Origin of the sequence: Rhizobium grahamii, assembly GCF_009498215.1 — a bacterium.
Lineage (GTDB): Bacteria > Pseudomonadota > Alphaproteobacteria > Rhizobiales > Rhizobiaceae > Rhizobium > Rhizobium grahamii_A.
This window is the reverse complement of sequence record NZ_CP043498.1, coordinates 2,957,501-3,069,529: the sequence shown is the minus strand read 5'-3', so window position 1 is coordinate 3,069,529 and position 112,029 is coordinate 2,957,501. Positions and strand designations below refer to the sequence as shown.

Here is a 112,029-nt window from a genome sequence, read left to right as displayed (position 1 = left end):
ATTCGACCGGCAGGATCTCCGCATAGGCTTCCTGAACGCCGTAGTCGTCCTTGACCGTGAAGCCGATCTCGAGCGCGCCGTTGACGGTGGATTTCGGCAAGCCGTTGAAAGCAATTTCCGGCGCCTTGTCAGGAATGACGTCGAACGCCCAGCGGCGACCATTTACTTCCAGGGTGCCGTTTTCCTCGAGCTTCATGATGTGCGTGCTTGCGGTTACGGCAGCAGCCGGAGTTGCAGGCAGCGTTGCGGCGGGTGCCGGTGCCTTCGGGTTCTCCTCGGCAGCGATTTCCATGCGCTTTCCGTCGGCGCGGCTGAAGGCGACCTTCTCATCCGTCTTTGCACCGCTGACGCGGACCGTCAGGCTTGACAGTTCCGGAACGCGGATCGGCGCCTGCTCGGTTCCTGCTGCGCTCAGATAGACTGGAGCCCGTCCTGTGTAGGAGGGAGGCGTTACCCAAGCATCGATGCGCACGGCCGGATCGCTCGTCTCGGCGGCCGGTCGCGGCTGCAGGGCGTCGACGATCGATCCGCCGCTGCTGGACAGCGAATAGCCAAAGGCGACGACAAGCAGAAGTGCAGGGACAGCGCGCAGAGCCCAACGGTCGTGCGCGGCAATGTCGGGGCGCGGAAATCCGGCGTCGAGGGCGGCAATCTTTTCCGCCATACGGGTCTGGTGCTCGCGCCACAAGGCACGCGCAACCGGCGTATCGAATGCAGGCTCGTCCTCCTGCACCGCTACCGGCTGATGCGGCAGGCCATTGCGTTCTTCGAGCAGCCGGTCGGCGGAGGCGACACTGGGCCAACGCAGCCGACGGAACGGATAAAGGGAGGCGAGCAGCGCCAAGCCAAAGGCGGCAAGAAGTGCTAACCGCAACCAGTCAGGCGCCGTGCGGAAAATACCGAACCAGGATACCGTCAGGTAGAGTGCGGCGACACACAGCAGGGGCAGAAGCAGGGGCAGGATCTGCTCTGAAAGCAGGACGGCACGCGCCAGAAAACGCTTCGCCGCCACCAACCGCGCCAAGGACGGCCTCAGGGCAAATGCACCATGTTTCTCCCTGCTGGAGCTCTTGTTCAATCGGGTCTCCGCGAGCTGGCGTTCGAAGGCAGAGTGCACTTACAGCGATTGCCGGGGCAATTCGCGCTCGGTCAAAGATAACATTCTTTGTGGCGAAGGCGAGGGCAAGGGCCCGTCAATGCCGGTTTTTCACGGTTCTTCGCCAAAAAGTGATGCCGCCGCCCGCCGCCCGTCAGTCTAGCCAGGCGGGGACAGAATCCAGACCGATCAGCTCTTCATAGGTGCGGCGCGGGCGAATCACGTGGAAATCGCTCCCCTTGACCAGCACCTCAGGGACGAGAAGGCGGCTGTTGTAGGTGCCGGCCTGCACAGCGCCATAGGCGCCGGCGGAGCTGACGGCGATCAGGTCGCCTGATTTCGGCATGGCCATCTCGCGGTCGAGTGCAAGGTAATCGCCGGTCTCGCAGACCGGACCGACGACGTCGGCCTTGATACGTGGCGCGTTTGCGGCCGAGATCACCACAGGGCGGATCTCGTGATAGGCTTCGTAGAGCGTCGGGCGGATCAGGTCGTTCATGGCGCCGTCGACGATGACGAAGGTCTTCTCACCGCCATCCTTCACGTACAGCACTTCCGTCACCAGGATGCCGGCGTTGCCGACGATCAGGCGGCCGGGCTCCATGACGATCTTGCAGTTCAGCTCGCGCAGCTGGTTCTTGACGATCGCGGCGTAAGCGTCGGGCAGTGGCGGCGGGTTGTTGTCGTCCTTGTAGGGAATGCCGAGGCCGCCGCCGATATCGACGTGGTGGATATCGTGGCCGTCGGCGCGCAGCGTGCTGACCAGTTCGCGCAAGAGCTTGAATGCGTCGTCGAAGGGCTGCAGCTCGGTGATCTGGCTGCCGATATGCATATCGATGCCGGTGGCCTCGATGCCTTCGAGGGTCGCTGCGCGCGCATAGACGGCGCGAGCACGCTCCCAGGAGATGCCGAACTTGTTTTCCTTCTTGCCGGTCGAGATCTTGGCGTGCGTGCGGGCGTCGACATCGGGATTGATGCGGAAGGAGACGGGTGCCTTCTTGCCGGCCTTGATGGCGCGCTGATTGAGGATCTCGAGCTCGGGCTCGGATTCGACGTTGAAGCAGTAAATGCCGGCTTCGAGTGCGAAGTCCATCTCCTGTGGCGTCTTGCCGACGCCTGAAAACATGATGCGATTGGCCGGTATGCCGGCCGCCAGCGCGCGGCGCAGTTCGCCACCGGAGACGACGTCGATGCCGGCGCCGAGATTGCCGAGCGTCTTCAGGACGGCCTGGTTGGAGTTGGCCTTCATGGCGTAGCAGACCATGGAGTCTATATCACTAAAGGCCCCAGCGAAGACCTTGTAGTGGCGCTCAAGCGTCGCCGTGGAATAGACGTAGAACGGCGTGCCGACCGCCTTGGCAATTTCAGGAACGGGAACGTTTTCGGCGTACAGAATGCCGTCGCGATACTCGAAGTGATTCACGTCAGTAGCCTCTTAGAGAAGCGGATCGAGAAGGAAGGGCTTGTCGACGGTGCCGGGCTGTTTCGTCGGCTTGGAGGAGTCGCCACCCTTCGTTGCCTGCGCGCTCGGCGGATCGAGGTCGCCCTTACGCCCGCATCCTGCGACGGCAAGGCCGATCACGGCGAAAACAACCGTCAGGCGGACGATCTGCGGCAAGCTCTTCTGCATGGAATTCCTCTTGGGAAGCGGCACGGGTGGACACCTTCATAGCGAAGTTTATCCACCTTGTGCACCCTGATTGTTGAGGTCAGTTGCGAGCGCGCCAGTAGGCAATCTGCTTGCGCACTTCCGAAGGCGCGGTGCCGCCGAAGCTCTTGCGGCTGGCAACCGATGCCTCGACCGTCAGGACGTCGTAGACCTTGTCTGATATCGCGGCGTTGATTGCCTGCAGATCGGCAAGCGGCAGTTCAGCGAGATCGCAACCCTTGCTTTCGGCCAGCGCCACGGCGCGGCCGGTCACATGGTGGGCATCGCGGAAGGGAAGGCCTGCTTCACGCACGAGCCAGTCGGCCAAGTCGGTCGCCGTCGAATAGCCGGAACCGGCTGCAGCCTTCATGCGGGCGGTGTTGATCGTCAGGTCGCGGACCATGCCCGTCATCGCGGCGATGGCGAGCTCCAGGCTTTCGGCGGCGTCGAAGACCTGTTCCTTGTCTTCCTGCATATCCTTGGAATAGGCGAGCGGCAGGCCCTTCATGATCGTCAGCAGTGCGATCAGCGAGCCGTTGATGCGGCCGGTCTTGGCGCGCACCAGCTCGGCGGCATCCGGGTTCTTCTTCTGCGGCATGATCGAGGAGCCGGTCGAGAAGGCATCCGACAGGCGCACGAAGCCGAACTGCGGCGTCGACCAGATGACGATCTCTTCGGCGAGACGCGACAGGTGCATCGAGCAGATCGCGGCCAGCGCCAGGAACTCGATCGCAAAATCGCGATCCGAGACGGTATCGATCGAATTGCGGGTCGGCTCGCGGAAACCGAGGGCCTTGGCCGTCATGTGGCGATCGATCGGGTAGCCGGTGCCGGCAAGTGCTGCCGAACCGATCGGGCTTTCATCCAGATGCTCGATGGCGTGGCGCACGCGCGAGCGGTCTCGGCCGAACATCTCGACATAGGCCATGCAGTGATGACCGAAGGTCACAGGCTGCGCGGTCTGCAGGTGCGTAAAGCCCGGCATGACGGTCTCGGCATGCTCTTCTGCACGGTCGAGGAAGGCGGCGATCAGATCCGTCAGCATCCGCTCCGTCTTCTGCAACTCTTCCTTGACCCAGAGGCGGAAATCGAGCGCCACCTGGTCGTTGCGCGAGCGGGCGGTGTGCAGGCGACCTGCGGCGGGACCGATCAACGTCGCAAGTCGGGCCTCGACATTCATGTGAATGTCTTCGAGCTTGCGGGAGAATTCGAAATTGCCGCTCTCGATCTCTGACAGGATCGTGTTTAGCCCTTGAACGATCTTGTCTTTATCCTCGGCCGAAATGATGCCCTGGTGGGCAAGCATGGTGGCATGGGCGATCGAGCCGCGGATGTCCTGGGCAAACAGCTTCTTGTCGAAACCGATCGAGGCATTTATCTCCTCCATGATCGCATCGGGACCGGAAGCGAAGCGGCCGCCCCACATCTGGTTGGAGGATTTGGTGTCCGTGCTGTCGGCCATGAAGATGCCTGCCTTGAAGAACGCGTGTCTCGGAGAATGAAATGACGACAAGAACGCCCCTGCGCCTGCCATCCCTGAAGCTGATCGGGATCGCGGCCGTCGCAGGCATTATTGCCGGTGCGGCAGCGGTTTACATCAGGGAAGCCGGGTCTGGCAATGGCGGGACGCAAACAGCATCGGGCGAATGCGCGGCGACGAAGGAGATCGCCACGAAGATTGCGCCGTTGCTCAAGGGACAGGTGGCGGCGATGGTTGCTCCTGACCAGCACCGGAAACTCACCACGATTGCTTTCAAGGGCCCCGATGGTCAGCCGATGACGCTCGACAGCTTTGCCGGCAAGACAGTGCTGTTCAATCTCTGGGCGACGTGGTGCGTGCCCTGCCGTGAGGAGATGCCGGCGCTGAACGCGCTCGAGAAGGAGCTTGGCAGCGACAAGTTCCAGGTCGTGCCGGTTAACATCGACACGGGAGACGACGAGAAGCCGAAGACATTCCTCAGCGAAACCGGGGTCGATGCACTGAAGCTTTATCGTGACAATACGATCGGGGTGTTCAACAACCTGAAAAAGGAAGGCCTTGCCTTCGGTCTGCCGGTGACACTGCTGATCGACGGCAAGGGCTGCCTGATCTCCGCGATGAATGGGCCTGCTGCCTGGGACAGCGAGGATGCCAAGGCTCTGATCAAGGGTGCGGTGGGGACGTGAGGAAGCTCCCTGTCGACCGGCCATTGCCGGTTTGCGGCCCGGCACTACTTTAGCCGACGAAGACGTTATCGCCTAAGAAGCCAGGACCGGCTCGGAAGGCGAACGGTCCTGTAGACGAAGCATATGCTACATCGTAGGAGGCGGAGATGGCAATCTCACGTAGGCAGGCAGAGCGTTTGCTGACGGCAGACGAGTGGCAACTGGTTCAAAAGTCTCATCACCCGGCGATACAGACCCTGTCCGACGCGGACCTCTCGGATCTCGCCAAGCGCATACGGGAGAGGCGCGACCGCGCGCAGAGCGAAGCCCACAGGCAACGCAGGGAAATCAGGGGAAAGGCCGATCCGAAAGGCACCAAGGCGGTCAGCAAGGACACCGGCACCAGAGCCAAGCTTGAAGTTCTGGCGATGGGTGTACGCAGCGTAAACACCGAGCAATCCCGCCGCAGCCGCATGCGCGACAAAATCCGGATGGTTGAGAATATGCGCGCCGCGTTGGCACGCAGGAAAGAAGCAAAAGCCGAGCACGACGCGTCGTTCAACGCGCGCCACGCACATGCAGGCATGCATGCGATTGAAAATTCAAAACCCAAAAATCTGGTCCGGCCGATGGAACGCGGCCGATTGCGGAAGGCCGGGGCTGTGTCACAGGCAAAACGCGACGCTCGCAATCCATGAAGGCTTAATGCGCCAAAGCTTCGGTGGTCCTCCTGACGTAATAGGCAGGAGTGTTCCTAGCGCGTCGGTACCGGCACTTCGCCGCGGTAATCATAGAAGCCGCGGCCGGATTTGCGGCCGAGCCAGCCGGCTTCTACGTATTTCACCAGAAGCGGGCAGGGGCGGTATTTGGAGTCGGCCAGGCCATCATGCAGCACCTGCATGATCGACAGGCAGGTGTCGAGGCCGATAAAGTCCGCAAGCTGCAGCGGGCCCATCGGATGGTTGGCGCCGAGCTTCATGGCGGTATCGATCGCGTCAACTGTGCCGACGCCTTCGTAGAGCGTGTAGATTGCCTCGTTGATCATCGGCAGCAGAATGCGGTTGACGATGAAGGCGGGGAAGTCTTCGGCGACGGTTACCGTCTTTTCCAAAGAGGCAACGAATTCCTTGGCGGCCGAGAAGGTGCCTTCCTCGGTCGCGATCCCGCGCACGAGTTCCACCAGTTTCATCACTGGCACCGGATTCATGAAATGGATGCCCATGAAACGCTCCGGCCGGTCCGTCGAGGAGGCGAGGCGGGTGATGGAGAGCGAAGAGGTGTTTGTGGCAAGGATCGCTTCCGGCTTCAGGACCGGGCAGACGAGCGAGTAGATCTTGCGCTTGACGCTTTCGTCCTCGGTCGCGGCCTCGATCACGAGATCGGAGGCGGCGAGGTCGTTGACATCGGACGAACCAGATATGAGCGCGAGCGTGTCGGTGCGCTGCTCGTCCGTCATCTTGCCGCTCGTGACGTTGCGGGCGAGGTTGCCGTTGATGGTGGCCAGGCCGTGCTGGACGCGCTCATCGGACAGATCGTAGATCTGGACCTTGTAGCCGGCCGATGCCGAAACCTGTGCGATGCCGCAACCCATCTGGCCCGCGCCGATGATACCAATCGTCTTCAACACCGCACTCATCTCCAAGCCCCCGCACGGCAACGCCCCCGCATCGCCGCATTTTTCTAACAAAACTGCCGGGCAAATGATCGCCCGGCAGAAGTAGTAGCCCCTAAAAAGATAATTTTCCAGTCATTCGCAAGTGCGAAAAACCGGCATGTTGGCGATCAAAGCGCCTTTTCAAGTTCCGGCAGGACGTCGAAGAGGTCCGCGACGAGGCCGTAGTCGGCAACCTGGAAGATCGGCGCCTCTTCGTCCTTGTTGATGGCGACGATGACCTTCGAGTCCTTCATGCCGGCAAGATGCTGGATGGCGCCCGAGATGCCGCAGGCGATGTAGAGATCGGGAGCAACCACCTTGCCAGTTTGCCCGACCTGCCAGTCGTTCGGCGCATAGCCGGCATCGACAGCTGCACGGCTTGCGCCAACGGCGGCACCGAGCTTGTCGGCGACCGGCAGGATGACCTCCTGGAACTTCTCGGCGGAGCCGAGCGCGCGACCGCCTGAGATGATGATCTTCGCGGACGTCAGCTCCGGACGGTCGGAGGCCGACAGCGCGTCCTTGACGAAGGTGGAAACGCCCGGGTCGGACGCAGCCGAGATCGCCTCGACAGGCGCGGAGCCGCCTTCTGATGTTGCTGCAAAGGAGGCCGTGCGCACGGTGATAACCTTCTTGGCGTCGGTCGATTGCACCGTCTGGATCGCGTTGCCGGCATAGATCGGACGCTTGAAGGTGTCTGCAGAGACGACTTCAATGATTTCCGAGACCTGGGCAACGTCGAGCAGGGCTGCGACGCGCGGCAGGACGTTCTTGCCGGTGGAGGTGGCGGCGGCGATGATCGTGTCGTAGCCGGCAGCCAGCGAGACGATCAGGGCAGACAGCGGCTCGGCGAGATTGTTGGCGAGGCTTGCATCCTCGGCAACCAGCACCTTGGAAACGCCAGATAGCTTGGCTGCCTGTTCGGCCGCCGCCTTGGCGCCCTTGCCTGATACCAGCACATGCACGTCGCCGCCGATCTTGGAAGCTGCCGTCAGTGTCTTGGCGGTCTGGTCGGAAAGGTGGTTGTTGTCGTGGTCAGCCAGAAGAAGAATGGCCATGGATAGATCTCCCTTTCTCGAACCTTAGAGGACGCCGGCTTCGGACTTGAGCTTGTCGACGAGCTCTGCGACCGACGCGACCTTGACGCCTGCCTTGCGGCCTGATGGTTCCTCGGTCTTCAGCACCTTGAGGCGCGGCGCCGTGGAAACGCCGAAGTCAGCCGGGCTCTTCTTGTCGAGCGGCTTCTTCTTCGCCTTCATGATGTTTGGCAGCGAGGCATAGCGTGGCTCGTTGAGGCGCAGATCGGTGGTGACCACAGCCGGAAGCTTGATCTCGATTGTCTGCAGGCCGCCATCGACTTCGCGTGTCACCTGAGCCTTGCCGTCACCGATCTCGATCTTCGAGGCGAAGGTCGCCTGGGCGGAGCCGAGCAGGGCTGCCAGCATCTGGCCGGTCTGGTTCGAGTCGTCATCGATCGCCTGTTTGCCGACGATGATCAGGCCCGGCTGTTCGACGTCGGCGACACCCTTGAGGATCTTGGCAACGGCCAGCGGCTCGACGGCATCGTCGGTCTCGACGAGAATGGCACGGTCGGCACCCATGGCGAGCGCGGTGCGCAGCGTCTCTTCGGCCTTGGCGGGACCGATCGAGACGACCACCACTTCCTCGGCCTTGCCGGCCTCCTTCAGCCGCAGTGCTTCCTCCACCGAGATCTCGTCGAAGGGGTTCATCGACATCTTGACGTTCGCGAGCTCAACGCCTGTGCCATCGGCCTTCACGCGGATCTTCACGTTGTAATCAACAACCCGCTTTACGGGGACGAGGATTTTCATGGGGGTCCTTCCTTCAACTCTTTCGCCAAGAAAATGCGCGTTTCGGCGCCGCTCCGATTGTCGAATGGCGACATGGATACGCGTTTTTCCTCCAAACACAACGCTTGCCCGTCGCAGACAGGCAAATTGATTCCTGATTATCTAACGTTTACGTTCACGTCAATATTCGGATGGTGGCTTGTCCCAGGGAAGGCGCGGACGCGGCTGACGTCCCGGAATGAAAATCATCGTCGGATTGGGCTTCTGCTGATCGTGCACGGCCCGAGGCATCACCACCTGTCGGTCGAACAGGGGAACACCGCGCCGACGCATGACCACCACGAGAAGCGCGCCGGCGACGATGCCGCCGACATGGGCTCCCCACGATACGTTGCCGTCAGGTTCGATCGCCAGCATGACGAACTGCTGGCCAATCCAGATCACCAGTGGAACGAAGGCCGGCAACGGTATCGGCACGCGCATGAAGACGAGCACCCAGACGCGCACGCGCGGGTGCAGGATGACATAAGCGGCGATGACGCCCGAGATCGCCCCGGATGCGCCGATCAGCGGCGATTCGGACGTCTCGCCGATAAAACCATGAAAGAGCGCGCCGGATATCGCGCAGAGCAAATAGAACAGCAGAAAACGAACATGCCCCATCGCGTCTTCGACGTTATCCCCGAATACCCAGAGGAACAGCATGTTCGAGGCAAGATGCCAGAAGCTGGAATGGACGAAGGCATAGGTGACGTAGGTCAGCGGTTCGGGAACGAGGGCGAGGGCGGGCTCGAGTGTCGCATGATGAAAGGCGACCGCCGGAATATAGCCGAGACCGACGAAGGCGGCCTGAGATACGGTTTCGCTGGCGACGACGCCGGTGAAGAGCCAAACGGCCACGTTTGCCACTATCAGCGTCAAGGTCACCCACTGAAGCTTTATGTATTTAAGCGTATTGGCATCGTGCAGCGGTATGAACAAGACGGCCCCCGGTATTTGCCCTTGCGAAGCGAGCTTAGCGATTCTTGCCCGGAACCCAAAGAACATCCGCATGGCCGCGGTCATTGGCATGGCGGGCGGCGACGAACAGGAAATCGGAGAGCCGGTTTACGTACTGAAGCGCGGCGTCGCTGACGACCTCGCCTTCGGTGCGCGCAAGCGAGACCATCAGCCGCTCTGCGCGGCGCGTGATCGTGCGGGCGAGATGCAGGTGGGCGGCGGCTGAGTGGCCGCCCGGCAGGACAAAGGACTTCAGCGGCTGCAGATCGGCGTTCAATTGATCGATATCGCGCTCTAGCCGGGACACCTGGGTCTCGATGATGCGCAGCGGCTCGTAGGCCGGTGTCTCGCCGGTATCGGGCGTTGCCAGGTCGGCGCCGAGATCGAAGAGATCGTTCTGGATCAGGTTCAGCATCGTATCGAGAATGGGCATTCCCTGCATATGAAGGCGCGCGATGCCGATTGCCGAGTTCGCCTCGTCGATCGTGCCATAGGCTTCCACCCGCAGGTCGCTCTTCAGGCGTCGTGCGCCGGAGACCAAAGCGGTCGTGCCGTCATCCCCGGTCTTCGTGTAGATCTTGTTCAGCTTGACCATGCATTCCCCCTTTGCGCGAAAATCAGGTCGGGCGCCCGCCGCCGGTCAGCCAGAGCGTGAGCATGATCAGAAAGATGGCTATCGCCTGCAGCAGGACGCGCAGCTGCATGAGCTTGTTGGACAGATTGGCGTCGCCACCCTTCATCATGTTGAAGAGGCCGCGTATCAGGACAAGAGCGACGATCGCCATGACGATGATGGCGAGAATGTAAGTGACCGTAGACATTTTCTTGCTTTCCTGGTCAGTCTACCCAGCGCATCAGGCGGTAGAAAAGGTCTGCTGGCAGTAGCCTCTTCAACATCATGCCCTGCTTTGCCGGCGTGGTTACGGGATAATGTGGCTTGGGCCGGCGTGAGTTCAATGCGTGCTTCAAGACAGCGTAAACCGCATCCGGACCGAGCTTGTGTCGGTTAGGTGCCCCCGATCCGTCAAGACGCGCAAGCTGCCGGCGATAATCTGCCGCATGCACGGAGTTACCGACGTCGATATTCTCGTTGATCTTGGCAAGTGCGTTGGCGGTGAAACGCGAGGTGATCGGCCCCGGCTCGATCAAACTGACGTGAATGCCGCTTCCCTCCAGCTCCATCCGGAGCGTCACGCTCAACCCTTCGACTGCAAACTTGGAAGCGGTGTAGGCACCGCGATATCTATAGGGAACGATGCCGAGAATCGACGAGCACTGGACGATGCGACCGTGCCCCTGCTTGCGCATCAGCGGGATGATCCGCCGCGTCAGCTCGTGCCATCCGAAAACATTGGTCTCGAACTGTTCCCTGAGGACCTCCGTCCTGATGTCTTCGACGGCTCCGGGTTGCCCATAGGCGCCGTTGTTGAAGAGTGCATCGATCTTGCCGCCGCTTGCTGCCGTTACTTCGTCCATGAAGTCGGCGATCGACTGGGGGTTGGCATAGTCCATGCGAAAGGCTTCGATGCCGTCAGCCTGCAGGGAAGCAAGGTCATCAAATTTGCGGACAGTGGCAAAGACGCGCCATCCATCGCTCTTCAGGGCGCGTGCGCAATAGGCACCGATGCCGGACGAGCATCCGGTGACGATGATTGTGCGCTGATCCGCCATGGAATGATTCCTGTACAAATTCGGACTCGTTTCCCATATTCGGACTGGCGAGACAATGAAGAAAGCCGAGAGACGGAATGCTGAGAATATTTCGCATCTTCTACGATGTAGTCTACGATGCGATCTATCATTTTCTTGAGGATGACGGGTTTGCGATGGCGAGTCATGTGGCTCTGTCCAGCCTTCTCGCCGTGTTTCCGTTTCTGATCTTCGGGACGACGCTTGCGAACTTTCTCGGTGCCGACCAGTTCTCCGACCGAGCGATCCATCTGATCTTCGACACATGGCCCGAGGCGATCGCCAAGCCGCTCGTCGACCAGGTGATCCAGGTTCTGACGGTCCCGCGCGGCGGGCTGCTGACGGTGTCGGTGCTTGCCGCAGCCTACTTCGCCTCGAACGGCGTCGAAGCGCTCAGGATTTCGCTTAACCGCGCCTATCGCGTGCAGGAAACCCGTCCCTGGTACATCACACGCCTCGCCAGCCTCGGCTATGTGCTGATCGCGGTCGTCATCTTTGCGGCGGTCAGTATCCTGCTCGTGGCGGTTCCCCTCGCGCTCGACTATGCGCGCCGGTGGTTTCCGCTGTTTGCCGATACGCTCGATGTCGTCTTCAGCTGGCGTGTCTATGGAACCCTGTTCATGCTGACCGTCGGCCTCTTCGTCGTGCATCTGTGGCTGCCCGCCGGTCGACGACGCGTCTTCGACGTCCTGCCGGGGGTGCTGGTGACCTTGCTGTTCTGGCTGATTGGTGCGCTGATCTTCGCCTACTATCTGGCGACCTTCGCCAACTATACCGCCACCTATGCCGGTCTGGCCTCGGTGATGATCGTGCTCATCTTTCTCTACATGATCGGCGTGATCTTCATCATCGGTGCGGAAATCAACGCGGCACTCCTGAAATTCCGCGTTCGCGCGATCTTCAAGCACAATTTCCTGAGCGGTCAGGGCAAGACGTCAAAGCCCGACAAGTTTGCGGATATCGGCCGCTGAGAAGCCGCGCTCGCACAGTGCCGATAGCCCGGTATCGCCACGGCTCTTGGAGAGCTTGCGGCCGTCGCTGTCGGTGACCAGCCTGTGATGGTGGTAGATCGGTGTGGGCAGGTCGAGCAGGACCTGCAGGAGCCGATGCACGGCGGTCGAGTGGAAGAGGTCGAGGCCGCGAACGACATGGGTAACGCCTTGCAGCGCATCATCCAGCACCACCGACAGATGATAGCTCGAGGGCGCATCGGAGCGCGACAGGATGACATCGCCCCAGGCTCGCGGGTCGGCCGCTACCCTACCTCGGTCGCCGTCACCGGTTTCATCCCAGAAGAGCGGTGCGTCCAGTTCCTCCATCGCTCTTCGCATGTCGAGACGCCAAGCGTGCTTGAGGCCTGAGGCTAGCAATTCGCGCCGCTCGGATGCCGTTCGCCTGAGGTCGTCGTCCGGGTAAAGCGGAGAGCCGTCGGGATCGCGCGGCCACGGTTGCCCTTCTGCTTCTGTCGCGGCGACGTACGCGCGGATTTCTCCACGGGTCATGAACGAGGGATAGACGAGGCCTCTTGCGATCAGAGTGTCGAGCGAGGCCTGATATTCAGCGAGATGTTCGGATTGACGCCGCACCGGCCGCTCCCAGCCTATGCCGAGCCATTCGAGGTCCGCGTAGATGCCGGCTTCGAATTCGGGTGTGCAACGGGTGAGATCTATGTCCTCTATCCGCAAAAGCAGGCGCCCGGACAAGGATGTCGCCATGTGCTGGTTCAGAAGGGCGGAGAGCGCGTGGCCAAGATGAAGCGGCCCGTTCGGGCTCGGCGCAAAACGAAAGACGGAGCTTTGACGAGGAATCGCGGACATGCTTTCTTCTGCCACGGATTCGAGGAGATCGCGAGGAAGCATGCAGATCATCCGTAACGACGCGGATGTGCGGCAGGGATTGGAGCAGTTGCTGTTGCTCGACCCGCGGCTTGTTCCGGTTGCTGAACACGCCGGTCCCATTCCGCTTCGCTTGCGGGAGCGTGGTTTCGAGGGGCTTGCCCATATCATCGTGTCGCAAATGGTTTCGCGGGCAAGCGCCAATGCGATCTGGCGGCGCATGCTGCAGGCAAACGAACCGCTGACGCCCGAGGCCTATCTTCTGCTTCATCCCGACGCTTGGCGAGAGTTCGGCCTATCGCGTGCCAAGGCGGATACCTTGTCACGGATTGCCGGGGCTGCGGCGACAGGCGAGCTCGATCTCGAGGGGCTTTCGGAGTTGCCAGCGGCCGAAGCGCGCGCGGCACTGACCGCGCTCAAGGGCGTTGGGCCATGGACCGCGGAGGTCTATCTGATGTTCTGCGAGGGGCATGCCGACATCTTTCCGGCCGGTGACGTGGCCCTTCAGAATGCGGTAGCTGCGGCATTCGGTCTCGCTCAGCGTCCGACGGCGAAAGAATTGGCGGTGTTGGCCGAGGTTTGGTCTCCCTGGCGGTCAGTGGCTTCCCGGCTTTTTTGGGCCTATTATGCCGTAAAGCTCGGGCGCGGCGTGCTGCCCGTCGAGTGACTGCGGTCACTTTCTTCAATCCGCCTTACGGGCTGAATATATTGGACTTCACAATGCCGTCACAACCGGCCTAATATAAGGATGCAGATGCCGAATCGATCAGGAGAGTCCCTTGACGATTGCAGTCTCCCCACAGGCCCTGCCCGCGCTCGTTCTGAACGCTGACTATAGGCCTTTAAGTTATTATCCCTTGTCGCTCTGGTCCTGGCAGGACGCGATCAAGGCGGTATTTCTTGACCGCGTGAATATCATCGCGGAGTACGAACACTCGGTTTCTTCTCCGAGCTTTTCGATGCGGCTTCCGAGTGTCGTGTGCCTCAAGACCTACGTTCAGCCGTCCCGTAATCCCGCCTTCACGCGCTTCAACGTCTTCCTCAGAGACAAGTTCGAGTGCCAGTATTGCGGCGAACACGATGATCTGACCTTCGACCATGTCATTCCGCGCGCCCATGGCGGCGAAACGACGTGGGAAAACGTGGTGGCGGCATGCTCTCCCTGCAATCTCAGAAAAGGCAGCAAGCTGCCGAAGCAGGCCGGGATGTTCCCGAACCAGAAGCCTTATCCGCCGACGGTTCAGGATCTGCACAATAACGGCCGGCTTTTCCCGCCCAACTATCTGCACGACAGCTGGCTCGACTATCTCTACTGGGATAGCGAACTGCAGCCTTAGCAGCCCGCTCTATCGCTCAGGCCGATTTGCGCACGCCGACAAAGGCGACGGCCGCAAGGACAAGGCTTGCGATTACGTTCCATCCAGCGAAGGAAAGGCCGAGCACGCGCAGCGCCGCGTCCGTGCAGGATGGTCCCTTGATGGTGTTGAGTTCGGTCAGCAGGTCGCCGGCATTCTGCGTCATGCTGCCGGCGCTGGTGGAGCAGGTCGTCGGCCCCGGCCAGAAGTGCCATTCCACGCCGGAGTGATAGACGCCCATGCCGGCGCCAACGATCATCAGAAGGCCGCCGGCGAGAAGGAAGGTGCGGCCGATCCAGTTCGGCAGGCCGAACGCCGAGGAGAGCGCGCCAATAAGGACGATCGGAATGCCGTAGTAATAGGGCTGGCGTTGCATCAAGCAAAGCGCGCAGGGAATATAGCCGCCTATATACTGGAAGCCGAGCGCTGAGCCGACGACGACAGCCATGCCGAGCGCCAGCAGGACCGAGTAGAGGAAAGCCGGTCGGGTAAGCGAGAAGGAGGCGGTCATGCAGGGCTCCGAAGCGTTTTAGGGGGCAAGCAGTTTGTAGGCCAGGCCAAGGGCGATCAGGATCGCCGCGATAACGGCCGCGATCTGGCCCAGGCGCTTTTCGATGAAGTGGCGGATCGGCTCGCCATAGCGGCGCAGTAGCCAGGCAAGCACCAGGAAGCGCGCGCCACGGGCGATGATCGCGGAAACCACGAAGAACCAGAGATTCATATGAATGACGCCGGCAAGAATCGTCACGATCTTGATCGGCGGAAGATGGGCGAAGCCCGATGTCACGAGAAGAAGAAGCAGGATCTCCCACTCGTCGTGAATGTAGAGGCGGAGATGCTCGAAGGCATCCAGCTTGCCGTAGAATTCGAGCACCGGGCGGGCAACGGCATCATAGGCATAGTAGCCGAGCGTCCAGCCGGCGATGCCGCCAAGGACCGAAGCGATTGTCGCAACGAGGGCGTAGCGGTAGGAACGCTCCGGCTTTGCGAGCGCCATGGGGAGAAACAGGACATCGGCCGGCACCAGAAAGACGGAGCTTTCGACGAAGGCGATAACGGCGAGCCAGACTTCCGCCGATTTGCGGGCAGCGAGAGACATGGTCCAGTCGTAAAGTCTGCGAAGCATTCCGGTCCTTTCCGTTTGGTGCATGAGCTTTATGGGTGGCATGGCCGCGTGTAAATGCTTGCTGTGTCGTTCATGCGGCAGCGCCGAGCAAAATTCTTCGTGATTGACAGCGCTTAGGAGTCGACCCTGGACGGCTCGCGATCATTCTGGCGCATGACATTTCTCGCGGTCCGCGCACGGGCCATTTCCGTGACGGCCTGGCGCAGCGCTGGATGCTTTGCCGTGAACATGTTGAAATCGCGCCGTTCCAGCACGAGGAACTGACAGAAATCGGTGGCAACGACGTCGGCTGTGCGGCGTCCGCCGCTTAGCAGCGCCATCTCGCCGAAGAACGATCCCGGCTCGAGTTTGATGTCCTCTTCTGCAAGCTGGACCTCGACGGTGCCGAAGGACAGGAAATACATGCCGTCGCCGCGATCGCCTTTACGGATCACGCGCTGGCCTGGCAGCGCCGATTTCGGCCTGAAGAGCAGCAGCAATTCTTCCTGCGAATCCTCATCCACCTTGGCGAAAAGCGGGAAGGTTTCGATGAGTTCCTGCATTTCCAGCTGGTGCTCGCGCTCGCGTGCTTCGTTGATCGCGCGGGTGCGCTCCAGCTCTCGGCTGAGGACTTCATACTTGCGATGGCCGAAACGGGCGCATAGCGCTGCCCACCTGTGGTGGACATGTCCGTGCAGTGCTTCGGCGCCGACGCAGATGAGCGGATTGAGGATGATCGAGATGATGGCCGCCGCCAGGATGATGGCTTGGCCATCTGCCGGAAGCAGGCCGAGCGAGACGCCGAGCGCGGCAAGGATGAACGAGAATTCGCCGATCTGCGCCAGGCCGCCCGCCACAGTCAGGCCCATGCCGATCGGGTAACGCAGCAGGACAACGACGGCAAAGGAGATGATCGACTTGCCGACGACGATGAGGGCTATGGCGGCGGCGACGGCCAGCGGTTCGCGTACAAGGATCGACGGATCGAACAGCATGCCGACTGACACGAAAAACAGCACCGAAAAGGCGTTCTGAAGCGGCAACGAGTCGGCCGCGGCGCGATGGCTGAGATGGGATTCGCTCATGATGACGCCCGCGAAGAAGGCGCCGAGCGCGAAGGACACACCGAATATCTGCGCCGATCCGAACGCGATGCCGAGCGCGATCGCCAGGACCGTCAGCGTGAAGAGTTCGCGCGATCCCGTGCGTGCAACAAGTGTCAGCAGCCAGGGAACGACCTTGGGGCCGAGGAAGATCGCCATCATGGCGAAGGCGCCGACCTTGAGCAGCGTCAGGACGATGCTGAGCCAGAGGGGCAGCCCCGCACCGTGAGCGGCACTTTCGGCCGCATGCCCGCCAAGAAACTCTGCAAGCGCTGGCAGAAGAACCAGCGCCAGAACCATGACGAGATCTTCAACGATCAGCCACCCGACGGCGACGCGTCCGCTCGCCTGATCAAGAAGATTGTGTTCCTCGAGCGCCTTCAGAAGCACGACCGTGCTCGCCACCGAGAGGCTGAGGCCGAAGACGATGCCGGCGCCGAGCCCCCATCCCCACCATTCCGCTAGCCCGATGCCGAACAGCGTCGCGATCACGATCTGGGCGATGGCACCGGGGATGGCAATGCCGCGCACCGCGAGTAGGTCGGCGGTCGAAAAGTGCAGGCCGACACCGAACATCAGCAGGATAACGCCCATTTCCGCGAGCTGGCTGGCAAGGCTGCTATCGGCAATGAAGCCCGGCGTTACAGGCCCCAACGCAATCCCCGCCACAAGATATCCGACAAGCGGCGGCAGCCGCAGGCGGTCGGCGATGTAGCCGAAGATGGCCGCACAGACAAAGCTGACGGCTACGGTGGCGATAAGCGTTACTTCCTGATGCACGTGCTCGCATTCCCTCGTTTTGCGGGCGTCACTTTGACTGAAGTAAGAGTAAAATTAAACAGATGATTTGCGGTAGGTGGTGGAGTACAGGTGACTCATCTCCGCCGAGATATGGACGGGCCGGAGATTGGAAAGTGCGCGGCATTTTCGTTATCTTCTACAACCATCTATGGCAGAGCTCAGGGCTGCTTGTCGCTGACCGTTTCAAGAGACTAGAGTTCGATCGAACGCTATAGCGCTTCGATGGAGCTTCAAATGCCGCACCAGATAAAAGACGCCGCCCAACGGAAGCTCGCCTTTAGAGGTTATCCGAAAGTGCTTCTTGATCGGCCGAAGTTAGCTGCCTTGATTGGAGCCATGGCTGCAAATTGGGGGGAAATCGACGAAACAATCAAGTTTCTGTTTGGCGCGGCAGCCCACAGCGACCACCAGAATGGTGGTTTAACCATCGACCCAATAGCTGGCGTCGTCTTCGGTTCTATTGAGCACCTCGGCCTTGCTACACGCCTTGACGTGATCAAAGCGATCATCCCGTGTCGGCTGGGTCGCGAGTACGTTGCGGAATTTTCGGACATTGCTGCTGAAATCAGAAAACGAAATCCCGAGCGAAACGATGTCATTCATGCGTCGTGGAATATCTGTGACGAGTACCCTGACGATCTCATACTTTTGCGTGATGGGCAGCCATATCGATACACTTTCGCTGATCTTAATGATCGGCTGGAGCGGGCTGTCGCTACCCGAAATCGCCTTTGGGATTTTGCCATTAAGGTAGCGAACGCCCCAAAAATCGCAATAAAGTGAGTGTCAGATACTAAACTCACCACAGGTGGCGCCGCACCAGCTTTATGGAAACGACAAGCTGTGAGATAACGCAGTCGCTTCGACCGGAACAAAAATCGGTCAGATTTGTCCCACGCATTTTCGGGTTGAAAAATGTGGGACAAAAACAGCGATTTTATATAGCAAAATCAACTGTCGCAGTAAGGAGGTGGTGCCCCATGCCGGAGTCGAACCAGCACTTCTTTCGAAACTCGATTTTGAGTCGAGCGCGTCTACCAATTCCGCCAATGGGGCAACGGATACCGACGAGGCGGGTGTCTAGCATGCGTTCGCCCGCGCGCGCAAGACGGCGGGCGAAGTTCTCGGCTTGATTTATTGCGGCTTTCCGGCCCTTGCTGGCCGGAAGCGCCAGGTATTAGTGGGCGGCGGCTGCGGCCGGCTGATGGATGCCCGATTTCTTGAGCGTGATCGCCAGGATCGAGGCCAGCAGGCAGAAGGCGCCGGCGATGAAGAAGGCCGGAAGATAGCTCTGCAGCTCCGTCCGCGACCAGCCGGCGCCATAGGCAGCGGTTGCCGCTCCGAGTTGGTGGCCGGCGAAGACCCAGCCGAATACGAGGCCGGCCTTTTCGCGGCCGAAGCGATCGGCGGCGATCTTGACTGTCGGCGGCACGGTGGCGATCCAGTCGAGGCCATAGAAGACGGCGAAGATCGACAGGCCGTAGAAGCTGAAATCGCTGAAGGGCAGGAAGAGCAGCGAGAGCCCGCGCAGGCCGTAGTACCAGAACAGCAGCCAGCGATTGTCGAAACGGTCGGACAGCCAGCCGGAGCCGATCGTGCCGAAGAAATCGAAGATGCCCATGACGGCTAGAACGCTCGCAGCCGCGACAGGGACGATGCCGAAGTCGCCGCAAAGGGTGACGAAATGCGTCTGAATCAGGCCGTTGGTGCTCAGCCCGCAGATGAAGAAGGTGGCAAACAGGATCCAGAAGGTCGAGGTGCGGGAGATTTCCTTGAGAACGATGATCGGGGTTGCGAGCATCGTCAGCAGGCCTCCCTGCGGCGGGATGTGCGGCGTCACCTGCTCGTCACCGAAGGCCGGGAGATTAAGGTCGGAGGGGCGGTCACGCATGAAGGCCAGTACCAGAAGGGCTGCAACCATGATCATGCCGCAGACGAAAAAGACCGTCGCGCGCCATCCGTAGCTTTCCGTCAGCTGCGCCATGAACGGCAGGAAGACCAGCTGGCCGGTGGCGGAACTGGCCGAGAGCATGCCGACGACCAGCCCACGATGCTTGGTGAACCAGCGGGCAGAAACGGTCGCTGCGAGAACCATCGCGGTCAGTCCGGTGCCGAAGCCGACGACGACGCCCCAGAGCAATAGCAGCTGCCAAAGCTCGGTCATGAACAAGGAGCCAACGAAACCGCTGGCGATCAGGATCATGGCAAAGACGATGACCTTGCGGACGCCGAAATAGTTCATGAAGGCGGCGGAGAACGGCCCCATGAGGCCGAAGAGGATCAGACGGACGGCAAGTGCCGAGGATATCTGCGAGGTTTCCCAGCCGAACTCATCCTGAAGCGGCTTGATGAGGACACCCGGCGCGCCCATGGCGCCGGCGGTCACCAGCATGGTGATGAAGGTTGCCGCGACGACGACCCATCCGTAGTGGATGTTGCGTCGCGCCAGCGTTGAGGCAAGTGCAGTGGATACCATGTGGCCGTTCCGTATTGAGGTTTGCCGGAGACTATCGAAAGCTTTTAGATGACGATCATCATAATTGTTGCGTATTGATGATGGACATCATATAAATTGTCAAGCAACGAATTGCGGAGAAGCGAATGCGGGTTAGCCGAGAGAAATTTGCCGAAAATCGCGAGAAGATCCTGCAGGTTGCGGGGGTGCTGTTTCGCGAGAAGGGCTTCGACGGTATCGGCGTTGCGGAGATAATGAAGGCTGCCGGCATGACGCATGGCGGGTTCTATGGGCATTTCGAATCAAAGGAAGACCTGGCGCTTGAGGTCAGCCGGGCGCTGATCGAAAAGGTGAAGATCCGCTGGAACGAGATCATCGCCTCGGCGCCGGGGCGACCGTTGGATGCGCTGCTCAATCACTATCTGTCGCGTTGCAGTGTCGATGATCCGGGCGGGAGCTGCGTCTTTGCCTCGCTCGCCCAAGAAGTCAGCCGCAGCCGCGGTGCGGTGCGCGAGACGTTCAATGACGGGCTTTCGATGCTCGTCGATATCCTCTCCGGCATTGTTCCCGGTGAAACGCCGAAGGAGCGTCGTGAAAAGGGATTCACGACGCTTTCAGCCATGATGGGGGCGGTCATCCTTGCGCGGGCAGTCGAGAGCCGTGAGCTTTCGGACAGTTTTCTCTATACGACGCGCGACGCGCTTTCCCTCGCTAACAAAGCTGATGCCTAGCATCGGCCCGAAAATCGGAATCGATTTTCGGAAAGCCTGATGCGTAGATTCAACAAGATAGAGCGTCCTTTGTGCGTCCTTGAGGACGCACGGCGCTCTAGCTTCGACGGGCGATCAGGCCACCGATCTCCACGATCTCCGCGAAGATGCCCTCGGGCGAAAGCTTTGCGAGCGTCTCACGCAGGGCGGCCTCGAAGGCTGCAGACTTGTCGCCAAGCGCCTGCGGCGAAGTTGCCGATGTTGAAAAGGCGCGGCCGACGATATCGTCGGGGCTGAGCTTGCGTTCCCTGATGACGGAAATCCGTTCGAGGTCGTTGAAGCGTGACTGAAGCAAGATGCCTTCATGCTCCACCCAATCCGGCCCTTTGCGCCGTTCACGATCGGCATTGCGTTCCGGCGCATAGCTTTCGGCGAGCGTGTTGACGGCCTGCCGCCAGTCTGGCGTTGAAGAAATATGCCGGTCGCCGAACAGGACGACGCAACCGCCCGGTACGGTGATATCATCGAGCGCCTTTAGCGTTGCCGGGCGATCCATCCAGTGAAACGAGCGCCCCATGACCGTCAGCTTCAGCGGTGCGAAACGCTGACCGAGATCATATGAAGAGCCTTTGACGAAGGTTACGGTTACACCGGCCGCGGCAGCGTCGGAGGCTGCAGCCTCCAGCATCTCCGGCTCGGGATCGAGGCCGGTGACATCGGCGCCGGCCAATCGCGCAAAGGCGATGCCGAGTTGGCCTGGGCCGCAGCCAAGGTCGAGCACGCGGTCGCCCGGCGCAAGACCGGTACGTTCGGAAACGTGCGCGATCAGGTCGTCGGGGTAGGGAACGCGGTAACGCGTGTAATAGGCCGCCGTGGATTGAAAGCGGCGTGCCTCGAAGGGAATGGTTGTCATCGTGGAATCCTTGAGAAAAGGCAGTCGCGTCGAAATGCCGATCCGGATGCGACGTCCGGGACCGGCTATCCTTCTGCGCGTTACCTCACTTGAAGCCTTCGACCCGGTGCGGCACGTAGGGTTCTTCAAGGGCCGCGACGTCTTCCTTTGTCAGCTTGACGGCCAAGGCCGTAACCGCGTCAGTCAGGTGGCCCGGCTTCGATGCGCCGATGATCGGGGCCGTCACTTCGCTCTTCTGGACAATCCAGGCTGTCGCGATCTGGGCACGGGAAACCCCGTATTTTTCAGCCAGCTTGCCGACAAGGCCGATAATGGCGCGATCGGCATCTTCGGCCTGCTTGTAAAGCGTTTTGCCGAATTCATCGGTTTCGCTGCGCGCCGTCTTTTCATCCCAATCGCGCGTCAGGCGACCACGAGCGAGCGGGCTCCATGGGATCACGGCGATCTTCTGGTCCGCGCAGAAGGGCAGCATTTCGCGTTCTTCTTCACGGTAGAGCAGGTTGAGATGGTCCTGCATGCTGACAAAAGGCGTCCAGCCGTTTGCGCGCGATGTGTAGAGCATCTTGGCGAACTGCCAGGCATACATCGAGGAGGCGCCGATATAGCGCGCCTTGCCGGCCTTGACGACATCGTGCAGCGCTTCCAGCGTTTCCTCGATGGAGGTCGTCGGGTCAAAGCGATGGATCTGGTAGAGATCGACATAGTCGGTGCCCAAACGGCGCAGGCTGTTGTCGATCTCGTCGAAGATCGCCTTGCGCGAGAGGCCGGCGCCGTTCGGCCCCGGTCGCATGCGGTTGAATACCTTCGTCGCGAGCACGATGTCCTCGCGCTTTGAGAAGTCCTTTATGGCGCGTCCGACGATCTCTTCCGAAGATCCGTCGGAATAGGTGTTGGCGGTATCGAGGAAGTTGATGCCGTGATCAAGCGCCTGCTTGATCAGAGCACGGCTCTCCTCCTCGCCAAGTGTCCAGCTATGATTGCCGCGGCCTGGATCGCCGAAGGTCATGCAGCCCAGGCAGATTTTCGACACTTCCAGGCCAGTGCCGCCAAATTTGACGTAATCCATGAAATTGCTCCAAACATCGAGTCGCTACCCAGCGCGCCCCTTGATCTAGCGCGGCAAACACGAAAGTGTCTGTCAGCCACACAAAAGTTTTGTGACCGCTACAGGCGCCAGTCTCTGTCTCGCGCTTGCGTATGCGGAGTTCCGGGTGTTAGCTGCTGCAGCATTTGACTGGATTTCTGCCGATGAGACTGCCGCAGCGCGATCGCTACGAAGACCTTTACCGTGATTTTGCGTGGGACATCCCTGACGATTTCAACATCGGCCGTGCGGTGAGCGACGACTGGGCCGAGCGGGCGCCAGAGCGCGTCTGCCTTGAGCACTTCAGCCCCGATGGCAATCACCTTTCGATGACATATCGCGAACTGGCCGAGCGCTCGTCTTCCTTTGCCAATGCGCTGGTCTCGCTGGGGGTGAAGAAGGGCGATCGCGTCGCGTTGCTGCTGCCGCAATCGTTCGAGACGGTCATTGCACATGTTGCGATCTACAAGATCGGCGCGATCGCGTTGCCGCTGGCCTTGCTCTTCGGTGTCGAGGCGCTGGAGTACCGGTTGAAGACGGCGGGCGCATCCGTCGTCATCACCAACGCTTTCGGCCTTGATCGAATCCGCGAGATCCGCGAGCGCCTGCCCGATCTCAGCGAAGTGATCTCTGTCGATGGCGAAGCACACGGCGCGCGATCCTTTTCCGCGCTTGTTGGGGAGTATCCGCAAGTCTTCGAGGTTGCCAAGACCGCGCCTCATGATCCCGCATTGATGATCTTCACCTCAGGGACGACGGGCCCGCCAAAGGGCGCCTTGCACGGCCATCAGGTGCTCGCTGGCCACATACCCGGAATGCAGTTTGCCCACGAAGGTTTTCCGCAGCCGGGCGACAAGGTCTGGACGCCCTCGGACTGGGCCTGGGCCGGCGGACTGCTGAATGCGCTGCTGCCGAGCCTGCTGCTCGGTGTTCCCGTCGTCTCGTCACCGGCGCAGAAATTCGACGCGGATATGGCTTACCGCATCATGGCCGAGATGAAGGTGCGCAACGGCTTTATTCCGCCGACCGCGCTCCGGCTGCTGCGATCGGTTCCCGATCCACGGAAGAAATACGATCTCGTCTTGCGCACGATCGGCGCGGCAGGCGAATCGCTCGGCGCCGAGACCCATGATTGGGTAAAGCGCACAGTTGGAATTACCGTGAACGAGTTCTACGGCCAGACGGAGTGCAATTTCGTCCTGTCATCGAATGCCTCGATCGGGATCAGCCGACCGGGCGCGATCGGCCGGGCGGTGCCTGGACATCGCGTCGCGATCGTCAGCGAGAAAGGCGAGGAACTGCCTGTTGGGGAGCCCGGGCAGATCGCCATCCGGCGGCCGGATCCTGTGATGTTTCTCGGATATTGGAACGACGCAGAGGCCACGCAGCGCAAGTTTGCCGGTGAATGGTTGCTGACAGGCGATATCGGACGCCAGGATGCGGAAGGCTACGTGACTTTCTTCGGCCGGGACGATGATGTCATTACCTCGTCCGGATACCGGATCGGACCCGCTGAAATCGAGGACTGTCTGATCGGACATCCGGCCGTGCAGCTCGCCGCAGCCGTTGGTAAGCCGGATTCGGTTCGGACCGAGATCGTCAAGGCCTATGTGGTGCTGGCGCCCGGCTTTGAGCCTAGCGAGCGATTGGCGCTCGATATTAGTGAGTGGGTCAAGATGCGCCTCTCGATGCACGAGTATCCGCGCGAGGTGGAGTTCGTGCCGGAACTGCCGCTGACGACGACGGGCAAGGTGATCCGGCGCCTGCTGCGCGAGCGATCGGCCAGCGCCGCGCCTATCCACGCCCCGCAAGGGACATGATTTTTTGACGCAGCATTTTCGCGACGCTTCGCGTACTGCTGTACATGTGAAGCTGAGCCGAGACCTGGCGGACTTCACGGTCACTGTTCTGTGTCAGCCCGATCACCACGGTTCCCATCTCTTCCCGCTCCTGCCAGAGTCGGCTCATGATCGGATGATCGGGAATAGCGCAGGAATCCGAACGCTGGATGTTGGCGTCGTCGAGATGCCATTCGGTCAACTCCGCCATCAGAAGCTTACCCGGCGAATAACGGGCGTAGCTCTCGTTGTAAGCCGTTTTCCAGGTGTAGGCCTCGCCACCCATCATCAGCACGACGGTGGAGGCAATCGCTTTTCCATTGAGGTCGATCGTGTGGACGCGAACGGCATCGACCTCCGCCAGGTTTGAGATCGCCTCGCGGGCGAAGGCGGTATGATAGCGGTCGGTCACCAGCGCGCTGCGCTTCTTCCCCTTCCAGCCGCCGGCTTCGAGCGCCAGGAATTCCTCGAAACGGGTGTGGATCTCGCGCGGTTGGCGGGCGACGCTGTAGCCGACGTTGCCCTGCTCTTCCAGCAGGCGCCATTGCCGCCGCATTTCGCGCAGGTGCGACGATGATACCGAGCGGCGCAGGTAGACGGTCGCGTCCTCGTCGCTTTGCAGCATCGGACGCAGGTAGGGATTGGTCACGGTGATCGGCAGGTTCCGGCCGATCGCCACCGCTTTTGCCAGCCGCGCGAAGATGCCGTTCAGCCGGACATCCGGCAATACGAGGATCGAGGGCAGGCGCAAGTTGCGGTCGGCCAGCCCTTCCAGCAGGTTGTCGAGCGTTTCGGCAGCGTCTTCGCCATCGACGAGCGGCGTTCCCAAGGGAGCGAAATTGTTCGCCCAGATGCGGATGATGGACGGCCCTACCGCAAAGCCGGGTTTCTCAACCGAGAACGGCATCAAAACGCGCAGTCGACTGCGGCTTTCGTTTCGGTCCCGAAGCAATGCAAAATTCACCTGTCGATCGTCGAGGCGCGGCATGGCTGGCGCCAGGAAGCGGCCGGTGAAGAACACGTTCGGCTCCATCGCGCGGTTTGAGAGGAAGTCGAGTTCCTCCTGCATCTCGTAGCCGAGCTTGCCGGAATAGAGGCAGAGTTCCCGACCGGGCCGGCCGACGTCGATGCGGGCCTCGGCCTGCGGCGCGTCGAACGCCAGCGAGGCCAGTTCATGGACCATTCGGTTCTTGGTCGCATCGGTCGTCGGAGTGGCGGAAGGAGTGCGGACCATTCTGTCAGGCTTCCATCTCGTTGTGGGCGACGGGCGGTTTGGCGAAGGCGAAGAGGGCGATGCCAAGCGAGCGGCGAACCGCAAGGTGCAGCAGCACGGCTTCGACGCCCATTGCCGACGCGGTGGCGATTGCCGCGCCTTCGATGCCGAATTGCGGGATGAGGGCAATGTTCAGCACGACGTTTGCCTTCAGGGCACCGGCGTAGAGCATGACGCAGATCTTCTGCTTGCCGGCCATCATGAGCAGGGTTTCGGCAGGTCCCACCAGCGCCTTGGCGAGGATACCGGCGAGCAGGATTGCCATCAGCGCATAGCCGGCCGTGAAGGCGCCGCCGAACAGCGAAAGCAGGAGGTGCCCGGCAGCCAGGACCGCAAGGCCGACCGCAAGCGCGGGCCAGAACGTCCATCTGGCGGCATCGATCGCGGCTGCGGCGAGCTGCGGACGGTTGCCTTCGGCGATGAGGCTCGAGAAACGCGGTCCGGAGGCGGCCTTGACCGAAAAGTTGATGAAGTGGACGAGCGCCATCGTCTTGGCGGCGGCGAAATAGATCGCGACATCGTGCGGCTCGAGGAAGATGCCGACGACGACGACGTCCGAGTTGGTAAGGAGGAAGCTCACGCCTTCGATCAGGAAGATCGGAAAGGCAACGCCCAGCCATCCTAGGAAATCGACCTTGCTCGGGCCCTCTTTGTAATGACGGCGCAGGCGCACGAGCGTTGCGGCATATTGGCCAAGCGCCGTGACGTAGGTGGCCGCAAGCGCTGCCTGCATTGCCGTAACGGCGGTACGCGGCGCACCGAAGCCGATTGCCGCCAGCATGAACAGGATGATGAGGACAGGCCGGATGATATAGACCGGACTCAAGGCCATGACCGGCCAGTGATTGGCGCGCGACGTTCCTTCCAGGATATCGCCGAGCGCGATCATCGGCATCGCCAAAAGGCCAAGCACGATCGGGATGATGTAGTAGCTCTGGACCTTGTCGCTGAAGACGTGCAGCGCGATCATGCCGATCGCGAGGACGATAGTGCCTGAGATCAGGCCGAAGACGCGCGCCGTGCCGGTGAGCCCGCGAATCTCGGCGTAAGCGCCGGCGGCCCTGTATTGCGGCAGAAAACGGACAATCGCCGTGTGAAAACCTAGGCAGGACAGGTCCCCGAAGAGAACGATCAGCACCCAGACGAAGACAAAGATGCCGTATTCGTATTCGCCCATCATCCGGGCAAGGACGATCTGAGACAGGAAGGCGAGGGCAGCACTGGCGATACGGATGGAGAATGCGGTCAGCGCCATGCGCTGGGCGGCCGCCTTTTCACCGCGCTCGGTCAGCACGGCGAGCAACGCGCGCAGAATACGGCTACCTGCAGGGCGAAGCCCCGCAGGCATAAGCTTTTCTGCCGTCTCTATGACTGCCATCACGAACACGCAAAACTCTCAGGCAAATCGTGCCTAGAGTAGTGGCATGACACGGTTAAGAAACGGTTGTGACGGGACCCCTTGGCTTAACCTGTCCCCAGTTCAAGGCGTCAGCCGCCACCGCGCGTCAACGCCCGGTCTATCAGGACATCGAGGACCTCGGCATAGCTGATGCCCGATGCCGCCATCGCCTTGGCGTACATGCTGATATTGGTGAAGCCGGGGATGGTATTGAGCTCGTTGACCACGAAGGACATGTCCTGCATCAGGAAGAAATCGACGCGGGCCATGCCGTCGCAGCCGAGGGCCCTGAAGGCCTGAAGTGCGGTCTTGCGCAAGGCGTCCTCGATCTCCTTTGGCAACTGCGCCGGCACGCGGAGCGCTGCACCGGCCTCATCGATATATTTCGCCTGGTAGCTATAAAAACCGTGGCTCTCCGCCGGTGCGATCTCGCCCGGCAGCGAGATGGTGATCTCGCCGTTTGCGTGTTCGAGCACGCTGAACTCAATCTCGCGGCCGGCGATGAATTCCTCGGCGAGAAGTTTGCTGTCGTGCCTGAAGCCCTCAGCGAGGGCGGCGGCGAACTCCTCTTGCGTCTTGACCTTGCTGACACCGACCGACGAGCCCTGGCGCGCGGGCTTGATGAAGAGCGGCAGACCGAGTTCGCGCGCCGCTGTTTCGAAGGAAGGCACGCTGTCCTCCTCAATGCAGAGCGCCTTTGCCACGGGCAGTTCGGCTTCTCTCAGCAGGCGCTTGGCGATGTCCTTGTCGATGGCGGTCACCGATCCGAGCAGGCCGCAGCCGGCGAGCGGCACCCGGGCAACGGCTGCCATGCCCTGGATCGAGCCATCCTCGCCATGCATCCCGTGCAGCACGGGAAAGAGAACGTCGATCGCGGGGACTTCATAGGGCTGGGCGCCTTGCGGGATGGCGAGTAGGCGGCCATGGCCGCCGGGCACAAGGCTGACCTCGACGGCTTCCTCGACCTTGGCGGCGGATGAAGGCGTGGTGCCCTTGGGCAGGAGCAGCCATTGTCCTTCCCTGGTCACGAAGATCGGCAAAACGTCGTAGCGCTCGGCGTCAAGTGCTGCGACGACGTTGGTCGCTGAGAGGATGGAGACATCGTGTTCGGGCGAGCGGCCGCCGAAGAGGATGGCGATGCGCGGGCGGGTGGGCTGTGTCGGCATGGAGGTTGGTCCCCTTGGATCGTTATCGTTGGTCGAACCTGACGGCGACGCCGCGATTGGCGAAAAAGCGGTCGAAGATTTCGATCGGTAGCTCGACATCTGCCTGGCTGGCTTCGTCGTGGCCGGACGGATTGTGGAAGCGGATCGTGTCGGCGGTTGCCGCCGTCACCAGCACGAGATGGCCGCCCTTTGCCGGCGGCTGGCGGTCCGGCCAGCGGATCTGGCTGTTGACCGAGGCGATGAAGAAGGGATTGTCCTTCAGAACATCCTCGATATCAGGTGTCTGAAGGCCAGTGATCGTTTTCGCATCGAGACCGAAGGTTTCACCGACATAGGTGACGAAGGGCGCGTAGATCAGCCCCTTGATAGACTGGTCCTCCTCGTTGACGACATAGCCGCCGAAGGCAGTACACCCACGCGCGAGGTCGATCGTGCGGTGGTCTTCGCCCCGGGAGGCGAGGATCATCTTTAGGCAGGCCATGCCGCAGATATTGACTGCCCACCGCGCATATTCCTCGACGGTGTCGGCGCCGGATCGCTGCCAGAGCGGGTCATCCAGCAAGGCAGAAGCGCCGCGCTCCAGTACGGAGAGCGTCATCGATGCGGTTTCCCACTGGCTGAAATAGGGGGCCTTGCAAGCGGTGTGGTTCATCGAGTGTCCCTGAAATCAATCCTGATATCGGCGCAAGCTCGATGAACAAAGCGACTGTTTTGCGGCTGAATTTCGAGTGGACTATGGACCTGGAAGTTGTGGGCAGATTTTGATCCTTGGCGGGACGCGGGCATGAAAAAGCCCTCGCGACATTCCGGTCGCGAGGGCTTCGATCTTAATGCCGGATCAGGCCTCAGACCTGCTCGAACGCACCATGGCAGTGCTTGTACTTCTTGCCGGAGCCGCACGGGCAAGCCTCGTTACGGCCGACGCGGCCCCAGGTCGCGGGATCGGTCGGGTTGCGGTTTTCCGGCGCAACGACCACTTCGCTGGCCTGATACAGCGCAAAATCGTCTTCTCCGGTGTCCGGATCGATGTGATGCGCCTGCATCATCGGGGGTTCCGGCTCGGGCGGAGCCTGTTGCACGAGCTCTACGCGCATCAGCTGCGCCGTCACTGCTTCGCGCAGGTTGTTCAGCAGCGAGGTGAAGAGTTCGAATGCCTCGGACTTGTACTCCTGCAACGGGTCGCGCTGGGCATAGCCGCGGAAGCCGATGACAGAGCGCAGGTGGTCGAGGTTGACGATATGTTCGCGCCACAGATGGTCGAGCGTCTGCATGACGACCGAGCGCTCGACGTAGCGCATGATGTCGTCGCCGAAGCGCTCGGCCTTTTCCGTGAAGGCCGCATTCGAGGCCTCGGTCAGGCGTTCGCGAATGTTGTCTTCGCCGATGCCTTCCTCCTTGACCCAATCCTCGACCGGAAGATCGAGGTTGAGGAGGGCGTTGGTCCGTTCCTTGAGGCCGACTGCATCCCACTGCTCGGCGTAGGCGCGCTCAGGGATATGCTTCTCGACCAGATCCTCGATGACCTCGCGGCGCATGTCGGAAACGGTCTCGGCGATATTGGCCGATTCCATCAGCTCGAGGCGCTGTTCGAAGATCACCTTGCGCTGATCGTTCAGAACGTCGTCGTACTTCAAGAGGTTCTTGCGGATGTCGAAGTTGCGGGCTTCGACCTTTTTCTGCGCGCGTTCCAGAGCCTTGTTGATCCAGGGATGGACGATCGCCTCGCCTTCCTTGAGACCGAGCTTGGTCAGCATCGAATCCATGCGATCGGAGCCGAAGATGCGCATCAGGTCGTCCTGAAGCGACAGGTAGAACTTCGAGCGGCCCGGGTCGCCCTGACGGCCGGAACGGCCGCGCAGCTGGTTGTCGATGCGGCGGCTTTCATGGCGTTCCGTCGCGATGACGTACAGGCCGCCGGCGGCCAGCGCCTTTTCCTTGAGCTGCTTGATCTCTTCGCGGATCGCTTCGATTTTGGCGTCGCGCTCGGGACCTTCCTCCACTTCGCCAAGCTCGCGCTCGATGCGCATTTCGAGGTTACCGCCGAGCTGGATGTCGGTACCGCGACCCGCCATGTTGGTGGCGATGGTTACAGCGCCGGGCACGCCGGCCTGGGCAACGATGTAGGCTTCCTGCTCGTGATAGCGGGCGTTCAGGACTTGGAAGTTGTTGAAGCCCTGCTTGCGCATCAGGTCGGCGAGCAGTTCGGACTTTTCGATCGAGGTCGTACCAACGAGAACCGGCTGGCCGCGCTTCTGCGCATCCGCGATCTCGGCGATGATCGCCTTGTACTTCTCCTCGAAGGTCCGGTAGACCTCGTCGTCCTCGTCGATACGCTTGATCGGCAGGTTGGTCGGTACTTCGATGACGTCGAGACCGTAGATGTTGCCGAATTCTTCCGCTTCCGTCTGCGCCGTACCGGTCATGCCGCCAAGCTTGTCGTACATACGGAAGTAGTTCTGGAAGGTGATCTGCGCCAGCGTCTGGTTCTCAGGCTGGATCTGCACCTTTTCCTTGGCTTCCAGCGCCTGGTGCTGGCCTTCCGAGTAGCGGCGGCCCGGCATCATGCGGCCGGTGAATTCGTCGATGATGACGATCTCGTCGTTGCGGACGATGTAGTCCTTGTCACGCTGGAACAGCTTGTGGGCCTTCAGCGCGTTGTTGACGTGATGGACGATCGCGACGTTCTCGATGTCGTAGAGCGACTGCCCCTTGAGCAGGCCGGCTTGGCGCAGCAGGTTTTCGAGCTTCTCCGTGCCTTCTTCCGAGAAGTTGGCCGAACGCTGCTTTTCGTCGATCTCATAATCGCCTTCCGACAACAGCGGAATGAACGCATCGATCGTGTTGTAAAGATCGGAGCGGTCGTCCAGCGGACCGGAGATAATCAGCGGCGTGCGTGCTTCGTCGACCAGGATCGAGTCGACTTCGTCGACGATCGCAAAGTTGTGGCCGCGCTGGACCATCTGGCTCTTCTCGTACTTCATGTTATCGCGAAGATAATCGAAGCCGAGTTCGTTGTTGGTGGCGTAGGTGATGTCGCAGGCGTAAGCGGCAGCGCGCTCTTCGTCCGACAGCCCGTGAACGATGACGCCGGTGGTCAGGCCGAGGAAGCTGTAGAGCTTGCCCATCGTGGCCGCGTCGCGGCGAGCCAGGTAGTCGTTGACGGTGACGACGTGGACGCCCTTGCCCGACAGCGCGTTCAGATAGACGGGCAGAGTGGCGACGAGGGTCTTGCCTTCGCCGGTCTTCATTTCCGCGATCGCATTCGAGTGCAGGATCATGCCGCCGATCAGCTGTACGTCAAAAGGTCGCATGCCCAAAACACGGCGCGATGCCTCGCGAACGACCGCGAAGGCTGGCACGAGGATGTCATCCAGTGTCTTGCCTTCCGCCAGGAGCTTGCGGAATTCAACCGTCTGAGCTGCCAGCTGTTCGTCGCTCAAGGCCTTCGTTTTCTCTTCGATGGCATTGATGTCTGCGACGTTCGGCTGGAAGGACCGCACGCGGCGATCATTGGCAGAGCCAAATATTTTGCGGGCTATACCGCCAAAGCTGACCATACGAGTGGTCCTTTCTGAATATTCTTCCCCGGCTTTTCTTGGTCCGTTGCCCAGCCGAATTTCAGGCACACGTCTCGAAACGCCAGGAAACTGTTCTGGACGCGAGGTTGCGTGACAGATAAGAGGGGGGTCGAATGATGTCAACGGATTTGGGCGATATAGAAAGGCCACAATCCGGTGTTGATGGCTGTTTCAGGCTGGATTCACGAAGTTGAAGCCGGTGGTTTAACTGTGAAGGGTTATTTGATGTTGAACTACAACAAGATTGCCGTGCTGGCGTTCGCGACGTTTGTTGCGTTCCAGGCGCCTGTCCGCGCTGAAGACAAGCCGGATGCCGTCGTTGCCAAGGTCGGCGATGTCGAGATCCACCAGTCCGATCTGGATCTGGCAGTTGCCAACCTCGATCCGCAGCTTGCTCAGCTCCCGGAAGACCAGAAGAAGGTCGCAGCCCTTTCGGCCGCCATCGACGTGAAGCTGCTTGCCAAGGATGCAGCCGCCGAGAAGCTCGATGAAACTCCTGAGTTCAAGAAGCGCATGCAGTACCTCGCCGATCGCGAGCTGCACAACGCCTACTTCAAGAAGCATGTCGTTGACACGGTGACCGACGCCGAGGTGAAAGCACGCTACGACAAGGAAGTCGCAGCGCTCCCGAAGCAGGAAGAAGTGCACGCCCGCCACATCCTGGTGAAGACCGAGGATGAAGCCAAGGACATCATCAAGCAGCTCGACGCCGGCAAGAACTTCGCCGATCTCGCGAAGGAAAAGTCGACGGATCCGAACAAGGCTGACGGTGGCGATCTCGGCTATTTCACCAAGGGCCGCATGGTCAAGGAATTCGAAGACGCTGCCTTCGCGCTTGAGAAGGGCAGCTATTCGAAGACCCCGGTAAAGACCGATTTCGGCTACCACGTCATTCTGGTCGAGGATAAGCGCGACGCGGCTCCGCCGGCATATGACCAGGTCAAGGATCAGGTTCGCCAGCTCGTCATGCGCGACAAGTACCTCGCGCTTCTCGCCGCAGCGAAGGAAAAGTCCAAGATCGACATCACGGACGAAGCGCTGCGCAAGGGCTACGAGGATGCCAACAAGCAGCCGCAGCCGGGCGATGCGCCGGCCGCGCAGCCGCAGCAGTAATCTCGAACTCGGGGCCCGGTTCTGCCGGGCCCTTCACTATCGTCTATTGTCGTATTTCCGCAGCGCGAGCCGGCTTATACTTCGCCCCGGAAATCTCCTTCAGTCATCAGGTCGATCGCCCATGTCCGGTTCTGTTTCTCCGCTCGCTCCGAAATCCTATGCCTCCATGCCAGCTCTGCGCGGCGTGCGGATGGCGACGGCTTCCGCCGGGATCAAGTACAAGAACCGCACCGATGTGCTGATGATGGTGTTCGATAAGCCGGCTGCTGTCGCCGGCGTTTTCACCCGTTCCAAGTGCCCCTCCGCGCCCGTCGATTTCTGCCGGGCGAACCTGCCGCACGGTTCGGCACGCGCCGTTGTCGTCAATTCCGGCAACGCCAATGCCTTCACCGGCCTGAAGGGCCGCGAAGCGACCGCGCTGACGGCGAAGTCGGCTGCGGCGGCGGTCGGTTGCGGCGAGAACGAGATTTATCTTGCTTCCACCGGCGTGATCGGTGAGCCGCTTGATGCCACGAAGTTCTCCGGCGTTCTCGACCAGATGCACAAGGACGCGACCGGCGATTTCTGGTTCGAAGCCGCCAAGGCGATCATGACGACCGATACCTATCCGAAGGTCGCCACCCGCAGCGCCGAGATCGGCGGCGTGAGGGTGACGATCAACGGGATCGCCAAGGGCGCCGGCATGATCGCGCCCGACATGGCAACGATGCTTTCCTTTGTGGCGACCGACGCGGATATCGCCCCGGCTGCTCTGCAGTCGCTCCTCTCCGCCGGCGTTGATCCGACGTTCAACTCGATGACCGTCGATAGCGATACCTCGACATCCGACACGCTGATGCTGTTTGCGACCGGTGCGGCCGCCGAAGACGGTCAGGTGCGTATCGAGAATGGCGACGACGCGCGCCTTGGCTCGTTCCGCGCCGCGCTCAACGACCTTCTCAAGGATCTGGCGCTGCAGGTCGTCCGTGACGGCGAGGGCGCCACCAAGATGCTCGAAATCACGGTGACCGGCGCTGAAAGCGACGCCGCCGCGAAGACGATTGCCCTTTCGATCGCCAATTCGCCGCTGGTCAAGACCGCCGCCGCCGGCGAGGACGCGAACTGGGGTCGTATCGTCATGGCGGTCGGCAAATCAGGCGAAATGGCCGATCGCGATCGCCTGGCCATCTGGTTCGGCGACGTGCGCGTTGCCGTCAACGGCGAGCGCGATGCCGGCTATTCCGAAGAGGCGGCCAGCAACGTGATGAAGCAGCAGGACATTCCCGTGAAGGTCGAGATCGGCCTCGGAAATGGTACCGCGACTGTCTGGACGTGCGACCTCACGAAAGAGTATGTCGCCATCAACGGTGACTACCGGAGCTGATTTTTCATTGACCCAGACACTACCCAAGAAGGCAAACCTGCCGCTTGTACGAAGGCTTGAGGCCGTTGGCTTCCGGGCGTGGCCGGCATCGTCGGTGCAGTATGACGGCAGCTGGCAGGTGCGTCTTACGGCGGGACATCCGTCGAACAGGCTGAACTCGATCGTGCCGCTCGATCCCTCGGATCACCGCGACGTCGAGATCCGGCTTGCGAAAGCCGGCCGCAAGTTCGAAGCCTATGGGCGACCGGCCGTGCTGCGCCAGACCCCGCTTGCGTCTCCTGTTCTGATCGACCTCGTTCAGTCGCTGGAGTGGACGCCGTTCGACGAGACCGTGGTGATGACCTGCGATCTCGCTCATGCGGAACTACCGGACACGCTGGACCACCTGCCGACGCATGACATTGGCCGTTTCGTCGATGCCAATCTTGCGACCGACGGCGTTTCCGCCAAGCTGAAGCCGGCACTGGCCGAGATCATCAATGCGATCAAGCCGCCATCGGGGCTCTTCATGATCGAGGATGCGCAGACCGGGCCGCTGGCGACCGTGCTTTGCGTTCAGGATAACGATCTTGCCGGCATCATGTCGCTTTCGGTGGCGAGCGAACGCCGCCGTGAAGGCCTGGGGCTCGAAATCCTGACTTCGGCCTTGCGCTGGGCGCGCATGCGCAGTGCCCGCAGCGCCTGGCTGCAGGTCAAGGCGACGAATGACCCGGCGATTGGACTCTACGAGCGCCTCGGCTTTCAGGAAGTTTACCGCTATTCCTATTGGCGGAAGGACATGGCGCGATGAGCGGCGAGGCGCGCAACATCCTGCTCGTGGTGGCATGCGCATTGATCGATGCCGACGGTCGCATCCTTCTGGCGCAGCGCCCGGAGGGAAAGTCACTCGCTGGCCTTTGGGAGTTTCCCGGAGGCAAGGTCGAAGCCGGCGAAACGCCTGAAGAGACATTGGTGCGCGAACTGCATGAAGAACTCGGCATCACGACGAAAATCGCCTGCCTCGCGCCGCTGAGCTTTGCCAGCCATACCTACGAGAAATTCCATCTCCTGATGCCGCTCTACATCTGCCGGCGCTACGAAGGCGTGCCGCATGGCAAGGAGGGTCAGGCATTGAAATGGGTGAAGCCGCAGGCACTGCGCGACTACCCGATGCCGCCTGCCGACGAGCCGCTGATCCCGGTCCTGCAGGATCTACTTTAGACATTTCTGAATATTAATCCCCTCCGTTCCAATTTGGGTGTGGATATTAAGAGATCGTTTAACACCTTCTGCCAAAGATCGGCCTCAATCAAGCAACTGGCGTGTGTGTAGAAGGCTTGACGCATGGACGACGATTTCTGGAAAGCGGTTCGAGAAAAGGAACAGGCTTCGGCTGCCTCGCGCAAGACCGGAGTGCTGAATATTGCCTTGCTGTTCGGCACTGCAGTTGTCGCGCTGACGCTGATCCTTACGCCGATGCTGGCCGATAAGTCGAAGTCCAGCGTCTTTGCAAGCGCACCTTCGGAATTCGATTCGATCACCACGGGGTCGATCCCGAAAACCGAGAACGGCAAGCGTTATACGATCCGTCGAAGCGTGCTTCAGGAGACACCCGGTTCGGTCTGTGTGGTTCAAGGGTACGGAAGCGGCGCGGGCTGCTGAGGCCGATATTTGTAAGCTCATATTAGCGGCGCGGCCGAAGGTGCACCATGCGAATTTTGAAGGCATTTCTCGCGGACATCAATGGCACGACTGCAATTGAATACGGTCTGCTCGCAGCATTGATCTCGGTCAGCATCATCGCCGGCGTCGAAGCGATTGGCGGCAACCTCTCCAATGTCCTTCTCGGCGTCAGCAACCACATCACCCCGCCGAACTGAGATAGCGGGTTACTGCTTCAGCTTGTGTTCCTGCACCTTGAGGGCGTCGGCAAGCCGCACTTTGGCCGATCCCGGACGTAGCGGCTTCTGCTGGCTCTCGTGTGGTGCCCATCCCGATACGTAAATGATCGAGAACGTCGCCCGGATGCGCCCGTCAGGATCGGCGTAGCGTTCCGCGTAGATTTCCGCTGCCTTCATGAAAAACGCCCGCGTCAGCGGCTTGCGGCTGCGTGCGGCGAGCGGATTGGTCATGCCCATCGCCCTGAGATCGCGCATCAACGGGAGGATGGAATCGTAGCGGACGGTATAGGTTTCGGCGTCGATCACCGGCAGGGCAAAGCCGGCGCGCTGCATCAGTCCGCCGACGTCGCGCACATCAGCAAAGGGGATGACGCGCGGGCTTGCGCCGCCCGTCATCTCGACCTCGGTCGCCAGCAGCACCTCACGCAGTTCCTGCAGCGTTCCGGCGCCGGGGATGGCGGCCAGGAAAAGGCCATCCGGACGCAGGGCGCGGCGGATCTGGACGAAGACACCGGGCGTGTCGTTCGTCAGATGCAGGCTGAGCGGCGCCAGGATCAGATTGGCGGACTGCGGCTCCAGCGGAACGATTTCGATCGGCGCTTCGACAAACGCATCGGAAGCGTCGAGATGTGCCGGTTCGACCTCGATCCGGGTCAGGCTGCCGATCTTGCCGGTCGCCTTGGCAGCGCGGGCGGCAGCGCCATTGGCGCCATGCAACTCGACGGCATGTTCGAACGTGCGCTCGACAACGGCAAGGCGCTCGCCGAGTTCCTCGGCCGCGATATCAAGCAGGAAGGTTGCTTTCGGGTCATCGTTGCGCAGGGCGCGATGTCGATTGGCTGCGATCTGCGCCGGGTCGAAAATTATCTCCATGGCCGACGTCCTTAGTCCTGCCGGCGCTGTACGGCAAGGCGATTTTCGTCGAGCGCGAAAGCGGCTATTGTCGTGCCGATGCGGCAGAAGGGGGCTTCGTGCGTTTGCGTCAGATACTGCTCGGTCCTCTGGCCTTTGTCGCGGATCTTGTCTATCCGCCGAGCTGCGCCGTCTGCGGCGTCGAGACCGGCGGGCATCGCGGCGTTTGTCCGAAATGCTGGTCCGCCATTCGCTTCATCGAGCGTCCCTATTGCGAGATCCTCGGCATTCCCTTCTCGCACGATCTCGGTCCGGGCATTGTCAGCGCTGCTGCGATTGCCAATCCGCCTCCTTTCGACAGGCTGCGGTCGGCAGCCTTCCACGATGACGCGGTGCGCCGTCTTGTACACGCCTTGAAATACCGGGACCGCACCGACCTTGCGCCGATGATGGCGGGATGGATGCGAAGGGCTGGCGGAGAGGCGATTGCTGAATGCGACGCGATCCTGCCGGTGCCCCTGCACCGTACCCGCATGCTGTCGCGCAAGTTCAACCAGGCGGCGGAACTCGCCCGTCATCTTTCGGCGCAATCGGATCGGCCGCTTCTGCCCGGTACGCTGCTTCGTACACGGCGGACCAGACAGCAGGTCGGGCTCGGCGCGAAGGCACGCGAGGACAACGTGCGCGGCGCCTTCGCTCTGATGCGCGGGCATGAGGGCGATGTCTACGGAAAGAGGCTGATTCTCGTCGACGACGTCTACACGACGGGCGCGACTGTCGCCGCGGCAGCGAAGGTGTTGCGCAAGGAGGGGGCCGCAGACATCACGGTTTTGACCTTTGCAAGGGCCCTTTCAGAAACTATATGACACCTAGATTACTGGAACTTTCTGGAGTCCCGATGGTACCCGTCACGATTTATACACGTCAGGCCTGTGGCTTCTGTTCCCGGGCGAAGTCCCTGCTGACGGAAAAGGGCGTTTCCTTCGTCGAGCATGATGCAACCTTCTCCCCGGACTTGCGGCAGGAGATGATCGGCAAGTCGAACGGTCGTTCGACCTTTCCGCAGATTTTCATCGGAGACACGCATGTCGGCGGGTGTGACGATCTCTTCGCGCTCGACCGCGCCGGCGAGCTCGACCCGCTGCTCGCGGCCTGAGGCGACACGATGACCTTCACGGCGGCTGCTATTCAGATGTGTTCCGGCGTCGATCCCGAGAGGAACGCCGCTGCGATGGCGCGGCTCGTGCGGGAGGCCGCCGGCCGGGGGGCGACCTACGCGCAGACCCCGGAAATGACCGGAATGCTGCAGCGTGATCGTGCGGCTGCAAAGCTGCTGCAGCGGGACGAGGCCAACGATATCATCGTTGCAACGGCAGCGTCCCTGGCGAAAGAGCTCGGCATCTTCGTGCATGTGGGCTCGACCGCTATCTTGCTTGCTGGCGGAAAGCTCGCAAACCGAGGGTATCTTTTCGGACCGGACGGACGCATCCTCAATCGCTACGACAAGATCCACATGTTCGACGTCGATCTCGACAATGGCGAGAGCTGGCGCGAAAGCGCTGCCTATCAGCCAGGGTCGGAGGCGCGGGTTCTGTCGCTTCCGTTCGGGCAGATGGGCTTTGCGATCTGCTACGACGTCCGCTTCCCCGCTCTCTTCCGCGCTCAGGCGGTTGCCGGCGCCGAGGTGATGACGATTCCGGCCGCCTTCACGAAGCAGACCGGCGAGGCACATTGGGAAATCCTGTTGCGTGCCCGTGCCATCGAGAATGGCATGTTCGTAATAGCCGCAGCGCAGGCAGGCGTTCATGAAGACGGTCGCGAGACCTTCGGGCATTCCATGATCATCGATCCCTGGGGCAAGGTACTCGCCTCGGCCGGCCCGGCCGGGGAGGCCGTCATCCTCGCCGAGATCGATACAACAGCAGTGAAGGCTGCACGCGACAAAATTCCGAACCTTCGGAACGCTCGGGAGTTCTCCATCGAGAAGGTTGTGGGCGCAGCCGGAGACGTTGCAGCTTGATCCGTTATTCGCTTCACTGTGAAAACGCCCACGAGTTCGAAGGCTGGTTTTCCGAAAGTGCCGACTTCGATCGGCAGATCGAGTCCGGCTTCCTGACTTGTCCCGTTTGCGGCTCCGGTTCAATTTCTAAGCTATTGATGGCGCCGTCCGTATCGACGGCGCGCAAGAAGGACGAGATCCAGACGCTGGCGATGGATGCCCTCAAGCGCGAGGCGTTCCAGAAGCTGAAAGAAGCCGTCAGCAACATCAAGGCCAATTCCGAGGATGTCGGTACCGGCTTTCCCGAGGAAGCGCGAAAGATCCATTATGGTGAAGCCGACGCGCGCGCCATCATCGGCCAAACGACCCTCGACGAAGCCCAGGCTCTGGTAGACGAGGGTATCGAGATCGCGGCACTTCCAGTCTTGCCCGACGACGTGCACTAGGATGAGTTCTCAAGCGCGCCTTGCGATGTATAACTTCGGTTTGCACGTGGCGCCTTTCGAGAGCGATGCTGTCGAGGGCTTTCGCTTGCGCGAGCCCGCCAATTTCGAGGCGGCACGGCGAGCTTGCGGCTTTATCGGCCGCTCCGGCTATGCCGGCGAGCCGGGTGTGCGAAGCTGGGGGCCGCAGGTTTTTCCGCGTTTCATCGAGGGCAGCGGTTTCGACACCGCGCCATCATCCCTATCGCTCTGGGCCGATATCGAAGCGCTGATGGCTTTCAGCTATGATGGAGTGCATGCCGACGCGCTGAAGCACGCGCGCAACTGGAACGTCAAGCCATCATGGCCGTCGCTCGTTCTCTGGTGGGTCGGGCCTCACCATCGGCCCGATTGGGCCGAGGCGGTCGAGCGCTTCGAGCATCTGGCCGATCACGGGCCGAGTGCGCGGGCCTTTACGTTCAAGGCAGCGTTCGGGCCAGATGGGATGGAGATCGAGATCGATCGCGGCCGGGTCAAGGAACTGGCGGCGCGTAACGCGCTGACGCAAGGCGATCTCCTTGCCCACGTCAAAACTTTGAAGCCCTAGCCCAATTCTCGGCGGGTGGTCGTCAGCGCCTTCACGCCTCGCGCTTGGCCAGCATCATGTAGTTGACGTCCATGTCCTTCGAGAGGTTCCACTGGTTGGCCAGCGGGTTGAAGAACACGCCGGTCCGCTCGATGACCGTGAGACCGCTTTCCGTCATCGGCTTTTCAAGCTCTTCCGGACGGACGAGCTTTTCATACTGATGGGTGCCGCGCGGCAGCCAGCGCAGGATATTTTCCGCAGCAAAGATCGCCAACGCCGCAGCCTTCATGGTCCGGTTGATGGTGGCGACGAACATCAGTCCGCCGGGTCGCACCATCCGCGCGCAGGTGGTCATGAACAGGTCGACATCAGCAACGTGCTCGACGACCTCCATGTTCAGGACGATATCGAATGTTTCGCCGGCTTCGGCAAGCTGCTCTGCCGTAACGGCGCGGTAGTCGACGGGAACACCGGATGCCTTGGCATGGGTGGAAGCAATGCCGATGTTCTTCTCGGACGGATCGGCACCGACGACCGACGCTCCCATGCGGGCGACCGGTTCTGAGAGAAGGCCGCCGCCGCAGCCGATATCGAGAACCCTTAGCCCTTCGAGTGGTCGTGCGCTGCGCACGTCGCGGCCGAAATTCTCAGCCGCCTTGTCTCGGATGTAGGCCAGCCGCACCGGGTTGAACTTATGGAGCGGCTTGAACTTGCCCGTCGGGCTCCACCATTCCGCAGCCATGGCCGAGAAGCGGTCCACTTCGCTCTGGTCGATTGTGGTCTTCGCCGCTTCGGTCATCATCCATGCTCCTTGCTGTGTCGTGACTGAAGTCGGACGAACGGCAACCGAAGTCAAGAGGCGGCCGGATGCCATGACCGCACGGGCTACTCCAAGAGGATAAGGCGACCATCATTATTAACATATGCTAAAATGCAGATACTTGGGGATCTCGAAACATGTTCCGCCCGTATCGCGTTCTGGCCGCCCTCTTTAGCCTCGTCCTTTCTCTCCCGCTTACCTCGAAAGCAGCGGAGGAGGTTGGGCAAGCTACGCTCATCCGCACGGAGGTTACCGGCGATGCCGGGCCGATCATCGTCAAGTCGCCTGTTCATCGAGACGAAAAAATCCGGACGTCACCCAGCGGGCTTGGGCAGTTTATTTTTCGCGATGGCACAAAGCTCGCGGTCGGCGCTGGTTCCTCCGTCGTGATCGACAAATACGTCTATGACGACGCGAGCTCCGTCAAGAAACTGACCATCCGCGCGGCGAAGGGAACGTTTCGTTGGATCAGCGGCAGTTCGTCTTCTTCAGCCTATTCGATCGTTACCCCTGCCGGCACGATCGGCGTGCGTGGAACAGCCTTCGACTTCTACGTCGGCCCGAATGGCCAGACGGCAATGGTTCTTCTGAACGGCGAGGCCGAGTTCTGCGGCGCCGGCGGCTGCAAGAAATTGGAGCAGCCCTGCGACTGCGTTATTGCCACGCGGGGCGGGGGCGTTAGCGATCCGCGCGCCGTCGATCAGCAGACGCTGCAGAGGTTGGGGAACCGGCGCGCGCTTCCATTTCTGTCCCGCGACCAGTTGTTGTCCGGCGCGCTTGGCGGCATCCGCACCAGCTGCGGCCTTGCCAATATTCAGCCCGACCGGCGCGATCGCGATCAGCCCCAACCTCCGCAACCGCTTCGTCAATCTCCCGTGCAGCCGCCCGAGAAGCCTGACAAGCCGGACAAACACCATCACCACCATGACAAGCACGAGCGCCACGGTGATCGTCACCATCACGACCGCGATCACCACGGTTGGGGTGGAGACCGCGATGGCAGGCATGGCTGGAATGTTCATCATGACCGCGGAGGTGGTGGTTGGGGGCAGCGATCCGACAGCGGCGATCGGCCGGGATGGGTCAATGGAAAGCGCGATCGGGGCGCCGGGGCGAGCCGTCGCGAGCACGCAAGCCGTCAGGATCGGAGCCACGGGTTCCAAAACCGTCATGAGGCTCGGCATGAGCGGCCCAGTGCAAACGGAGAGGCGTCAAAAACCTCGGGCGGAAGCGCTGATCAACAGGCGGGTGGTGCACGCTCGGATCGCGGTCGCGGCGGAGATCGCGGCAACCACGGCGGCTGGCATAATCGCGGATCCTGGCATGATCGCCAAGGACAAGCTACCAATTAGCCGGCTTCCGATATTGGCTTCTCCGCCTCGGCGGGGATGTCACGAAAATGATCCGCCCGTCGCGCCAGCCGGCGATAAAAATCCGCGAGCGCCGGTGTAAAGGGCGATATCTTCTGGCGGACTGCGGCGAGCCGTTTGCGGCTGTCGGCCGCGTGGTTCTGCAAGGCTTCCACCAAGGCTTCGTGGGCTTGCAGCAACCCGTGAAATGCTTCCGACTTGCCCTCGGTTTCCCCACCCACCACGGCATACAGCCGCGAGCGGCTGCTTTTGCCCTTCAGCCCAAGCGAGCCGGCATCCAGCAAGGCAAAGCCGGGAAGGGCCGCGGCTGTCGTCTCCGAAGCGAGAATGTCGAAGCCGACTTCCTTGCAGCAGCTCTCGATGCGGGCTGCGACGTTCACGGCATCGCCCACCGCCGAGTAGTTGAATCGTGCTTCGGCGCCCATATTGCCGACGCAGGCAAGGCCCGTGTGAATGCCGATGCCGATGCCGACCTGATATTCCGGCCCGAAGCCGAATGCATCGGCCTTGTTGAGCTGTGCCAGGGTTTCGCGCATCTGCAGCGCCGCACGCATGGCCTTCCTGGGATGGTCGCCGACGTCCACAGGTGCATTCCAGAAGGCCATGATCGAGTCGCCTATGAACTTGTCGAGCGTACCTTCGTTCGCCACGACATGCCGACTCAGAGCGTCAAGCAGCGTGTTCAGGAAGCGGACGACGTCTGCGGGCTGCAATCTCTCACTGAGCGACGTGAAACCGCGAACGTCGACGAACATCACCGTCAGCTCACGGTCGTCACCGCCGAGGCGGAGCGCGCCCGGGGTATGCTCGATCCGGTAGAGAAGCGAGGGAGACAGATATTGTCCGAATGCACGGCGGACCTCGCGGCGCTCCCGATCGATGACCAGAATGCGGAAGGATGTCGCGGCAAAATGAACGATCGATCCACAAACGATCGGCGCGAGCGGATCGAAGAGAAGCCCCCATTGGGAAAAGGCAAACCAGGATGCGGCGAGCGCAAGGACCGTCAGCAGCATGCCGCAGAGAAGGGCGAAAGCCGGGCTGACGAAGGTGGTGACGATGACCAGAACGATACCGAGGACGGCAATGGCCAAAATCTCCAGGCCATCCGCCCAATCCGGCCGCGACAGGAAACGTCCGGAAAGGATTTGTTCGACAGTCTGGGCATGCATGGAGACGCCGGGGACGTTCTGCCCGAGGGCGGTGGTGCGGATGTCCTGCAGGCCCGCCGAGGAGGTCCCGACGAAGACGATACTGCCCTCGATCGCGGCGCTGACATCGGCAGGCGGCCCATCGGCGGCAAGAATCTTGGCGGCGGAAATATATCGGTCGGCGACATCTGGGCTGGTGTAGAGCCAAAGCTCACCGTTGGCCGTCACCGGAATGACGAAATCGCCGACCTTCAGTGACGTCAGCGTGTTGGGCGCGTCGGGGGCTGCCGCAACCACATAGGTCGAGGCGCCCTGGGCGACGCGCAGCGCTTCAAGGGCAAGGTTAGGATAGAGCTGTTCGCCGTCTGTGAGAAGCAACGGTATCCGGCGAACGACCGAAGAATAGGTTCCCGGGTTCAGGCTGATGTGACCAATGCCGGTCGCGGCGATCTGCAGCTGCGGCCTCAACGGCGTTGCGGCGACGAGACGTGGAGGTGCATTGAACGGACTTTCGCCGGTGAAGGCGAAGCCGGCCTTAACCGGCGGGCGATAGGTGCCATCGGTCGAGAGGCCGAAGCCGAGGACAACGGGGTGGCCTTCCATTGCTTCCGCAAAGGCTTCGTCGTTGTCGGGCAGGCGTCGAAGCAGCGATGGGTCGACGCCGGCGACATCGCGCATTACGGTGCGTGGCGACAGGCGATCCGGCTCTGAAAAGAGAATATCGAAGGCGATCGCCGAAGCTCCCATGTCCGATAAGCGCTGGACGAGGAGTGCCAGCCTGTCGCGTGGCCAGGGCCACTGGCCGAATTCCCGCAGGGAAGCCTCGTCGATATCGATCACCCGGACCGGTGTATTCTGAAAAGGGCGGGGCGTTATCCGTTGGTACTCGTCGAAGGTGATGTCTCTTATCTGGCGCAGGAGAGGTGGATCACTGACCCGCAGCAACGTCAGGGCCGCAACGAGTACGAGCCCGATAAGAACGCCGATTTGCTGCGTGCGCGTCATCATGGATCAGATTCCAGCAGGCCTGCGATCGGCTGATCGCCGGTCGTTGAGGCTGCCTGTTTCGAGCGCGCGATGCAACTGCCCCTTTCGGCCGTCGAACTGGAGGAAACATATCTCCTTCGCGGCTACGTGATCGCGATGGCAGTTTGCTGTTCAGGCTTCCTGGTGGGTGGCCGGGGGCGCTGCGGATTGAAGCGATGCCGCGTGGGCTTCCAGAATTGCCGCCGTGATGACGCGCCGGAGTTCATAAACCAGCGACCGCGATCGCTTGCGGTCGAGATCCTGGGCCGCCTTCGCCAGGCTCAGGCCCTCGTTGAGCACGATATGGTGGGCCCTCGTGAGCGCCCAGCTTTCGATGTCAGTATCGATCATTCGCTATCTCCGCCAAATCATTCAGCATCAAGGACAGTCGCGAATCGTTTACGCCGCATACTTCGGATGAAAGAAGAATCACAATTGGATTCGGTTGAAAATAGCCCCTATCGAGGTTTTTATATTATGGAATGGCTATTTATTCCGCCGCAAAGCTTTGTAGTGTCTCTTCGCACGTGCACACGGACTGAAGCGAACTGTGATTGCTGCCACAAGGCCTCAGCGTGCCTGTTCTTCGCCGTTGGTCGGCGCATCACGTTTTGGTTCGTTACGGCCGTTTCGGCATGGGTGTCTTTTACCGGCGCTTGGCACCTTGCCACCCCCCCACAAACTCGCTAAGAGACGCGGCAACTTGGGCCCTGGGGCGCAAGGCTTTAGAAGGGTTCCAGAAACTCCCAATTTCCTGGCTCTTCAGCCATGCGGCTCCATGCAGGGCTCGTGATGCCGGGTCTGGCTTTGGTCTCTCTCGGCACTAGGTCGTGGTAGAGGCATATGGCACGCATCGTAATGAAATTCGGCGGAACATCCGTCGCTGATCTGGACCGCATCAAGAACGTTGCCCGCCATGTGAAACGTGAAGTCGATGCGGGTCACGAGGTGGCTGTCGTCGTCTCGGCCATGTCCGGCAAGACCAACGAACTGGTCGGCTGGGTGCAGAACATGCCGAAGGTCGTCGGCGCCAACTCCCCGTTTTACGATGCGCGCGAGTATGATGCCGTCGTCGCTTCGGGCGAGCAGGTCACGGCCGGTCTGCTGGCAATCGCGCTGCAGGCGATGGATATCAATGCCCGTTCGTGGCAGGGCTGGCAGATCTCCATCCGGACGGACAACGCCCATGGCGCCGCCCGCATCCAGGAAATCGATGGCGCCGACATCGTCAAGCGCATGGGCGAAGGCCAGGTTGCCGTCATCGCCGGCTTCCAGGGCATCGGCCCCGACAATCGCATCGCGACGCTCGGCCGCGGCGGTTCCGATACGTCGGCCGTTGCCGTTGCTGCGGCGGTCAAGGCTGATCGCTGCGATATCTATACCGACGTCGATGGCGTCTACACGACGGACCCGCGCATCGTGCCGCAGGCTCGCCGCCTGAAGAAGATCGCCTTCGAGGAAATGCTCGAAATGGCTTCGCTCGGCGCCAAGGTTCTGCAGGTTCGCTCCGTCGAGCTTGCGATGGTGCACAAGGTCCGTACCTTCGTGCGCTCCTCTTTCGAAGATCCCGATGCTCCGGGCATGGGTGACTTCTTGAATCCGCCCGGAACGCTGATTTGTGACGAGGATGAAATCGTGGAACAGGAAGTAGTCACCGGCATCGCCTATGCCAAGGATGAGGCTCAGATCTCGCTTCGCCGTCTTGCCGACCGGCCGGGCGTTTCCGCCGCGATCTTCGGACCGCTGGCCGAAAGCCACATCAACGTCGACATGATCGTCCAGAACATCTCCGAGGACGGCTCGAAGACCGACATGACCTTCACGGTTCCGTCTGGTGATGTCGACAAGGCGATCAAGGTTCTCGGCGATAACAAGGAAAAGATCGGCTACGACGTCGTTCAGAACGAATCGGGCCTCGTAAAGGTGTCGGTCATCGGCATCGGCATGCGCAGCCACGCCGGCGTTGCCGCTACGGCGTTCAAGGCGCTGGCGGACAAGGGGATCAACATCAAGGCGATCACCACCTCGGAAATCAAGATTTCCATCCTGATTGACGGTCCTTATGCGGAACTCGCTGTCAGGACTTTGCATTCCTGCTACGGTCTGGATAAGAACTGATTCTAAGCAGGCCTGCCGCGCGTTCAAGTTGTGAAGTCACGCGGCAATCGTCTGTGTGACTTTGACCTTTGTTTTGGAGCTTGAGACGCAATGAGAGACCTTTCCGGCGGTCCGCGCGTGCTGCTCAAGCGGCTGCGCGAGTTGATGGCGGAGCCGCTGGAGCCGCAGGAGCGTCTCGATCGGATCGTTCGGCAGATCGCAGGTAACATGGTGGCGGAAGTCTGTTCCGTCTACGTGCTGCGTGCTGACGGCGTGCTTGAGCTCTATGCAACCGAGGGTCTGAACAAGGAAGCGGTCCACCTTTCCCAGCTCAAGATGGGGCAGGGTCTGGTCGGTACGATCGCCGCATCGGCCCAGCCGCTCAATCTTTCCGACGCGCAATCGCATCCGGCCTTCCGCTACCTGCCGGAAACCGGCGAAGAAATCTATCACTCCTTCCTCGGCGTGCCGATCCTGCGCACCGGCCGTTCGCTCGGCGTTCTCGTCGTTCAGAACAAGGCAAGCCGCACGTACCGCGAAGAAGAGCTCGAAGCGCTCGAGACGACCGCGATGGTGCTTGCCGAGATGATCGCCACCGGCGAGCTCAAGAAGATCACCAAGCCGGGGCTAGAACTCGACCTGACGCGTTCGGTGACCATCGACGGCGACACCTACAATGAAGGCATCGGCCTCGGTTACGTCGTCCTCCACGAGCCGCGTATTGTCGTCACCAACCTTCTGAACGAGGATTCCGAGAAGGAAATCCGGCGCCTCGGCGAATCGCTCGGATCGCTTCGTATTTCGATCGACGACCTTCTGTCACAGCGCGATGTTTCGATGGAAGGCGAGCACCGTGAAGTTCTCGAGACTTATCGGATGTTTGCCCACGATCAGGGCTGGGTGCGCAAGCTCGAAGAGGCGATCCGCAACGGCCTGACGGCGGAGGCTGCAGTCGAGAAGGTGCAGAGCGACACCAAGGCGCGCATGATCCGCATGACCGATCCTTACCTGCGGGAACGGATGCACGATTTCGAGGATCTGGCGAACCGCCTGTTGCGGCAATTGACCGGTTATACCGGCCGCACTGCCGGCGACGGCTTCCCGAACGATGCCATCATTCTCGCGCGCGCCATGGGCGCGGCCGAGTTGCTCGACTATCCCCGTGCGAACGTTCGTGGCCTTGTGCTGGAAGAGGGTGCGGTCACGAGCCATGTGGTGATCGTTGCGCGTGCCATGGGCATTCCCGTTATCGGCCAGGCGGCGGGCGTCGTGGCGCTTGCCGAAAATGGCGATGCTGTCATCATCGATGGCGACGGCGGGCATGTGCATCTACGGCCGCTGCCGGAACATCAGCGCTCTTACGAGGAAAAGGTCCGGTTTCGCGCGCGCAGGCAGGAGCAGTTCCGGGCTTTGCGTTCGGTCGAGCCGCGCACCAAGGACGGTCAGCGCATTTCGCTGATGATGAATGCCGGTCTGCTGGTGGATCTGCCGCAGCTGGCGGATTCGGGTGCGGAAGGTATCGGCCTGTTCCGCACCGAGCTGCAGTTCATGATTGCCTCGACCATGCCGAAGGCGGAAGAGCAGGAGCTGTTCTATCGCAACGTGCTGAAGCAGGCAGCCGGGCGCGTCGTGACTTTCCGCACGCTCGATATCGGCGGCGACAAGGTTGTTCCTTATTTCCGCGGCCATGAGGAAGAGAACCCGGCTCTCGGCTGGCGGGCGATCCGCCTGTCGCTCGATCGCCCGGGTCTGCTGCGCACGCAGCTGCGCGCCATGCTGAAGGCGGCCGCCGGCCTCGAACTGAAGCTGATGGTGCCGATGGTGACCGAGGTTTCCGAGATCGCCGCCGTGCGCGAGCTTTTGCAGAAGGAAGTGCAGCATCTCTCGCGCTTCGGCCATGGCCTGCCGCGCAAGCTGCAGTTCGGCGCGATGCTTGAGGTGCCGGCGCTGCTCTGGCAGCTCGACGAACTGATGGCGGCCGTGGATTTCGTTTCGGTCGGGTCAAATGACCTCTTCCAGTTTTCGATGGCGGTCGATCGCGGCAATGCGCGTGTGTCGGATCGCTTCGATCCGCTCGGAAAGCCGTTCCTCAGGATCCTGCGTGACATCGTGCGTGCGGGCGAGCGCAACAATACCCAGGTCACGCTGTGCGGCGAGCTTGCCGGCAAGCCGATCTCGGCGATGGCGCTGTTCGGTATCGGTTTCCGCGCCGTATCGATGTCCCCAGCTTCCATCGGGCCGGTAAAAGCGATGCTTCTCGGTCTCGATGCGTCAGCCCTCGCTAAGGTGATGAACGAGCTGCTTGACGATACGAAGTCGACGGCTTCGATGCGCGAACTGCTTGCCCATTTCGCCGAAACACACAACATCCCTCTGTAGCCAGAGACAAACAGAATTGGAGTGAGGGTGGCGAAGCTTCCCGTTGAAAAGATGCGCGAGCTGGAACGCCGCTTCGGCGAGATCGAAGCGCGCATGTCGGCCGGCCCTTCGGCCGACGTCTACGTCAAGCTTGCCTCCGAATATTCCGAGCTGCAGCCCGTCGTGACGAAGATCCGTGCCTACGAGAAGGCGCTTTCGGAACTCGCCGATCTCGAGACGCTGTTCGATGACAAGTCTGTCGACCGCGAGATGCGGGATATGGCCGAGATGGAGCTTCCAGAGGTCAAGGAGCGGATCGAGGCGCTGGAGCAGGAAATCCAGATCCTGCTGCTGCCCAAGGACGCGGCCGACGAGAAGAGCGCCATCCTCGAAATTCGCGCCGGCACCGGCGGCTCCGAGGCGGCGCTATTTGCCGGTGACCTGTTTCGCATGTACGAGCGCTATGCGGCGGCACACGGCTGGAAGGTCGAGGTTCTCTCGTCCAGCGAGGGTGAGGCCGGTGGCTTCAAGGAAATCATCGCGACGATTACCGGCAAGGGCGTGTTCGCCAAGCTGAAGTTCGAGTCCGGTGTGCATCGCGTGCAGCGCGTGCCGGAGACGGAAGCGGGCGGGCGTATCCACACGTCGGCTGCGACCGTGGCCGTTCTGCCGGAGGCAGAAGAGATCGACATCGAGATTCGGCCGGAAGATATTCGCATCGATACGATGCGCTCGTCCGGTGCCGGCGGCCAGCACGTCAACACGACAGACTCCGCCGTTCGCATTACCCACCTGCCGACCGGCATCGTTGTCACCAGCTCCGAGAAGTCGCAGCACCAGAACCGCGCCAAGGCGATGCAGGTCCTGCGTTCGCGTCTCTACGACGCCGAGCGCCAGCGCGCCGATAGCGAGCGCTCCGCCGATCGCAAGAGCCAGGTCGGCTCCGGCGATCGCTCCGAGCGCATCCGCACCTATAATTTCCCCCAGGGCCGCGTGACCGACCACCGCATCAACCTGACGCTCTACAAGCTCGACCGGATGATGGTCGGCGAAATCGACGAGATCGTCGATGCACTGATGGCCGACTACCAGGCGAGTCAGCTGGCGCAGCTCGGCGAGCAGCAATGAGTGATCGAGGGAAACAGGCCACACGTACGGTTTCCCAGATTCTCGCCGAGGTACGGCGCCGCTTCACCGAGGGCGGGATCGAAGAGGCTGCAGCGGATGCACGCGTTCTGACAGCCGGGCTGCTCGGGCTCTCTTCCACCGAGTTGATTACTCGCGGCGGCGACGTGGTGGACGAGGAGAAGGCACGGCTTGTTGATGCCACAATAGCCCGTCGTCTCGCCCATGAGCCGGTCCATCGCATTCTCGGCGAACGCGAGTTCTATGGCTTGTCGCTGTCGCTTTCGCCTGAGACGCTTGAACCACGTCCCGATACCGAAATTCTCGTCGATACCGTTGCGCCTTATCTGCGTCGTCTTGCAAAGGATGGAGAGCGTATCCATATTCTGGATATGGGCACGGGAACCGGCGCGATATGTCTCGCACTGTTGAACGAGTGCCCGGAAGCATCAGGCATCGGGAGCGACGTATCGACGGATGCCTTGAGGACGGCTCAGGCGAATGCCGAGCGGAACGGATTGCAAGGGCGTTTCCAGGCGGTCAGATCGAACTGGTTCGAGAACATCGCCGGTCTATTTCACGCGATTGTCTCAAATCCGCCCTATATTGCTTCTAGTGTTGTTCACAATCTCGCTCCCGAAGTGACGAAATTTGATCCGGTTGCTGCACTGGATGGCGGCCCGGACGGGCTTGACGCCTACAAGGCCATCGCAAAGGATGTGGCCAGGTTCATGCAGCCAAACGGTATTATCGGTCTCGAAATTGGTTACGACCAGCGTGCCAGCGTCACGGCACTTTTCGAGCATGAGGGGTTCAAGCTGCTTGAATCCGTAAAGGATTATGGTCTTAACGATCGCGTTCTGGTGTTCGCACTTGCTCACTAAGCAGCAAATCGCAGAATTGGACAGGACATTAATTCTATTGCGAAGAAAAGGCTTGGATTTCCACGGGAAGCAAGATAGGTTGCCCCCACGCGTTGGACAGGTAGTAACGGCGTCGATTCGTTCGATACTAGCTCGGCCTTGGGGGTCCACTCTTTTAAACGAGAGTTTTGAAGGTTGAACACGACCCAATGCGTGAATCAGTCAAACTGACTTGAGAACAAGCGGCAGGTCGGCGCGAAGGCGCAGTATGCTTGCGGCACGAGAGCCTGAGGCGGATTTTTCCATCTTAGCGGTTGGTGCCTTCACTCCACACAAACAGAGAATTCAGGTGATCGATCTATGAGGCCAGGACAGCAGAACAAGCGCGGTCGCGGGCGTGGCAACAATAACAACGGCGGCGGCGGCGGCGGTGGGAATAACAACAACAACAATTTCAACCGCAAAGGTGGAAATCCGCTGACGCGGACGTACGACAGCTCCGGCCCCGATGTTAAGATCAGAGGCACCGCTCAGCACATCGCTGAGAAATATGCGCAGCTCGGTCGGGACGCGCAGAGCTCGGGCGACCGGGTCATCGCAGAAAACTACCTGCAGCACGCTGAACACTACAATCGCATCATTGCCGCCGCACAGGCGCAGATGCAGGAACGTTTCCAGCGTGATGAACGCAACGAATTCGGCGAAGGTGTCGAGCGCGAGGGCGACGACGTCGACGCAAACGATGGCGACAACGATGATGTCGTCGTTGTTCAGCCGCCGCGCCAGCAGCAGGCACCTCAGCAGCCGCGCCGCTCCGACGACCAGCATCAGCGCCGTTCGGAAGAACAGCCGCGTCGCAATGATGATCGTCCGCAGCGCCAGCGTCGCCAGGAAGAGCAGCCGGCCCCGGTTGCCGCTGCGGAAGCTCCGCAGCCTGAGGTGATCGATGGAACCGGCCCGCAGCCGGAGATCGAAGGCATTCCGGCTGAAGTTTCCATGGACGAGGAAAGCGCCGCAGCGCAGCCGCGTGAGCGTCAGCCGCGCCGCCGTAGCGCCACCCCCGCCCGCGTCGTCCGCGTCGCGGTGCCGAAGGTGAAGCTTCCGGCGAAGCCGCTGAAGGCGAAGCGCCTGCCATGGCGGATGCTGCTTCGGAATAACGTTTCGCTCCACTGGAGCGACGAGGGAAGGCCGCTTCGTTGAAGCGGCCTTTTTCTTTGTGCTGACGATGCCGTTGCGGTGGTTTGGGCGACGACGAAGCCCGCCGAGCCTAGCGCCAATTGGACCTGGCGCTGCACTTTCAGGCGATGTCTGAAGCCGCCTGCATTACCGCTGCCGGCCCGGCGAGATCGATCCCCATGCCCGTCTGAAAGCGATGCCTTACAGATTGTTTCCGATACTGCCTTGACGCGTGCTCGGTTAGCTTCTGTCGCCCGCTGGTTGGTTTTCTGCTATCAGCCGTTTGACTACAGGAAATCAATCGCAACTTTTAGCATACAACGCATGTTAAATTAGATATCTCTATTATACCAATCATTAACCCTCCCGGGATTAATCATTGGTTGTGACGTCGTGCCATGATGCGATCTGAGGTACGCGCCGCGACCATTGAGCTTTTGCCAAATATCCAGGCTCAAAGGCTTCGCTCAACATCGCCCAGAGCCACTCGGAGTGGCTTGGGTTCGGAGGGGATTGCAATGCTCAGCCTATCTTCTGATTCCAAGTATATCCTCAATGCCATTTCGAAATCGCAAGCCATCATTGAGTTCGACCTGAAGGGCAATGTCCTTCGCGCCAACGAGAATTTCTGCGCGGCGGTCGGCTACAGCCTTTCCGAGATTGTCGGCAAGCATCACAGCATGTTCTGCGATCCCTCTCACGCCGCCACGCACGAGTATCGCGAATTCTGGGCGCGGCTCGGGCGCGGTGAATATGACACGGGCGCCTACAAGCGCCTGGCGAAGGGCGGACGCGAGATCTGGATACAGGCCTCCTACAACCCGGTCTTCAAGCACGGCAGACCTTACAAGGTCGTGAAATTTGCCGCCGATATTACCGACGTGAAGATGAAAGCGGTCGAAGACGCCGGCAAGCTCGATGCGATCTCGCGGTCGCAGGCCGTCATCGAATTCAACCCGAAGGGCGAAATCCTGACCGCGAACGAGAATTTCTGCGGTGCGCTCGGCTACTCGCTTTTCGAGATCGCCGGCAAGCATCACAGCATGTTCTGCGATCCTGCCTATACGCGCACCGAAGAATACGCGAACTTCTGGCGGCGTCTCGCCCAGGGTGAATTCATCGCCAACGAATTCGTGCGTTACGGCAAGGGCGGCAAGGAGATCTGGATCCAGGCGGCCTACAACCCGATCACTGACGCGAACGGCAAGGTCTACAAGGTCATCAAGTTCGCAACAGACGTCACCCAGCGTATGAGCGCCATCAGCCAACTCGGGGCAGCGCTGCGTGCGCTCTCGGAAGGCGATCTCACGAAAACGGTCAATGCCGCCTTCGTCCCGTCGATGGAGCAACTCCGGCACGACTTCAATGCAACGATCGCCAGGCTTTCCGAGACCTTAAAGACCGTGGGCGAGAATGCCCAGGCAATCGCTGCCGGATCCCGCGAGATCGGTGCAGCGGCGGACTCTTTCTCCAAGCGCACCGAGCAGCAGGCAGCCTCCATCGAAGAGACGGCCGCGGCCCTCGAAGAGATCACAACGACGGTCAACGACTCCAGCCATCGTGCCGACGAGGCAGGCAAGCTGGTAGCTAAGACGAAGCAGGGTGCAGAACAATCGGGCCAGGTGGTGCGCAATGCCGTTTCCGCCATGGGGCAGATCGAGCAGTCGTCGCGCGAGATCACCAATATCATTGGGGTGATCGACGACATTGCCTTCCAGACCAACCTTCTCGCGCTGAATGCGGGGGTCGAGGCGGCGCGTGCCGGCGAGGCCGGCAAGGGGTTTGCCGTGGTGGCGCAGGAGGTGCGCGAACTGGCGCAGCGTTCGGCAAGTGCGGCAAAGGAAATCAAGGCGCTCATTACGACCTCGAGCGAGCTGGTGAAGAATGGCGTCGATCTCGTCGGGCAGACCGGAAGAGCGCTTGAAACGATCGTGACGCAGGTTGCAGAGATCAACTCCAACGTGGTGGCCATCGTCGAGGGGTCGAAAGAACAGGCGACCGGCCTCAAGGAGATCAATCACGCCGTCAACTCCATGGACCAGGCAACACAGCAAAATGCTGCCATGGTCGAGGAGAGTACCGCGGCAAGCCACAAGCTCTCGGCGGAAGCGGAAGCTCTCCGCGCGTTGTTGGCGCAGTTCCGCCTCGATGAAGCCTACAGCCTTCGGGCGCCCTCGCGGGCTGTCAGTTCGCCGGCTCTGCATCTTGTCGCTCGCGTTGCCAAGGCGCATGGCGCTGCTTTGCCTGTAGCAGACAGCTGGGAAGAGTTCTAATCGCAAACGGCAGCATGGCCGCCTCGTCGGCCATGCTGCAATCCAAGGACGTGCGGTGCTTTCCACGTTCTCTGTGCGGCGCACAAAATCTTTGATTGCATTAGCATGTAATTATGTGTTCGGGTGCTTGAATAGCCTAGTTTGCTCGAACGCTGGTACACAATCCTCTCGTCACGCGTGCGATGTTCAGAATTCTTGAATAGAGCTATATTATCAGATCGTTGAGGCGACACTGCATCGCAGGCTTGCGACCCTCTTCCGACAATCTTAATCTCAGCCTTCATGATCTGTTAGTCTTAGAAATATCTGAGTAAAACCTATGCGAGAAGTTATGTTGAAATTTTAGCGTTGTTGAATATTCTTTTTCCTATCGGAAGAGACGTATCGCATCCACTTTCGGTTGCCGCGGATCGGACGACTAAGGAAAGCGCGCTTCCTCTTTGTTTTAACCGCCCGAGCATGGTGCTTCGGCGTGAAACGATCTGGAGGTTGGAATGTCTTACTACGCAAAGTCGCTGGTACTGATCGCTGCAAGCTGTGCCGTCCTGATATTGCCATCGGTGGCCGGCGCGCTGGATATCGGCGGCAGCAATGGTGTTAGCGTTAGCGGTCGTAATGGTGGCCTGAGCGTGTCGGTCGGGGGTGCCAGCGGCGTGAATGCCAGCGTCGGCAGCGGTTCCAGCGGTGGCCTTGGCGTCAACGCATCGGTCGGCGGTGCCAGCGGCGTCAACAGCAGTACTTCCGTTGGCGGTAGAAGCAGCGGCGGTCTCGGTGTCGGAACCACCGCGAGCGTCGGCGGATCGAGTGGCGTCAATGCTAATGTCAATGCAACGGTCGGTGGATCGCGGCTTGCGAGCGCATCGGCGGATGTCGGCCTCGGCGGCAATACGCTGCTCAATCTCGGCCTCGGCATCCCCTCGACGGATGATTCCGGCAGTCCAGGCACGGGTCCCGGCGGTTCCGGTAATGGCGGCTCCGGCCTTGGCAACAACAGCCGCTTCGTCTCGATGTATAACGACATGTCGTCGGCCGAAAAGGCGAGGATGAAAATCCGGTGCAAGGACGTGCTGCGATCCGGTGGCTTCGAGGCGGGCCTCGTGAAGCTCTGCAAGATGGTCGTGGCGATGCGCTAGGCCGTTGCGCGCTCTGTGCTTGCGGCCTTGCGACGTAACATCTCCTGAGCCGCCAGCGCGGCGCCGCCGGTCACCAGAATGCAGGCAAGCGCAATACGCCAGCTCGGTTCGGCAAAGCCGAAGACGGTCAGGATCAAGGTCGAAAGAAGCGGTGCGGCATAGCTTGCCGCACCCAGAATCTGAATATCGCCGTTCTTGACGCCGTGATCCCAGGCGTAGAAGGCCGCTCCGACGGGGAAGAGCCCCAGGCCGACAACGGCAATCCACTGCGAGGCGGTCTCGGGCCATACAGTGGTTTCCAGCAGCAGATGGCAGACGAGCGACAGGACCGAGGTCGCCAGGCAGAAGCCGGTGACGACGTCGGTCGAGACGGCATCGAAGCGGCGCGTCAGCAGCGAATAGCCGGACCAGGTGAAGGCGCAGAGAAAAGCGGCGCCATAGCCGACGGCATAGGCACCGTCGAAATTGATGCCGTTGCGGCTGACGATCAGGAAGGTGCCGCAGAGACCGGCCACCGCTCCCGCGACATGATACCAGCGCAAGCGTTCACCCGGCAGCAATGCCGAACCGACGACGATCAGAAGCGGCCAGAGATAGGCGATGAGCCCAGCTTCGACGGCCGGTGCGTTTCGAAGCGCGGTGAAGTAGAGGAAATGGTAGCCGAACAGGCCGGCTATTCCGATCAGCCAGACCTTGGCTGGCTGTTTCAGCAGCGCGATCCGCGATGGGTTGAGGATCAGAACGGCGATGCCGGGAATGCTGCCGATGGCAAAGCAGATCGCCGACAGCTGGAACGGAGGCATCGTTCCTGACGCAGCCGTGAACAGCGCCAGAAACGACCACATGAGGATGGCCGTAAAGCCGATTAGCGTGGCCCGAAGCTTCACCTGTCCCCTTTGCGGAGACACGCTCCGTCAACTTGCGCCGTATTTGACCGCGGTAATCGTCACCGGTCCATATTGCGTCGGAATACGGACGTAGACTGGAGCATATACATTTGCGGCATCGGCCTTGGCAAACCAGATTTCCATCCGGCTGCTCTTGCTCAGATAGTCGATGTCGCTGCGGCCTTTCTTGTAACCGGAACGCGGGACAAAGCGAACGCTGCAGATCGTCGCCTTGCCATTGAAGCCATCCGTCGAGAACTCGTCGCTTCCCTTCGGAGAGAGCACGAGATCCATGCGCATCTCGCCGTCGTAGATCGGCAGTTTCTGGGCGCAGACATTGGTGCCGGCAGGGAAGATCAGGCCGGAGATCGGGTCGAGTACCGAACGCATATCGCCTGGTGACACGTCGACCCAGTTTTTCGGCAGACGGCGCGGTGGCCGGACCGTCGTCGAGGTGATGTTGCCGTTGCTGTAACGCACCTCGTAGGTACGGGCGCGCTTGCCGCTCTTATAATAGAGATAGTAACGGGAGGCCTGCAGCCGGTCGCCGCGCACTACGCCGTCTACGCTCGTCTTGGCCGAGATATTGGTCACGAGATCGGCAAGGCCGGCGGAGCTGATGTCGCCGGATACCCGGTAGCTCTTGTCGTCCTCGATCCTCGTCAGGAATGCGGCGCGCGCGATCGTAAGGATGCCGAGCGATACCTTATACTCAGTGCGGTGCACGATCTCGCTGGCATTGGCGGGAATGGCCAACAGGGCAGCTGCCGCGGAGAGGAAAATGCGTCTGCTCAGATGAGCCATGAAATGAACCTTGTTCAGGCAGCTGGTAAAGCTGTTCATTCCGGTCTATACGCCGGTCACGCCACGAAGCAAACACGAGCTTTTTGACAGAATTGCGGGAAATGCCAAGGTTTGGCTTGACGCGCACGGCCTGTCTGACTATAGAACCGCAACTTTCCAATCATGGCCTGATGGATTGCTAGCCCGGTTTTGCGCGGGTGTGCAACAGATGGCCGAGAAAAACAAGAATAGGTGTTCCATGTCCCGCATGTGCGAATTGACCGGCAAGGCAGTCCTCGTTGGCAACAATGTCAGCCATGCCAACAACAAGACCAAGCGCCGGTTCCTCCCGAACCTGTGCCAGGTTACGCTGATCTCCGACGCGCTCGGCCAGCGTTACCGTCTTCGCGTTTCGGCTGCTGCTCTTCGTTCCGTCGAGCATCGTGGCGGTCTCGACGCTTTCCTGATCAAGGCAAGCGAAAACGAACTGTCGATGCGCGCTCGTCTGCTGCGTCGCCAGATCGTCAAGAAGACTGCCGAAGCTGCTGCTGCATAAGCTTCGACTGCTTCTTTTTCATACGGCTTCGAAAGGCTTGCACGGGTGATATCCGGACAAGCCTTTTGCTTTGCCGGTCTGTCTCTCCAACTGGTGGCATACCCCAGGATAAAAAAATGCTGACGACACGCTCTACGCTTATCTATGTTGCCTTGATGACGCTTGTTGTCGTCGCTTCGAACTTCCTCGTGCAGTTCCCTCTGAACGCCGAGTTCGCCGGTATCAATCTGGCCGATATCCTGACCTGGGGTGCCTTCACCTACCCGGTCGCCTTCCTCATCACCGACCTGACCAACCGCCAGTTCGGCCCTCGTGCTGCCCGCAAGGTCGTGTTCGCCGGCTTTGTCGTTGGTGTGACGCTGTCGTTCTACACGTCGGTTCCACGTATCGCGATTGCCTCCGGCTCGGCCTATCTGGCTGGTCAGCTGCTCGACATCTCGGTTTTCAATCGTCTGCGCCGTCAGGCCTGGTGGCGTGCGCCGCTCGTCGGCTCGCTGGTCGGATCGATGCTCGACACGGCAATTTTCTTTTCCTTCGCCTTCGCGGCCTTCTTCGTCTTCTTCGGCGCAAACGATCCCTTCGCGCTTGAATCCGCGCCTGTTCTCGGCATCTTCACCGCACAGGCGCCTCGCTGGATTTCCTGGGCGATCGGGGATTTCTCCGTGAAGATGATCGTCGGCCTCGTGATGCTGCTTCCCTATGGCGCACTCATGAATGTGCTGCGGCCAATGCAGGCCGCACGCGCCAATTAAAGAGCCCAAAGGCACTCTCTCAGACAGACGGCGGGGCTGATGCTCCGCCTTTTGCGTTCGAGCACACGGAAGCCCGCTGCACGATTGGCTATCTTGCAACCACTCGTCTTCCAACGATCGGCGGCGGCGGCCAGCTTTAGTTCTGCAGGCGAGCCGTATCGCCGGCTCGCGGCTCCAGCAGACGGAATTCCAGCATCAGATTGCGCTGCAAGATGGAATGGTTGTCATCGGAGACGATTATCACGTGCGTGCTACCGTCCTCGGCCGTGAAGGTGTCCAGGCCTTCCATGTTGTCGATCTGATAGCCGAAGTCGCCCTGCAGTAAAATCTCGCCGTCCATCACGGCACCCGGACGAATGTCGGCGGCCTTGATGCGGCGGATGCGCATTCCGATGCCCTCCGCCATGTTGAAGCGGCGCTCCAGCAGCAGGAGATCGCCGTCAGGCAGGAAGGCGCCATCAGTGGCGTCGAAGTCGCCGTAGTGGGCGAGCGTAAGCTTTCCTTTCAGAGGCCCGTCGAGGATGGCTGCCACGGCGTTTCCTGATGGATCCAGGCTGCGCTCCGCAACGATCAGTGTGCCGCCCTTGAGGGCGCTGTCGATTGGCGCCACAACCGTGGTCTCGAAGCCGCGATTGGCGCGCAGCGATTTCTTCGAAAAGGGAATGGGGATGGTATCGATTGCAGGTAACGTCTCGAAGCCTGGATCGGGATAGATGTCGACGCGATGATCCTGCTCGAAGGAAACGAGAATGCCGTCATCGCGCAGCGCCAGGCCCTCGGCATCCATGTGGCCTTTGCCCTCAAAGCTGCGTCCGGCTCGGTTTCTCATCGGCGCAATAGAGACATCGGCGAGACCGGACAGCCGGCCCTTGGGATCGCGTTCGATGCGGCCGGTCATCCAGTGGCCCGTGTCGAGTACGCCGATAAAATGTGTCTTGTCACGCCGAAAGCGGATCGACGATAGCGAGCCGAACAGGCGCTGAGGCGAAACCATCTCAAGCCCGCCGAGAAATTCCAGCGAGCCGAACTTTGTCTCGTCGGAGCCGATCTTGAAATCGGTGATAACGCGGCTGTGAACCTCGACGTCACCATCGGCAAATGCCGGCGGCATGAGAACCGCCAGGCCAATTGCAATCGAGATCAGACTGGCGAAGGGCTTCCCGAGCATCCAGAAAGCGTCCTTTCGCGGTTAGCCGGCGCGGCGGAGGCGACCGCCCCGCGGCTGGACGGTCTTGTCTTCGAAGAGCGATGCAAGCTGCTCGGTCATCGCGCCCGCCAGCTCGTCGGCGTCGACGATCGTGACGGCGCGCCTGTAGTAGCGCGTGACGTCGTGGCCGATGCCGATTGCCAGAAGCTCGACGGGAGAACGCGTCTCGATCCGGTCGATGACGGCACGCAGATGCCGCTCCAGGTAGTTGCCCGGGTTGACTGACAATGTCGAATCGTCGACCGGCGCGCCGTCGGAGATCATCATCAGGATCTTGCGCTGCTCGCGCCGCGCGATCAGGCGGTTATGCGCCCACATCAGCGCCTCGCCGTCGATGTTTTCCTTCAACAGGCCTTCGCGCATCATCAGGCCGAGATTGGCCCGGGCGCGACGCCAAGGTGCATCGGCTGATTTGTAGATGATGTGGCGCAGGTCGTTCAGACGGCCGGGCGTTTGCGGCTTGCCGCTGCCGAGCCACTTTTCGCGCGCCTGTCCGCCCTTCCATGCCTTCGTCGTGAAGCCGAGGATTTCGACCTTGACGCCGCAACGCTCGAGCGTGCGAGCCAGAATATCGGCGCAGGTGGCGGCGACCGTGATCGGACGGCCGCGCATCGAGCCGGAATTGTCGATCAGAAGCGTCACGACGGTGTCGCGGAACTGCGTGTCCCGCTCCATCTTGAACGACAGCGCCTGCATCGGATCGATGATCATGCGCGTCAGGCGCGCCGGATCGAGATAACCTTCCTCGAGATCGAAATCCCAGGACCGGTTCTGCTGTGCCATCAGGCGGCGCTGCAGGCGGTTGGCCAGGCGACCGACAGCGCCCTGCAGGTGTGCCAGCTGCTTGTCGAGGAAAGCGCGCAGGCGCTCTAGCTCGGCGGCGTCGCAGAGTTCCTCGGCGGTGATCGTCTCGTCGAATTCCTCGGTGAAGACGTGGTAGTCGACTTTCTCGTTGAAGTCGTCGAAGGGCGTGTTCGGACGGCGGGTTTCGCCCGGCGTCTCGGAATCTTCCTCGCCCTCGTCCTGCATGTCGTCGTCGGAGATTTCGGCGCCTTCGGTCTCGCCGTCTTCCATCTGCTCGTCGGCGACTTCGCTGTCCTCTACGGGTGCGGCATCGGAGCCGGCGTCGTCATCGACTTGGTCCTGATCCTGCTCATCGCCGTTCGGGTGGTCTTCCTGCTCCGAATCGTCGTCAGGATCCGGCTGACTGTCGTCGTCACCATACTCTTCCGCCATCTCCATGGCCGAAAGCATGTTGCGGATCGCCTTCGAGAAGGCCGGCTGATCGTTGATGACGCCGGAGAGGTTTTGGAGTTCGGGTCCGGCCTTCTCTTCGATGAACGAACGCCAGAGATCGAGCACCTTGCCGGCCGAGGCTGGCGGCTTTTCGCCGGTCAGCTTCTCGCGCACCATCATGGCCATAGCTTCGCCGATCGGCGCGTCTTCCTGCCGCTCGATGCCGGAGAAATTCGCCTTGGAGTATTTCTCCTCGGTCATCGACCGGAGGTTTGCGGCAACGCCTTCCATCCGCAGTGCGCCGATGGATTCCACGCGTGCCTGCTCGACGGCGTCGAAGATCGCGCGCGCGTCGGAGCCTTGCGGCGCCATCGTCGCATGCACCTTGTCGTCATGGCAGGCGAGCCGCAATGCCATCGAGTCGCCGAGCCCGCGTGTTACCGAGAGCTCATGCAGTGTCGGACGCTTGGAAATCTCCGGCAGACGAATCCGCTCGGCCGTCATTCCAGGGCGTTCATTGGCGAAGGTCACCTCGACCTCGCCGTCGCCGGCGATCGCGCGTACGCTGCCGGTTATCGCCCGGCGCAACGGTTCGACGTCGACAGGCGAGCCGGGCTTTGCTTTCGAATTGTCACCGCGAGCAGCCATGATCGGTCGGCCTTAGGCCTCCAGAACGATGTTGGCGGCGCTTTCCTTCAGCTCGACGCCGAAAGCGCGCTGATAGTGTTCGGCCACCAGCGGACGTTCCAGTTCGTCGCACTTGTTGAGGAAGGTCACGCGGAAGGCAAAGGCGATGTCGCCAAAGATTTCGGCATTCTCGGCCCATGTAATGACCGTACGCGGGCTCATGACGGTCGACAGGTCGCCATTCATGAAGGACGCGCGCGTCAGGTCGGCAACGCGGACCATCTTGGAGACGGTGTCGCGGCCTTCCTTGTCCTTGCCGAACATCTTCACCTTGGCGGCGACGATGTTCACTTCATGGTCGTGCGGCAGATAGTTCAGCGTCGTCACGATGGACCAACGGTCCATCTGCGCCTGGTTGATCTGCTGCGTGCCGTGATAGAGGCCGGTCGTATCGCCGAGACCGATCGTGTTTGCGGTCGCAAACAGACGGAAGGCAGGGTGCGGGCGGATGACGCGGCTCTGGTCGAGCAGCGTCAGGCGTCCGGAGGATTCCAGAACGCGCTGAATGACGAACATCACGTCCGGGCGGCCGGCATCGTATTCGTCGAAGACGAGTGCGACATTGTGCTGGTAGGCCCACGGCAGGATGCCGTCCTTGAATTCGGTGACCTGCAGGCCGTCCTTGACGACGATCGCGTCTTTGCCGACGAGATCGATACGGCTGACGTGGCTGTCGAGGTTGATACGAACGCAAGGCCAGTTCAGGCGAGCGGCGACCTGTTCGATGTGCGAGGACTTACCGGTGCCGTGATAGCCTGAAATCATCACGCGTCGGTTATGGGCAAAGCCGGCAAGAATGGCGAGCGTGGTTTCGCGGTCGAAGAGATAATCGGGATCGAGATCCGGAACATAGGCGCTGCCCTGGCTGTACGCCGGCACGCGGATGTCGGAATCGATACCAAAGACCTCCCTGACCGAAACGGTGGTGTCCGGAAGCTCCGAAATATCAAGGTCAATCTTGCTCATCATGTCTCCAAGGCGGGTGCCCGACACCCGGCCATACTGTCTCAGCCCATTTCGCAACCATGACGCCGCAGTTTACCCCGCGCTCGTTCATGTCGGAACGTCGGCGATGCTTCTCCGGGACTGAAACGAAACCTCGGGGGCGATAATCTACCGCTAGCGAGCATTCTTGAACAAAGTCCCGGACAAGAAACGCCGCGCCCGGAAGTGGCCGAGGCGCCTGTGGGACAAACGCAGAAATTTATGCCGCGGTTGCCTGCGGCCTCAGCCGATCTGGACCATACCTGATTGAAGACCAAGAGCAAGGACAGGAACTAACAAAAACCGTTCTGCTTCAATAATTGATAGGCCTGGATGACGGCGCGGAACCGTTCCTCCGAACCACGGTCGCCGCCATTGGCGTCGGGGTGGTGCTTCTTGACCAGTTCCTTGTACCGGCTCTTGATCTCCGAAGAGGTTGCGCTGGCCTCAAGGCCCATCGTGTCGAAAGCCTTGGCTTCCAGGGTCTTCAGTTTGCGCTGCTCCGGAAAACGCGGACCGTTGCTCTTGGTGCCGTTGACGAAGCCGAAGGGATCGCGGACGCGGTAGGAACCGGAGCGCATATCGGACTGCAACGGGCTGTCCTTGGCCGATTTGTTGACGCCGACCGTCCAGGTGGGGCGATGGCCGGTTATCGCTTCCTTCTGATAGCGCGCGATCTCGCCGTCGGAGAGGCCGGAGAAATAATTGTAGCCCTTGTTGTATTCCTTGACGTGCTCGAAGCAGAACAGAAAGAACTGCCCCTCGGCATTGCGTCCGACGGGAGCGCGATGCACGCCTTTCTTGTCACAGCCGTCCCACTGACAGGAAGGGGGAGCCTGTTCGGGTTCCTGCTCGCGTTTGCGGCGGGTGCGGATACGGTCGAAATATTTGGAATCGAGTCTCATGACGGCTCTAATTTTAGGCCTGCGAAGAGGCGACAACAAGAATTGACAAACCGGAATGTTGCTGGCTTCTTGGGAACCTTTTTCGCAAAGCAACGAGACCATGACCCTGCAGACCCGCATCGAAGAAAAGCTAACCGCCGCGTTCGCGCCAGAGCGCCTCAGCGTCATCAATGAAAGCCATCTTCACGCAGGTCATCAGCCTGACATAACGGGCACCGGCGAGACCCATATGCGGGTTCGCATCGTATCCGCCATGTTTGCCGGCATGCCGCGACTGGCAAGGCACCGCGCGATCACGGAGCTTTTGAAGCCAGAGCTGGATGCCGGATTGCATGCACTCGCGGTAGAGCCGGCAGCACCGGGCGAACAGGTGCGCTGGTAGCGGACGCTGCCCTTATATGGGTGGCCTGGCGACAGTTTCCAATGCGGCCAGGCTGGTCACGTTGTCAGCGGATCAGGAGGGCCGTCGCGTAGAGCCCGAAGCCGAAGACCGTGTGCGCCACCAGATTGAGGAAGCGGACTTTGTTCGGATTCGGCGTCTTTGACGCCGCCCAGCCGATGCCGAGACCGGGCTGCAGCAGAAACCAGCCGGCGCCGACGGTGACAATCGCCCAGATCCACGCCGGCAGGAAGGTCGGCTGCGCCAGCCAGCCGGGCCCGACGAGCAGCACAAGCAGGACGCCGTAGAGAATGCCGACGGCATAATGGCCGATCCAGCCGAGCGCGAGTTCGTGATCGTAGGGCGCGGCCGCGCCGATGTCGTCGTGAAAAACCTTGCCGTTCTTCAGGTGCCAGAACCAGCGGCCGACAGGTGCCCAGTTCGGCAGCGGCGTGCCGGTGGCTTTTGCATAGAGGATCGCCCAGATGTCCATAAGAACGGTTGCCCCGATGCCGACAACAACGGCCCGCAAGAAAATATCGAACATATCAAATCCATAATGGTGATGTCGCAGCGGACTCCTCTCCGTGGCGACAGTGGTAGGATGCCCGCCTCAGGTCGGGACGGCGTCGTTTTCTTCGACCGGCCTGATGCGCAGTTTGGTTATGCGGTTTTTTTCTCGCTTCATGACGATGAAGCGCTTTTCGTAGAATGTGAAAGCCTGCCGTTCTTCCGGGATGGTCATCGATTCGTGGATGACGAGGCCGGCGATCGTCGTCGCCTCTTCATCAGGCAGATGCCAGTCGAGTGCACGGTTGAGGTCACGGATCGGGACGTTGCCATCGACCACGATCGAACCATCCGCTTCCTGACGCACGCCCTGTATGTCGATGTCGTGCTCGTCGGCTATGTCGCCGACGATTTCCTCGAGGATGTCTTCCAGCGTCACGATGCCTTGCACCTCGCCGTATTCGTCGACAACGACGGCGAAATGCTGCTTGCGGCGCAGGAAGGCGTTCAGCTGCGCTTCGAGGTTGGTGCTGTCGGGCACGAACCAGGGTTTCTGCGCAATCTTGACGATATCGAGCTGTTCGGGTTCGGCATCGCGCTCGGCAAGGGCGCGCAGCAGATCCTTGGAATGGACCACACCGATGATGTTGTCGGTCGTGCCGCGCCAAAGCGGCATGCGCGTGAACGGGCTTTCGAGGATGGTGCGCACGACCACCTCGGGCGGATCGTCAGCGTTGATCGCCCGCATCGCCATGCGGTGGACCATGATGTCGGAGAGTTCGAGTTCGCCGAGATCGAGGACGCCGCCCAAGCGGTCTCGGTCGGCCTTCACGACCGATCCTTCGCGATGCAGCAGATCGACGGCGCCGCGCAGTTCTTCATGCGCGGAAAGCATCGACACCTCTCGCGAGAGATTGATGCCGAAGAGCGCCAGGATCCGACGGACGATCGCGTTGACGAATGACGATAGCGGGCCGACGACGGCGACGAACATCTTGACCGCAGGGGCCGTGGTCAGGGCAAATCGATCCGGCGTCGAAATCGCCCAGCTCTTCGGCAAGACTTCGGCAAAAATGACCAGGATAACCGTCATTGCGAGGGTCGCGAGCGCAACGCCCGAGTTGCCGAACAGACCAAGGAACAGGCTTGTCGCCAGCGACGAAGAGAGGATGTTGGCAAGGTTGTTGCCGATCAGCAGCGCGCCGATCAGCCGGTCGCGGCGCTCGATCAGCTGGCGCACGATCCCGGCGCGTTCGTCGCCATTGGCTTCGAGCGTATGGATACGGCTGCGGGAGACTGCCGTCAGCGCCGTTTCCGAACCGGAAAAGAACGCCGACATCAAGACGAGGGCCACGATGGAGACAATTTCCGGCCAGTATGCGGAAAGAAATGCCAGCGTGCCTTCGAGGGTCATTGCGGGTGTTTCTCCTTGAGGAAGCTCAGCACTTCCGAGGCGGGAACATCATTGGCGACGAAGGACTGTCCGATGCCGCGGGTGAGGATGAAGGTCAGTTTGCCGCCCTTCACCTTCTTGTCCTGGGCGATCGCATCCATCAAAACTTCGGCCGGCGGCAGCGCGCCCGGAATTTCCGACATGCGGGTCGGCAGGCCAACGGCCTTCAGGTGGGTTTCGACGCGGCGGGCGTCATCGGGGCTCGCAAGGTTCATGCGCGCCGAGAACTCATGCGCCAGAACCATGCCGATCGAGACGCCTTCGCCATGAACCAGGCGGGCGCTGTCGTAGGCGGTTGCCGCTTCAAGGGCATGGCCAAAGGTGTGGCCGAGATTGAGGAGGGCGCGCTGGCCGTTCTCGTGCTCGTCGGCGACGACGACATCCGACTTCGCCTGGCAGCTCGCGGCGATCGCCTCGATCCGTTCGGCGCCGCCGGCGAATACCGATTTCCAGTTGGCTTCCAGCCAGGCGAAGAAATCCGGCTTGTCGATCAGGCCATATTTGGCGACTTCGGCGTAACCCGCCCGGAATTCGCGCGCGCTCAGCGAATTCAGGACATCGGTATCCGCCAGCACGAGGTCGGGCTGGTGGAAGACGCCGATCAGGTTCTTGCCGTGGCGGCTGTTGATGCCCGTCTTGCCGCCGACCGAGGAGTCGACCTGCGACAGCAGAGAGGTCGGCACCTGCACGAAACGGACGCCACGCCTGACGATGCCGGCCGCAAAGCCGGAGAGGTCGCCGATAACGCCGCCGCCCAACGCGATGACATAGTCGTTGCGCTCGATCCGTGCTTCGAGGACCTTGTCGCAGACGGTCATCAGGTGTTCGAAGCTCTTGGTCTTTTCACCCGCCGGCAACACGAGGGTTGCAGACGCGATGCCTGCGGCTTCCAGACTCCGGACCAGCGCGTCGAGATAGAGCGGCGCCACGTTCTCATCGGTGATGATGGCTGCCTTGCGGCCCTTGAGGCGCGCTGCGATCTCGGCGCCGGCGCGGGCGATCAAGCCGGGGCCGATCAGAATGTCGTAGGCGCGCTCGCCAAGCGGGACATGAACCTTGCGTTCGGAGGCGGAGGCAATCGCATTCATCAGGCTGCACTTTCGGTTCGGGAGTCGATCACGGCCTTGAGGACCTCTTCGGCCATCAGTTCCTTGCGTACATCGCGTGAAAGCACAGTGAGGTCGGCGAGCTCGTAGATCGGATAACGCGCGTTCATAAGATTTTCGAGGGTCTGTTTAGGGTTTTCGGTCTTCAGCAACGGTCGCGTATCGCGCTTGTTGACCCGCTCCCAGAGAACGTCGAGCTCCGCCTTCAGCCAGATGGAGACGCCGCCCTTCTTGATGTGTTTGCGTGTCCGGTCGTTGATAAAGGCGCCGCCGCCTGTCGAGACGACGCGCGGGCCGTTCTTCAGCAGGCGCTTCATCACGCGGGTTTCGAGCGCACGGAATTCCTCTTCGCCATATGCCGCGAAGAGTTCGGTGATCGACATGCGCGAGACCTTCTCGATCTCGGCGTCGCTATCGACGAAGGGGATACCGAGCTGCTGGGCGACGATCCGACCGACGGAGGATTTTCCGGCGCCCATCAATCCGACCAGGATCAGGTTGCGAGAACCGAGCGCAGCACGAGCTCTGTCTTTCAAGCTTTCGGCAACGATCAGAACTGGGTCGCTCATTGGTCCATTCACACTTTGTTTGCGAACGGTATCGACAAATGCAGGTGTAGCGTCAAGTCGCGGGCAAGGGAAACGTGGTTCAAAAGCGTCTTCTTGCACTTGCAAACATGCTTCTTCATAAAGAAGCAGAGCCATGGAGTTGCTGAATGCCGAGTCTGTTCCGTTTTCTCGCCGTCTTGGCGATCATCGCTGGCGCGATATACGGAGCGATGTGGGCACTCGTTGTTTTCGTCGAACCGCAAGAGCGAGACGTGACGATCCGCATTCCTTCCGAGCGGATCAATCCTCCGGCGACCGGCGCCATCAACCCGTCCAAGAAGTGAGACGATGAAGGATCTCGGCTGGGTTCACGTCGAAGCCTTTCTGGAAATGATGAGCGCGGAGCGGGGTGCGGCGGCCAATACGCTCTCTTCCTACGAGCACGATCTCGATGATCTGCACAGCTTTTTGAACGGCAGGGGCGTGCGCCTGCTTGAGGCGGTATCGGCGGATCTTTCCGCCTATCTTGCGTCGCTTGCTGCGCAGGGTTTCAAGCCTTCGTCGCAGGCGCGGCGGCTGGCGGCGATGCGCCAGTTCTACAAGTTTCTCTATGCCGAAGGGTTGCGGACCGACGACCCGACCGGCGTTCTCGATGCGCCGAAAAAGGGGCGGGCACTGCCGAAGACGATGGGGGTCGACGAGGTCGGCCGATTGCTTGAGCAGGCGGAGACCGAGGCCCAGGATCCGGCGCCCGGCCAATTGCAGCGGCTCCGGATGCTGGCGCTTCTGGAACTCCTCTATGCGACCGGCATGCGCGTCAGCGAACTTGTAACGCTTCCGGTTCGTGTTCTCGACCAGGACGGGCGTTTCCTGATGATCCGCGGCAAGGGCAACAAGGAGCGGCTTGTGCCGCTGTCGCAATCGGCAATTGCGACGATGAAACTCTACGGGCGGATGCTCACAGCCGAAAATGCCGCCGCCAAGGTGCCGGGCGAGAGCCCTTGGCTGTTTCCAGCGGCTTCGAAAGAAGGCTATCTGCCGCGCCAGGTTTTCGCGCGTGACTTGAAAAACCTTGCGATCAGGGCAGGTCTCACCCCATCTATGATCTCGCCGCATGTGATGCGGCATGCATTTGCAAGCCATCTTCTCGCCAATGGCGCGGATCTTCGCGTCGTACAGGAACTGCTCGGACACTCGGACATTTCAACCACGCAAATTTATACGCATGTGTTGGAGGAACGGCTTCAACAACTGGTCCAAACGCACCACCCCCTTGCCAAACAGGCCAAAAAGCAGGAATAGGACCGGCAACAAAGGGTGAGCTTGCAAAAAGCCGCCCCGGCACAAGGAACGGAAACGCACCTCATGCACAACTATCTCGACTTCGAAAAGCCGATCTCCGACCTCGAAGGCAAGATCATCGAACTGAAGAAGCTCGCCACGGAAGACGAGAGCATCGACACGTCCGATGAAATCGGAAGGCTCGAAGTTCGCGTTCGCGAAGCGATGGTCGACATCTATTCGAAGCTCAACGCCTGGCAGAAGACGCAGGTTGCGCGCCATCCGCAGCGCCCGCATTTCGTCGACTATGCCAAGACGCTGTTTCAGGAATTCACGCCGCTCGCCGGCGATCGCAAGTTTTCCGAGGATGCCGCGATCCAGGCAGGACTTGCCCGCTTCCGCGGCCAGCCTGTCGCCGTTCTCGGCCAGGAAAAGGGCAACGACACGAAGAGCCGCTTGAAGCATAACTTCGGCAGCGCCCGTCCAGAAGGCTATCGAAAGGCGATCCGTGTTCTCGAGATGGCCGACCGCTTCGGTCTTCCCGTCATTACGCTGGTCGATACGGCAGGCGCCTATCCCGGCGTCGGCGCCGAAGAGCGCGGCCAGGCCGAAGCCATCGCCCGCTCGACGGAAATGTGCCTCTCGGTGAAGGTGCCGATCATCTCTGTCGTGATCGGCGAAGGCGGCTCCGGCGGCGCGATTGCTATCGCGACCGGCAACCGCGTCTACATGCTGGAGCATGCGATCTACAGCGTCATCTCGCCCGAAGGTGCGGCCTCGATCCTCTGGCGCGATTCCGCTCGCGCCAAGGAAGCGGCCACCAACATGAAGATTACCTCCGACGATCTGAAGTCGCTCGGCATCATCGACGGCATCATCAGCGAGCCGCTCGGCGGCGCCCACCGCGATCCGGACAGCGTGATTGCCGCTACCGGCGACGTGATCGCTAACGCTCTCGGCGAGCTTTCCAGCCGCTCGGGCGAGCAGCTTCGCAACGATCGGCGCCAGAAATTCCTCAATATGGGACGCAATCTCTAAGCGCCGAGCCTCCCGCTCCCGTGTATTGCGGCCAAACCTTGGCCACAATAATGTTATGAATAACATTCACTCTTGCGGGGGCGTGGGCGAACGTCATACGCATTAGGGGATTATAAACTATAACGCGCTTATGATTCGACGCGCACATGCGCGTGCATGTCTGCATACTGTTGATGGGCTGGTTTGAATGCGCATTCGTCATTTTGCATCTATTTCCCTGATGGCTCTGGCACTCGCCGGCTGCAATGACGCATTGGAATCGACCACCCAGATCGACCTGTCGAAGGTCAAGAACAAGGTCGAAGAGCCGCTGCCCTCTCGCATTCTTTCGGAGATGGCGGCCAAGAACATGGACCGCAATTCGCCGATCATGATCCGCATCTTCAAGGAAGAAGGCGCGCTGGAGATCTGGAAGGCGAAGACGGACAATCGCTTCGACAAGATCGCGGACTACAAGATCTGCGCCTGGTCCGGACGTCTCGGACCGAAGGTAAAGCAGGGCGACCGGCAAGCGCCGGAGGGTTTCTATAACCTGAGCCGCGCCAACCTGAACCCCAATTCCAAATACTACCTGGCAATCAATACCGGTTTCCCGAACCGCTACGACGCGGTGAACGGCCGGACCGGCACGGACCTGATGATCCACGGCGCCTGCTCGTCGTCGGGCTGCTATTCGATGACGGACGAGCAGGTCTTGCAGATCTATGCTTTCGCGCGCGACGCCTTCAAGGGCGGGCAGACGAGCGTTCAGCTTCAGGCATTTCCGTTCCGCATGACCGCGGAAAACATGGTGAAGCATCGCCTGAACCAGAATATCGAATTCTGGAACATGCTGAAGGTCGGCTACGACAACTTCGAAGTCACCAAGCGTCCGCCGGATGTGAACGTCTGCGAGAAGAAATATGTCTTCAATCAGCAGACGGCTGATGGCGGCGGCTTCAATCCCGCCGGCAAGTGCCCGGCGATGTCGACGCCTCCCGCCTTGACGGCTGCGCTTGCATCCTACGGCAAGACCTATGATCTCGCCTATTCGAAGGCGTTGAAGGAATTCGACGGCATGGCTTGGTATGATCCGAGTGAAGCCGAGCGAAAGGCCGTTGTTGCCAAGCAGCGCAAGGGTCACGACCTCGCCTACGCGCCGACCGGTACCTCGCTCGAGGCCGGCCGCATGGTCAAGGTTGCCGAGCTTGAAGACATGATGGCCAACAAGACGGCGACGACGCTTGCTGCCAACGCGGCTCCGGCCTCCACGCCGGCGGCATCGGCTGCCGTAGCCGCAACTGCAACCGATGTCGCGCTTGTCAATCCGGCTACGGTTCCCGTACCGACGCCGAACCCGCTGGCACCGCAGAGCCAGTTGGCAACAGCCTTTGCACCGGTCGAGCAACCCGAGTCGATCGAGGTCGCCTCGAAGAAGCCATTCTGGAAGTTCTGGTCGAAGGACTGATGGCGTCGGCCATTTCCTATGATCTGCGCGGGCTGAAGTGCCCGCTGCCGGTTCTCAGAACCAGGCGCAAGCTATCGTCGCTGCCATCAGGCGCGCTGGTTCGCGTCGAAACCACCGATCCGCTGGCGGGGATCGATATTCCGCATTTCTGCAATGAAGACGGGCATGCGCTGCTCGAAACCGAAAAGACCGAAACCGGTCATCGGTTCCTGATCCAGAAGCGGTAGCGTCAGATCCGCAGGCCCGGAATGGCGAGCGGGTTGTCGTTGAGGGCCGCCCGGTCCGGGGTGTCGATCCGCGGCTTGCCGAGGAACGCATCAAACAGGTTTTTGACGAAGCTCTCCGGCAGATCCTTGGTGATCAGCACCATGCGTGTACGCCGATCGTTCGGGTCTGGCCATGCGGGGAGCCGGGTCGGCGTGTGGAAAATGTTCTGCACGCCGTGCAATACAAGAGGCCGCTCCGGCCTGTCCGACACAGCAACAATCGCCTTCATCCGCAGAAGCTTCTCGCCATGCGCCGAGCGAAGAAGATCGATGAACATGTCGAGCGCCATCGGGTCGATCGGCTTGTCCTCGACGATCGAGAACGAGCGGATCGAGCCGTCGTGACGGTTGACGTCGTGCGGATCCTGTCCGTCATGACCATGCTGGTGGCCATGGCCGTGATGATGGTGGTGATGATGATCGTGACCGTGGTCATGCGCATGACCGTGATGCTCGTCGTGGGCATCTTCGTCCCGCAGCCATCGGCCGACATCGGCGATCTTGGTCTCGGGGTCATAGAGCCCGTTGACGAGGGTGGCGGCCGTGCCGGTGGCCGGCTCGTCGGCATCCATCATCGCAGCGCGTGGGTTGAGTGCGCGGAGCCGCGCCTCCAGTCCGGCGAGATGCTGCGACTCTGCCATCGCCCTCTTCGAAATCACCAACCGATCGGCGACAGCTGCCTGCTTGACCGCTTCTTCGTGATTGTCGAGCGTCTGCGCACCATTCACCGCATCGACGACGGTAACGATACCGTCGAGTTCGAAATTCTGGGCAATGATGGGGTTGCCCATGATCGCCTGCATGACAGGTGCCGGGTCGGCGAGGCCTGTCGTTTCGATCACGACCCTGCGGACCGGCTTTACGCGGCCGGTCTGAACGGCGTCCATGAGGTTGGCGAGCGTATCCACCAGTTCGCCGCGCACGGTGCAGCACAGGCAGCCATCCGACAGTTCGATGATCGCATCGCCCGAGCTTTCGACGAGCAGGTGGTCGATGCCGACATCACCGAACTCGTTGATGATCACGGCGGCGTCCTTCATCGCCGGATCCTTGAGGATACGATTGAGCAAGGTCGACTTGCCGGCGCCGAGGAAGCCGGTGAGGATGGTGACCGGAACACGGCCCGAAGAAACGCTCATGTCAGTTTGACCTTAGAATGAGGTCGGGCGCGGCAGGGGCACCGGTATGTTGCCGATCGCCCCGCCAGTATCGGCGGTTGCCAGCTTGTCAGGCTGCGGCTCGTTCTGCCCGGGGATGAGGCCGGCGAAGGAAAAATTCGGCTCGTGGTCCATTTCCTGGATGTAGGGGAATGGATCTTCATGCGGCCGACTTCGTCGCGCGTCTCGCTTCGAACCTTGGCGCCCTTGGCGCTGCAGATGTCGGCCGTGATGTCGGTAACCTGGTCCTGGCCGGGTCCGTAAGGCTTCAGGGAACCCAGGGTGTCGCTGCCTGGAAACTGCGTCGTGAAGCCCTTCTGCAAGAGATCGGCGGAGGCGTCGGCGCGCGCTGCCAGGCTATCGGTGCCAAGGACGACCGACACCAGCGTACGGCCGCTGCGGGTCGCGGAACCGATCTGGTTGAAGCCGGATGCGCAGATGAACCCGGTCTTCATGCCATCGGCGCCGGCAAAGCGGCCGATCAGCAGATTAATGCTCGGCACGTTCTTGGTGCCTGTGGTGATGCCTTCCAGCGAGAAATAGCCAGCATATTGAGGAAACTCGCGGCGCAGGGCGACGGACAGGATCGCGAGATCGCGGGCGGTCGTATACTGGCCCTTGCCGGGCAGGCCGTTCGGATTGACGAAATGCGAATCCGACATGCCGAGCTTTGCCGCTTCGGCATTCATCTTGACGACGAAGGCTTCCTGCGTGCCGCCGACCGCTTCGGCAACGGCAACGGCGATGTCGTTGGCCGACTTGACCATCAGGATCTTGAGGGCGCTATCGAGCGTCAGCTTCTGGCCGGGCTTGAAATACATCTTGGCCGGCGGCTGGGCTGCGGCGCGCTTGCTCATCACGACAGGCGTATCGAGGCTGATCTGGCCGGAGCGCACGGCATCGAACACCGTGTAGACGGTCATCAGCTTGGTCAGCGATGCCGGATACCACTTGCGGAAGGCTTCCTCGTGCTCAAGCACGCGGCCCGACTGCACATCCACAAGGATATGCGGGTTTGCGTAGGCCTGGGAGGAGGCTGAAAAAGCAATGGCGGCTGCTGAAGCTGCGATTGAAAGCGGCCGCAAGGCGGCAAGCAAACGATTCTGGCGCGTCGACACGGTTCGTCCTTAAGATGTCCTGATGTCTCGAAAGTTTCCCCTATTTAACGTATATGGCCATGACAAGGCAAAGGCCATTGACTAACTTATTTCCGCGGCATCGTGTCTCCGACGCCGTCCTCTTCGATTTGCAGCAGGGAAAACGCGAATGCCGATTTTGAACAGAGCCGCCGAACTTCAGGGCGAAGTGACCGAATGGCGCCGGCACATCCACGAGCGGCCGGAGCTTCTCTTTGCTGTGGAAAACACCGCCGCCTTCGTTGCCGAGAAGCTGAAGGAATTCGGTGTGGACGAGATCGTCACCGGGATCGGACGCACCGGCGTGGTCGGCCTGATCAGGGGCAAGGGCGAGGGAGCGCGCACGATCGGCCTGCGTGCCGATATGGATGCGCTGCCGCTCACCGAGATCACCGGCAAGCCCTGGGCTTCGAAGACGGCGGGCAAGATGCATGCCTGTGGTCATGACGGGCACACCGCCATGCTGCTTGGTGCTGCCAAATATCTGGCGGAAACGCGCAATTTCAACGGCAATGTCGCGGTCATCTTCCAGCCTGCCGAAGAAGGCGGCGGCGGCGGCAACCTGATGGTTCAGGACGGCATGATGGAGCGCTTCGGCATCCAGGAAGTCTATGGCATGCACAACCTGCCGGGTCTTCCGGTCGGCCAGTTTGCCATCCGCAAGGGCGCCATCATGGCGGCGACCGATGAGTTCACCATCACCATCAAGGGGCGCGGCGGCCACGCAGCCCAGCCGCACGGCACGATCGATCCGATCGCCATCGGCGCGCAGGTCGTCGGCAATCTCCAGATGATCGCGTCGCGCAACGTCGATCCGCTGCGCTCGGTGGTCGTTTCGGTCACGAAGTTCAATGCCGGCTTTGCTCACAACGTCATCCCGAACGACGCGACGATCGCTGGCACCGTGCGCACGCTCGACGATGGGGTTCGAACGCTTGCGGAAACCCGCCTGAAGCAGATCGTCAACAGTCTCGTCGCAGCGCATGGAGCCGAGGCGGAGATCGTCTTCCACCGCAACTATCCGGTGACCTCCAACCATGCGGCGGAAACCGGGCACGCGATCCAGATCGCGACCGACATCGCCGGGGCTGCGAACGTCAATCCTGATATCGATCCGATGATGGGAGGCGAGGATTTCTCCTACATGCTGAACGCCCGCCCGGGCGCCTTCATCTTCATCGGTAACGGCGATACCGCGGGCCTGCATAACCCGGCCTACGATTTCAACGACGAAGCGATCAGCCACGGCATTTCCTATTGGGTTCGCCTGGCGGAGCAGCGCCTCGGCGCCTGATATTGCTTTGCATCAAGACTGCAAAAAGGCTTGGCTTCTGGCCAAGCCTTTTGTATGCATGACGCCTAAGTGGTCCCGTAGCTCAGCAGGATAGAGTACCGGCCATGCCGACATCATAAGCCATTGATTCAATTGGTGTTTTTGTCGGTGCGCATACCGATCACTTTAAAGCCGTCTTTGACGCCTCATGACGTCAGTCCAGTGATCCACAATCGTCACACTCGTCGATAACGAACCCAGTCTTACATAGAAATTCCGGCTACGCGCGAATGAGGACAGCGATACGATTGTGCCCTTCAGGCGGAATGGGGATGGATCGTTGGCGCGAGTGGGGCAAGAAGTCAGGGTTGGTAGTCCGACGTCGATTGTTTTCTGAGAAGGCTAGGTTCCGAAACCTACCGCCGGCCGCTTCCGCCGACGGCGGACACCAAGGCAGCAGGCCACAGACTCTCTTGACTATATCAATATATCCACTATTCTGGATGTATGGAATCAAAACAAGCAATCTCGGCGTTGGCTGCTCTAGCCCAGGCGACAAGGCTCGAAACCTTCCGTCTCCTTGTGAAGTCCGAGCCGGATGGCATTCCGGCTGGGGAACTGGCCCGAATGATGGATGTCCCGCAAAACACGATGTCCGCTCACTTGGCGACGCTGTCACGTGCCGGCATCGTCAAAAGCGAGCGGCAAAGCCGCTCTATTATATATCGAGCTGACCTCGATGGCTTTCGCGCCCTGACGCTATTCTTGCTAAAGGACTGTTGTGGCGGAAACGCCGAGCTGTGCGCTCCCTTGATTGCCGATCTAACGCCATGTTGCTCTTCGGAGGTCGGGACGTGCGTGAACTGACGCTCGCCTCCATATCGCCTGATGAGGAGTTGAAGGCGGCGCTAGCCTCTGCTGGACTGCCCATAGACGACGTCGATGACCCGGGGCGATCCTACTTCCGGCTCGTTGACGACCAAAGCCAGCTCCTTGGCTATTCAGGTATAGAGGAGGCCTCGGACGGTGCCGCTCTGCTGCGATCCATAGTGATCGTGCCGGCCTTCAGATCACACGGGTATGGGCGGCATCTCACGGAAATGACGCTGGACCGAATACCAGCGGCATCCGAGGTCTATCTCGCGACCACGAGCGCCTCATTGTTTTTCGAGCGCATCGGCTTCCAAGTTGTCGAACGAAATCATGTGCCGCAGGCAATTCTTTCCACCCGCCAGTTGTCGGGAATCTGTCCCGCGTCAGCGACGATCATGAAACTCAACAGGCCTCCGACCTAACCACGGAACACGACCATGACCGAAAAAAACTACAACGTGCTCTTCCTGTGCACGGGCAATTCCGCACGCTCTATTCTCGCCGAATCCATCCTCAACAAAGAGGGCGTCGGACGGTTCAAGGCATACTCTGCCGGCAGCCAGCCCAAGGGCGAAATCAACCCGCACGCGATCAAGGAACTGGAAGCGCTGGGCTATCCCTCGACTGGATTCGCGTCCAAGAGCTGGGACGTGTTCGCCAAACCGGACGCACCGGAGATGGACTTCATATTCACGGTCTGCGACAGCGCTGCGGGCGAAGCATGCCCCGTCTGGATCGGCCATCCGATGACCGCGCATTGGGGGTCGAAGACCCGGCCGCCGTCGTCGGGACTGAGGTCGAAATCCAGCGCGCGTTCGCGCAAGCCGCCCGCTTCCTCAAGAACCGCATCTCCGCCTTCATCAATCTCCCACTCGCCTCCATCGACCGTCTGGCGCTCCAGCAGCATATACGCCAGATAGGATCGCTCGAAGGCGCGTCGGTCAAATCCGCAAGGGCCGAATGATGTCCACGTTCGAGCGATACCTGACCGTCTGGGTCTTCCTCTGCATCGTTGTCGGTATCGCGCTCGGGCACGTCATGCCCGGCGTCTTCCATGCCATCGGTTCCGCAGAAGTCGCCAAGGTGAACATCCCCGTCGCGGTGCTGATCTGGCTGATGGTCATCCCGATGCTTTTGAAGATCGACTTCGGCTCGCTGTCGAAGGTTGGAAAATACTGGCGCGGGATCGGGGTCACCCTGTTCATCAACTGGGCTGTCAAGCCTTTCTCGATGGCACTTCTCGGCTGGCTGTTCGTCGGCTGGCTCTTCCGTCCGATGCTGCCTGCAGACCAGATCGATTCCTACATCGCGGGCCTGATCATCCTGGCGGCCGCGCCCTGCACGGCGATGGTCTTCGTGTGGTCGAACCTGACCAAGGGCGAGCCGCACTTCACCCTGTCGCAAGTGGCGCTGAACGACGCCATCATGATCGTCGCCTTCGCCCCGATCGTGGCGATGCTGCTGGGTCTGTCGGCGATCACCGTTCCGTGGGATACCCTGACGATATCCGTCGTGCTCTATATCCTGATCCCGGTCGCCATTTCACAGATCGTCCGCAGGCTGCTCATCGCAGACGGCTCGATGCGCTCGCTCGATGCCCTGCTCGCACGGCTGCAGCCGCTGTCACTCATCGCGCTCCTGGCGACCCTGATCCTTCTCTTTGGCTTCCAGGGCGAGCAGATCATTGCGCAGCCGACCATCATCGGACTGCTGGCGGTGCCGATTTTGATCCAGGTCTACTTCAACTCCGGGCTGGCGTACCTGCTGAACCGCATGTCGGGTGAACAGCACTGCGTCGCCGGGCCGTCGGCCCTGATTGGGGCCAGCAACTTCTTCGAACTCGCCGTCGCCGCCGCCATCAGCTTGTTCGGCTTCCAGTCCGGCGCGGCGCTGGCGACCGTCGTCGGCGTCCTCATCGAGGTCCCGGTCATGCTTTCCGTCGTCTGGATCGTGAACCGCACCAAGGGCTGGTACGAAGCCTCGCCCGCCGTCTCCAAAAACATCGCAACCGAAAGGCCGTGACCATGGACGTCACCATCTATCACAATCCCGAATGCGGGACTTCGCGGAACACTCTGGAGATGATCCGCAACGCGGGCATCGAGCCGAACGTCATCGAATACCTCAAGACGCCGCCCTCGCGCGCCGGGCTGACGACGATGATCGCCGACGCCGGTCTGACAGTCCGGCAGGCCATTCGCGAGAAGGGAACGCCTTATGCGGAACTCGGTCTCGACAATCCTGCGCTCACCGACGACCAGTTGATCGATGCGATGCTGAAGGACCCGATCCTGATCAACCGTCCCTTTGTTGTCTCGCCGCTCGGCACCCGCCTGAGCCGGCCTTCCGAAGTCGTGCTCGACATCTTGCCTGCCACCCACAAGGGTGCGTTCACCAAGGAAGACGGAGAGAAGGTCCTCGACGAGAAAGGAAAGCGCATTGTCTGATACATTTCCTGCTCTCGAAGAGCGACACCTAAGCCAGCCTGACCTCGACGCTCTTCGTCCAGTGTTCTCTACGCACAAGCCGCGCATCCTGATCCTTTACGGGTCGATCCGCGAGGTCTCGTACAGCCGGCTGCTCGCCCAAGAGTCCCGCCGCCTCTTGGAGCGCATGGGTTGCGAAGTTCGTATTTTCGACCCCCAGGGACTGCCTTTGCCCGACGACGCGCCGGTCAGCCATCCCAAAGTCCAGGAACTACGCGAGCTTTCGGAATGGTCCGAGGGCCAGGTCTGGGTGAGCCCCGAGCGCCATGGCGCAATGACGGGCGTCATGAAGTCGCAGATCGACTGGATTCCGCTCGCCGTAGGCTCCGTGCGACCGACACAGGGTAAGACGCTTGCGGTAATGCAGGTGTCGGGTGGCTCGCAGTCGTTCAATGCCATCGGCCAGCTCCGCATCCTCGGCCGCTGGATGCGGATGATCACCATCCCCAACCAATCGTCGGTCGCCAAGGCCTTCCAGGAGTTCGATGCCGACGGACGGATGAAACCGTCGTCCTACTACGACCGTGTCGTCGACGTATGCGAGGAGCTGGTGAAGTTCACGCTGCTCACGCGCGACGCCTCGTCATACCTGACCGACCGCTACAGCGAGCGGAAGGAAGACGCGGCCAAGCTCGAACAGCGAGTGCAGTTGAAGTCGATCTGACGGCTACTTGTGTCGGCAGACCTTGATGGCGGACAGAAGCAGGATTACGGCGAGCGCGGGCAGAAGCACCGCGTTCGGCACAATGCCCAGCAGTCGGCCGCCGATAAAAGTGCCGACGATCGATCCCGCGGCCATGACAAGCAGGAAAGCCTTGTTGCGGCCAAGAACTGAAAAGCTCTGATCTCGGCTGTATCGGGTAAAGCCGACCAGCATCGTCGGCAGGCTTACGGCCAGCGAAAGCGACCCTGCCAGCTTGATATCACATCCGAACAGGAGGACGAGCGTAGGGATTAGCAGTTCGCCTCCCGCCACACCGAGCAACGAGGCTACGATGCCAATCACGAAGCCTGCGACAACGCCTGCCGCGAGCTGCGCGCTGCCCGTCAGTAGGGGCTGTCCTGCAGCGGCGTCGTGGCCGATGATCAGGACAATCGCGATCGCGATCAAGAGTGCCGCGATCACCTTGTAGAGCGTCTCCGACTTGAGGCGTGTCGCCCATCCCGCCCCGAACCATGCGCCTGCCAAGCTTCCGGCCAACAGGTTGACCACGATCTGCCAATGAGACCCGATCTCGCTGAAAGGTACAGTCGCCGCCCGAAACGGCAAAGCCGAAGCGACGACCACCAGGCTCATCGCCTTGTTCAGGATGACCGCCTCAAGGGCTGCGAAATTGAAGATGCCGATCAGAAGTGGAAGTCTGAATTCCGCGCCGCCCAATCCGATAAGACCTCCCAACGCGCCGATTACGGCCCCGCCGGTGAAAGCCGCAGGCTTGCTGCGGGATTGCGGAGTATCGGGCTGGGCATCCAATGTGGTTGTGTTTCCTCAGATATCGCGATGGGAACCCTTATGCTGGCAAGGGAGACCGCGTGCAAGTGAGGCTCGTTATTCGGCGGCCAACACGTGGATTCGACCTGCTGACATCGCGACACTGGCGAAGGCGGCCATGCCGACCATACCGAGCACCGCCGTCGCGAACAGCGATATGGCGATGCCGAACTGTTCCATGGCCAAGGCGAAGACGAAGGGCGCGGCGGCCCCCAATGCAAGCCTCGCCGCCGCCATCTTGCCCGTGACCGCACCGTAGCCGTCGCTGCCGAACAGATAGAGCGGCAGGCTACCCTGAGCGATCGAATTGATCCCCGAACCTAAGCCAAGACAGATCGCGAATGCGACGGCTCCGGGTAGCCAACTGCCGCTCAGGCCGAGGATCACGATGCCGATGACCATGAGCGCCGCCGAAATCACCGCAAGAATGGGTGGCGACAGGCGCGTGCCGAAGATCATGTTGATCAGGCGGCTCAGGACCTGGGCCGGTCCGAACAGCGAGCCGATGACGACCGCCGCTGTTCCGAGACCGAGACTGCCGAGCATCGGAACCATGTGCGCGAGGATCGATGCCAGAGTGAACCCGAGGATCGCGAAGGCGGCCGATACGACGATCATCGCGCCGCGTCGTCCTTCCGGCGGGATCGCGCCGATTACTTGCTCTCGTTCGCGGACGGCTCCGTTGGCGCTTGCCGCCTTTCCCTTTCGCATCATCCAGAAATGCAGTGGCATGCAGACGATCAGATTGAGGGCCGCGAACACTAGGTAGATTTCGCGCCACGACAGGTATCCCATCAGAGCGGCAGAGATCGGCCAAAAGATCGTGGAGGCAAAGCCGCCGATAAGCGTCAGGTATATGATGCTTCGGGAGGCAGTCTTGGGATCGCTCTCGACCAGGGCAGTGAAGGCAGCCTGGTACTGGACCATCCCCGAAGATATCTCGACCAGAACGATGGCGAGCGCGAAGACAGCGACAGACGGTGACCAGGCGCATAGTGCGAGTGTCAGTGCCGATAATAGCGAGCCGACTGTCAGAATGGTCGCCGCACCGATCCTGTCCATTTGCTTCCCGATTATCGGGGCGGAGAGCCCGCCAACGAACAGCGAGACCGAGAAGACGCCGAAGACCCGCTCGAGTGTGACCCCAAGGTCCTTCGCCATGCCGGGCGCGAGGATCGAGAAGGAATAATAGAGCGTCCCGTAGCCGATGACCTGGGTCAGGCCGAGGGCGGAGATCGTCGCAAGCGAAATCGCGTTCCTGCCGTCACGCATGCTGGTTAGCTTCCGACGTTTCGGTGGAGCAGCAATCGCCCTCACCTTCCGGAAACCCAAGCACCCGTGGATGTCCGGAGCAGCAGTCGTGCATCAGGAATTTTACCAATCCTGAGAGCGCGTCGTAGTCGGCGCGGTAGAGGATCGAACGGGACTCCCGCCTCTGGGCGATCAGGCCCGAACGCTCCAGTTCCTTTAGATGGAAGGAAATGTTCGAGGGCGAGACGCCCATCTTGTCGGCGATGGCACCGGCCGCCATGCCTTCGGGTCCGGCGACGACCAGAGTGCGAACGACACTTAGTCGCGTTTCCTGTGAGAGTGCCGCGAAAGACATCAGGGCTTGACGCTCATCCATATTTCAATATTCCTTGAAGCATTGAATCAGAGGAGTATCGGATATGAACTCGATCATCAAGACCGATTTGGCGGATTCGGACATCACCCTCGGAGACCTTCTGTCGTGTATCGCCAGGAGTCCTGATCTTCCGCTCATCTTCACTTACGTAGGCCGCGAAATCAAAGGCGGATATCACGTCACCGAAGTGAAGGCCGGCCAGTTCTCGGCGCTCGACTGCGGCGCGAACCCAGAAGCCTGGTCCGAAATTTTTGTGCAGCTCTGGGATATCGACGAGGACGGCCGATCTCACATGCCAGGCGGAAAGTTCGCCGCGATCATACGCAAGGTATCCGAACACGTCGGCCTCGACGGCTCGGCGAAACTGACGTTCGAAGTAAGCGACGGCGTGGGGCCCATACAGCTCTTCCGTGCGAGTAGCCCAGCGCGAGTCGACAATTCGCTGATTGTTGCATTGGCCCCCCGTCCTTCGAGTTGCAAGCCGCGTGATAAGTGGTTGGCAGAGCAGTCCCCAGCCGCCTCCTGTTGCCGACCGTCCACCGCCGCGGCGTGTTGCGCATAGAGGTGAGAGGCCACCGCATCGAGTGTCGGCTTCGGGCTGGCCGATAGCTGACGTCGAAGCTCGGTTGTGGAACGAAAAGACGACGGCGCTCTTACCGTCGAATGGACCTATTGGCGGCATGAGTTTCGGCGACCACTAACATTCCCGCTTCGCCCAGGAAGCTTGCTGCGATGGCATCTGTTGGCACCGACAGCTTGGTCCGGCCTTTGTTATTGCTGGCTAGCAACAGGCGTTAAGTCCCTAGCGTGGTGTCGATCTTGGTGTTGATATTCCTGTCCGCTTGGGGTACGAACCTCCAGCAAATGAACAGTTTGTCCACGTAGCTCAGCAGGATAGAGCACAGGATTCCTGGTTTTAAATTGGGGGCTACGCAACGAAAGAGCGTAGTCGATCTACTCAAAGTCGGGGAACGCTTCGCTGAACTCTCGGCATGCCAATCCCGAGCCAAGCTTCGGAGAAATCCGTTGAAGGTGTAGAGACTGGATGGGTAGCACCTAAAGGCTTCGGCCCATGGTGAAGGGACAGTCCAGACCACGAACGCCCTCGGGCGGCGGCTAAAGCCGAAGTGGTATGAATCCTGGGGTCGGAGGTTCGAATCCTCTCGTGGACACCATTAAAATCAAAGGCCTACTTGGATGTTGTCGCTCTGTTGATGGGCGGAGAAGCCTGAAATTATCCCTCCTTCTTTGTGGCGGCGGTTTCGCCCGGACTTAGAACAGCATCTTGTAGACATTGCCACGGTCGTCTTTTGCGCCGCGATTGTGCAGCGTTTTGGGTCTTCTCAAGCACCCTCTATATTGCCCTACTGCGCCGCCGCAGCGTTTTTTGTCGCAGCCAGCGGCCATTTGCGGATCGGCGCCTAGATATCGTCTTAGAGAACACAGGAGCTTGAGATGGGTCTGGCAGACATTCGCGAACAGTATCGGACGAGGGTTGCGGAGCATGAGGAGAAAATCCGCCTCATGGACGAAAAGGACGCGCGTCATTTTCGGCAGGAAGGCGGTGGGCCGCTGACCGATATCACCGAGGAGATCAAGGCCGAGTATCACCGGCATATCGCGACCTATGCAGCGCTTATCGCCGAGATCGATGCCATTCTCGGGGCATAGCGGATAGGGGCAGGATCGCGACGCGCGTAACAGGCGCCGCGACACTGTCGTCAGCGGGGAAGCAATCGCTCACGCCAGGCAGAGACGTCATCGCCGCTGCTCATGTCGGCCTGGACGATGCCGTCGATCATGAAGGTTGGCGAGACGTGGATGCCGTTCTGACGGGCATAGCGGCTGTGCCACTTGATTTCCCGGTCGAGGTCGGGAATTGCGAAGGCATCGGCGAGTGCCAGTCCACTATAGTTTTCGATGCGCTTGATGATGTCGTTCGGCGTGGCGTCGAGGTTGGGGCCACCGCAGTGGCTGGTGAATTCGAATTCCTCGCGGTGATCTCCGACAGCTGACAGAACGGCCTTTGCCGCTTCCTTGCCGGCTTCGAGCGTCGATGCCGCCAGAATGCAGCGAACGATGACGCCTGAGAACATGTGCCAGGGCTGTGATTGCAGGCGGATCTTGATGGAGATGTTGTCCTCGCCTGATACGGCTAGGAGCTCATCGAGCTTGCGGAAGGCCCTGACGGAGTAAGGGCACGTCGGCTCGAGGAAGACCTCGAAGATTTTTGCGCCGGTTCCCCAGGTCAGTGGATCTGCACGCCATTCCGATTTCTGCATTCCGTCCCATCCCATCGCTTTTCGCCGGCAAGTGCTCGTCGCCGGACTGAACTTTCTTGCGCTGCGTTGGTTGCATGGCCGGCGGCTTTTCGTCAACGCTGCGGATCGTCGGCGCGAGCGGTAGAACTGGCTATTCGTCCTCGCGGCGGAACGTCCATTTGACGACGTAGTCGCCGTTTCGCTTCTGCTTGGTCTTCATCCGGACCTGGACGGGGCCACCGAGGGTCGCTTCGGCTTCCTCGAAGGCACGGCGGGCTTCTGCCATCGCCTTGTGATAGGCGCTGTTATCCCGTTTCGGCATTTCGGCCAGCGTCTGCACCAGCGATGCCATCGTCTTGTCTTTTGCCATGCCGCACCGCTCCTTCGACTCGCGTCCGGCCTGCTTTAAACAATTGCGGTGCGGAAGACGAGTTCGATCAGGATTCCACCCGGCGTGCGAACGAACAGGCGACGCTCGCCAAGTTCAGGAAGATCCATCGTCGAATAGGTGATCGACTCCGTGTCGAGGCGGGCGCGGAATGCGTCGTAGCCGTCCAGCCTGAAAGCCACGTGGTCGATCGTTTCAGCCGCCCGGTCGACGGGGCTTCCACCACCCGGGATAAGATGAACGATCGGATCGCCGCTGCGATAGAGCCAATAGCCGGGGAAGGGGAAGTCGGGCCGGAACCCCGGCTCGAGGCCGAGCAGCGTTTGGAGAAACGCGCGCGTGCCTTCGAGGTCGGCGGTCCGGAGTGTTACATGATCGATGTCCATCGGCTCATCCGATCACGCCGCCGCCATCGACACGGATGGTCGAGCCGGTTGCGAACGGCGTCGTCATGGCGAAGAGCACGGCGTTGGCGATGTCTTCAGAATGCCCGATCGTCTTGGCCGGCAGGCTCGCGCCGACACGCTCGAACATTGCCTGGCGGGTGCCAGCATCCATCTTCGACCATAGCGGCGTGTCGATCAGGCCGGGCGACACGGCGTTCACGCGCACCGGCGAAAGTTCGAGTGCCAAGCCGCGGCCAAGTGATTCAAGGGCTGCGTTGATCGCACCCTGAAGGACGGAATTTGCCGACGGGCGTTCGCTCAGGAAGCCCGAGATGAAGGTCAGCGAGCCTCGTTCGGTGAAGCGCGCGGCGCGGGCTATCCGATAGGCGCCCCAGAACTTGCTTTCCATGGCGCGCTTGGCGTCTTCGAGCGGCAGCTTGCGGACCGGGCCGCTCGGAGTCTGCGCGGCCGAGATCACGACATGATCCCAAGGTGCATCGCTTGCGAAGAACGTATCGATCGATGCTTCGTCGCCGGTATCCAGGACGGCGGTCTGCACCTTGCCTCCTAGTTCACGGGCGGCTTCGGACAGCTTTTCCTGAGACCGCGAAGCGATCGTCACTTCGGCGCCGGCCTCTACCGCCTGTGCGGCCACTGCAAAGCCGATGCCTGAGCTGCCGCCGACAACGAGTACTCTTTTTCCTGCAATCGATGCCATCTGCCGATCCTTTCCTGCGATGACCGCGTTTCGTTATTTGCGAACATAGCCTATCGCCTCTTCGGCAAGAATAGCCATTGTTGGCGACTATCTCTTGCTGTAACAGCAAGAATATGAGCGACAATCTTCTGGATATGCTGGTGTTTGTTCGCGTGGCTGAAGCTGGCAGCCTGTCGGCTGCGGCGCGAGAACTGCGGCTTTCGCTGACGGTCGTCAGCCGCAAGCTGACCCGACTGGAGGCGCGCCTGGGCGTCCGGCTGTTCAACAGGACGACACGGTCGCTGACGTTGACGGAAGAAGGCGCACGCTTCCATGCCCGCTGTGTCCGCATTCTTGCGGAGATCGACGATGCCGAGACCGAGGTGACGAGCGGCAGGGATTCCGCGCTTGGGCTTCTCAGGGTCACGTCGACCTTTGCGTTCGGGTGCCGCTGGCTGGCGCCGCTGCTTCAGGAATTTCAGGCGCGGCATCCGGGACTGCATGTTCATCTCGATACAGAGGATGGTGTCGCCAACATCGTCGAGCGCGGCTACGATCTTGCGATCCGCTTCGGCGCTCTTGCCGATTCAAGCCTGATCGCGCGGCAGCTGGCCCCGAACCGGCGGGTCATATGCGCTTCGCCGTCCTATCTCGACCGCTATGGACGACCGGAAACGCTGGAGGACTTGGCCGGCCACGCCGCGATCACCTTCGGCGATCCGCCGAACACTCACTGGATCTTTGCCGATGGCCGCAGCGTCAACGTCAAAGGCGTGCTGAGCACCAACAACGGAGAGCTCGCGCATCGATGGGCGCTTGGAGGCGCCGGGCTGATCCTGAAATCGATCTGGGATGTTCGGGACGACATCAAGTCTGATCAGCTAGAGGTGGTGCTTCCTGATGTCTTGTTGCCGGCCGCACCCATTCATGCGGTGTTTCCGCACAACCGGCTGACGGCCGCGAAGGTTCGCCTCTGCGTGGAGTTTCTGGCGGCGCGGCTGAAGGACATCGCCGGCAATTGACCTGCAAGTCCAAAAGAAAAGGCGGGCCGCGGCCCGCCTTGCTTATTTGCATGTCGCAGTGATGTCCGTTTCCGTCTCAGGACGCCTGGCGATCGACCTGCCGCTTGGGCAGCTTCCAGCCGGGGCGCGCGAAGTGGCAGGTGTAACCATTCGGAATGCGCTCGAGATAGTCCTGGTGCTCAGGCTCGGCCTCCCAGAAATCGCTCACCGGAGTGACTTCGGTGACAACCTTGCCCGGCCACAGACCTGAGGCGTCGACATCGGCGATGGTGTCCTCGGCCACCTTCTTCTGCTCCGGGCTGGTGTAGAAGATCGCGGAGCGATAGCTGGCGCCCCGGTCGTTACCCTGCCGATCGATCGTGGACGGATCGTGGATCTGGAAGAAGAATTCCAGAAGATCGCGGAAGCTGGTCTTGGCCGGATCGAAGATGATTTCGATCGCTTCGGCATGGTTTCCGTGGTTGCGGTAGGTCGCATTCGGAACCTCGCCGCCGGAATAGCCGACGCGGGTCGAAATGACACCGTCGAAGCGGCGAATGAGATCCTGCATGCCCCAGAAGCAACCGCCTGCGAGTACTGCGCGTTCCGTCGTCATTAAACGTCCTCCACTTGATCCAGATAGGCTCCATACCCCTCAGCTTCCATCTGGTCACGATGGACGAAGCGCAGGGATGCCGAATTGATGCAATAGCGCAGCCCGCCGCGATCGAGCGGGCCGTCGGGGAATACATGGCCCAGATGGCTGTCGCCGTGAAGCGAGCGCACCTCGGTGCGGACCATCCCGTGTGATGCGTCGTGCAGTTCCTTCACATTGGGCCCTTCGATGGGCTTCGTGAAGCTTGGCCAACCACATCCGGATTCGTACTTGTCCGCCGAGGCGAACAGCGGTTCGCCGGAGACGATATCGACGTAGATGCCGGGCTCCTTGTTATGAAGATATTCGCCGGTGCCGGGCCGTTCCGTGCCCGCCTGCTGCGTAACGCGATACTGCTCGGGCGACAGCTTCGAGATTGCTTCGGCACTCTTGCTGTAAGACTGCATAGGGTTTCTCCTGTTTCTGACCTGCCGCCGCGACGAGCCAGAGAGCACTGTCCAGACATTCCTGGCGGGGATCATGCGCAAGCGTTCGATCGGCGGCAGATCGTTGACGCTTATATAGGAGCAACGACGGCTGATTGTCAGGGGAGGTTTGCGGTATCGCTTGTTGTGGAATGCCGATCGCCGGATCGTCAAAGGCGCCATGCCGTGTCGGAACGGTCCACCTTTTGGCGTAATCGGATACCACTTGTTTCGTCACTTTGATTCGGATTAACGCGCTGGGCTTGGTAAATTATAACAAGGCACTATGTTCCCAGCAGACGACAAGGAGACGACCATGAAAAAGAAAATCGCAACGATCCTTGCTGCAGCATCTGTGGCACAGACTCTGGCCACGGGCGCTATCGCAGCGGATCTGGTGACCACGTACCAGCAGCCGGATGTCAGCGGGGGCGTAAAGATCGGCATGCTGACCTGCGATATCGGCGGCGGCGTCGGCTATGTTCTCGCATCTTCCAAGACCATCGATTGCGTTTTCACGCCGACCTCAAGCTCCGAGGCACAGGATCGCTACACGGGTGAGATCCGCAAGTTGGGTGTCGATATCGGCTTCACCACGCGCGGCCGCCTCGTCTGGGCAGTCTTCGCACCGACATCGGGGTATCATCGCGGTTCGCTCGGCGGCCTCTATCAGGGCGCGACGGCCGAGGCGACCCTGGCTGCAGGCATCGGGACCAACATCCTTGTCGGCGGCACTTCCGGCTCGATCCACCTGCAGATGATCAGCCTGACTGGCCAGCTCGGCCTCAACGTGGCGGCGACCGGTACGTCGGTAACACTGACGCCAGCTGGCTGATCTCTCCGCTGAGAGCTTCGATAAAGGAAAGCCGCGGTTTCGCGGCTTTTCTGCATTTGAAGTCGCCGTTTCTACCTCGTCCAGTCCATCACCGAAGCGATGTTGAGCGCCAGGAACTTTCACTCCGTTCTCGCGTTTTCTCGGAAAATAGGAGTGTTCGCCATGCGTACGAAATTGGCTCTTCTGGCCGTCGCCTATATCATTGCAAGCGGCTTGCTGTTGGCAACGGCCTACAATTCCTCCGGTCCGATAACGACGCCCAAAACTGACCGCGTCGCCGGCTCGACCTTTCTCGTCGAGCGCTTTGCCGGCTAGGTGATCAGTAGGCTGTGCGCTTAGCTGTTTTCAGCCGATCGCGATATCGTTGCGCACGGGGTGGGTTCCCGAAATCGCTTCAGCGACAGCTGTAGCTCGTGCGATTTCTTCCTGTGTCGCGACCGATCCACTCAGCACAACGCCCGCGCCGTCGACGGTCACGTTCACATCAGCCGCATCTATGCCGCCGGCAACGGCGAGCGCGTTGGCGATATCTTCCTCGAGTTTGGCGTGATTCTTGAACTCAACCTCGATTTCCGGCTGCTCTCCGAAAAAGGTTCCCGGCTTGAAAACCATGGCGCTGTCCTCCTTTGGCCAATTGCAGGAACGCGCCGATTAAACGTTGGTTGCATGCCATCCGCACTTGCTGCACTTTTCAATCCCCTGTAGAGCCTCACGCAAACGGAAACGACTGGCAAATGGCATGATCACGGGCAGACAAGCGCCGAGGCGGCTCAGCATATTTGGCTCGACGGGATCGATCGGCAAGAACACGATCGACGTTGTGGATCATCTTGGCGGACCGGAAAATTTCGAGATCTCCGCGCTTACCGGTAACGAAAATATCGCGCTGCTGGCCGACCAGGCCCGGGCACTGCGACCGGCGCTGGTGGTAACGGCGAGCGACAGCCAGTATGAAGCGCTGAAGAGTGCGTTGGCCGGCAGCGGCATTGCCGTCGCCGCGGGTCAGACCGGACTCATGGAAGCCGCGGATCTCGAGGCCGAATGGGTGATGGCGGCGATCGTCGGGACGGCGGGTCTCGCGCCGACCCTCGCTGCCGCGCGCAAGGGTGCGGATATCGCGCTCGCCAACAAGGAGTGCCTCGTTTCCGCCGGCGGGCTGTTCGTGGACTCCGTTCGTCGCGGTGGCGGCAAGCTGCTTCCCGTCGATAGCGAGCACAATGCGATCTTCCAGGTTCTGGAAGAGAACCAGCGTCACGCTGTCGAGCGCATCATTCTGACGGCTTCGGGCGGCCCTTTCCGCAATTCGTCGATCGAGGAGATGGCGAACGTGACCGTGGAGACCGCGCGCGCCCATCCTAACTGGTCGATGGGTTTGAAGATCTCGATCGACAGCGCGTCGATGTTCAACAAGGCGCTCGAGATGATCGAGGCGAAGCATCTGTTCGGTCTTTCGCCGGAGCAGATCGAAGTCATCGTTCATCCGCAGTCGGTCATTCATTCGATGGTCGGCTACACTGACGGTTCGGTTCTGGCCCAGCTCGGAGCGCCTGATATGCGCACGGCGATCGGTTACGCGCTCGCCCATCCGCTGCGTCCCAACCTGCCGATCGAGCGGCTCGATTTTGCCAAACTGTCGCGTCTCGACTTCGAGGCGCCCGACGAGAAACGATTCCCGGCATTGCGGCTTGCCCGCCTGGCGATGGTCCGCGACGGGGTCCAGGGTGCCGTCCTGAACGCGGCGAAGGAAGTGGCGCTCGAGGCCTTCATCGAGGGCCGGCTGTCATTCCTGTCGATGGCCGACGTTACCGAAACGGTCATGGACCAGCTTGCCGGCCTGCCGGCTGCGTCTTCCATGGATGACGTCTTTGCAGTCGACAAAGAAGCCCGGCAGCGGGCTGCCGGGCTCATAAACTAAGCAACGATCTTTCTGTCGAACGTCAGGCGACGTGACGGGCCAGCGCGCAGCGCGACCACAGCGAGTGCAGCGCTTCGACGAGATGCTCGATGTCGGCATCCGTGTGAAGCGGTGTCGGCGTGATACGCAGGCGCTCGGTCTTCTTCGGCACCGTCGGATAGTTGATCGGCTGCACGTAGACACCACAGTTGTCGAGCAGCAGGTCCGAGATCCATTTGCACTTTGCGGCGTCGCCAACCATGACAGGCACGATATGGCTGGGGTTCGGCATATGCGGGATGCCGCGCTTGTCGAGAAGAGCTCTCAACGTGCGGACGCGGTCCTGATGGCGCGCGCGCTCGAAGGGGCTGACCTTCAGATGCTGGATCGAGGCAACCGCGCCTGCGGCAAGAGCCGGCGGAAGTGCGGTCGTGAAGATGAAGCCGGATGCGAAGGAGCGGATGAAATCGCAGAGCGCCGTCGACGCGGCGATGTAGCCGCCCATTACACCGAAAGCCTTGCCGAGCGTGCCTTCGATAACAGTCAGGCGATCCATCAGGCCTTCGCGCTCGGCGATGCCGCCGCCGCGCGGGCCGTACATGCCGACGGCATGCACTTCATCCAGATAGGTCATCGCGCCATACTTTTCGGCGATGTCGCAGATTTCCTTGATCGGTGCGATGTCTCCATCCATCGAATAGACCGACTCGAAGGCGATCAGCTTCGGTGCCTTCGGATCGGCGGCTGCGAGCTTTGCTTCGAGATCCTGCACGTCGTTGTGCTTCCAGATCACCTTCTCGCACTTGGCATAGCGAATGCCTTCGATCATCGAGGCGTGGTTCAGCGCATCGGAGAAGATGATGAGGCCAGGGATCTTGGCGCCGAGCGTGCCGAGGGCCGCCCAGTTGGAAATGTACCCCGAGGTGAAGATCAGCGCGGATTCCTTGCCGTGCAGATCGGCAAGCTCGCGTTCGAGAAGAACGTGTGAGTGGTTGGTGCCAGAGATATTCCGGGTGCCTCCCGCACCCGCGCCACAGTGGTCGATGGCATTCTTCATCGCCTCGATGACCTTGGCGTTCTGTCCCATGCCGAGATAGTCGTTGGAACACCAGACCGTCACGTCCTTCGGGCCATCCGGGTATGGCGGGTGGCGCGTGGAAAGCCGCCGCGGTGACGCTCAAGATCGGCAAAAACGCGATAGCGGCCTTCATTGTGCAGGCCATCCAGCTCGTCTTTGAAGAATGCTTCGAAATCCATCATATGCTCCAGTATCGTGCGAGCGTTTTTTGCGAACCAGCGCGCGCACGTCAACCCTTGCCTCCTGCTTTAGCATCATGTGCGGCAAAAGGCCCATAGTCTTGAATTATTTTAATTTGAAATTGCCTGTTTTCGCCTGTGTTTGATGGTGATCGCGAACCCTGAGCTCGCGATCACCAATTGATGTCACGCGGCGCTGGTGACTGCCCTCTTCGCCATGACCTTGACCAGGTTTGCACGATATTCGGCGCTGGCGTGAAGATCCGACATCAGCTTTGAGGCGTCCACAGTGATGTTTGAGAGCGCGCCCGATGACCAGTTGCCGTTCAACGCCGATTCGATTGCGCTCTCGCGAAAGACGCCGTTGCTTCCCGCGCCTGTTACCGCGACCCGCACACCGCCGGAGCCCTTGGCGACGAACACGCCCGTCATCGCATAGCGTGATGCCGGATTTGGAAACTTGGCGTAGCCCGCCTTGTCAGGCGCTTCGAAGCTGATCGAGGTAATCAGTTCGCCCTCTTCCAAGGCCGTTTCGAATAGACCGGTAAAGAAGTCGCCGGCGTCGATCTCCCGCTTGTTGGTGGCGATGCGTGCATTTAGCGCCAGCATGGCGGAAGGGTAGTCCGCGGCGGGATCGTTGTTTGCGACCGATCCGCCGATGGTTCCCATATGGCGGACGTGCGGATCGCCGATCATGCCGGCGAGATCGCAGAGTGCGGGGCAGATTGCCCGTAAGGCTGCCGAAGCAGCCACTTCGGCATGCGGCGTTGCCGCCCCGATGGTGACCTTGCGACCATCGATCTTGATACCCTTCATCGCCGGGATATGCCGGAGATCGACAAGATCGCTCGGTGCGGCGAGCCGCTGCTTCATCGTGGCAATGAGCGTCATTCCGCCGGAGACATATTTGCCTTCGGAGGTGCCGGAGATCATCTTGACGGCCTCATCGACGGCGGAGGCGCGGTGATAGTTGGTCTGGTACATCCTTGTTCCTCCTCAGTTGACCGCGCGGGCTGCCATCCAGACCTTCTGCGGTGTGGCCGGCATTGTCAGCATGTTGTTTCCGATCGCGTCGGTGATGGCGTTGATGAGTGCCGGTGGTGAACCGATCGCGCCGGCCTCGCCGCAACCCTTGATGCCGAGCGGGTTGCTGGGCGAGGGCGTCGTCTGGTGCGAGACGTTGAACGAGGGCAGATCGTCGGCGCGCGGCATGGCGTAATCCATGAAGCTCGCGGTCAGAAGCTGGCCGTTCTCGTCATAGTGCACGCTTTCGAGAAGCGCCTGGCCGATGCCCTGCGCGATGCCGCCATGAACCTGTCCCTCGACGATCATCGGGTTGATGATGTTGCCGAAGTCGTCGGCCGCGACGAACTGGATGATCTCGGTCTTGCCGGTTTCCGGATCGACCTCGACCTCGCAGATGTAGCAACCGGCGGGGAAGGTGAAGTTGGACGGATCGTAGAACGCCGTCTCCTTCAGCCCCGGCTCCATGCCGGCAGGCAGGTTGTGGGCGGTGTAGGAGGCCAGTGCCACCTGGAACCAGGGCAGGGCCTTGTCCGTGCCGGCGACCTTGAGTTCGCCGTTTTCGATCACGATGTCGCTTTCGTCCGCTTCCATCAGATGGGCGGCGATTTTTTTCGCTTTCGCTTCCACCTTGTCCAGCGCTTTCACGACCGCCGACATGCCGACGGCGCCCGATCGGGAGCCGTAGGTGCCCATGCCCATCTGGACCTTGTCGGTATCGCCGTGGACGATCGAGACGCTGTCGATCGGCACGCCGAGGCGACCGGAGACGAGCTGTGCGAAGGTCGTTTCATGGCCCTGGCCGTGGCTGTGCGATCCCGTCAGGACCTCGATGGTGCCGACCGCGTTGACCCGCACCTCCGCCGATTCCCAGAGGCCAACGCCGGCGCCGAGCGAGCCGACGGCTTGCGAAGGGGCAATGCCGCAGGCCTCGATGTAGCAGCTCATGCCGATGCCGCGCTTCATGCCGCGGTTGGCCGCTTCCGCCTTGCGGGCCGCAAAGCCGTTCCAGTCGGAAGCCTGCATCGCCGCCTCGAGGGAGGCTTCGTAGTCGCCGGCATCGTAGTTCATGATCACAGGCGTTTGATGCGGGAAGGAGCGGATGAAATTCTTCCGCCGCAGTTCAGCCGGCGAGATGCCGAGTTCGCGTGCGGCCGTCTCCATCGTGCGTTCGAGCAGATAGGTCGCTTCCGGCCGCCCGGCGCCACGATAGGCATCGACAGGTGCTGTGTTTGTATAGACCGTCCGGACATTCGCGTGGATCGCGGGAATATCGTACTGGCCTGATAGTAGCGTGGCGTAGAGATAGGTCGGTACGGCCGATGAGAAGAGCGACATGTAGGCGCCAAGATTGGCGATCGTGTCGACCTTCAGTCCGATGATGCGATGGTCCTTGTCGAAGGCCATCTTGACCGTCGAGACATGGTCGCGCCCGTGCGCATCCGTCAGGAAGGCTTCGGTGCGGTCCGAGTTCCACTTGACCGGCACGCCTGTCTTCTTGGATGCCCAGAGACAGACGATCTCTTCCGGATAGATGTAGATCTTCGATCCGAAGCCACCGCCGACATCAGGCGCGATGACGCGCAGCTTGTTCTCCGGGGCGACATTATAGAACGCGCTCATCACCAGTCGTGCGACATGCGGATTCTGGCTCGTCGTGTAGCAGGTGTAGTGGTCCTCCGCCGAATCGTAGATGCCGAGCGCGGCGCGAGGCTCCATGGGGTTGGGGGACAGGCGGTTGTTGTGGAGCTCGATCTCGGTCACATGTGCAGCTTCGGAGATCGCCTTGTCGGTCGCATCGGGATCGCCGAGCTGCCAATCGAAGATCAGGTTGCCAGGGGCGTTCGAATGGATTTGCGGCGCGCCCGATTTCAGCGCGTCGATGGCTTCCACCACCGCCGGCAGCTCCTCGTAGTCGACAACCACGGCCTCGGCTGCATCGCGCGCCTCGGCGAGCGAATCCGCTACCACGATCGCAACGGCGTCACCGACGTATCGCACGGTCTCGGTCGCCAGCGGACGCCAGGCGCCCATGTTCATCGGCGATCCGTCCTTTGAGTGGATCATCCAGCCGCAGATCAGGTTGCCGATGCCGTCAGCGAGCAGCTGCTGGCCATCCAGTACATCGATCACACCGGGCATGGTCCTTGCCGATGCCGCATCGATACTCGTGATCTTCGCATGCGCATGCGGGCTACGGATGAAATAGGCATATTTCATTCCCGGCACGACCATGTCGTCGGTATAGCGTCCCTTGCCGGTCAGGAACCGCTTGTCTTCCTTGCGCGCGACGCGTGCACCAATTCCTTCAACACCCATGATGTCCTCCCAATGGGGTTTCGGGCCTGGCATTCCGCCAAAGAGAATTGTGTTCGGCGGCAGCCAGACAATTCCTGAGAGCTATTCGGCTGCCTGCTTCGCGCTGCCGTGCATCTGTTCGTTGGCCGACAGCACCGCCTTGACGATGTTGTGATAGCCGGTGCATCGACAGATATTGCCTTCGAGTTCGTGACGAACCGTTTTTTCGTCGAGTTCGCCACCGTGGCGATTGATCATGTCAACCGCGGTCATCACCATGCCGGGCGTGCAGAAGCCGCATTGAAGTCCATGGTGTTCCTTGAAAGCCGCCTGAACCGGGTGGAGTTCGCCGTTGCCGGCCAGTCCTTCGATTGTCGTGACTGCCGCGCCTGATGCCTGGACGGCGAGGATTGTGCAGCTCTTGACCGACTGTCCATCCATATCCACCACGCATGCGCCGCACTGGCTCGTGTCGCAGCCGACATGGGTGCCCGTCAGTCCCAGTTTTTCCCGAATGAAATGGACGAGTAGCGTGCGTTCTTCACAGTCTCCGCTCACCGCCCGGCCATTCACCGTCAGTTTCACTTTCGCCATGATGTCCTCCTCGTGCCTCCTCCAGGCACAAACGGCATCATTTGATGTTCCTGCTTTAGAATCAACCGCTACTTTAGGGAGGTGCGTTAAATTCGGCGTGTGCGGGTAAGGCGTGCTGCCGACGGGATGCTGCCGTCTAGGAAAATGGCCGCCGCTCTCCGATTGTTCCTTTTTGCGCCACAGTTTGCGGGCTAGCGTTACGAAAATATAAGAATCAGGGACGGCCACCGCCATTTCCGGCGACCTCTAGGAGTGATTGATTGATGAAGAAGATTTTTGCTTTGGTCCTTATTGGCCTTTCTATTGCAAGCTGCACACCGACCGAACGCGGTGCGGGCATCGGCGCGGCATCCGGCGCAATCATCGGCGGTGCCGTGACCGGCAACGTCCGGGGTGCTGCGATCGGTGCTGCCGTCGGCGGTGTTTCGGGCGCCGTCATCGGCCGCGTGTCCGAACAGCCGGGCCAGTGCTACTACCGTGACCAATATGGTCGTCGCTACATCGACGATTGCCGTGGCGGCTACTAAAGGCCCGGTCCTGAAGGCTTCAAATCCCGGGTTTCGGCCCGGGATTTTTTGTTTTTTCGCGCTATTCGTTCATTCTCCGCGTTAAAACGGTACACGAAAAGGAAATTTGCCGCTAAGGTCTCTGCCGGCTGGGGACGCAGGCTTAATTCCAATGTAACCAAAAAGCGGCGGATGCAGATCAGAGGGAAGGCACCGAAAACGAGTATTGCGTATCGGCGAACAGGCATCGTGCTGGTGATCGCAGCGGCAGCTGCATTTTCGCCCGCGCTGGGTGGTAACGCCTATGCCTTCAAGCTCTTCGGTATCAATTTTTTCGGGAAAGACGAGACGGCCACCGATCAGGTGCCGGATCCCGTTCGCTATGACGTCACGTTGACGACCGACGCGGTCGATCCGGACCTCAAGGAAGCACTCGAGAATAGCTCACGTCTCGTCAGCGACAAGGAGCAACCCGTTTCGGGTGATCTCGGCGTCGTCGTGAAGGCGCGTGACGATCGTGATCGTCTGATCGCTGCCCTCTACGAAAAAGCCCGCTACGGTGGCGTCGTTACCATCACCGTGGACGGCAAGAACATAGACAGCCTTCCGCCAAACCCGACCTTCGACCGCTCGAGGCCGGTGCCGGTCACCGTCAACATTGCGGCTGGACCGATCTTCCGCGTCGGCGAAGTGCAGTTCGGCGGCGACGCTGCGAACCGAAATCCTGCGGACTACGATCTGGCGCCCGGCGCTCCGGCAGGTTCCCTTGTTGTCATCAAGGCTGGCGACAAGCTGGTCGAGGAGATGAAGGAAGAAGGGCGACCGCTTGCCAAACTGACGAAGCGCGAAGTGATCGCGGATCACAGGACCGATACCGTCGATGTCGTGCTCTCGGTTGAAAGCGGACCTGTCGCGCCGATCGGCACGGTTGGTGTGACCGGCGCGAAAAGCGTTCGCCCGGATTTCATCCAGAGTTATTCCAGGCTCGACAAGGGCGACCGTTATTCACCCGAGGCGCTGAAAAAGGCCGGTGAGCGTTTGCGTGCGCTCGGCGTCTTTTCGAGCGTGACGATCCATGAAGCCGAAGGTCTTGCAGGCGACGGCAGTCTTCCGATGACGATCGAGGTGTCCGAGGGCAAGCAGCGATACTTCGGTGTCGGCGCGCAATACTCGACGATCGACGGCTTCGGTGTGAACGGTTACTGGGGCCACCGCAACCTGTTCGGCGGAGCCGAAGGCCTGCGCATCGAAGGCGCCGTCGGACGGCTTGGCGAGGCAAGCGGTGTCAGCGACCTCGATTATTCGGCCGGGATCACCTTCACTAAGCCTGGTATCTTCGTTCCCGAGGCGACGCTGACGGCGAGCATTCTTGCCAAGACCGAGAACCCCGATGCCTACAACGCCAAGCTCGTTACCGCCTCGCTCGGGATGGCATACGAACTCAACGACAGGGATACGATCACCGGCGCCGGCGAGGTCAGTTGGGAAAAGGACGACGATGCCTTCGGAGACAACACCTACCTGACCTTCGCCCTGCCGTTCCAGTTCGACCGGGACGCGCGCGACAACAAGTTCGACCCCACAGAGGGCTACCGCGCGATGGCGAAGGTCACGCCGAGCTACGAGTCCTACAGCGGCACCTTCTTCTCCGCCTTCGAAGGATCGGTGTCCGGCTATTACGGCCTCGGCGCCGAGGACCGGATCGTGCTTGCCGGCAAGGTTGCCGCAGGCTTCCTCGTCGGTGCCGACAATCTCGAGAATATCCCAGCGACACGTCGCTTCTTTGCGGGTGGCGGTGGATCCGTGCGCGGCTATGGGTACCAGGAGATCTCGCCCTACAACGCCGCAAACGAGGAAACGGGCGGAGCGTCCTATATGACCGCGTCCTTCGAGACGCGCGTCAAGATCACAGATACGATCGGGATTGTCCCCTTTATCGATGTCGGAACCGTCTCCGCAGACGTTGCGCCCGACTTTTCCGACTTTCGCGCAGGTGCGGGCATAGGCATTCGCTACGCCACGCCGTTCGGTCCTCTGCGCCTTGATTTCGCAGTCCCGCTCAACAAGTACGAGGGCGGTACGAACTACGGTATCTACGCTGGCATCGGCCAGTCGTTCTAACAGGTGTGGCGCGTGGCGGGGCTGCGCGGTTGAAGAAACGGAATGGTATCCGCGTCCATGCATATCGTGACGAAAATCGCCAAGGCTATCGCTCGGCTGCTCGGCTATTCCGCCGCCGCCGCAGTCGTTCTGCTCGCCCTTGCTCTCGGCATCTTCGGCTTCACCTCTTTCGGCGCCCGCATCGTCACGGACAAGGTCGCATCGATCATCTCCAACCGCGACATGACCATCCGCGTTCTCGAACCACAGGGACTGTTGACTGGCGGATTGCGCGCGAGCCGCATCGTTCTGTCGGATACGCGTGGGACATTTGCCGATATCGAGGGGCTTTCGATCAACTGGAACCCGCTCGCTTTGCTGACCGGTCGCTTCCACGCCGCGCGTGTCGAGGCGTCCGCTATCCGGGTGTTGCGTAAGCCTGTGCGCACGTTGCCATCCCGCCCTAGCACGCCGGAAGAAGAAGGCGACGGCGGCTTCTCGCTGCCGGTCAAGGTCGATGTCGACGCGATTTCGCTGCCGCGCATCAGCCTTGCGACGCCATTGATCGGCCGCGCGTTTACGCTCGCGGCAGATGGCAGCATGCGCGCCGACAATTCCGGTGGCGAAGCCGAGATTGCCGTCAGCAGGCATGACGTGCCCGACGCCAGACTAACAGCAAATGTGGCGTTTATGCCGGAGCACAGCCAGTTGCGGGTAAAGGCCAAGCTCAACGAGCCCAAGGGCGGGTTGCTTGCGGGCCTTCTGGCACTGCCCGGCAATCCGGCGGTGGAGATCAGCCTCGACGGCGACGGCCCTGTGTCCGACTGGAAGGGCAAACTGCAGGCCTCGCTCGACGGCCAGCAGCGCGCGGCGCTGGAAACCCATCACACGCTGACGACCGACGGCCTTCACCATGTGGAACTGAAGGGCGGCGGCGATTTCAGTTCGCTGCTTCCCGCCGCGTTCAGGCCGCTTTTTGCGGGGCAGACGAACATCGATGTCGCCGCAAACTTCGACAATAAGGGCAAGATCGATATCCAGACCGGCAATCTGGCGACCGGCGCGGTCGTCATTGCCGCCTCGGGCACGCTGGATCCCAAGGGTCGCAACAGCCTCAACGCCAATCTCCTCGGAACCTCGGGCCCCGTCGATTTCCGTTGGCCGCTTGCCGATGGCGAGGCACGCTTCCTGATTTCGGGCGTCAATCTGGCGCTGACAGGGGATGCGAAGGCCTCGAGGCTGAACGCCAGCGCTTCGCTGGATTCGGCTGTGTTGCCGCAGGCGACGATCGGCAATGTGAAGCTGACGGCCAAGAGCGACAGTTTCAATCTCGCGGGTGGATCAGGCGCCGTACAGGTCCGACTGGTGGCCGGCGAAATGACGTTTGCCAATCCAGACGTCAACCGCGCCGTGCAGGGGCCGGTGACGATCGTATTGCCGCTGCAGTTTTCGCCGCAGGCCGTCGGCTTCAACGGAACGACGATCGAGAGTGCTTCCGCCAATGCGGCGCTGAACGGTTCCTACAAGCTGGCTGACAGCACGCTGACCGGCAATGCCAAGCTGACGGTCGAACCGCCCGCCATGCCGCCCGCGGTGGCGGCGCGTTTCAACGCGCCTGTTGTCGTCGAGACCCAGGTCACCGGCACGGTACCCTCGAAAATCAACCTGTCGAACCTCACCATCAAGTCGAATACGGTGGAAGCGGCGGGCGCTGTCGTGATCGACGACAACACGCTCGATGCGACGCTGTCCGGCAAGCTTCCTGACGTCAGCAAGCTGCTCGACAGCGCGCACGGCGAACTGAATTATTCGGTGAAAGCCAAGGGTGACTTTGCGGCACTTGCGGTGTCGGCCGGCATAAAGGCCGAGTCCCTCGACATGGCCGGCCGCCAACTGACCGACCTCGACGTTACGCTCTCTGGGACCGCGGACGCCAAGGCGCCGCAGGCGGAAGTAACGGCGACGGGCAAGATTGACGGACAGGCGATCAACATCAGTACTGATGTGCAATCGGTAGACGGGCGCATCACGCTGCCATCCATCGTCGCGAACGTCGGAAAGAACCGCCTGACCGGCCATATGGAGCTTTCCGAAAGCTTCGCTCCGACAGGCAATCTGTCCTTTGATTTTCCCGATCTTGGGCTGCTGGCCGCTCTTGGCGGGCAAAAGGCAGAAGGAGACATCAAGGGGACGTTCGACGTCGCTGACGATGCGGGAAAGATTGTCCTGAAAATCGATGCTGCCGGAAGCGGCGTCAAACGCGACAACTTCGCGATCGTGAGACCTGACATCAATGTGGTCGTCAGTGACCTGAAGGCGTTTGCGGCCTCGGGAAGTGTCAGGGCAGACGAAGTCGCGTCCGGCAGCAACAAGGTCGACGCGCTGGATCTGCGCTTCACGCAGCAGCAGAACCGGACGAATTTCGAGCTCGACGCCGGCTATGATGGCCATCCGCTTCAGGCTGCCGGTGGCGTTGAAAGTAATGCCGGTACGACGCTCGTGCAACTGGACCGCTTTTCCGCCCAGCCACACGATATCCCGGTCACTCTGGACGCGCCGTCGCAATTGTCGATCTCGGGCGGAACCGTGGCGCTCAATGGACTGGCGCTGAAGGCCGGCGCCGGCACTGTGCGCGTCGAAGGGTCCGCGGGTGAAACGTTGGATCTCAAGGCCGACATCAAGGATCTGCCAGCGAGCCTCGCCAACAGCTTCGTGCCCAATCTCGATGCCGACGGCACGATTTCCGGGAAGGTAGCCGTGACCGGTACGGCTGCGGCACCCGTCGCAAACTTTCAGCTGGACTGGAAGAATGCGGCCACCAGCCATACGCGGGGTGCCGGCTTGTCTCCCCTTGCAATCGGCGCCAACGGGACGTTTGCCGATAACAAGCTCGATTTTCATACGGACCTCAGCGGCAAGGGCAATGTGTCGCTGAAGGCGGACGGCAATTTCGTTACGGCGGGCCAGAACGCGCAATCGCTCGCTGTGGATGCCAACATCGTCAACATTCCGGCCGGACTGGCGAATGCTTTCGTTCCGAAGCTTGAAGCTGAGGGTGCTATTACAGGTACCGTGACGGCATCGGGGAAGCTTCCGGCGCCTGCGCTGGATTTCAAACTGAATTGGAAGAATGCGGCGACGCGCCAGACAAGGACGGCGAAGCTCTCCGCGCTCGGGCTGGCGGTCAGCGGTAAGCTGGAAGGCAGCGTTCTCAACTTTCAGGCCAATGCCAGCGGTAGCGGAAATCTGCAGCTGAAAGCGCAGGGCAACTATGTCGTTGCCGGGGTGGACGCGCAGACACTTGCGGTCAACGGTCAGCTCAGCAACATTCCCGCAGCGCTTGCCAATGACTTCGTTCCCGATCTCGCAGCGGAAGGCGTGATTGGTGGCACATTCGATGCGTCGGGCAAGCTGCCGATGCCGAAGGCAAACGTCCACCTGAATTGGACGAACGCGGCAACGCGCCAGACAAAGGCTGCGGGTGTTTCCGGCCTCTCTCTTACCGCCAACGGCCGCTTCGACGCTGGCAAGCTCGACTTCGATACCGCTCTCTCAGCGAATGGCGGAGCTGACGTGAAGGCGACAGGTGGTTTCTCGCTTGTCGACAACGAACTGCGCGATATCGCTGTGCAGGCCAACGTCGCACGACTACCCGCAAGCCTTGGCAACGCTTTCATTCCCGGGCTTGGCGCGAGCGGTACGATCTCAGGCACCGCATCGGCAACGGGCACCTTGCAGCAGCCGAACGCGACGTTCGACCTTGCCTGGAGCGATGTTGCGACGAGCCAGACCAAGGCGGCGCGCCTGCCGGCGATGAAACTTGCCGTGAAGGGTAAGCTTGCTGACGACGCGCTGGATTTTGAAGCCAATGTCGATGGTGATGCGGGAGCTGCCCTGGCTGCTTCCGGCAAGGTGAGGCTTGAAGGCATGGCGCCGAAGAGCATCGAGGCAAATGCCACGCTCAACAGTCTTCCCGCGGCGCTGGTCAGCAGCTTCGTTCCGGACCTGCAGGCCGAGGGGACCATCACGGGCAATGCGACGGTATCAGGAGCGTTGCCGCTGCCGGCCGTCGATTTCAAGCTTGACTGGAAGAATGCCGCGACCCGGCAGACAAAGAGCGCGGGCCTTTCGGCCCTCAGCCTCAACGCGACCGGCAAGTTTGCCGACAACAGGATCGATTTCGATGCCAATCTGACCAGCGCGCAGCGGACCTTGCTGAATGCCAAGGGAACTGCCGAATTGCGCAACGGCGCGGTCGGGGGGCTTTCTGTCAATGCCGACATCAGGGATTTGCCGGCGAGTATCGCGAACGGTTTTGTTCCGGGGCTTGGTGCAGAAGGTATCATCTCGGGAACTGCGAAAACCTCGGGCACGCCTGAAAATCCGACGATCGACTTTAATTTCGATATGAAGAACGCTGCCACCAGCCAGACTCGGGCTGCCGGCGTCGGGTCGCTTTCCGCGAACGCTAGCGGCAAGCTTTCGAACAACAAGCTGGATTTTACGACCGATATTTTCGGCGGCATCTCGCTCAAGGCGCGTGGCAACTTTGTTGTTGCGGGGACCAACGCGCAATCGCTCGACGTCAAGGCCGACATAGCCAGTATGCCGGCAGGTATAGCCAATGCATTCGTGCCGGGGCTGGCAGCGGAAGGCAATATATCCGGTACGGTTTCGGCAACCGGCAAGCTTCCGCTTCCGGCCGTCGACTTCAAGCTTGGATGGAAGAATGCCGCCACCAGCCAGACGAAGGGCGCAGGGCTTGCTCCACTCTCCATCGACGCCGGTGGCAAGCTCGTCGGCGACAAGCTGACGATCGATACCACGGTAGCCGGTGATGCCGGCCTCTCGCTCAAGGGCGGCGGCAGCGTCACCATCACCGGCAACCGCTCGCTCGATATGCGCTTTTCCGGCAATCTGCCGTTCGCCGTGCTCGGCGCGCAGCTTGCGGCGCAGGGATTGGTCGCAGACGGTACCGCGAATTTCGACCTGAGAGTTGCCGGTACGGCGGCGGCGCCGCTCATCAACGGCACGATCACGACTAATGGTGCCAAGATTGTCGACGTGCGCCGCAACCTGGCGCTCAACAACCTATCTGCCGACATCCGCTTCAACGGGCAGCAGGCGGTCATTTCGCGTCTGACCGGCCAGCTCGCAAGCGGCGGCAGCATCAGCGTGTCAGGCAATGTCGGCATCCAGCCAGCGGCGAACTTCCCGGCGAACATCGACATCAAGCTCGACAAGGCCGTCTATGTCGATGGTACGCTCGTCGTTGCGACGGTTGACGGGACGATCACGCTGCGCGGTGCCTTGCTGGCGGGGCCGACGCTCGGCGGCAAGCTCTCCCTCGAGAAGGCCTCGATCACCGTGCCGGAGAAGCTGCCGACTTCGCTGCGGGAGGTGGAGATCAAGCATGTGCATGCCCCGAAGGCGGTGCTGGCGCAGCTGCGCGACGAAGGTGCCGGAGGTGCAAGCGAGAAATCCAACACCATCAACCTCGAGATTCAGCTGGACGCGCCGTCGAAAATCTTCGTGCGCGGTCGCGGCATCGATGCGGAACTCGGGGGAAGCGTCTCGATCAGGGGACGGCGGCAGCACCCCTGGTTTCCGGTGGCTTCACCATGCGTCGCGGCCGCCTGACGATCCTCAACCGCCGGCTCGATTTCACCGACAAGAGCCGCATCACGTTTGCTGGCGACCTGACACCGGCGCTGCAGATGGAAGCGAGCTCGACGTCGGGCACCACGACGCTGACGGTTGACGTTGCCGGTCTCGCAACCGACCCTTCCATCACCTTCTCCTCGTCGCCGGCTCTGCCGCAGGACGAAGTGCTGGCACAACTCATTTTCGGGCAGTCGATGTCGAAGCTGTCTGCCATACAGATCGCGCAGCTCGCGGATGCCGTCAGCCAGTTGGCGGGCGGTCGCTCGACGTCGCTGTTCCAGGGGCTACGCAATCAGCTTGGCGTCGATGATCTCGATATCAGCACCGATGCGAACGGCCAGACGAATGTCGGTGTCGGCCGCTACCTGAACGACCGCACCTACCTCGAACTGCAGCAGAACACCAAGGATGGGGCGAAGGCCATCATCAACCTGGATGTCGGACGCGGTGTGAAACTGCGTGGCGCGGCCGGGGCGAATGGCGCGGGCGAAGCTGGTATCGTCTACGAGCGGGAATATTGATCGCCGGGCGGCGATCAATGAGCTTCGTCTAGAAACTCGCCTTGCGGGTTTTCAGCAGGATATTCGTCTCGGTTACGTTTATCCCGTCGATCAGGCGGATGCGTCGCAATGTTTCATCAAACGATACCAGATCGCGGTCTTCCAGTTCGGCGATGAAGTCCCATTTTCCATTCGTACTATGCAAGGCTCGTACTTGCGGCAGCCCGCGCAACTGATCTGCCACCTTGTCGGCGAGTTTGCCGAGCACTTCGATCATCACGATGGCACGAACGCCGGCTTCGCGCGTCTCGTGGCCCGTGCGGATCGTGAAGGCGGTGATCGTACCGTTTGCGACAAGGCGCTCGATACGGGCGGCGATCGTTGCCCGCGAAGCGCCGGTGAGGGCGGCAAGCGACGAGACAGGGATGCGGGCGTTGTGCCTGAGGGCACTGAGCAGTGTTTGGTCGAGATCGTCCACGGTGTCACTTTGTCATGCCGGAGCGAGCAATATGCGAAATTGATGTCTATTATTGACACTTTTTCATCTTTTTGTCGCCGGGGCGATGTCTGATATTCAACTCTATTGTGAAGGGGACAAGCATGCAGGCACAGACAAAATCGGTGACGCTTATCGGCGCTCCGCTGGAAGAGGGTTCGGGCCGTCGCGGTGCGGCCATGGGGCCGGCAGCGCTGCGCATCGCGGGCGTCGATCAGACGTTGATCGATCTCGGATACGAAGTGGCGGACGCCGGTGACGTACAGGTCGTTCCGGCGCGCGATCTTCCCAACCACCCGAAGGCACACAACCTGCGCACCGTCGGTGCTTTCACACGAGCGCTTGAGGCAAGCGTTTACGAGGTTGCCGCGGCGGGACGTTTTCCGCTTATCCTTGGCGGCGATCACAGCCTGTCGATGGGCAGCGTTTCCGGCATGGCGCGCCATGCTGCCCAGCAGGGCCGGCCGCTGTTCGTTCTCTGGCTCGATGCGCATTCGGATTTCAACACGCCCGCAACCTCCCCTTCGGGAAATATTCACGGGATGCCGGTGGCGTTCTTCTGCGGGCAGGCCGAATTTGCCGAGATACTGCCGCGCGACCGCGCCTTCGTCGATCCGCGCAACGTCTTCCAGGTCGGAATTCGTTCGGTCGATGCACCGGAGCGTGAACTCATCAAGCAGCATGGCGTCAATGTCTTCGACATGCGGTCGATCGACGAGCAGGGTGTCGCCTCGATCATCCGCGACATTCTGAGCAAGGTCGAAGCTGCAAACGGGCTGCTGCATGTCAGTCTCGACGTCGACTTCCTCGATCCGGATATCGCGCCGGGTGTCGGGACCACCGTTCCGGGCGGGGCGACGTTCCGCGAAGCGCATCTCATCATGGAGATGCTTTGCGACAGTGGCCTCGTGTCGTCGCTCGACCTCGTCGAGCTCAATCCGTTTCTGGATGACCGGGGCAAGAGCGCCCGTGTTCTCGTCGAGCTGACGGCAAGTCTTTTCGGTCGGCGGATCTTCGACCGCCCGACACGCGCGGCATGATGGAGGGGATGCGGATGAGCAATTCTGAAAGCCTGATCAACACCGAACAGCGCCTTGGCGCTCATAACTACAAGCCTCTTGATGTCGTGCTGACGCGCGGCGAGGGCGTCTATGTGTGGGACACCGACGGCAAGCGTTATCTCGATTGCCTATCGGCTTACTCCGCGGTCAATCAGGGCCATTGCCATCCGAAGATCCTTGCCGCCATGGTCGAGCAGGCAGGAAAGCTGACGCTGACGTCGCGCGCATTCCGCAACGATCAGCTCGCACATCTCTATGAAGAGCTGGCCGCGCTCACCGGTTCGCACAAGATCCTGCCGATGAATTCCGGGGCGGAAGCCGTGGAAACGGCAATCAAGGCCGTGCGAAAGTGGGGATACGAGGTCAAGGGCGTTCCCGAGAACAAGGCCGAGATCATCGTCTGCTCGGATAATTTTCATGGCCGCACGCTGACGATCATCAGCTTCTCGACGGACCCCGATGCGCGCACCGGCTTCGGGCCTTACACGCCGGGTTTCCGCACCGTTGCCTTTGGCGACGCGGACGCGCTGGCGGCCGCCATCAACGAGAACACGGTGGCTGTGCTGATCGAACCGATCCAGGGTGAGGCCGGCGTTATCATTCCACCGGCCGGCTATTTCAAGCGCGTGCGCGAGCTCTGCACCAACCACAAGATCACGCTGATCCTCGATGAGATCCAGACCGGGCTTGGGCGAACGGGCAAGCTGCTGGCGGAAGAGCATGAGGGCATCGAGGCCGATGTGACGCTGATCGGCAAGGCGCTTTCGGGCGGCTTCTATCCCGTATCGGCCGTTCTCTCGAACTCTGAAGTTCTCGGTGTGCTGAAACCCGGTCAGCATGGTTCGACGTTCGGCGGGAACCCGCTTGCATGCGCGGTCGCCCGCAGCGCCCTGAAGGTGCTGACTGAAGAGGGCATGATCGAGAACGCTGCCGTCATGGGCGACTACTTTCTGGAAGGGCTGCGCTCGATCCGCTCCAACATCGTCAAGGATGTGCGCGGCCGTGGTCTGATGATGGCGGTCGAGCTCGTGCCGGAAGCCGGTGGCGCCCGCCAGTTCTGCTACGCGCTCAAGGAGCGTGGCCTGCTCGCGAAGGACACGCACGAGAACACCATTCGCCTGGCGCCGCCGCTTGTCATCACCAAGGAGCAGGTGGAATGGGCGGTGGACGAGATCCAGAAGACGATTGTCTGAGGCTTGCGGTCTCTTCGCGGTGCGGGCAACTGTGCGGACAGAATTCTGTTCACTTACGGAGCCCAAATGCCCGACCTCTGGCGACAGACCATCGGCAGGCCACTTGTTATCGCCCATCGCGGCGGCGCCGCGCTTGCGCCGGAAAATACCCTGGCGGCTCTGCGGGCCGCCGAGGCCGAGGGTGCGGATGCGATCGAAACGGATATACGCCAGACGCGCGACGGCGTTCTCGTCTGTGTCCACGATGCGGATCTGAACCGCCTTTGCGGCGATCCGCGTTCCGTAGCCGATCTCGATCTCACGGTCCTGCGCCAACTTTTACCCGAGGTCGTGACGCTCTCCGAAGCCCTTGCCGCTTCCGGCCGGCTTGGCGTTCTGTTGGACTTCAAGCTTGGCGATGAAGCCGCCTTGTTCCGGGTCATAGAGGAGATCGAGCGGTCGGAGGCGGAGCAGCGCGTGTTGCTGGGCCTGAGAAGCCTTCCGCTGATCCGCATGGCCCGATCGCGGACTGACGACCTCGCTATTCTGGCGTTTCTTGATGCTCCGGCTCTTGTGGAACAGGCTGCCGACGCGGGTGCGACCTGGTATCGGCTTTGGCAGGCCTGGGCAGTGGATGCGAATGTTGCCGCGGTTCGCCGTGCCAATCTGCAGCTTGCCGTCATGGTCGGCCAGCCTCGATCCGTTGCTCTTCCGGAGTATCCGCCCTTCCCGGTGGGTGACGTGGATCACGCCGGGCTTTCGAGGATCGCCGCGGTGGAGCCCGACGCAATCCTGTTGGATGATCCGCGCCTGCTTCAAACACGTCTGTTGCCCAGCCAATAGCCACCTCACGCCGGGCAAAAAATCCTGCTGGCGGATTTAGATTTGGGAAACACTCTTTCTTTAATGTCCGAACCAACCGTGACGGTACTCTCTATTTCGAGAGAACTGGCGGCTTGAAGGCAAAGTGCATCGGCGCCAATGGTGGCGTGGTTGCTTCTGCCCTGGCTTTCGACAGTTGGGACAATTCTAATGACGACGATCAATTCTCCGAGCTTCAGTGGCGACACGCTTGAGATCATTGCCTTCCGCCTGCACGATCAAGAATTCTGCGTGAAGACGACGACCATTCGCGAAATCCGCGGCTGGGCACCTTCTACGCCGATCCCGCATTCGCCGGCCGACGTTATCGGCGTCATGAACCTGCGCGGCTCGGTTATCCCGATCATCGACCTCGCCTTCAAGCTCGGCATGAAAAGCACCGTTGCCAACGAGCGCAGCGCCATCGTCGTCGCCGAGGTCCACAGCATGGTCATCGGCATGTTGGTGGATCGCGTGTCCGACATCCTCACGATTTCGTCGAGCCAGGTTCAGCCGGTTCCCGAGGTCACCGCATCCTTCGATCGCGCCTTCTGCGAGGGCATCATTGCCTCGGAGAACGGCATGATCTGCTTCCTGAACCTCGCCAAGATGTTCAAGGAAAACGAGACGGACGACCTCGCAGCCTGAGGCTGTTCCGCTTTCCTGACAAGCATTCGCCCTGCCCGCGTGTTTTCGCCGGCGGGGCGATTTCGTTTCGGCAGTGCAGACGGATAAGTGGTTCACCTACACCGAATCTACTGGCCCACGCAGCCTGCATTTTTTGATGGTTGTGAAAGCCAACGAACTGGGAGATCAGGCAAGCGGTTCTCAGTGGACCTCGGTCGCGCAATCGGCCAAGAATGGATATCGAGCAACAACCGGGAGACGCATATGAACCGCAGCCTCGTGACCATTCTCGCCTTGGTGACTCTATCCACGCCCGTCCTTGCCAAATCTCCCACCGACATCGCGGATCTGGTCGGCGCGCGGGCGGCTGGTGCGGAGTCGGAAATCCAGGCGAGGGGCTACGACAACGTCAAGAACAACATCTGGTGGAACGGCGCCACCGGCACCTGCGTTCGCGTCCGTGTCTCCAACGGCCGCTACTCAACGATCGATACGTTGAAGCCAAACGCCTGCGGCCAGAAAAGCAGTAGCCGCAACGCCGCAAGCGGCGGCAAGCCGGCTATTCAAGGAAGTGCTCCGCAGGCCGCCGTGAATGCCTGCATGAAGCGCGCGGACGAGTTTCAGAGTGCCCGCCGTGGGACGAGTGTTGCCGGCGGAGCCGAGAGAGCGGGGCCGAACTGGGTGCTGACGATGGCAACAGGCCAGTACACCTCCAAGTGCACCGTGTCGGGTTCCGGCCGGATCGTCAGCATGGATCCCGTGTGAGTTCGATTCCAGGTCCCGGGGGCCGGCGCTACCGATGATCCCGGCGCTCTCACGCTGGCGGTTTTTCGATTCAACACCTCTTTAAACTTTTCAAATCCTCCACCATATCCAGCCCAAGTTCTTCGACCACAAATCCCAAGCGTGGCGGAACAATGGGCTTGCCGTTTGAGGGAGCTCAATCTCAGTCATCGGCCTGTGCCTTATAAGGGCAGGGCGATCTATGGAGGTACAGCATGAATATCGAAAAATACTCCGAGCGGGTGCGCGGTTTCATTCAATCCGCCCAGACCTATGCGCTTGCGCAGGGGCACCAGCAGTTCACCCCCGAGCATGTCCTGAAAGTCCTTTTGGACGATGATCAGGGCATGGCAGCGTCGCTGATCGAGCGCGCCGGCGGTGATCCCAAGGCAGCGCGTCTTACCAACGATGCCGCACTCGCCAAGCTGCCGAAAGTCTCCGGCGGCAACGGGCAGATTTATCTTGCGCAGCCGCTTGCCAAGGTTCTTTCGACCGCCGAAGAGGCTTCGAAGAAGGCCGGCGACAGTTTCGTCACCGTCGAACGCCTGTTGCAGGCTCTGGCGATCGAGACTTCTGCCTCGACGTCCACGACGTTGAAGAACGCCGGCGTGACCGCGCTTGCGCTCAATCAGGTCATCAACGAGATCCGCAAGGGCCGTACCGCAGACAGCTCGAACGCCGAACAGGGCTTCGATTCGCTGAAGAAGTACGCTCGCGATCTGACCAGCGAAGCCCGCGAAGGCAAGCTTGATCCCGTCATCGGTCGTGACGACGAGATCCGCCGCACGATCCAGGTTCTGTCGCGCCGTACCAAGAACAATCCGGTGCTGATCGGCGAGCCGGGCGTCGGCAAGACCGCCATCGTCGAAGGCCTTGCGCTGCGCATCGTCAATGGCGACGTGCCAGAGTCTCTCAAGGACAAGAAGCTGATGGCGCTCGACATGGGCGCGCTGATCGCAGGTGCCAAATATCGCGGCGAGTTCGAGGAGCGTTTGAAGGCAGTTCTCAACGAGGTGCAGGCCGAAAACGGCGAGATCATCCTCTTCATCGACGAAATGCACACGCTTGTCGGCGCCGGCAAGGCGGATGGAGCGATGGACGCTTCCAACCTTTTGAAGCCCGCGCTTGCCCGCGGCGAGCTGCACTGCGTCGGCGCGACCACGCTCGACGAATACCGCAAGCATGTCGAAAAAGATCCGGCCCTTGCCCGCCGCTTCCAGCCAGTCATGGTCGAGGAGCCGACGGTCGAGGACACGATCTCGATCCTGCGTGGCCTCAAGGAAAAGTACGAACAGCACCACAAGGTCCGCATCTCGGATTCGGCCCTGGTTGCGGCTGCGACGCTTTCCAACCGCTACATCACCGACCGTTTCCTGCCGGACAAGGCCATCGACCTGATGGATGAAGCCGCTGCGCGGTTGCGCATGCAGGTGGATTCCAAGCCCGAGGAGCTGGACGAACTCGATCGCCGGATCATGCAGCTGAAAATCGAGCGCGAAGCGCTGAAGAAAGAAACCGATACGGCGTCCGCCGATCGGCTGGTGCGGCTTGAAACAGAGTTGACCGGCCTCGAAGAAGAGGCCGACGCCCTGACGGCTCGTTGGCAGGCGGAAAAGCAGAAGCTCGGCCTAGCAGCGGACCTGAAGAAGCAGTTGGACGAAGCCCGCAACGATCTGGCGATCGCCCAGCGCAAGGGCGAGTTCCAGCGCGCCGGCGAACTCACCTACGGCGTCATTCCGGAACTGGAAAAGAAGCTTGGCGAAGCCGAACAGCAGGACAGCGATCGCAGCGCCATGGTGCAGGAGGTCGTGACCCCCGACAACATCGCGCATGTCGTTTCCCGCTGGACCGGCATCCCCGTCGACAAGATGCTGGAAGGCGAGCGCGACAAGCTGCTTCGCATGGAAGACGAGCTGGCGAAGTCGGTGATCGGCCAGGGTGATGCGGTTCAGGCCGTCTCGCGTGCCGTGCGCCGTGCGCGTGCCGGTCTACAGGATCCGAACCGGCCGATCGGCTCGTTCATCTTCCTCGGGCCAACAGGCGTCGGCAAGACCGAGCTTACCAAGGCGCTTGCCCGCTTCCTCTTCGACGACGAAACGGCGATGGTTCGCATGGATATGTCCGAGTACATGGAGAAGCACTCCGTGGCCCGGCTCATCGGCGCTCCTCCCGGCTATGTCGGCTATGAGGAAGGCGGTTCTCTGACGGAAGCGGTGCGTCGCCGGCCCTATCAGGTCGTGCTTTTCGACGAGATCGAAAAGGCGCATCCCGATGTCTTCAACGTGCTCCTTCAGGTGCTCGACGATGGCCGCCTGACCGATGGTCAGGGCCGCACGGTCGACTTCCGCAACACGATGATCATCATGACGTCGAACCTCGGTGCGGAGTACCTGACCCAGCTGAAGGACGGGGATGACAGCGAAGTCGTTCGCGAACAGGTGATGGACGTTGTGCGCGGTCATTTCCGGCCGGAGTTCCTGAACCGTATCGACGAGATCATCCTGTTCCACCGCCTGAAGCGCGAGGAAATGGGTGCGATCGTCGATATCCAGCTGAAGCGTCTGGTGCAGCTGCTCGCCGAACGCAAGATCACGCTCGAACTCGACGACGATGCCAGAAACTGGCTAGCCAACAAGGGTTACGATCCCGTCTATGGCGCGCGTCCGCTGAAGCGGGTGATCCAGAAGTACGTTCAGGATCCGCTCGCCGAACAGATCCTCTCCGGCCAAGTGCCTGACGGCTCCACGGTGAAGATCACCAGCGGCACGGACCGGCTGTTGTTCCGCACGCGGAATTCAACAGTCGACCAGGCGGCCTAAAACGCTCGACATCAAAATGAAAATGGCGGCTTCGGCCGCCATTTTTGTTCGATCATTATTTGCTTGCCACCTGCGGCGGCGGCTGGTTGCCGAGAAGCGCGTCGATGCGCTGGCGCTCGTCCTCGAACTTGGAAAGCGCGGTGCCGGTCAGGGACTTGCCGCCCGGCAGGCGGACGCGCAGCGGGTCGACCTTGGTGCCGTTGACGATCATCTCGTAGTGCAAATGCGGTCCGGTGGATTCGCCCGTCGTGCCGACCCAGCCGATGACCTGGCCCTGGCGCACCTTGGCACCGGGAACGACGCCCTTGGCGATCGCGCTTTGGTGATTGTAGGAGGATTCGTAGCCATTCGCATGGCGCACGATCGTCTGGTTGCCATAGCCGCCGGAGTCCC

Annotated in this window: 107 protein-coding genes, 1 tRNA gene and 5 pseudogenes (2 of these 113 only partly in view); 57 read left to right on the top strand and 56 right to left on the bottom strand. The window is 60.9% G+C overall.

All coding sequences use genetic code 11. The features are described from left to right. The 4 genes from FZ934_RS14795 to argH form a co-directional block, all read right to left on the bottom strand. Nucleotides 1-1,078 carry the beginning of a TIGR02302 family protein gene (locus FZ934_RS14795; RefSeq protein ID WP_153271688.1) on the bottom strand. Its footprint begins 1,598 nt before the window's first position, so only the first 1,078 of its 2,676 coding nucleotides appear in the window; it begins with the start codon at nucleotides 1,076-1,078; its stop codon lies off the left edge, out of view. A 172-nt stretch (nucleotides 1,079-1,250) separates the two neighbouring features. Then, nucleotides 1,251-2,519 (bottom strand): diaminopimelate decarboxylase, encoded by a 1,269-nt coding sequence (lysA, locus tag FZ934_RS14790; protein ID WP_153271687.1) that lies wholly within the window; start codon nucleotides 2,517-2,519, stop codon nucleotides 1,251-1,253. 12 nt (nucleotides 2,520-2,531) lie between these two features. Then, nucleotides 2,532-2,726 carry an LPS translocon maturation chaperone LptM gene (lptM, locus tag FZ934_RS14785; RefSeq protein ID WP_056810249.1) on the bottom strand — a complete coding sequence of 65 codons (195 nt, stop codon included), beginning with the start codon at nucleotides 2,724-2,726 and terminating at the stop codon, nucleotides 2,532-2,534. 79 nt (nucleotides 2,727-2,805) lie between these two features. Further along, nucleotides 2,806-4,206: an argininosuccinate lyase gene (gene argH / locus FZ934_RS14780; protein WP_153271686.1), complete on the bottom strand. Its 1,401-nt coding sequence runs from the start codon at nucleotides 4,204-4,206 to the stop codon at nucleotides 2,806-2,808. A 41-nt stretch (nucleotides 4,207-4,247) separates the two neighbouring features. Here argH and tlpA point away from each other — a divergent pair, with 41 nt between their 5' ends. Both tlpA and FZ934_RS14770 read left to right on the top strand, forming a co-directional pair. Further along, nucleotides 4,248-4,910, top strand: a complete 663-nt coding sequence (tlpA, locus tag FZ934_RS14775; RefSeq protein ID WP_153271684.1) for a thiol:disulfide interchange protein TlpA — start codon at nucleotides 4,248-4,250, stop codon at nucleotides 4,908-4,910. Nucleotides 4,911-5,056: 146 nt separating this feature from the next. Beyond that, the gene (locus tag FZ934_RS14770; RefSeq protein WP_153271683.1) at nucleotides 5,057-5,587 is read left to right on the top strand and encodes a hypothetical protein; all 531 of its coding nucleotides are present in this window, start codon (nucleotides 5,057-5,059) and stop codon (nucleotides 5,585-5,587) included. Between the two features lie 56 nt (nucleotides 5,588-5,643). Here FZ934_RS14770 and FZ934_RS14765 read toward each other — a convergent pair whose 3' ends face one another. From FZ934_RS14765 to FZ934_RS14735, 7 genes are all read right to left on the bottom strand, one after another. Next, nucleotides 5,644-6,525 (bottom strand): 3-hydroxybutyryl-CoA dehydrogenase, encoded by an 882-nt coding sequence (locus FZ934_RS14765; protein ID WP_153271682.1) that lies wholly within the window; start codon nucleotides 6,523-6,525, stop codon nucleotides 5,644-5,646. Between the two features lie 146 nt (nucleotides 6,526-6,671). Then, the gene (locus tag FZ934_RS14760; RefSeq protein WP_153271681.1) at nucleotides 6,672-7,601 is read right to left on the bottom strand and encodes an electron transfer flavoprotein subunit alpha/FixB family protein; all 930 of its coding nucleotides are present in this window, start codon (nucleotides 7,599-7,601) and stop codon (nucleotides 6,672-6,674) included. 24 nt (nucleotides 7,602-7,625) lie between these two features. Beyond that, nucleotides 7,626-8,375, bottom strand: coding sequence for an electron transfer flavoprotein subunit beta/FixA family protein (locus FZ934_RS14755; RefSeq protein ID WP_153271680.1), 750 nt, complete (start codon nucleotides 8,373-8,375; stop codon nucleotides 7,626-7,628). Between the two features lie 159 nt (nucleotides 8,376-8,534). Then, the gene (locus tag FZ934_RS14750) at nucleotides 8,535-9,335 is read right to left on the bottom strand and encodes a rhomboid family intramembrane serine protease (protein ID WP_153271679.1); all 801 of its coding nucleotides are present in this window, start codon (nucleotides 9,333-9,335) and stop codon (nucleotides 8,535-8,537) included. Nucleotides 9,336-9,369: 34 nt separating this feature from the next. After that, a complete protein-coding gene (locus FZ934_RS14745; RefSeq protein WP_153271678.1) occupies nucleotides 9,370-9,948 on the bottom strand; it encodes a cob(I)yrinic acid a,c-diamide adenosyltransferase in 579 nt (192 codons plus the stop codon). Nucleotides 9,949-9,970: 22 nt separating this feature from the next. Next, nucleotides 9,971-10,174 (bottom strand): twin transmembrane helix small protein, encoded by a 204-nt coding sequence (locus tag FZ934_RS14740; protein ID WP_113361958.1) that lies wholly within the window; start codon nucleotides 10,172-10,174, stop codon nucleotides 9,971-9,973. Nucleotides 10,175-10,190: 16 nt separating this feature from the next. Continuing rightward, nucleotides 10,191-11,024, bottom strand: coding sequence for an SDR family oxidoreductase (locus FZ934_RS14735; RefSeq protein ID WP_153271677.1), 834 nt, complete (start codon nucleotides 11,022-11,024; stop codon nucleotides 10,191-10,193). A 77-nt stretch (nucleotides 11,025-11,101) separates the two neighbouring features. Here FZ934_RS14735 and FZ934_RS14730 point away from each other — a divergent pair, with 77 nt between their 5' ends. Then, complete coding sequence (locus tag FZ934_RS14730) at nucleotides 11,102-12,013, top strand: YihY/virulence factor BrkB family protein (RefSeq protein WP_153271676.1); 912 nt, start codon at nucleotides 11,102-11,104, stop codon at nucleotides 12,011-12,013. Here the strand turns inward: FZ934_RS14730 and gluQRS are convergent. Then, a complete protein-coding gene (gene gluQRS / locus FZ934_RS14725) occupies nucleotides 11,978-12,859 on the bottom strand; it encodes a tRNA glutamyl-Q(34) synthetase GluQRS (protein ID WP_153271675.1) in 882 nt (293 codons plus the stop codon). The genes FZ934_RS14730 and gluQRS overlap by 36 nt on opposite strands. Between gluQRS and FZ934_RS14720 the strand changes: the two genes are divergently transcribed. Together FZ934_RS14720 and FZ934_RS14715 are read left to right on the top strand one after the other, a co-directional pair. Continuing rightward, nucleotides 12,858-13,544 (top strand): DNA-3-methyladenine glycosylase family protein, encoded by a 687-nt coding sequence (locus tag FZ934_RS14720; RefSeq protein ID WP_153271674.1) that lies wholly within the window; start codon nucleotides 12,858-12,860, stop codon nucleotides 13,542-13,544. The genes gluQRS and FZ934_RS14720 overlap by 2 nt on opposite strands. Nucleotides 13,545-13,656: 112 nt before the next feature. Next, nucleotides 13,657-14,214, top strand: coding sequence for an HNH endonuclease (locus FZ934_RS14715; protein ID WP_056810210.1), 558 nt, complete (start codon nucleotides 13,657-13,659; stop codon nucleotides 14,212-14,214). A gap of 16 nt (nucleotides 14,215-14,230) precedes the next feature. On the opposite strand, the gene FZ934_RS14710 is transcribed toward FZ934_RS14715, so the two are convergent. From FZ934_RS14710 to FZ934_RS14700, 3 genes are all read right to left on the bottom strand, one after another. Further along, nucleotides 14,231-14,743, bottom strand: a complete 513-nt coding sequence (locus tag FZ934_RS14710) for a disulfide bond formation protein B (RefSeq protein WP_153271673.1) — start codon at nucleotides 14,741-14,743, stop codon at nucleotides 14,231-14,233. Between the two features lie 18 nt (nucleotides 14,744-14,761). Next, the gene (locus tag FZ934_RS14705) at nucleotides 14,762-15,358 is read right to left on the bottom strand and encodes a YqaA family protein (protein ID WP_153271672.1); all 597 of its coding nucleotides are present in this window, start codon (nucleotides 15,356-15,358) and stop codon (nucleotides 14,762-14,764) included. A gap of 113 nt (nucleotides 15,359-15,471) precedes the next feature. Further along, nucleotides 15,472-17,220: a cation:proton antiporter gene (locus FZ934_RS14700; RefSeq protein ID WP_153271671.1), complete on the bottom strand. Its 1,749-nt coding sequence runs from the start codon at nucleotides 17,218-17,220 to the stop codon at nucleotides 15,472-15,474. A 255-nt stretch (nucleotides 17,221-17,475) separates the two neighbouring features. Here FZ934_RS14700 and FZ934_RS14695 point away from each other — a divergent pair, with 255 nt between their 5' ends. Beyond that, nucleotides 17,476-18,024: a hypothetical protein gene (locus tag FZ934_RS14695; RefSeq protein WP_153271670.1), complete on the top strand. Its 549-nt coding sequence runs from the start codon at nucleotides 17,476-17,478 to the stop codon at nucleotides 18,022-18,024. 188 nt (nucleotides 18,025-18,212) lie between these two features. Here the strand turns inward: FZ934_RS14695 and FZ934_RS14690 are convergent. Both FZ934_RS14690 and FZ934_RS14685 read right to left on the bottom strand, forming a co-directional pair. Further along, a tRNA-Leu gene (locus FZ934_RS14690) sits at nucleotides 18,213-18,297 on the bottom strand. A 121-nt stretch (nucleotides 18,298-18,418) separates the two neighbouring features. Continuing rightward, complete coding sequence (locus FZ934_RS14685; RefSeq protein ID WP_153271669.1) at nucleotides 18,419-19,717, bottom strand: MFS transporter; 1,299 nt, start codon at nucleotides 19,715-19,717, stop codon at nucleotides 18,419-18,421. Between the two features lie 125 nt (nucleotides 19,718-19,842). On the opposite strand from FZ934_RS14685, the gene FZ934_RS14680 reads away from it, so the two are divergent. Next, complete coding sequence (locus FZ934_RS14680) at nucleotides 19,843-20,427, top strand: TetR/AcrR family transcriptional regulator (protein ID WP_153271668.1); 585 nt, start codon at nucleotides 19,843-19,845, stop codon at nucleotides 20,425-20,427. A 97-nt stretch (nucleotides 20,428-20,524) separates the two neighbouring features. On the opposite strand, the gene FZ934_RS14675 is transcribed toward FZ934_RS14680, so the two are convergent. Both FZ934_RS14675 and FZ934_RS14670 read right to left on the bottom strand, forming a co-directional pair. Continuing rightward, nucleotides 20,525-21,319, bottom strand: a complete 795-nt coding sequence (locus FZ934_RS14675; RefSeq protein ID WP_153271667.1) for a class I SAM-dependent methyltransferase — start codon at nucleotides 21,317-21,319, stop codon at nucleotides 20,525-20,527. Between the two features lie 85 nt (nucleotides 21,320-21,404). Continuing rightward, on the bottom strand, nucleotides 21,405-22,385 hold the full coding sequence (locus tag FZ934_RS14670) for an aldo/keto reductase (RefSeq protein ID WP_153271666.1): 981 nt from the start codon (nucleotides 22,383-22,385) through the stop codon (nucleotides 21,405-21,407). Between the two features lie 182 nt (nucleotides 22,386-22,567). Here FZ934_RS14670 and FZ934_RS14665 point away from each other — a divergent pair, with 182 nt between their 5' ends. After that, the gene (locus tag FZ934_RS14665) at nucleotides 22,568-24,223 is read left to right on the top strand and encodes an AMP-binding protein (protein WP_153271665.1); all 1,656 of its coding nucleotides are present in this window, start codon (nucleotides 22,568-22,570) and stop codon (nucleotides 24,221-24,223) included. Here FZ934_RS14665 and FZ934_RS14660 read toward each other — a convergent pair. The 5 genes from FZ934_RS14660 to secA all read right to left on the bottom strand — a co-directional run bounded on the left by FZ934_RS14660 (nucleotide 24,198) and on the right by secA (nucleotide 31,636). Continuing rightward, complete coding sequence (locus tag FZ934_RS14660) at nucleotides 24,198-25,475, bottom strand: GNAT family N-acetyltransferase (RefSeq protein WP_153271664.1); 1,278 nt, start codon at nucleotides 25,473-25,475, stop codon at nucleotides 24,198-24,200. The genes FZ934_RS14665 and FZ934_RS14660 overlap by 26 nt on opposite strands. Nucleotides 25,476-25,479: 4 nt before the next feature. After that, nucleotides 25,480-26,892, bottom strand: a complete 1,413-nt coding sequence (locus tag FZ934_RS14655) for an oligosaccharide flippase family protein (protein ID WP_153272467.1) — start codon at nucleotides 26,890-26,892, stop codon at nucleotides 25,480-25,482. A 110-nt stretch (nucleotides 26,893-27,002) separates the two neighbouring features. Continuing rightward, nucleotides 27,003-28,079 carry a D-alanine--D-alanine ligase family protein gene (locus tag FZ934_RS14650; RefSeq protein WP_153271663.1) on the bottom strand — a complete coding sequence of 359 codons (1,077 nt, stop codon included), beginning with the start codon at nucleotides 28,077-28,079 and terminating at the stop codon, nucleotides 27,003-27,005. A 22-nt stretch (nucleotides 28,080-28,101) separates the two neighbouring features. Then, a complete protein-coding gene (locus FZ934_RS14645; protein ID WP_153271662.1) occupies nucleotides 28,102-28,731 on the bottom strand; it encodes a C39 family peptidase in 630 nt (209 codons plus the stop codon). A gap of 193 nt (nucleotides 28,732-28,924) precedes the next feature. Beyond that, nucleotides 28,925-31,636, bottom strand: coding sequence for a preprotein translocase subunit SecA (gene secA, locus FZ934_RS14640; RefSeq protein WP_153271661.1), 2,712 nt, complete (start codon nucleotides 31,634-31,636; stop codon nucleotides 28,925-28,927). Between the two features lie 246 nt (nucleotides 31,637-31,882). Between secA and FZ934_RS14635 the strand changes: the two genes are divergently transcribed. From FZ934_RS14635 to FZ934_RS14610, 6 genes are all read left to right on the top strand, one after another. Further along, entirely contained in the window at nucleotides 31,883-32,770 is an 888-nt protein-coding gene (locus FZ934_RS14635) for a peptidylprolyl isomerase (protein ID WP_153271660.1), read from the top strand. 121 nt (nucleotides 32,771-32,891) lie between these two features. Then, the gene (gene argJ, locus FZ934_RS14630; RefSeq protein WP_153271659.1) at nucleotides 32,892-34,133 is read left to right on the top strand and encodes a bifunctional glutamate N-acetyltransferase/amino-acid acetyltransferase ArgJ; all 1,242 of its coding nucleotides are present in this window, start codon (nucleotides 32,892-32,894) and stop codon (nucleotides 34,131-34,133) included. Continuing rightward, complete coding sequence (locus FZ934_RS14625) at nucleotides 34,102-34,923, top strand: GNAT family N-acetyltransferase (protein ID WP_432443586.1); 822 nt, start codon at nucleotides 34,102-34,104, stop codon at nucleotides 34,921-34,923. The genes argJ and FZ934_RS14625 overlap by 32 nt, the downstream gene beginning before the upstream one ends. Further along, nucleotides 34,920-35,333, top strand: a complete 414-nt coding sequence (gene mutT, locus FZ934_RS14620; RefSeq protein ID WP_113361941.1) for an 8-oxo-dGTP diphosphatase MutT — start codon at nucleotides 34,920-34,922, stop codon at nucleotides 35,331-35,333. Before FZ934_RS14625 ends, mutT begins: the two co-directional genes overlap by 4 nt. A 123-nt stretch (nucleotides 35,334-35,456) precedes the next feature. Next, nucleotides 35,457-35,774 carry a hypothetical protein gene (locus FZ934_RS14615; RefSeq protein WP_056810164.1) on the top strand — a complete coding sequence of 106 codons (318 nt, stop codon included), beginning with the start codon at nucleotides 35,457-35,459 and terminating at the stop codon, nucleotides 35,772-35,774. 47 nt (nucleotides 35,775-35,821) lie between these two features. Next, entirely contained in the window at nucleotides 35,822-35,992 is a 171-nt protein-coding gene (locus FZ934_RS14610; protein WP_153271657.1) for a Flp family type IVb pilin, read from the top strand. A 9-nt stretch (nucleotides 35,993-36,001) separates the two neighbouring features. Here the strand turns inward: FZ934_RS14610 and FZ934_RS14605 are convergent, their stop codons facing one another. Then, complete coding sequence (locus tag FZ934_RS14605) at nucleotides 36,002-36,886, bottom strand: methyltransferase domain-containing protein (protein ID WP_153271656.1); 885 nt, start codon at nucleotides 36,884-36,886, stop codon at nucleotides 36,002-36,004. 104 nt (nucleotides 36,887-36,990) lie between these two features. Here FZ934_RS14605 and FZ934_RS14600 point away from each other — a divergent pair, with 104 nt between their 5' ends. The 5 genes from FZ934_RS14600 to FZ934_RS14580 are packed head-to-tail and all read left to right on the top strand — an operon-like array spanning nucleotide 36,991 to nucleotide 39,893. After that, nucleotides 36,991-37,731: a ComF family protein gene (locus FZ934_RS14600; protein ID WP_432443621.1), complete on the top strand. Its 741-nt coding sequence runs from the start codon at nucleotides 36,991-36,993 to the stop codon at nucleotides 37,729-37,731. Between the two features lie 32 nt (nucleotides 37,732-37,763). Next, on the top strand, nucleotides 37,764-38,021 hold the full coding sequence (gene grxC, locus FZ934_RS14595) for a glutaredoxin 3 (protein ID WP_153271655.1): 258 nt from the start codon (nucleotides 37,764-37,766) through the stop codon (nucleotides 38,019-38,021). A 9-nt stretch (nucleotides 38,022-38,030) separates the two neighbouring features. Then, complete coding sequence (locus FZ934_RS14590) at nucleotides 38,031-38,885, top strand: carbon-nitrogen hydrolase family protein (protein ID WP_153271654.1); 855 nt, start codon at nucleotides 38,031-38,033, stop codon at nucleotides 38,883-38,885. Continuing rightward, nucleotides 38,882-39,310, top strand: coding sequence for a DUF1178 family protein (locus FZ934_RS14585; RefSeq protein ID WP_153271653.1), 429 nt, complete (start codon nucleotides 38,882-38,884; stop codon nucleotides 39,308-39,310). The genes FZ934_RS14590 and FZ934_RS14585 overlap by 4 nt, the downstream gene beginning before the upstream one ends. A gap of 1 nt (nucleotide 39,311) precedes the next feature. Continuing rightward, on the top strand, nucleotides 39,312-39,893 hold the full coding sequence (locus FZ934_RS14580) for a DUF3291 domain-containing protein (RefSeq protein ID WP_194273723.1): 582 nt from the start codon (nucleotides 39,312-39,314) through the stop codon (nucleotides 39,891-39,893). 31 nt (nucleotides 39,894-39,924) lie between these two features. Here FZ934_RS14580 and ubiG read toward each other — a convergent pair whose 3' ends face one another. After that, the gene (gene ubiG, locus FZ934_RS14575; protein WP_153272464.1) at nucleotides 39,925-40,671 is read right to left on the bottom strand and encodes a bifunctional 2-polyprenyl-6-hydroxyphenol methylase/3-demethylubiquinol 3-O-methyltransferase UbiG; all 747 of its coding nucleotides are present in this window, start codon (nucleotides 40,669-40,671) and stop codon (nucleotides 39,925-39,927) included. A 158-nt stretch (nucleotides 40,672-40,829) separates the two neighbouring features. Between ubiG and FZ934_RS14570 the strand changes: the two genes are divergently transcribed. Next, nucleotides 40,830-42,044: a FecR family protein gene (locus tag FZ934_RS14570; RefSeq protein WP_153271652.1), complete on the top strand. Its 1,215-nt coding sequence runs from the start codon at nucleotides 40,830-40,832 to the stop codon at nucleotides 42,042-42,044. Here the strand turns inward: FZ934_RS14570 and FZ934_RS14565 are convergent. Beyond that, nucleotides 42,041-44,218, bottom strand: a complete 2,178-nt coding sequence (locus FZ934_RS14565) for a CHASE2 domain-containing protein (RefSeq protein ID WP_153272463.1) — start codon at nucleotides 44,216-44,218, stop codon at nucleotides 42,041-42,043. The genes FZ934_RS14570 and FZ934_RS14565 overlap by 4 nt on opposite strands. A gap of 153 nt (nucleotides 44,219-44,371) precedes the next feature. Continuing rightward, on the bottom strand, nucleotides 44,372-44,590 hold the full coding sequence (locus FZ934_RS14560) for a hypothetical protein (RefSeq protein ID WP_153271651.1): 219 nt from the start codon (nucleotides 44,588-44,590) through the stop codon (nucleotides 44,372-44,374). A 492-nt stretch (nucleotides 44,591-45,082) separates the two neighbouring features. On the opposite strand from FZ934_RS14560, the gene FZ934_RS14555 reads away from it, so the two are divergent. The 7 genes and pseudogenes from FZ934_RS14555 to FZ934_RS14525 all read left to right on the top strand — a co-directional run bounded on the left by FZ934_RS14555 (nucleotide 45,083) and on the right by FZ934_RS14525 (nucleotide 55,264). Further along, nucleotides 45,083-46,357: an aspartate kinase gene (locus FZ934_RS14555; protein WP_056810138.1), complete on the top strand. Its 1,275-nt coding sequence runs from the start codon at nucleotides 45,083-45,085 to the stop codon at nucleotides 46,355-46,357. A 90-nt stretch (nucleotides 46,358-46,447) separates the two neighbouring features. Beyond that, entirely contained in the window at nucleotides 46,448-48,715 is a 2,268-nt protein-coding gene (ptsP, locus tag FZ934_RS14550; protein WP_153271650.1) for a phosphoenolpyruvate--protein phosphotransferase, read from the top strand. Between the two features lie 27 nt (nucleotides 48,716-48,742). Continuing rightward, nucleotides 48,743-49,822: a peptide chain release factor 1 gene (gene prfA / locus FZ934_RS14545; protein ID WP_153271649.1), complete on the top strand. Its 1,080-nt coding sequence runs from the start codon at nucleotides 48,743-48,745 to the stop codon at nucleotides 49,820-49,822. After that, on the top strand, nucleotides 49,819-50,703 hold the full coding sequence (gene prmC, locus FZ934_RS14540) for a peptide chain release factor N(5)-glutamine methyltransferase (protein ID WP_153271648.1): 885 nt from the start codon (nucleotides 49,819-49,821) through the stop codon (nucleotides 50,701-50,703). The genes prfA and prmC overlap by 4 nt, the downstream gene beginning before the upstream one ends. A gap of 339 nt (nucleotides 50,704-51,042) precedes the next feature. Continuing rightward, nucleotides 51,043-51,839 (top strand): annotated as a pseudogene (locus FZ934_RS14535) (DUF4167 domain-containing protein). A 537-nt stretch (nucleotides 51,840-52,376) separates the two neighbouring features. Beyond that, entirely contained in the window at nucleotides 52,377-54,131 is a 1,755-nt protein-coding gene (locus tag FZ934_RS14530; protein WP_153271647.1) for a methyl-accepting chemotaxis protein, read from the top strand. A 494-nt stretch (nucleotides 54,132-54,625) separates the two neighbouring features. After that, nucleotides 54,626-55,264, top strand: coding sequence for a hypothetical protein (locus tag FZ934_RS14525; protein ID WP_153271646.1), 639 nt, complete (start codon nucleotides 54,626-54,628; stop codon nucleotides 55,262-55,264). Here FZ934_RS14525 and yddG read toward each other — a convergent pair. Beyond that, a complete protein-coding gene (yddG, locus tag FZ934_RS14520; protein ID WP_153271645.1) occupies nucleotides 55,261-56,151 on the bottom strand; it encodes an aromatic amino acid exporter YddG in 891 nt (296 codons plus the stop codon). The two genes, FZ934_RS14525 and yddG, sit on opposite strands and share 4 nt — an antisense overlap. Before the next feature lie 27 nt (nucleotides 56,152-56,178). Beyond that, nucleotides 56,179-56,955: a DUF3108 domain-containing protein gene (locus FZ934_RS14515; protein WP_153272462.1), complete on the bottom strand. Its 777-nt coding sequence runs from the start codon at nucleotides 56,953-56,955 to the stop codon at nucleotides 56,179-56,181. A gap of 238 nt (nucleotides 56,956-57,193) precedes the next feature. Here FZ934_RS14515 and rpmB point away from each other — a divergent pair, with 238 nt between their 5' ends. Together rpmB and FZ934_RS14505 are read left to right on the top strand one after the other, a co-directional pair. Beyond that, a complete protein-coding gene (rpmB, locus tag FZ934_RS14510; RefSeq protein WP_016556451.1) occupies nucleotides 57,194-57,490 on the top strand; it encodes a 50S ribosomal protein L28 in 297 nt (98 codons plus the stop codon). A gap of 116 nt (nucleotides 57,491-57,606) precedes the next feature. Then, complete coding sequence (locus tag FZ934_RS14505) at nucleotides 57,607-58,242, top strand: VUT family protein (RefSeq protein WP_153271644.1); 636 nt, start codon at nucleotides 57,607-57,609, stop codon at nucleotides 58,240-58,242. 136 nt (nucleotides 58,243-58,378) lie between these two features. Here FZ934_RS14505 and FZ934_RS14500 read toward each other — a convergent pair whose 3' ends face one another. From FZ934_RS14500 to FZ934_RS14485, 4 genes are all read right to left on the bottom strand, one after another. Next, a complete protein-coding gene (locus FZ934_RS14500) occupies nucleotides 58,379-59,410 on the bottom strand; it encodes an esterase-like activity of phytase family protein (protein ID WP_153271643.1) in 1,032 nt (343 codons plus the stop codon). A 21-nt stretch (nucleotides 59,411-59,431) separates the two neighbouring features. Further along, on the bottom strand, nucleotides 59,432-61,333 hold the full coding sequence (gene cobT, locus FZ934_RS14495) for a cobaltochelatase subunit CobT (protein WP_153271642.1): 1,902 nt from the start codon (nucleotides 61,331-61,333) through the stop codon (nucleotides 59,432-59,434). A gap of 12 nt (nucleotides 61,334-61,345) precedes the next feature. Then, on the bottom strand, nucleotides 61,346-62,338 hold the full coding sequence (gene cobS / locus FZ934_RS14490) for a cobaltochelatase subunit CobS (protein ID WP_153271641.1): 993 nt from the start codon (nucleotides 62,336-62,338) through the stop codon (nucleotides 61,346-61,348). A 311-nt stretch (nucleotides 62,339-62,649) separates the two neighbouring features. Further along, on the bottom strand, nucleotides 62,650-63,261 hold the full coding sequence (locus tag FZ934_RS14485) for a J domain-containing protein (protein ID WP_153271640.1): 612 nt from the start codon (nucleotides 63,259-63,261) through the stop codon (nucleotides 62,650-62,652). A gap of 100 nt (nucleotides 63,262-63,361) precedes the next feature. Between FZ934_RS14485 and FZ934_RS14480 the strand changes: the two genes are divergently transcribed. Next, nucleotides 63,362-63,643, top strand: a complete 282-nt coding sequence (locus tag FZ934_RS14480) for a BolA family protein (RefSeq protein WP_153271639.1) — start codon at nucleotides 63,362-63,364, stop codon at nucleotides 63,641-63,643. Between the two features lie 64 nt (nucleotides 63,644-63,707). Here the strand turns inward: FZ934_RS14480 and FZ934_RS14475 are convergent, their stop codons facing one another. The 4 genes from FZ934_RS14475 to FZ934_RS14460 form a co-directional block, all read right to left on the bottom strand. Beyond that, nucleotides 63,708-64,187 (bottom strand): DUF2938 domain-containing protein, encoded by a 480-nt coding sequence (locus FZ934_RS14475; RefSeq protein ID WP_153271638.1) that lies wholly within the window; start codon nucleotides 64,185-64,187, stop codon nucleotides 63,708-63,710. Nucleotides 64,188-64,253: 66 nt separating this feature from the next. Further along, complete coding sequence (locus tag FZ934_RS14470) at nucleotides 64,254-65,564, bottom strand: HlyC/CorC family transporter (protein WP_153271637.1); 1,311 nt, start codon at nucleotides 65,562-65,564, stop codon at nucleotides 64,254-64,256. Then, nucleotides 65,561-66,691, bottom strand: coding sequence for a 3-dehydroquinate synthase (aroB, locus tag FZ934_RS14465; RefSeq protein WP_153271636.1), 1,131 nt, complete (start codon nucleotides 66,689-66,691; stop codon nucleotides 65,561-65,563). Before aroB ends, FZ934_RS14470 begins: the two co-directional genes overlap by 4 nt. Then, complete coding sequence (locus tag FZ934_RS14460) at nucleotides 66,691-67,278, bottom strand: shikimate kinase (RefSeq protein WP_113361913.1); 588 nt, start codon at nucleotides 67,276-67,278, stop codon at nucleotides 66,691-66,693. Before FZ934_RS14460 ends, aroB begins: the two co-directional genes overlap by 1 nt. A gap of 146 nt (nucleotides 67,279-67,424) precedes the next feature. Here FZ934_RS14460 and FZ934_RS27840 point away from each other — a divergent pair, with 146 nt between their 5' ends. The 5 genes from FZ934_RS27840 to FZ934_RS14440 all read left to right on the top strand — a co-directional run bounded on the left by FZ934_RS27840 (nucleotide 67,425) and on the right by FZ934_RS14440 (nucleotide 71,250). Next, nucleotides 67,425-67,601 (top strand): hypothetical protein, encoded by a 177-nt coding sequence (locus FZ934_RS27840; protein WP_194273722.1) that lies wholly within the window; start codon nucleotides 67,425-67,427, stop codon nucleotides 67,599-67,601. Between the two features lie 4 nt (nucleotides 67,602-67,605). After that, nucleotides 67,606-68,559 (top strand): site-specific tyrosine recombinase XerD, encoded by a 954-nt coding sequence (gene xerD / locus FZ934_RS14455; protein ID WP_153271635.1) that lies wholly within the window; start codon nucleotides 67,606-67,608, stop codon nucleotides 68,557-68,559. A 63-nt stretch (nucleotides 68,560-68,622) separates the two neighbouring features. After that, the gene (locus tag FZ934_RS14450; protein ID WP_113361911.1) at nucleotides 68,623-69,576 is read left to right on the top strand and encodes an acetyl-CoA carboxylase carboxyltransferase subunit alpha; all 954 of its coding nucleotides are present in this window, start codon (nucleotides 68,623-68,625) and stop codon (nucleotides 69,574-69,576) included. A gap of 187 nt (nucleotides 69,577-69,763) precedes the next feature. After that, entirely contained in the window at nucleotides 69,764-71,023 is a 1,260-nt protein-coding gene (locus FZ934_RS14445; protein ID WP_153271634.1) for a L,D-transpeptidase family protein, read from the top strand. After that, the gene (locus FZ934_RS14440) at nucleotides 71,023-71,250 is read left to right on the top strand and encodes a sulfurtransferase TusA family protein (protein ID WP_113361909.1); all 228 of its coding nucleotides are present in this window, start codon (nucleotides 71,023-71,025) and stop codon (nucleotides 71,248-71,250) included. Before FZ934_RS14445 ends, FZ934_RS14440 begins: the two co-directional genes overlap by 1 nt. 2 nt (nucleotides 71,251-71,252) lie before the next feature. Here the strand turns inward: FZ934_RS14440 and FZ934_RS14435 are convergent, their stop codons facing one another. Together FZ934_RS14435 and FZ934_RS14430 are read right to left on the bottom strand one after the other, a co-directional pair. After that, entirely contained in the window at nucleotides 71,253-72,428 is a 1,176-nt protein-coding gene (locus FZ934_RS14435; RefSeq protein ID WP_153271633.1) for a CobW family GTP-binding protein, read from the bottom strand. Between the two features lie 12 nt (nucleotides 72,429-72,440). Then, nucleotides 72,441-73,564, bottom strand: a pseudogene (locus FZ934_RS14430) (D-alanyl-D-alanine carboxypeptidase family protein). 148 nt (nucleotides 73,565-73,712) lie between these two features. Here FZ934_RS14430 and FZ934_RS14425 point away from each other — a divergent pair. From FZ934_RS14425 to arsH, 7 genes and pseudogenes are all read left to right on the top strand, one after another. Further along, complete coding sequence (locus FZ934_RS14425; protein WP_153271632.1) at nucleotides 73,713-74,876, top strand: M20 aminoacylase family protein; 1,164 nt, start codon at nucleotides 73,713-73,715, stop codon at nucleotides 74,874-74,876. A 486-nt stretch (nucleotides 74,877-75,362) separates the two neighbouring features. Continuing rightward, nucleotides 75,363-75,722 (top strand): ArsR/SmtB family transcription factor, encoded by a 360-nt coding sequence (locus tag FZ934_RS14420; RefSeq protein WP_153271631.1) that lies wholly within the window; start codon nucleotides 75,363-75,365, stop codon nucleotides 75,720-75,722. Beyond that, nucleotides 75,710-76,150, top strand: coding sequence for an arsenic resistance N-acetyltransferase ArsN2 (gene arsN2 / locus FZ934_RS14415; protein WP_153271630.1), 441 nt, complete (start codon nucleotides 75,710-75,712; stop codon nucleotides 76,148-76,150). The genes FZ934_RS14420 and arsN2 overlap by 13 nt, the downstream gene beginning before the upstream one ends. 15 nt (nucleotides 76,151-76,165) lie before the next feature. Continuing rightward, nucleotides 76,166-76,692, top strand: a pseudogene (locus FZ934_RS14410) (arsenate reductase ArsC). Beyond that, entirely contained in the window at nucleotides 76,692-77,750 is a 1,059-nt protein-coding gene (arsB, locus tag FZ934_RS14405; protein WP_153272461.1) for an ACR3 family arsenite efflux transporter, read from the top strand. The pseudogene FZ934_RS14410 and the gene arsB overlap by 1 nt, the downstream one beginning before the upstream one ends. A gap of 2 nt (nucleotides 77,751-77,752) precedes the next feature. Then, the gene (gene arsC, locus FZ934_RS14400; protein ID WP_153271629.1) at nucleotides 77,753-78,175 is read left to right on the top strand and encodes an arsenate reductase (glutaredoxin); all 423 of its coding nucleotides are present in this window, start codon (nucleotides 77,753-77,755) and stop codon (nucleotides 78,173-78,175) included. Then, the gene (gene arsH, locus FZ934_RS14395; protein ID WP_153271628.1) at nucleotides 78,168-78,878 is read left to right on the top strand and encodes an arsenical resistance protein ArsH; all 711 of its coding nucleotides are present in this window, start codon (nucleotides 78,168-78,170) and stop codon (nucleotides 78,876-78,878) included. The genes arsC and arsH overlap by 8 nt, the downstream gene beginning before the upstream one ends. A 3-nt stretch (nucleotides 78,879-78,881) precedes the next feature. Here arsH and FZ934_RS14390 read toward each other — a convergent pair whose 3' ends face one another. From FZ934_RS14390 to FZ934_RS14380, 3 genes are all read right to left on the bottom strand, one after another. Further along, nucleotides 78,882-79,688, bottom strand: a complete 807-nt coding sequence (locus tag FZ934_RS14390; protein WP_153271627.1) for a sulfite exporter TauE/SafE family protein — start codon at nucleotides 79,686-79,688, stop codon at nucleotides 78,882-78,884. 75 nt (nucleotides 79,689-79,763) lie between these two features. Beyond that, entirely contained in the window at nucleotides 79,764-80,978 is a 1,215-nt protein-coding gene (gene arsK, locus FZ934_RS14385; RefSeq protein ID WP_153271626.1) for an arsenite efflux MFS transporter ArsK, read from the bottom strand. Continuing rightward, the gene (locus FZ934_RS14380; protein ID WP_153271625.1) at nucleotides 80,971-81,333 is read right to left on the bottom strand and encodes an ArsR/SmtB family transcription factor; all 363 of its coding nucleotides are present in this window, start codon (nucleotides 81,331-81,333) and stop codon (nucleotides 80,971-80,973) included. Before FZ934_RS14380 ends, arsK begins: the two co-directional genes overlap by 8 nt. Nucleotides 81,334-81,376: 43 nt before the next feature. On the opposite strand from FZ934_RS14380, the gene FZ934_RS14375 reads away from it, so the two are divergent. Further along, nucleotides 81,377-81,895 carry a DUF6428 family protein gene (locus FZ934_RS14375; RefSeq protein WP_153271624.1) on the top strand — a complete coding sequence of 173 codons (519 nt, stop codon included), beginning with the start codon at nucleotides 81,377-81,379 and terminating at the stop codon, nucleotides 81,893-81,895. A gap of 893 nt (nucleotides 81,896-82,788) precedes the next feature. Further along, nucleotides 82,789-83,004 carry a hypothetical protein gene (locus FZ934_RS14370; protein ID WP_153271623.1) on the top strand — a complete coding sequence of 72 codons (216 nt, stop codon included), beginning with the start codon at nucleotides 82,789-82,791 and terminating at the stop codon, nucleotides 83,002-83,004. Nucleotides 83,005-83,054: 50 nt separating this feature from the next. Here FZ934_RS14370 and FZ934_RS14365 read toward each other — a convergent pair whose 3' ends face one another. From FZ934_RS14365 to FZ934_RS14350, 4 genes are all read right to left on the bottom strand, one after another. Next, nucleotides 83,055-83,615, bottom strand: a complete 561-nt coding sequence (locus FZ934_RS14365) for a DsbA family protein (RefSeq protein WP_153271622.1) — start codon at nucleotides 83,613-83,615, stop codon at nucleotides 83,055-83,057. Between the two features lie 130 nt (nucleotides 83,616-83,745). Next, the gene (locus FZ934_RS14360; protein ID WP_153271621.1) at nucleotides 83,746-83,964 is read right to left on the bottom strand and encodes a hypothetical protein; all 219 of its coding nucleotides are present in this window, start codon (nucleotides 83,962-83,964) and stop codon (nucleotides 83,746-83,748) included. Between the two features lie 35 nt (nucleotides 83,965-83,999). Continuing rightward, nucleotides 84,000-84,368, bottom strand: coding sequence for a VOC family protein (locus FZ934_RS14355; RefSeq protein WP_153271620.1), 369 nt, complete (start codon nucleotides 84,366-84,368; stop codon nucleotides 84,000-84,002). Between the two features lie 4 nt (nucleotides 84,369-84,372). After that, nucleotides 84,373-85,086, bottom strand: coding sequence for an SDR family oxidoreductase (locus FZ934_RS14350; RefSeq protein ID WP_153271619.1), 714 nt, complete (start codon nucleotides 85,084-85,086; stop codon nucleotides 84,373-84,375). Nucleotides 85,087-85,199: 113 nt separating this feature from the next. Between FZ934_RS14350 and FZ934_RS14345 the strand changes: the two genes are divergently transcribed. Then, nucleotides 85,200-86,087, top strand: a complete 888-nt coding sequence (locus FZ934_RS14345; RefSeq protein WP_153271618.1) for a LysR family transcriptional regulator — start codon at nucleotides 85,200-85,202, stop codon at nucleotides 86,085-86,087. 76 nt (nucleotides 86,088-86,163) lie between these two features. On the opposite strand, the gene msrA is transcribed toward FZ934_RS14345, so the two are convergent. Together msrA and msrB are read right to left on the bottom strand one after the other, a co-directional pair. Next, on the bottom strand, nucleotides 86,164-86,682 hold the full coding sequence (msrA, locus tag FZ934_RS14340) for a peptide-methionine (S)-S-oxide reductase MsrA (protein WP_153271617.1): 519 nt from the start codon (nucleotides 86,680-86,682) through the stop codon (nucleotides 86,164-86,166). After that, complete coding sequence (gene msrB / locus FZ934_RS14335; RefSeq protein ID WP_153271616.1) at nucleotides 86,682-87,128, bottom strand: peptide-methionine (R)-S-oxide reductase MsrB; 447 nt, start codon at nucleotides 87,126-87,128, stop codon at nucleotides 86,682-86,684. The genes msrA and msrB overlap by 1 nt, the downstream gene beginning before the upstream one ends. Nucleotides 87,129-87,462: 334 nt before the next feature. On the opposite strand from msrB, the gene FZ934_RS14330 reads away from it, so the two are divergent. Beyond that, nucleotides 87,463-87,981 (top strand): DUF992 domain-containing protein, encoded by a 519-nt coding sequence (locus FZ934_RS14330; RefSeq protein WP_153271615.1) that lies wholly within the window; start codon nucleotides 87,463-87,465, stop codon nucleotides 87,979-87,981. Between the two features lie 162 nt (nucleotides 87,982-88,143). Then, on the top strand, nucleotides 88,144-88,296 hold the full coding sequence (locus tag FZ934_RS27835) for a hypothetical protein (protein WP_194273721.1): 153 nt from the start codon (nucleotides 88,144-88,146) through the stop codon (nucleotides 88,294-88,296). Between the two features lie 30 nt (nucleotides 88,297-88,326). On the opposite strand, the gene FZ934_RS14325 is transcribed toward FZ934_RS27835, so the two are convergent. Further along, a complete protein-coding gene (locus FZ934_RS14325; protein WP_153271614.1) occupies nucleotides 88,327-88,593 on the bottom strand; it encodes a BON domain-containing protein in 267 nt (88 codons plus the stop codon). Between the two features lie 127 nt (nucleotides 88,594-88,720). Here FZ934_RS14325 and dxr point away from each other — a divergent pair, with 127 nt between their 5' ends. Beyond that, nucleotides 88,721-89,896 carry a 1-deoxy-D-xylulose-5-phosphate reductoisomerase gene (gene dxr / locus FZ934_RS14320; RefSeq protein WP_153271613.1) on the top strand — a complete coding sequence of 392 codons (1,176 nt, stop codon included), beginning with the start codon at nucleotides 88,721-88,723 and terminating at the stop codon, nucleotides 89,894-89,896. 22 nt (nucleotides 89,897-89,918) lie between these two features. On the opposite strand, the pseudogene hemA reads toward dxr, so the two are convergent. From hemA to FZ934_RS14300, 4 genes and pseudogenes are all read right to left on the bottom strand, one after another. Continuing rightward, a pseudogene (hemA, locus tag FZ934_RS14315) lies at nucleotides 89,919-91,132 on the bottom strand (5-aminolevulinate synthase). A 186-nt stretch (nucleotides 91,133-91,318) separates the two neighbouring features. After that, nucleotides 91,319-92,116 carry an FAD binding domain-containing protein gene (locus tag FZ934_RS14310; protein ID WP_153271612.1) on the bottom strand — a complete coding sequence of 266 codons (798 nt, stop codon included), beginning with the start codon at nucleotides 92,114-92,116 and terminating at the stop codon, nucleotides 91,319-91,321. 12 nt (nucleotides 92,117-92,128) lie between these two features. Continuing rightward, nucleotides 92,129-94,474, bottom strand: coding sequence for a xanthine dehydrogenase family protein molybdopterin-binding subunit (locus FZ934_RS14305; RefSeq protein WP_153271611.1), 2,346 nt, complete (start codon nucleotides 94,472-94,474; stop codon nucleotides 92,129-92,131). An 81-nt stretch (nucleotides 94,475-94,555) separates the two neighbouring features. Next, complete coding sequence (locus FZ934_RS14300; protein ID WP_153271610.1) at nucleotides 94,556-95,047, bottom strand: (2Fe-2S)-binding protein; 492 nt, start codon at nucleotides 95,045-95,047, stop codon at nucleotides 94,556-94,558. A 263-nt stretch (nucleotides 95,048-95,310) separates the two neighbouring features. Between FZ934_RS14300 and FZ934_RS14295 the strand changes: the two genes are divergently transcribed. The 3 genes and pseudogenes from FZ934_RS14295 (at nucleotide 95,311) to FZ934_RS14285 (ending at nucleotide 103,838) form a co-directional block, all read left to right on the top strand. Further along, a complete protein-coding gene (locus FZ934_RS14295; protein WP_113361892.1) occupies nucleotides 95,311-95,574 on the top strand; it encodes a YMGG-like glycine zipper-containing protein in 264 nt (87 codons plus the stop codon). A gap of 171 nt (nucleotides 95,575-95,745) precedes the next feature. Next, nucleotides 95,746-97,674 carry an autotransporter assembly complex protein TamA gene (locus FZ934_RS14290; RefSeq protein ID WP_153271609.1) on the top strand — a complete coding sequence of 643 codons (1,929 nt, stop codon included), beginning with the start codon at nucleotides 95,746-95,748 and terminating at the stop codon, nucleotides 97,672-97,674. Between the two features lie 57 nt (nucleotides 97,675-97,731). After that, nucleotides 97,732-103,838: pseudogene (locus tag FZ934_RS14285) on the top strand (translocation/assembly module TamB domain-containing protein). 28 nt (nucleotides 103,839-103,866) lie between these two features. Here FZ934_RS14285 and FZ934_RS14280 read toward each other — a convergent pair. Next, entirely contained in the window at nucleotides 103,867-104,295 is a 429-nt protein-coding gene (locus tag FZ934_RS14280; protein ID WP_113361890.1) for an Lrp/AsnC family transcriptional regulator, read from the bottom strand. Between the two features lie 122 nt (nucleotides 104,296-104,417). On the opposite strand from FZ934_RS14280, the gene rocF reads away from it, so the two are divergent. From rocF to clpB, 6 genes are all read left to right on the top strand, one after another. Continuing rightward, nucleotides 104,418-105,353, top strand: coding sequence for an arginase (gene rocF, locus FZ934_RS14275; protein ID WP_153271608.1), 936 nt, complete (start codon nucleotides 104,418-104,420; stop codon nucleotides 105,351-105,353). Nucleotides 105,354-105,367: 14 nt separating this feature from the next. Beyond that, nucleotides 105,368-106,567 carry an ornithine--oxo-acid transaminase gene (gene rocD / locus FZ934_RS14270; RefSeq protein WP_113361888.1) on the top strand — a complete coding sequence of 400 codons (1,200 nt, stop codon included), beginning with the start codon at nucleotides 105,368-105,370 and terminating at the stop codon, nucleotides 106,565-106,567. Between the two features lie 66 nt (nucleotides 106,568-106,633). Then, entirely contained in the window at nucleotides 106,634-107,389 is a 756-nt protein-coding gene (locus tag FZ934_RS14265; protein ID WP_153271607.1) for a glycerophosphodiester phosphodiesterase, read from the top strand. 189 nt (nucleotides 107,390-107,578) lie between these two features. Further along, complete coding sequence (locus FZ934_RS14260; RefSeq protein ID WP_056810007.1) at nucleotides 107,579-108,055, top strand: chemotaxis protein CheW; 477 nt, start codon at nucleotides 107,579-107,581, stop codon at nucleotides 108,053-108,055. Nucleotides 108,056-108,298: 243 nt separating this feature from the next. Continuing rightward, nucleotides 108,299-108,799, top strand: a complete 501-nt coding sequence (locus FZ934_RS14255; RefSeq protein WP_153271606.1) for a hypothetical protein — start codon at nucleotides 108,299-108,301, stop codon at nucleotides 108,797-108,799. Nucleotides 108,800-109,032: 233 nt separating this feature from the next. Beyond that, nucleotides 109,033-111,636, top strand: a complete 2,604-nt coding sequence (gene clpB / locus FZ934_RS14250) for an ATP-dependent chaperone ClpB (protein ID WP_153271605.1) — start codon at nucleotides 109,033-109,035, stop codon at nucleotides 111,634-111,636. A 55-nt stretch (nucleotides 111,637-111,691) separates the two neighbouring features. Here clpB and FZ934_RS14245 read toward each other — a convergent pair whose 3' ends face one another. After that, a protein-coding gene (locus tag FZ934_RS14245; RefSeq protein WP_153271604.1) for a M23 family metallopeptidase crosses the window boundary here: on the bottom strand, nucleotides 111,692-112,029 show its final stretch. Its footprint extends 1,606 nt past the window's final position; only the last 338 of its 1,944 coding nucleotides appear in the window; its start codon lies off the right edge, out of view — the gene reads right to left on this strand; the stop codon is at nucleotides 111,692-111,694.

Bases quoted from the DNA above. Each gene is read 5' to 3' on its own strand.
- secA (WP_153271661.1), bottom strand. From the start codon at position 31,636: ATGGTCAGCTTTGGCGGTATAGCCCGCAAAATATTTGGCTCTGCCAAT.
- aroB (WP_153271636.1), bottom strand. From the start codon at position 66,691: ATGAATGCGATTGCCTCCGCCTCCGAACGCAAGGTTCATGTCCCGCTT.
- argH (WP_153271686.1), bottom strand. From the start codon at position 4,206: ATGGCCGACAGCACGGACACCAAATCCTCCAACCAGATGTGGGGCGGC.
- FZ934_RS14555 (WP_056810138.1), top strand. From the start codon at position 45,083: ATGGCACGCATCGTAATGAAATTCGGCGGAACATCCGTCGCTGATCTG.
- msrB (WP_153271616.1), bottom strand. From the start codon at position 87,128: ATGCAGTCTTACAGCAAGAGTGCCGAAGCAATCTCGAAGCTGTCGCCC.
- FZ934_RS14370 (WP_153271623.1), top strand. From the start codon at position 82,789: ATGGGTCTGGCAGACATTCGCGAACAGTATCGGACGAGGGTTGCGGAG.
- FZ934_RS14770 (WP_153271683.1), top strand. From the start codon at position 5,057: ATGGCAATCTCACGTAGGCAGGCAGAGCGTTTGCTGACGGCAGACGAG.
- cobT (WP_153271642.1), bottom strand. From the start codon at position 61,333: ATGGCTGCTCGCGGTGACAATTCGAAAGCAAAGCCCGGCTCGCCTGTC.
- FZ934_RS14355 (WP_153271620.1), bottom strand. From the start codon at position 84,368: ATGGACATCGATCATGTAACACTCCGGACCGCCGACCTCGAAGGCACG.
- FZ934_RS14260 (WP_056810007.1), top strand. From the start codon at position 107,579: ATGACGACGATCAATTCTCCGAGCTTCAGTGGCGACACGCTTGAGATC.
- FZ934_RS14435 (WP_153271633.1), bottom strand. From the start codon at position 72,428: ATGAGCGTTTCTTCGGGCCGTGTTCCGGTCACCATCCTCACCGGCTTC.
- FZ934_RS14745 (WP_153271678.1), bottom strand. From the start codon at position 9,948: ATGGTCAAGCTGAACAAGATCTACACGAAGACCGGGGATGACGGCACG.
- FZ934_RS14610 (WP_153271657.1), top strand. From the start codon at position 35,822: ATGCGAATTTTGAAGGCATTTCTCGCGGACATCAATGGCACGACTGCA.
- FZ934_RS14560 (WP_153271651.1), bottom strand. From the start codon at position 44,590: ATGATCGATACTGACATCGAAAGCTGGGCGCTCACGAGGGCCCACCAT.
- FZ934_RS14500 (WP_153271643.1), bottom strand. From the start codon at position 59,410: ATGCTCGGGAAGCCCTTCGCCAGTCTGATCTCGATTGCAATTGGCCTG.
- FZ934_RS14360 (WP_153271621.1), bottom strand. From the start codon at position 83,964: ATGGCAAAAGACAAGACGATGGCATCGCTGGTGCAGACGCTGGCCGAA.
- FZ934_RS14570 (WP_153271652.1), top strand. From the start codon at position 40,830: ATGTTCCGCCCGTATCGCGTTCTGGCCGCCCTCTTTAGCCTCGTCCTT.
- FZ934_RS14765 (WP_153271682.1), bottom strand. From the start codon at position 6,525: ATGAGTGCGGTGTTGAAGACGATTGGTATCATCGGCGCGGGCCAGATG.
- rpmB (WP_016556451.1), top strand. From the start codon at position 57,194: ATGTCCCGCATGTGCGAATTGACCGGCAAGGCAGTCCTCGTTGGCAAC.
- arsK (WP_153271626.1), bottom strand. From the start codon at position 80,978: ATGCGTGACGGCAGGAACGCGATTTCGCTTGCGACGATCTCCGCCCTC.
- FZ934_RS14760 (WP_153271681.1), bottom strand. From the start codon at position 7,601: ATGGCCATTCTTCTTCTGGCTGACCACGACAACAACCACCTTTCCGAC.
- FZ934_RS14505 (WP_153271644.1), top strand. From the start codon at position 57,607: ATGCTGACGACACGCTCTACGCTTATCTATGTTGCCTTGATGACGCTT.
- FZ934_RS14445 (WP_153271634.1), top strand. From the start codon at position 69,764: ATGCGCATTCGTCATTTTGCATCTATTTCCCTGATGGCTCTGGCACTC.
- FZ934_RS14475 (WP_153271638.1), bottom strand. From the start codon at position 64,187: ATGTTCGATATTTTCTTGCGGGCCGTTGTTGTCGGCATCGGGGCAACC.
- rocD (WP_113361888.1), top strand. From the start codon at position 105,368: ATGAGCAATTCTGAAAGCCTGATCAACACCGAACAGCGCCTTGGCGCT.
- FZ934_RS14325 (WP_153271614.1), bottom strand. From the start codon at position 88,593: ATGGTTTTCAAGCCGGGAACCTTTTTCGGAGAGCAGCCGGAAATCGAG.
- FZ934_RS14685 (WP_153271669.1), bottom strand. From the start codon at position 19,717: ATGGTATCCACTGCACTTGCCTCAACGCTGGCGCGACGCAACATCCAC.
- FZ934_RS14655 (WP_153272467.1), bottom strand. From the start codon at position 26,892: ATGGCAGTCATAGAGACGGCAGAAAAGCTTATGCCTGCGGGGCTTCGC.
- FZ934_RS14565 (WP_153272463.1), bottom strand. From the start codon at position 44,218: ATGACGCGCACGCAGCAAATCGGCGTTCTTATCGGGCTCGTACTCGTT.
- FZ934_RS14300 (WP_153271610.1), bottom strand. From the start codon at position 95,047: ATGGCGAAAGTGAAACTGACGGTGAATGGCCGGGCGGTGAGCGGAGAC.
- FZ934_RS14735 (WP_153271677.1), bottom strand. From the start codon at position 11,024: ATGGCGGATCAGCGCACAATCATCGTCACCGGATGCTCGTCCGGCATC.
- argJ (WP_153271659.1), top strand. From the start codon at position 32,892: ATGTCCGGTTCTGTTTCTCCGCTCGCTCCGAAATCCTATGCCTCCATG.
- FZ934_RS14680 (WP_153271668.1), top strand. From the start codon at position 19,843: ATGCGGGTTAGCCGAGAGAAATTTGCCGAAAATCGCGAGAAGATCCTG.
- clpB (WP_153271605.1), top strand. From the start codon at position 109,033: ATGAATATCGAAAAATACTCCGAGCGGGTGCGCGGTTTCATTCAATCC.
- FZ934_RS14580 (WP_194273723.1), top strand. From the start codon at position 39,312: ATGAGTTCTCAAGCGCGCCTTGCGATGTATAACTTCGGTTTGCACGTG.
- cobS (WP_153271641.1), bottom strand. From the start codon at position 62,338: ATGAGCAAGATTGACCTTGATATTTCGGAGCTTCCGGACACCACCGTT.
- FZ934_RS14375 (WP_153271624.1), top strand. From the start codon at position 81,377: ATGAACTCGATCATCAAGACCGATTTGGCGGATTCGGACATCACCCTC.
- FZ934_RS14590 (WP_153271654.1), top strand. From the start codon at position 38,031: ATGACCTTCACGGCGGCTGCTATTCAGATGTGTTCCGGCGTCGATCCC.
- FZ934_RS14720 (WP_153271674.1), top strand. From the start codon at position 12,858: ATGCTTTCTTCTGCCACGGATTCGAGGAGATCGCGAGGAAGCATGCAG.
- FZ934_RS14290 (WP_153271609.1), top strand. From the start codon at position 95,746: ATGCAGATCAGAGGGAAGGCACCGAAAACGAGTATTGCGTATCGGCGA.
- gluQRS (WP_153271675.1), bottom strand. From the start codon at position 12,859: ATGTCCGCGATTCCTCGTCAAAGCTCCGTCTTTCGTTTTGCGCCGAGC.
- arsB (WP_153272461.1), top strand. From the start codon at position 76,692: ATGTCCACGTTCGAGCGATACCTGACCGTCTGGGTCTTCCTCTGCATC.
- FZ934_RS14605 (WP_153271656.1), bottom strand. From the start codon at position 36,886: ATGGAGATAATTTTCGACCCGGCGCAGATCGCAGCCAATCGACATCGC.
- ubiG (WP_153272464.1), bottom strand. From the start codon at position 40,671: ATGACCGAAGCGGCGAAGACCACAATCGACCAGAGCGAAGTGGACCGC.
- FZ934_RS14345 (WP_153271618.1), top strand. From the start codon at position 85,200: ATGAGCGACAATCTTCTGGATATGCTGGTGTTTGTTCGCGTGGCTGAA.
- FZ934_RS14650 (WP_153271663.1), bottom strand. From the start codon at position 28,079: ATGCCGACACAGCCCACCCGCCCGCGCATCGCCATCCTCTTCGGCGGC.
- FZ934_RS14665 (WP_153271665.1), top strand. From the start codon at position 22,568: ATGAGACTGCCGCAGCGCGATCGCTACGAAGACCTTTACCGTGATTTT.
- dxr (WP_153271613.1), top strand. From the start codon at position 88,721: ATGATCACGGGCAGACAAGCGCCGAGGCGGCTCAGCATATTTGGCTCG.
- rocF (WP_153271608.1), top strand. From the start codon at position 104,418: ATGCAGGCACAGACAAAATCGGTGACGCTTATCGGCGCTCCGCTGGAA.
- FZ934_RS14330 (WP_153271615.1), top strand. From the start codon at position 87,463: ATGAAAAAGAAAATCGCAACGATCCTTGCTGCAGCATCTGTGGCACAG.
- FZ934_RS14480 (WP_153271639.1), top strand. From the start codon at position 63,362: ATGACCCTGCAGACCCGCATCGAAGAAAAGCTAACCGCCGCGTTCGCG.
- FZ934_RS14460 (WP_113361913.1), bottom strand. From the start codon at position 67,278: ATGAGCGACCCAGTTCTGATCGTTGCCGAAAGCTTGAAAGACAGAGCT.
- FZ934_RS14525 (WP_153271646.1), top strand. From the start codon at position 54,626: ATGTCTTACTACGCAAAGTCGCTGGTACTGATCGCTGCAAGCTGTGCC.
- grxC (WP_153271655.1), top strand. From the start codon at position 37,764: ATGGTACCCGTCACGATTTATACACGTCAGGCCTGTGGCTTCTGTTCC.
- FZ934_RS14265 (WP_153271607.1), top strand. From the start codon at position 106,634: ATGCCCGACCTCTGGCGACAGACCATCGGCAGGCCACTTGTTATCGCC.
- msrA (WP_153271617.1), bottom strand. From the start codon at position 86,682: ATGACGACGGAACGCGCAGTACTCGCAGGCGGTTGCTTCTGGGGCATG.
- FZ934_RS14420 (WP_153271631.1), top strand. From the start codon at position 75,363: ATGGAATCAAAACAAGCAATCTCGGCGTTGGCTGCTCTAGCCCAGGCG.
- FZ934_RS14485 (WP_153271640.1), bottom strand. From the start codon at position 63,261: ATGAGACTCGATTCCAAATATTTCGACCGTATCCGCACCCGCCGCAAA.
- prmC (WP_153271648.1), top strand. From the start codon at position 49,819: ATGAGTGATCGAGGGAAACAGGCCACACGTACGGTTTCCCAGATTCTC.
- FZ934_RS14705 (WP_153271672.1), bottom strand. From the start codon at position 15,358: ATGCTTCGCAGACTTTACGACTGGACCATGTCTCTCGCTGCCCGCAAA.
- FZ934_RS14730 (WP_153271676.1), top strand. From the start codon at position 11,102: ATGCTGAGAATATTTCGCATCTTCTACGATGTAGTCTACGATGCGATC.
- xerD (WP_153271635.1), top strand. From the start codon at position 67,606: ATGAAGGATCTCGGCTGGGTTCACGTCGAAGCCTTTCTGGAAATGATG.
- FZ934_RS14440 (WP_113361909.1), top strand. From the start codon at position 71,023: ATGGCGTCGGCCATTTCCTATGATCTGCGCGGGCTGAAGTGCCCGCTG.
- ptsP (WP_153271650.1), top strand. From the start codon at position 46,448: ATGAGAGACCTTTCCGGCGGTCCGCGCGTGCTGCTCAAGCGGCTGCGC.
- FZ934_RS14350 (WP_153271619.1), bottom strand. From the start codon at position 85,086: ATGGCATCGATTGCAGGAAAAAGAGTACTCGTTGTCGGCGGCAGCTCA.
- lptM (WP_056810249.1), bottom strand. From the start codon at position 2,726: ATGCAGAAGAGCTTGCCGCAGATCGTCCGCCTGACGGTTGTTTTCGCC.
- FZ934_RS14305 (WP_153271611.1), bottom strand. From the start codon at position 94,474: ATGGGTGTTGAAGGAATTGGTGCACGCGTCGCGCGCAAGGAAGACAAG.
- FZ934_RS14515 (WP_153272462.1), bottom strand. From the start codon at position 56,955: ATGGCTCATCTGAGCAGACGCATTTTCCTCTCCGCGGCAGCTGCCCTG.
- FZ934_RS27840 (WP_194273722.1), top strand. From the start codon at position 67,425: ATGCCGAGTCTGTTCCGTTTTCTCGCCGTCTTGGCGATCATCGCTGGC.
- FZ934_RS14645 (WP_153271662.1), bottom strand. From the start codon at position 28,731: ATGAACCACACCGCTTGCAAGGCCCCCTATTTCAGCCAGTGGGAAACC.
- FZ934_RS14635 (WP_153271660.1), top strand. From the start codon at position 31,883: ATGTTGAACTACAACAAGATTGCCGTGCTGGCGTTCGCGACGTTTGTT.
- FZ934_RS14310 (WP_153271612.1), bottom strand. From the start codon at position 92,116: ATGTACCAGACCAACTATCACCGCGCCTCCGCCGTCGATGAGGCCGTC.
- FZ934_RS14675 (WP_153271667.1), bottom strand. From the start codon at position 21,319: ATGACAACCATTCCCTTCGAGGCACGCCGCTTTCAATCCACGGCGGCC.
- FZ934_RS14755 (WP_153271680.1), bottom strand. From the start codon at position 8,375: ATGAAAATCCTCGTCCCCGTAAAGCGGGTTGTTGATTACAACGTGAAG.
- FZ934_RS14660 (WP_153271664.1), bottom strand. From the start codon at position 25,475: ATGGTCCGCACTCCTTCCGCCACTCCGACGACCGATGCGACCAAGAAC.
- FZ934_RS27835 (WP_194273721.1), top strand. From the start codon at position 88,144: ATGCGTACGAAATTGGCTCTTCTGGCCGTCGCCTATATCATTGCAAGC.
- tlpA (WP_153271684.1), top strand. From the start codon at position 4,248: ATGACGACAAGAACGCCCCTGCGCCTGCCATCCCTGAAGCTGATCGGG.
- FZ934_RS14710 (WP_153271673.1), bottom strand. From the start codon at position 14,743: ATGACCGCCTCCTTCTCGCTTACCCGACCGGCTTTCCTCTACTCGGTC.
- FZ934_RS14425 (WP_153271632.1), top strand. From the start codon at position 73,713: ATGCCGATTTTGAACAGAGCCGCCGAACTTCAGGGCGAAGTGACCGAA.
- FZ934_RS14695 (WP_153271670.1), top strand. From the start codon at position 17,476: ATGCCGCACCAGATAAAAGACGCCGCCCAACGGAAGCTCGCCTTTAGA.
- mutT (WP_113361941.1), top strand. From the start codon at position 34,920: ATGAGCGGCGAGGCGCGCAACATCCTGCTCGTGGTGGCATGCGCATTG.
- FZ934_RS14255 (WP_153271606.1), top strand. From the start codon at position 108,299: ATGAACCGCAGCCTCGTGACCATTCTCGCCTTGGTGACTCTATCCACG.
- FZ934_RS14470 (WP_153271637.1), bottom strand. From the start codon at position 65,564: ATGACCCTCGAAGGCACGCTGGCATTTCTTTCCGCATACTGGCCGGAA.
- FZ934_RS14365 (WP_153271622.1), bottom strand. From the start codon at position 83,615: ATGCAGAAATCGGAATGGCGTGCAGATCCACTGACCTGGGGAACCGGC.
- FZ934_RS14295 (WP_113361892.1), top strand. From the start codon at position 95,311: ATGAAGAAGATTTTTGCTTTGGTCCTTATTGGCCTTTCTATTGCAAGC.
- FZ934_RS14670 (WP_153271666.1), bottom strand. From the start codon at position 22,385: ATGGATTACGTCAAATTTGGCGGCACTGGCCTGGAAGTGTCGAAAATC.
- FZ934_RS14380 (WP_153271625.1), bottom strand. From the start codon at position 81,333: ATGGATGAGCGTCAAGCCCTGATGTCTTTCGCGGCACTCTCACAGGAA.
- FZ934_RS14740 (WP_113361958.1), bottom strand. From the start codon at position 10,174: ATGTCTACGGTCACTTACATTCTCGCCATCATCGTCATGGCGATCGTC.
- FZ934_RS14530 (WP_153271647.1), top strand. From the start codon at position 52,377: ATGCTCAGCCTATCTTCTGATTCCAAGTATATCCTCAATGCCATTTCG.
- FZ934_RS14450 (WP_113361911.1), top strand. From the start codon at position 68,623: ATGCACAACTATCTCGACTTCGAAAAGCCGATCTCCGACCTCGAAGGC.
- FZ934_RS14615 (WP_056810164.1), top strand. From the start codon at position 35,457: ATGGACGACGATTTCTGGAAAGCGGTTCGAGAAAAGGAACAGGCTTCG.
- FZ934_RS14625 (WP_432443586.1), top strand. From the start codon at position 34,102: ATGTCGCCATCAACGGTGACTACCGGAGCTGATTTTTCATTGACCCAG.
- arsC (WP_153271629.1), top strand. From the start codon at position 77,753: ATGGACGTCACCATCTATCACAATCCCGAATGCGGGACTTCGCGGAAC.